Source organism: Paenibacillus sp. RUD330 (assembly GCF_002243345.2).
Taxonomy (GTDB): Bacteria; Bacillota; Bacilli; order Paenibacillales; family Paenibacillaceae; genus Paenibacillus_O.
Genome location: NZ_CP022655.2, coordinates 1552501 through 1666245, shown reverse-complemented (window position 1 = coordinate 1666245; position 113745 = coordinate 1552501). Strand labels below are relative to the sequence as shown.

Sequence of the window (113745 nt, the reverse complement as noted above, 5' to 3'; positions counted from 1 at the left end):
GCCGGCGCCGGGCACGAGCCGGTAGTCAAGAGCAAGCAGAGCCTCGTCGTACGAGGATTTGATGCCGCTCAGCCGCTCCTTGGCCGCTCCGGAGCCGATCGTGACGGCCATGCGCAGATAGTGCTCGACGCTGCGGACGATATGCTCCAGTGCGTTCTGCAGCCTCTCCTTCCAGGACTCGTCCGTCTTGCCGAACCCCAGCAGGACGACATGGTCCTGGTGGATGAACGCCGTGCCGAACTGCCTGCCCTCCCATATTTCCCCGGCAATATTGAGGACGGCGAACAGCTTGAGATCGACATCGGGAGAAGTCCGCAGCGAATGGACCGCCTGGGCAGGCGGCTCCGCCTCCGCTCCGGCGCTGTCCAGACTGATGAGCGAAACGGAGCAGCCCTCTCCTTCCAGGCTCAAGCCGTAATGACGGGCCTTATCCCGGATGACCGGCTCCGGAAGCTTGCGGTGCAGCAGGGAGGAGAGGAAGTTGGCCTTCAGCAAGGGAAGGCTCGTATGGTAATGCTCCTTGAGCTTGCGCATGTCCTCCCGCTCCGCGATTTCAAGCTCCATGCGCGTTTGCAGCTTATGCAGCAGCTCGGTCAGGCTCGCAGCCGAGAACGGTTTGAGCAAATATTCGTCTACGCTGAGAGAGACGGCTTGCCGGGCATAGTCGAACTCGTCGTAACCGGTCAGGATAACCGTTTTGACAAGAGGCGATTCGGCCTTCAGCCTGCGGACCAGCTCCATCCCGTCGACGAACGGCATGCGGATGTCTGTAATGACGACATCAGGCTCCAGACGCTGGGCGAGCTCAAGCGCTTCCAGGCCGTTCTCGGCCGTCCCCGCCACGGTAAATCCGCAGGCCTCCCAATCGATCTCGCTCAGCAAGCCTTCCCTAACGTCGGCTTCGTCATCGGCCAGCAATATGCGGTACATCCCGATTCCTCCTTATGGCATGCGGCTCTCCTTGACCTCGGGTCATGAAGCCGCTCTCATTTTCCTTTTGCAAGCTCCCCGGGGGAAGCTTCATCAAGATATCAGGTTATGCCACGGCTGTAAATCTCCTCTTTTCGGCAAGAGGGAGCGCTTCAAGGGTATTGCCGAACTCGGCGGAATGATGGTGCAGATGCATGACAGACTGTTGTCATCTATTTTCGCTTATGATGGCTGCAGGGCCATCAATCCTATCGATGACCATTCAAAGGAGTTGTCTATGAAAATTGAAAATCCCGTTCAGGCAAAATCGAGAGAGGCGTTGAGAAGTTGGCTACAGGAATTCGGCGCTGCCGAAAAATCGATCCAGAGCCATAAAAATCAGCCCGAATTGTTCAAGAGCAGATTGGACAAGTTCATGACCTGCACCAGACAAAACAAGATGTACGGTCAATGGCATGATCAGGGACGATTTCGGGTTGATGGAGCCGCGCCGGAGTAGGCCTCATCCATTCCATGCCTGCTCCCTGCAGAAGCTGCTTCTTGCGCAAGGGGGACAATAGGAAAAGCCCGCCTGCGCTTTCGTCAAGAAAGCACAAGCGGGCTGCGCCTGCAGATCATTGCCTCCCCCATCGAGGCCAGCCATTCCGGCTTCAAAAAGCGAATTGGCATAAGCCGATCGGGAGACTACTTGGAATGAAGAATTTCCGGCGTTGTAAGCTGATCGTAGAAATCGACGATGCTGTCCTTGTTGTCGGAGCTGCGCAGCGCCATCGCCGAACGCGGATGCTCATCGAGCAGGCCGGTGATCATGTACGGCATGATGTAGCCCCACTCTTCCTTCTCGCGAAGGGGAATCATGTGCTTCTCGATCATTTCCAGCACGGGGCGCACTTCGTATTTCGTATTCGGAAGATGCGACACGAGCAGCTCCGTGTTGCAGTTGCCCGCGGCGCGGCCCATGCCGTATACGGAGGTGTCGAGGAATTCCACGCCTTTGTCGACAGCGAGCAGCGTATTGGCAAAAGCAAGCTGCTGGTTGTTGTGCGTATGCACGCCCAGCTTCTTGTTCGGCAGATGCTGCTTGAATTTGTCGATCAGGTAAGCCATGTCGTTGGGCTTGAGGCTGCCGTACGAATCGACGACGTAGACCACATCGACGACGCTCTCGCGGATGGCCTCGAATGCCTCGATCAGCTGATTTTCCATGACGTTCGACAGCGCCATGATGTTGAGCGTCGTCTCGTAGCCGCGTTCATGGAACAAGGACACGAGCTCCAGAGCCTTGTCCACATCCTGGATGTAGCAGGCGACGCGGATCAGATCCAGCATGCTGTCGACGCGCGGCAGAATATCCGCTTCGTCCACTCGGCCGATATCCACGAGCGCGGACAGCTTCGTGTTTCCTTTGTTCGGGATGACTTTGCGCAGGAAGTCATCATTCAGGAAGCGCCAAGGGCCGGCGGAGTCGGCACCCTTGAGCAGCTTGGGCGAATTCTTGTAGCCAATCTCCATATATTCAACGCCGGCCTCATCCAGGCTGCGATACAAATCTTGCACAAACTCAATGCTGAAATCCCAGTTGTTGACAAGACCTCCATCACGGACCGTGCAGTCGACGATTTTGCTGATGCTGTTTTTGGAAGACATGGGCACAGAACTCCTTCATCATAAACTTTCTTACTATAATACGGGAAAACGGTGAAGAACGCAAAGGCAAACCTCGTCCCATTCCCGGCATCCCGACATGCGGATGCCGCTCTATCCTCCGCAGGCATACGCGCCATGACTTCTGTCGCCTACCCCCGGAGCAGCAGCTCCGCAAGCGTCCGTGTCATGACTCCCGCCCGCCTCCCCCCGGAGCAGCAGCTCCGCAAGCGTCCGTGCCATGACTCCCGCCCGCCTATCCCCGGAGCAGCAGCTCCGCAAGCGTCCGTGTCATGACTCCCGTCGCGCCCTTCGTTTCCCAGCCTCGTGCGCGGCTGATCCAAGCCGTGCCGGCGATGTCGATATGAAGCCACGGCTTCTCCTCCGCGAAAGCCCCGATGAACATGCCGGCGATGCTGGCCGCCGCGTAGCTGCCGCCTTTGTTCTTCAGGTCGGCGGCTTCGGAATCGAGCTGCTTCCGGTACTCCGGATAGGCCGGCAGCGGCCATACCCGCTCGCCGGACCGCTTGGAGGCTTCCTGCAAGCCGCTCAGCAGCTCGTCGTCGTTGCCCATGATGCCGGAGGTGATATCGCCGTAAGCGGCCACGACCGCGCCGGTCAGCGTCGCGACATCGACAAGCTTCGTCGCTCCCCGCCGAATCGCTGTCGTAAGGCCGTCCGCCAGCACGATCCGTCCCTCGGCATCGGTATTGACGATCTCCACCGTCATGCCGTTCATCATCGTCACGACGTCTCCCGGCTTGAAGGCCCGGTCGGAGATCATGTTCTCCGCCGCCGGAATGACCGCAACCACGTTGACCTTCGGCTTCTCGATGGCGATGATGCGCATCGCGCCGAGCACGGCAGCCGCCCCGCCCATATCCATGATCATGTCTTCCATTCCCGCGATCCGCTTCAAGGAATAACCGCCCGTATCGAAGGTGACCCCTTTGCCGACGAGGCCCCATTTCTCCTCGTTGCCGGGATCGCCCTCATAATGGAGCACGATCATCCGCGGCTGATGCTGGCTTCCCTTGCCTACCGCGAGCAGGCCGCCCATGCCCTGCTCGAGTGCGCTCCACTCGTCGATGACTTCGCAGTCCAGGCCGTACTCGGCTGCAAGGCGTTCCGCATGCTCCGCGAGCGCCTCCGGAATCAGCTCATTCGCCGGAAGATGCACGAGATCCCTGGCCTCGGCGACCGCTTCGGCCATGACGATGCCCCGTTGGACACCCGCTTCCCACTCCTTCCGCAGAGCGGAATCGACGGCGTCGGGAAGCTGGACAGCCAGCTCCGCCGAAGCCTGTTCCTTGGGGGCTCCCGTCGTTTTGGTCCGGTCATAGGCGCCGAGCAGGATGCCCTCCGCCAGAGCCTGGCCGGCTTGGGCCGTCGTGCAGCCGCTTGTTCCGCCGTACAGCTGCGCCGTTACGAGCAGCCTTGCAGCAGTGGCGCGGCTGGAGCGGACTTCCTTGGAAGCCTGCGCTCCGAGGCGGCGGATATCGTCGGCATCCAGAGTGCCAGAGGACAAGCCGATGAATGCCGCGCTGCCTGCCGGATGCAGCCCGAGAAGAGGCATCTTCTGCCCCGGCTGGCCGCTTTTCAGCAGTCCTTTGGATGCCAATCCCTGAACCGCCTGCCGAATGGCCGGAATCGATAGCGGATCCTCTTCCTCCCTGACGGCTGTTGCTTGATTCTCATCCTGCAGGCCGGAAGCATCCACTGGCCGAATGATCAGCTCCCAATCCTGCCTGGATGGTTGCTCCGTATATTTCAACTTGATATCCATTATTGTCATCCTTTCCTGACCCGGCTGCCGGACGGCAAAAAACCGGGAGTTTGTACCCTCCCGATTTTAAGCCCTTACTCTGCGATTGGCAAATAAACGGTGAACACCGTGCCTTGACCGGCCGAGCTCGTGACGCGGATGGTGCCGCCGTGGTTGCGGATGATCCGATAGCTGACGGACAAGCCGAGACCCGTACCGGATTCCTTGGTCGTAAAAAAAGGATCGAACAGACGGTTTAGCGTCGAACGATCCATTCCTTTGCCGTTGTCCTTGACAGTGATTTCGGCAAATCCGGCTTGTCTTCGCAGCACCACGTCGATCCTTCCGGGCCTCTCCCCGTTCAGCTCGCCGATGGCATCCATCGCGTTCTTGAATATATTGAGAACGACCTGCTTGATCTGCTTGACGTCGATGGAGACCAGCATGTCGACTTCATGCGATTCCAGGTAAATCTCGCAATTGTGCAGGAGCGCCTCGCTCTCGCTGAGCAGGCTGACTTCTTTGAGCAATGATGTCAGGGATATGGTTTGCTTCATCGGTGCCGTAGGCTTGGAGGAGTTGAGGAACTCATAGATGATGTCGTTGGCCCGGTCGATCTCGGCCACCATGATCTTGGCGTATTCTTCTTTGCCCAGCTCGACCAGATGAGGCCGGAGCAGCTGGATAAATCCCCGTATCGAGGTCAGGGGATTGCGTATTTCATGCGCGATGGATGCGGCGATCTTGCCGAGCATCGCCAGCTTGTCGTTCTGGTATGCCGTCTGCTCGATCTGCTTGTACTCGGACACGTCCTTCATGCTGATCAGATAATCGCCGTCCAGCTGCTCGCTGGAGGTGGCCGTGATCAGCAGATGCCGTCCGCTGCTGTCCTGGAACTCGAAGTATTTGTTGCGCCGGAGGATGATTTCCCGATAGAGCCTCACCAGCAGCCGCCTCGTCGTGCGGCTCAGCTGCTGATGCCTCAATATATCGAGGATGCTGCAGCCGATCAAGGTTTTGCGGGGGACATCCAGGAATCTCGCCATCTGCAGGTTCATGAACGTCAGCATGTTGTCGTTGTCGAACAAGGCGATGCCGCTGTCCATATGCTGCAGGACATTCTCATACTTGCTCTTGACTCTCTCGAAGGAACGATAGGAGCGGGAGAGCATCTCCCGCATCTCCGTGTACCTCTGATCCGGCGTCCGCTCCTGCTGATGCCGGAACCGGTAGGCGACCATCAGTTCGATCAAAAAAAGAAAGGACCGGTTGTACAATTCCAGCGCTTCCTCCGACTCCACGTTGAGGACGATGTTGCGCATGCATTCTTCATGGACGGCTATGACCTCTTCGGGGCCGATATTGTGAAAGGTCTTTCCAAGTTCCGTAGCCTGGTAGAGCGAAGCCTCGCTACCGCTGCGGATGTATTCGGCAAGCGCCGGAAAATAGCGCTTTCGAATTGCCTGCATTAACTCTGCTCCTCTCCTGTGGCGAACAGCTGAAGCTGCACCGGCGTAGAGTCCATGTAGTAGGAGGGAGGCAGCCACTTGCGGAAAGTGATGCAGGTGCCGACTCGGCGGGTAATAGCCATATCCCATTCCTCGGACCAGAGCGATCTCCATTCTTCCTCCATCTCGGGGGAAAAATCGCTGCTGCCGATCAAGGACCATTCCATTCCGGTTTCTCCGGAATCGCCCCTTACCCGTCCCATCAGCATTTGGCTCCTTTGATGCATTTCCACGAAACAGCCCGACAATTCCGATATGGCGTACGCGATCCGCGTCTGGTCGATGATCCCGAAACCGAGATCCCTCGCAAGCTCTCTGCCTCTCTGGCGAGCCTTGATGGCATCCTTGACATTGTTGATGTTGAACAATTCCATCTCCATGTACGAGTCCCGCCCCCCCGTTCCATTCTGGATGCTTGGATACGTGTTCAAGCCGTCGTATTCGTACATTTATCATAGGTTTCGCCAATATCAGTGTCAATCGGAAATAATGTCGAATATTGCTAGTTTCGGAAGCATCAGGATAGGCGTGGAGCGGGCGTCCGGAGCGGGATCAATTCGGTTAGCGCGGCTCGTTGCTGCCGCGCTTCTGTCCGGCATGCCGCTCCATTTCATCATGGCTGCGCTTCAAGGCTTCCTCAAGCTCCGCTTTGCGTTTCTCCCACGCTTTGCGGGCCTTTTCATCCAGCTTTGCGCGGGCGGCTTCAGCTTTTTCCTTCAGCAGCTTTTCGGCCTCGAGGCGCTTCCGCTCCAGATCGCCGCCGTACGATTTATGCTCTCCGCTCTGCCGATGCCGATGCTCGGCCTTCTGTCTTGAATCGCGAGTCCGTTCGGCGTCCGACCTCTCCCCTGCTCCGGCTGCATCCCGCTTGGATGCCTTCGCTGACGGCTTGGGAGATGCTGCCGGCTCGGGGGACGCTGCCGGCTTGGCCGATTGCGTGCGGACAGCTGCGCCCGCAGGCCGCTCCTGAGGAGCTGGAGATGTCTTTCGTACGGGAGATCCTGTTGGAAGCGAGGTCGCAGCCGCCTTCTTCTCGCGTTCAAGCTGCTCCTGCAGCTTTTCGCTCCCGATATTCCGGCTGTCGCTGACCAAAGCGTCCACGCCTCCGTCCCAAGAGAGAACCTCCTGAATCGCCCCGCTGCGGAATTGATCCAGACTGACATTGTAGCCTTGGCTTTTGGCCAGCAGATACACCGTCATTCTGCCCGTGGACAAGCCTTTGGCCGCCGCCGCCTCCCGAACCGCCTCGGTGGACTCCAGCGAGGTGACATGCATTCCGGCAGCTTGGGCGGAGCCGGCTGCGCTCAGCAGCGCCTGCTCGGCCTGCCGGCTCAGCAGCGCCACCGCATTGCCCGCTCCCGCATCCAGCTTGACTCCGGCCAGTATGACTTCCGCTCCGCCGCCGCTGCCCAGATAGGAAGATTCCGCCAGTCTCCGGGCAAGAAGCTCCATGACCTGCGCGGCAGGAAGCCCCTCGTAATGAAGTCCCTTCACGAACGGAAGGGCATCGTCGTTCATCGCCTCCAGCTTGCGCACGTTCAGCTCGCGGTCCACGCCGATTTCAAAGCTGGGATTCACATCCAGGCTGAGGTAAGCGACCACCGGATGGGCCTCGGCCCGCGCCGCCCAGAAGGCAGGCAGGGCGATCAGAATCAGAATGACGGCGGCGGGAATGACGGCCTTGGGCATTCTCAGCATCTTCCGCTGTGCCGTAAGGACGATCTCTTGGCCGATTCTCTCGTCTCCGAGCCGCCTCACTTTCCGGAAGCTGCCTTCTTGCGTCAGCACGACCAGCTTGTTGCCTCTGGCCTCCATGACGATGCCTCTGCTGCTCACAGCCCTGTCCCTCCTGCCTTCTTCTCGATTTGCTCCTTGAGCGCTTCTATATGTATATAATGCTTCAAAAAGGGATACCGCCCGTGGACGAGCAGCGATACGGCAATCAAATACTTCCGGTTGCGCTCGATCGTCTTGCGCGACACGCCGGACAGTTCCGTGAGCTCCTTGACCGGCAGCCTCCGGGTATCCAGCAGGACGCTGAACAAGCGGTCCTGCTTCGCCAGCTTCGCCGCGATTCCCTGCAGGAGGATCCGGGAATCCTCATGCTTCGGAGATGTATCCGCCAGATCCGCGAATCGGATTCCGTATGAGGCCAGCTCTGCCGTGAATTCCATGATTTCCTGGCGCCTCTCCTCTGCGTCCTGATTCTGGTTGAAGCGGATAACCGCCTGCCTGTTGAACGCATGGGAATAAAACGTCTCCTCTTCCTCCTCCATGTGGAAGGAGCCGGCAGGCAGGGAACGGATATGCCGCTGTTCCTTGCGGACATGATCGATAAGCCGGCGGCGGATGACTGTCTCGGCGAATCCCGCGAACGAACGGCCGGACTCCGGCGAGAACTGGCTGATCGCTTCATCGAATGCGATCAGCGAAATGCTGAACTCGTCATCCCGGGAAGGATCGATATATCGCTTGCAGAATCGGCTTGTGACCTTCAGGATAAAGGGACGGTAATCGGCGATCAGCCGTTCCCGGATGGCCTTGTCCCCATCCTGCGCTTGCTTGATCAGCCGGTTCGGCGAGTCCGCCTGGTGTCCGGACTCCTCTTTGCGCCTGGCTGAAAGCCCAAGCCATCTTTTGAACAGCATCAGCAGCAAGGGCTGCACCTCGCTTTGTCTATATCATTCGGAGGCTACGCTCCGTTAATGGGAGTGGACGAAAATAAAAAATGCCTCCTGCATCCAGGAGGCATTGAATGGCATCGGTCAGCAGAAGCCTTCGGAAGCCCGCTTGGCTTTGAGCTTGTTGCGGCGAAGATTCAAAATCGCCAGCCGCTTCTTCAGCTCTTCTTCCCATGCGTGGTCCCCGAGCTGCTTGGAAAAGCTCAGCAGGTCCAGAGCCATGTCGATCTGGCTGGCCACCACGTCCATCGGATCCTCATGATCGTGGTTGACGCAGTTCTCGAAGATGGACTTTCCTTTCTGGTCCACGTAATCCTGGAAGTCGACTTCCGTCACTCCGTCGCCATGCGCATATTCAGCCAATATTTCATATTCGCTCTCTATCATATAATGAATATCGACACGATGGCAAACCGGGCAGAACAAAATAGGGACGTTATGGATGTGAGTCCGGTAATGCCTGAGCGTGCCTTTTGTTCCAATCATGCTTGCTCCGCAGCAGAAACTCATGTTATTTCCCTCCTTGAACTGCCTTTGGCCTATGCCTTCCAACGCTTCGGTTTCTTCGCAACAGGTATGGAAATTGTATTCGATGCGGCACCGCATCATTCCTGCGTTCCCCGCTAATGATCCTTTGCGCTGTTTCCGCTCAAAGCGGACCCGGCGGCGGGACTTCCCCCGGAGAATCCGGAAGCGGTCCCGGTTCGGACGGCAGATCCGGAATCTCCGGAACCGGCTGAGTGCCGGGTTGAATCTCCGGAACGGAAGGTTCGGGCCGAATTTCCGGCTCCTTTGGCGGTTCGACTTCAGGCGAGGCTGGAGGGGCGATCTCCGGCTCGGGTTTTTCCCGGTTGTAGTCCGTCATGACAGTCATTCCTCCCTGTCCAATCATTCGTATTGGTTATCTTTAACCGCCTGACGGCCGCCGGACGCAGCCTCGCTCAAAAAAGGCAGCCGTTCCCGTTGGAGCTCGCGGATTTCCCCCGTAATGGCCCGTACGAGCTCTTCGATTCCTGCCGCTTCGTCCAGCCCGACTCTTGCCGGAGCCGTGCCCCTGGCCGGCTTGTCCGCTCCGCCTTCCGTTCTTTTGGCCGTTTCTTCCGCAGCGGCCTTTTCAGCCGCCTTCATCGCCTCGGCTCCCTCTCTCAACGCTCCAAGCAGCTCCGAGGCCCTTTGGGTCAATTGCTCCACGCGGCGGGTTCTTTCATCTGCCGCTCCCATCAATTGCTCGGTCTTGGCCAGCATTTCCCTGACGCGCTCCAAGCCGCTTCGGATCGCCTCGGCGCCATCCGCATGCCGAGCGGAATAAGCGCCGGTCGGTTCGGCCGGTTCTGAATGCAAGCTGCCCGCCTCCTTCTGAGTACAAGGTATATATAGAATGACGTTGAAAGGGTCTGATCGGATGATCTGTCCTATCTTCAACTATACTCAAATACGGGCCCGATATCCAGATTAACCCAGATGGGAGCGGTCGAATGAACGGGGCGGGTCGACACCACGGACAAAAAAGCCAGGGCGGATGCCCTGGCTTGTCTGCTGGTGAGGATCAGTTCGTGACGAGGTTCTTGTCGCCCGGCTTCCAGTTCATCGGGCAGAGTCCGCCGGATTGGAGCGCTTGAAGGACGCGGAGCGTTTCTTCTACGCTGCGGCCTACGTCGTTGTGGTTGACGACTTGGTATTTCAGCTCGCCTTCCGGATCGATGATGAAGAGACCGCGCAGGGCAATGCCTTCTTCTTCGATCAGGACGCCGTAGTCGCGGGATACCTGCTTCGTGATGTCGGCGGCAAGCGGGAAGTTCAGCTTGCCCAAGCCGTTGTCGTTCTTAGGCGTGTTGATCCAAGCCTTGTGGCTGTGGATGCTGTCGATGGATACGCCGAGAATCTCGGTGTTCAGCTTCGTGAATTCGGAGGCCGCATCGCTCAGCGCAGTGATTTCTGTCGGGCATACGAAAGTGAAATCAAGCGGATAGAAGAAGAACACCAGCCATTTGCCGCGGTAATCGGAAAGGGATACCTTGCCGAATTGCTGTCCTTGGCCGTCGACGGTCTCCATCGTGAAATCGGGAGCCGGGCGGCCAACCAAACGTTCTGCCATAGGTCTATTTCCTCCTCGACGCGTGAAGCGTGCAGTTTCTTGTCCTGTTCAAAGAAGATGATATCATTCCATCCAAACGGAGTCAAAATCGTTGAAATGATGAGGATTTGATGGAAATGGCAAGCTGGAATCCACGATTCCCGGCTCTATCCTGCAAGGCGTATTCGAGAACTTTGCTTCCATTCTGGAAGGCGCGATCAGCGGAGCGCTTCTACAATAAGGCGTCCCATCTCTTCCGTTCCGATCGCCTTGGATTTGTCCACAGCGATATCGCCTGTGCGGTGGCCGGCGTCGAGAACTTCCTTGACAGCGTCCTCGATCGCCTGCGCCGCGTCCGCATAACCGAATGTCAGGCGGAACATGAGCGCGACGGACAGAATGGTCGCGATCGGGTTCGAGATGCCTTGTCCGGCAATATCGGGCGCCGAGCCGTGGACCGGCTCGTACAGGCCGAAGCTGCCTTCGCCGAGGGAGGCGGAGCTCAGCATGCCGATGGAGCCCGTCAGCATGGCGGCCTCGTCGCTCAGGATATCGCCGAACATGTTCTCCGTCACGATGACGTCGAAGCTCGACGGACGGCGAAGCAGCTGCATGGCGCAGTTGTCGACGAGCACATGCTCGAGCTCCACCTCCGGATACTCCGGCGCGATCCGGTTCACGACCTCGCGCCAGAGGCGGGAAGTCTCCAGCACGTTGGCTTTGTCGACGGAAGCGAGCCGCTTGCCGCGCGTCATGGCGATATCGAACGCCTGGCGCACGATGCGCTCCACCTCCTGCACGTTGTACACGCAGGTGTCGACCGCCTCTTGGCCGTGCTCTCCTTCGCGGCGGAACTTCTCGCCGAAGTAGATGCCGCCCGTCAGCTCGCGCACGACGATCAGGTCGGTGCCCTCCAGCACTTCCGGCTTCAAGGTCGAGGCATCCTTTAGGCAGTCGAACACGGTCGCCGGGCGGATGTTGGAGAAGAGCCCGAGCGCCTTGCGGATGCCCAGAAGTCCGGTTTCAGGACGGAGCTCCTTGGAATTGTTGTCCCATTTCGGTCCGCCTACCGCGCCGAGCAGGACGGCATCCGCCTTTTGGCACATTTCCAGCGTTTCCTGAGGAAGCGGAGTTCCTTTCTCGTCGATAGCGATTCCGCCGAACAGGCCATGCTCGAATTCAAAGCGGTATTCGTACAGCTCTTCGACTTTCTTGATCACCTTGATGGCTTCGCCGACGACTTCCGGTCCGATTCCGTCGCCCGCGATCACCGCGATTTTCTTTGTTTCTGCCATTATGGGCACGCTCCCGTCTTCTTATCAACAATTGATAATCACTATCAACAGTTGTACCACATCGCGCTAGTAGGCTCCAAGATATGATAGCTATCGGTTTGATAGGCATAACCTATAGGTATGGCCAGCCGCCGGGCTCTCCTCTTTGCCAGCGGCATTTGTTTCCAATTTTCTCTATCGGAAGTATAAGCGCCGAGACGGAACGCCTGGAGACAAGAATGGCGCAGCAAGGGGACGCGGAGCCGGACCATCCCCGAGAAGCTCGTCTTCCCTCTTGAAGGCATCCTGGAGCAAAGCGGCTGTCGGCGGACAGGACCGAATGAAGGGATATGCGCGTCTACGCGAAGCTGAAGGCGGACAAAAGCAGCCACGCCAATTTTACAAGCAGTTCACGGCTTGTTTTCAGCTTTCGGCTTGATTACCAAAGCTTCTGAAGCCCAGCGAAAAAAAGCGCCTGCCCATATTGGGCAGGCGCTGGCCTGTATGCCGTTCAGCAAGTCAGATCAGGCTCATCCGGTCGCGGCGGCCCGGAGCCTTGCGCTTCTCGATAAGGCGGTTCAGCGCATCCACGTAGGCGCGCGCGCTCGCTTCAAGAATATCCGTGCTTACGCCGCGGCCTTGTGCGGACACGCCATCCTGCAGCAGCACGACATGGACTTCGCCGAGCGCGTCCTTGCCATGGGTGACCGACTTGATGGAGTAGTCCTCCAGCTCGACCGCTTCTCCGGTCACGAGGTCGATCGCGTTGAACAGCGCGTCGACGGAGCCGTTGCCCTCCGCCGTGCGCGTCTGCACGCCCTGCTCCTCGACCTTGATCGAGACCGTGCCCTTCGGCGTAGAGCGGTTGCCGTAGTGGACCTCCACCGTCTCCAGCGCATAGATCTCCGGCGTATCGACCAGCTTCTCCTCGAGCATCGCCAGCAGATCCTCGTCCGTCACGTTCTTCTTGCGGTCGGCGAGATCCTTGAACTTGGCGAAGGCCGCATTCAAGGCTTCGTCCTCCAGCCCGTAGCCGAGATCGATCAGCTTCTCCCGGAAAGCATGGCGGCCGGAGTGCTTGCCCATGACGAGCTTCGATTCCTTCACGCCGATCGTATCCGGAGAAATGATCTCGTACGTCGTCTTCTCCTTCAGCATGCCGTCCTGATGGATGCCCGACTCATGCGCGAAAGCATTCGCTCCGACGATCGCCTTGTTGCCCGGCACGACCATGCCGGTCAGCTTGCTGACCAGACGGCTGGTGCGGGCGATTTCCTTGAGCTGCAGCCCGGTCTTGGCGCCGTACAGCGCTGCTCTCGTCTCCAGCGCCAGCGCGACCTCTTCGATCGCCGTGTTGCCGGCGCGCTCGCCGATGCCGTTGATTGTGCCCTCGATCTGGTCGGCTCCATTGAGGATGGCGGCCAGAGCGTTCGCCGTCGCCATGCCGAGATCGTCATGGCAATGGGCGCTGAGCTGGATGCCGTCGATGCCGGGCACGGTTTCCTTCAGCGTCTTGAAGATGTTGCCGAACTCGGCAGGAGTCATATACCCGACCGTATCGGGGATGTTCACGACGGTGGCGCCAGCCTTGATCGCCATCTCGGTCACTTCGCACAGGAAGTCCAGCTCCGTGCGGCCCGCATCCTCCGGCGAGAATTCAATCTTGGAGAAGCGCTGCTTCGCGTAGCGGATCGCCTTGTCCGCCGCTGCCAGCACCTGCTCCTTCTCCATCTTCAGCTTATGCTTCCGGTGGATCGGCGAGGTCGCAAGGAAAATATGGATGCAAGGGTCCGCCGCGTCCTTGAGAGCTTCCCAGGCTGCGTCGATATCCTTTTCCACCGCGCGGGCAAGGCCGATGACCGTCGCCTGCTTGACTGCTGCGGCCACGGCCTGCACGGCGGCCAGATCCCCTGGCGACGCGGCCGGAAAACCTGCCTCGATGCGGTCCACGCCCAGCTTTTCGAGCTGAAGGGCGATTTCCACCTTTTCCTTGGTGTTCAGGTTGACTCCTGGCGACTGCTCGCCATCGCGAAGCGTCGTATCGAAAATATAGATTTTGCGCACGCCGGCACCTCCGTTTCTTGATTGTATGCGGATTTACTCCTTTGAAGCGGCGAACGCGCCTCTTTCCTTAGGGAAGAAGCGCGCGGTCTGTGCGAAGCGGACAAGTCCGATTCTATGGATGCGCCTGCGCTGGGCGAGGCGCTTCTGATGCTTGTTCGTTACTTCTTGATCCAGTGCATCAGCTCGCGGAGCTGCGCGCCTGTCTTCTCGATCGCATGCTCCGACTCGTTGCGGCGGGTAGCCGTCAGCATCGCGCGGCCGGACTTGTTCTCGAGGATGAAGTCGCGTGCGAATTTGCCTTGCTGGATGTCGGAAAGAACTTCCTTCATCGCTTTTTTCGTCTCGTCGGTCACGATGCGTGGGCCGGTGACATAGTCGCCGTATTCGGCCGTGTTGGAGATGGAATCGCGCATGGACGCAAGGCCGCCTTCATACATCAGGTCGACGATCAGCTTCAGCTCGTGGAGACACTCGAAGTAAGCCATCTCGGGAGCGTAGCCGGCTTCAACCAGCGTTTCGAATCCGGCTTTGACCAGGGCGGAAGTGCCGCCGCAGAGTACGGCTTGCTCGCCGAACAGATCGGTCTCGGTCTCTTCGCGGAAGGAGGTCTCGAATACTCCGGCGCGCGTGCAGCCGATGCCCTTCGCGTAAGCGAGGCCGATCGCTTGAGCGTTGCCCGTGGCGTCTTGCTCGACGGCGATCAGTCCAGGAACGCCGAAGCCTTCCACGTACGTCCGGCGGACCATGTGGCCCGGGGATTTAGGAGCGACGAGCAGCACGTCGGTGTCCTTGCTCGGCACGATTTGGCCGAAGTGGACGTTGAAGCCGTGGGAGAACATCAGAGCCGCGCCTTTTTTGAGGTTGGGAGCGATCTCGTCGTTGTATACCTGGGCTTGCGTTTCGTCCGGCATCAGGATTTGGACTACGTCCGCCTTGCGGGTCGCGTCGGCCACGGATACGACTTCGAAGCCGTCATTGCGGGCTTTGTCGGCGGATTTGCCTTCGCGCAGGCCGATGACGACCTTGACGCCGCTGTCGCGCAGGTTTTGCGCCTGGGCGTGTCCTTGGCTGCCGTATCCGATTACTGCTACCGTTTTACCTTGCAGGACACTGAGGTCCGCGTCGTTTTCGTAGAATAATTTAACTGCCATGATGAGATGATGCCTCCTTTGGATTGGAACCCCTTTGAGCGGGTGTTTAAAGAGATGACGCATTAAAGCTGGCTTTGGCTAAAGCTGGTTCATGCCGCATCCCAGACTCTCGCTGTTGCAGGAGCCAGTGCATGCTTTTGTCGTCGATCTCCCTAAACCCCCGCTCAAAGCGGGCTTTATAGGTAGAAGTTATAGCATTATAGGTGCATTGTCGAACTTATCAAAAAATTCAAACTATGATCGGACAGCTCCGCGATTCATTGCGGTTACGCCGGTGCGGCTGAGCTCTCGGATGCCGTAAGGACGCAGCAGCTCGATCATCGCGTCGATCTTGTCGGGGCCTCCGACGGCTTGAACGATGAGGGTGCTCGGTCCGATATCGACGACGGCGGCGCGGAACGTCTCGACCACTCCGAGAATCTCCGGTCTCGCGGACGGCTCGGCGGTCACCTTGATCAAGGCAAGCTCACGCTCCACCATCGGATTGGCGCTCACATCGATGACCTTGATGACGTCGATCAGCTTGTAGAGCTGCTTGGATACCTGCTCGAGCAGCTTGTCGTCGCCGCCGGTGACGATGACCATGCGGGACAATCCCGGCTCTTCGCTTGCGCCGACCGTGATGCTTTCGATATTGAAGCCGCGGCGTCCGAACAATCCGGATACGCGCTGCAGGACTCCAGGCTGGTTGTTGACGAGTACGGCGATGGTGTATTTGCGGTTCATTCTTCATCCCCCATGAGCATGACGTCAATGGTGTTGCCCTGGGTTACCATCGGGAATACATTCTCATGCTTGCGGACAACGAATTCCACGACTGCGGGACCGGGATGCGCGAGCGCTTCTTTCCAGGCCGCTTCGGCTTCTTCCTTGCTGGAAGCCCTGAAGCCTTTGACTCCGTATGCATCGGCCAGCTTGACGAAGTCCGGGCTGCCGGCGAGGTCGATATGGCTGTACCGGTTGTCGTAGAGAATCTCTTGCCACTGGCGGACCATTCCAAGCACCTGATTGTTGATGATGGCGACCTTGACCGGAATGTTGTTGATGGCGCAGATCGCGAGCTCCTGCGCGCACATCTGCATGCCGCCGTCTCCGTTGATGCTGACGACCACACGGTCGGGATTGGCCATCTGGGCGCCGATCGCGGAAGGGAATCCGAAGCCCATCGTGCCGAGACCCCCCGAGGTGACCCAGGAACGAGGCTTGTTGAAACGATAATACTGCGCTGCCCACATTTGATGCTGGCCGACGTCGGTCGTCACGATCGCGTCGCCGTTCGTCGTATCGTGGATCATGCTGATGACCCATTGCGGCTTGAGCTCGACGTCGGAGTCCTGGTAGCGGAGCGGCTGCTCCGTTTTCCAAGCTTGGATCTGAGCTCTCCAGGCATCCGCCTTGGCGGCGTAGCCCACTTCAGCGTTGAGCAGGCCAAGCGTGATTTTGACATCGCCGACAATCGGAATGTCGGTCGGCACGTTTTTGCCGATCTCGGCCGGGTCGATGTCGATGTGGACGATTTTGGCCTTCGGCGCAAAGCCGTCCAGCTTCATCGTCACCCGGTCATCGAAGCGCGCGCCGATATTGATGAGCAGATCGCTTTCCTGTATGGCCTTGTTGGAAGCATAGGCTCCGTGCATGCCCGGCATGCCGACCCACAGGTCGTTGCCGCTCGGGAATCCGCCGAGGCCCAGGAGCGTCGTCGTGACCGGGATGCCGGTCTTCGCGACGAATTCCAGCAGCTCTTCATGCCCTCCGGAATAAACCACTCCGCCGCCTGCCAGAATGAGCGGACGCTCCGCTTCGCTGATCGCCTTCGCCAGCTTGTCGAGCTGAGGCTTGCGAGGCGTCGTGTTGGGGTTGTAGCCTCTCAGGCTGACCTCGCCGCTAGCCGGCTCGAACATGGTCATCGCTGCCGACACATCCTTCGGGATGTCGATCAACACCGGCCCTTTGCGGCCCGTGTTCGCGATGTGGAACGCTTCGTGAATGACACGCGGCAGCTCTTCGGCCGTCCGCACCAGGAAGCTGTGCTTCGTGATCGGCATCGTGATTCCCGTTATGTCCGCTTCCTGGAAAGCGTCCGTGCCGATGAGATTGGTCGCTACGTTGCCCGTGATGACGACGAGCGGCACGCTGTCCATGTAAGCTGTCGCGATGCCGGTGACGAGGTTCGTCGCCCCCGGTCCCGATGTCGCGATGCACACCCCAACCTTGCCGGATGCCCTCGCATAACCGTCGGCCGCATGGATCGCTCCCTGCTCGTGCCGAGTGAGCACATGGTGGAAATCCGAGAACCCGTGCATGGCGTCGTAGATATACAATACCGCGCCGCCGGGATAACCGAATACACATTCCACGCCCTCGAGCACCAGGCTGCGGAGAAGAATTTCGGAGCCGCTGATCACTTCCGGCTTCCTCATTTTTTCCATGATTTCTTCCTTGGATTTCAGAGCCTCGCCCTGCATAACCATCATGTGTTCCTCCCTTCGTGAATGACGGCGGCGGTGTCGACGGTCCGCCTTCGTCTCCTTTCAAGTCCAATGCGCAAGCGTTGCGTTGCGCCGCCATCTTTGACGGTGAACGCAGCGCGGAAAACAAAAAAGTCTTTCGCCCGCTATGCCGAAGCATAGGGACGAAAGACTGTATCTTCCGTGGTACCACCCAGGTTTGCTGCCGCATTTCGCAATGCGGAGCCTCATGAAGTAGAAAAGGGCGTGCACGCCTGACGATTCTACTTCGGCATTTTAACGCATGCCATGCGATTCTCCCTACTAAGACCGGTGTCTTTTCAGGAAAACAGCTCCGAGGTGAGCTCGTTGGAAAGGGATGCTGGCGGCGGTTGCAGCGGAATCCGTCGCTCTCTGTACAGTAGGGCCCTTAACACTTCGTCCTCATCATAGCCGATTGGGTATAAGCTTGAGACTTATTATAGGTCTGTCATTACCATCCGTCAATACCAAGTGTATGCACAAACGAGAAAAGTTATGTACAAGGCTCCTCGGGCAGCTGTTTCGCAACCGCCGGGGCCGCTGCATAGAATAGGGTTGCGGAAGCCGGGTTTCGATCGCCCGCGCCATCCAGCCTCGTCCAGCCAGAAGGGAAGACGGCTTGCGTGAAAACCTCCATCCACTACCGCCCGATGAACGAGCGCAGGGATCTCGATGGGCTTGTCCGCCTGATCCGCACGGAATTGCTGCCCCTGTCCTACAGCACTGAGACAGATGATCCGGCCGTCATCCGCTCCTTGCCCGGACGATTCCGGGACGGGAAAACCATCGTCGCCGTCGCAGGCAAAAAAGGCGATCCTGCGGGATTCGTCCATTATCAGCTCCTTCAGGGCATTCTCCATATCGACATGCTGGCTGTCCATCGCGACTGCCGGAATGGCGGAATCGGCGGCAGCCTCATGAAGCGGGCCGAGGCCGCGGGAGCTGCCGAGGGCTGTGTCCTCGCCCTCCTCTTCGTGGACGACGCCAATGATAAGGCGCGCCGGTTCTACAAGCGCATAGGGTACGAACCGGGGCGCCATCATGAGAGCTACAAGGTGACCGAGCTGCTTAAGCCGCTATAGTCCTTGCACCGGCCGGCCGAGGCGGCACAGCGCTTAGTAGAAGCCTTTGCCCCCGCCGTATGGCGGGCAGCATCCGGGACCGTATGGACCGGGGCCTCCGGGGCCGCCAGGACCGGGACCGTACGGACCGTAAGGGCCGGGGCCTCCGGGACCGTATGGACCGGGACCGAATCCGCCTCCGAACCCTCCCCCCGCGAAGAAGGGAATGGTTCCGATCGCGAGCAGGTCGAACAGGACGAGAGGGAGAATGAATGCCCTCGTACCCGCTTTCTGTCCAGACTCTACGGGGCGGATGTACAGCCGGTCATTCGCGAATTTTTCCAGCTTTCCGCTGGCGACGGTTCCGTCCTTGCGCATGACATATACTTCTTTGCCCACCAGGGCGCGTACTTGTTCCTTGGAAATCGCAGACAACGCTATTCCTCCTTTCCCGTTCCTTTCAGCTTATTCAGGAAAGGAGCCCGACGCCTGTACAGATGTCCATGTCCCGGGCAAATTCATGGAGCCTCCTGCTGCCGGCTCTCTCCGGCTCGCTTTTTTTCGCCGGAGCGGAGGTCAAGAAGCTTGGATGACGGCAGGAGTGAAACCAAAAAAAGAGCCGGACGCCTGGGATTCGCATCCCGGACAACCGGCTCTTTATATTAAGCGTTCAGCTTTTGCTTGGCAACGTCAGCCAGGCTGTTGAACGAACCGATGTCGTTCACGGCCAGATCGGCAAGAACCTTGCGGTTCACTTCGACGCCGGCTTGCTTCAGGCCGAACATGAATTTGCTGTAGGAAAGGCCGTTAAGACGCGCAGCAGCGTTGATGCGCACGATCCAAAGCCTGCGGAAGTCGCGTTTTACTTGGCGACGGTCGCGGTAAGCGTAAAGCAGGGATTTGCCGACCTGCTCCTTTGCTGTTTTAAATAGGCGGTGCTTGGAACCGAAGTAACCTTTTGCGAGCTTCAGAATCCGTTTGCGGCGACGGGCGCGAACGAATCCACCTTTTACTCTTGCCATGATGAAACCCTCCTGTAAGTTCTAATATCAATAAATCGGTAAAATTGGACTATTTCAGTTGTGCGAGGCCTTGAGCCAGACGACGAATGTCGCCCGCCGCCATGTTCGGCTGGGTAGCCAGAACGCGCTTCGCACGGCCGGATTTGTGGGAAAGCAGGTGGTTACGGTAAGCTTTGTAGCGTTTAACTTTGCCAGTTCCCGTAATTTTGAAGCGGTCTTTTAGACTGCTGTGAGTCTTCATCTTAGGCATGTCGATATCCTCCTTGAATTAATCTAGCTTAGTTGGTGTTCTTAGGTGCCAAAATCATGATCATGCTGCGTCCTTCCAGTTTCGGCACACGTTCGACGTTGACGATGTCGTTGACTTCCTTGAGCAGACGCTCCAGGATGCGCTGACCGACGTCGGCATGCGCGATCTCGCGGCCGCGGAAGCGGACCGAGGCTTTGACCTTGTCGCCTTCGCCGAGGAACTTGATGACGTTGCGCAGCTTGGTCTGATAATCGTGCTCGTCGATGTTGGAGCGGAACCACACTTCCTTCAGATCAACCGTCTTCTGGTTTTTGCGGGCTTCCTTGTCCTTCTTCTGCTGCTCGTAACGGAACTTGCCATAGTCCATGATCCGGCATACCGGAGGCTTGGCCTGCGGGGCTACGTTGACGAGGTCCATGTTGGCGTCGATGGCCATCTGCAGGGCTTCGCGGAGCGGCTTGATGCCGAGCTGCTCGCTCTCGGGACCGACCAGGCGTACTTCACGTGCCCGGATATCGTCATTAATTTGATGATCTCTGCTAATAATCGTCCACCTCCGAATGGGATTGGTTCCAATGATGCCTTCAACCATAATAAAAAGCGGATCCGACAGATCGGACCCGCTTGACACTCCGTATGGGCGGATGCGCCTCTCGCATGGAGAGCCATCCGGCTACAGGTATCGCCGACCAGCCGACAACAATCGGTCAGGTGAGAAGCGGGTGCTTCTGCTTATGCGAAAGATATTGGAAAACAACTTTGACTACTATATCATGCCCGGCCATGCATGTCAACCAACATGCCCTTTGCATGAAGGGGCGGCTCCAGGACAATCAGGAAGCCTGCTTGCTCTGCACTTCTTCCAGACGGATGACGCGAGTATGCTGCGTATGGCTCCACTGCTTGTTGTTCTGCGTGAAGAACGCATAGAACGTGATCGGCAGCCAGCTCAGCTGGAAGAAGATCATGGAGACGAGATGGGCATACATCCTGCCCGACTTGATGCCTTCCAGAGCCATGACGAGCGGGAACATCACCGCAGCCGCGAGGAATGCGGCTCCAGCCGCCCAGACAGGCAGATAAGCGTAAATCGAAGTAAAGACGTTGTCGGCCGGAATGATGTTGTCTATCCAGATCAGGGCTGTGCCGACGAAGCCAAGGAACGTCGTATAGGCAGAGATCGAATAGAGCGCCGCATCGAACTTGACGAAATTGCGTTCCTTGATGCTCGCCCAGAGCAGCGGGAAGAAATAATGGCGGGCAACCGTGAAGTGCCCTTGCATCCAGCGGAGACGCTGGCGGGCCGAAGCCTTGAAGCTGACCGGCTTTTCGTCGTACACCTTGGCGTCGTAGTTGAGCACCGGATGGACGCCACGCTGAACGCAGCGCATGGAGAACTCAAGGTCCTCGACGAGGCTGGTGGCGCCCCATCCCATTTCCTTGAGCAGCGCGGTGTCGAACGTCATGCCCGTGCCGCCGAGGAAGTTCGCCATGCCGAGGTTTTTGCGGGACAGCTGCCACAGGCGGTTGCAATACCAATACGTGATGCCGTACGAGGCGGTGACCCACGAGTCGTCCGGATTTTTCGTATCCAGATAGCCCTGGATGACCTGGTGGCCTTCGACGAGATCGTTGTTCATATGCGTCAGGAAATCCGTTTTGACCAGGTTGTCGGCGTCGAACATGACGACAGCGTCATACTGGCGCGGCATCGCCCACAGTTCCTTGAGCATCCACTCGATGGCGTAGCCCTTGCCCTTCAGCTGATTGTTGCGGCGCTCGCAGGCATGGACGCCCATGCTCCGGGCGATGTCCGCGGTGCCGTCCGTGCAGTTGTCGCAAATGACGAACACATCGTAAAGCTCTTTCGGATAATCCAGGTTTTTCAAGTTCTCGATCAAGGCGCCGACAACTTTCTCTTCGTTGTGCGCGGCGACAAGGACGGCAAACGATTTTTGCGGCTTGTGCTGGACACGGTTCTTTTTCCTGCGGATGCCGAACAGCGCCAGAACGAACTGGTACACGCCGATAAAAGCAAGAAAAATCTGCAAAGCGATCATAACGGAATTAGCGATCATGCGAGTGTTGCCCCCTTGAGACCCCAATTTTAATATTCTCTCTGTACGTTCGGGCTCATTTTCTCTTTTTAGTTTTTTTGTCTGTGTCTGCTTTTGTAATCTGTGTCTTCCCTGCTTTTTGCAATCTGTGTCTGTCGTGTCTGCTTTTTGTAAAATGACCATTCTGATTTTCCACGGTTCCCCGCTCTTTGTCAAAAGCAGAAAAACGTTCCTAACGCCCCAAACAAACAAGAAAAACGCTTGCATCAGCCGCTAACGGGTAGGATACCCTTATTTGCGTGCCTTAACCGCCGTTCTCGTGCGTTTGCTGGCGTTTTGATGCTTTCGTCCTTAACTACGACTGTCATGCGGGAAAAGTTCCGGACAAGCGACAGCAGGTCTTGTCGAAGCTGTGAACAACGGGGATCCCAAGTCCCACGCGGCCCGGACCTTCCCTCATCATTACCATCCCGAGAATAGAATAAAACCTTATCCGGGACACAAAACGTCTTCCATTAATAATTCTTAATCCTCTTCTAACAATTGAAGGATAAAATAAGCCCAGGCAAAGGATAAATAACACCAGAGGTTGTTCCATTTGCGCCGGTGTAGGTTATCATAGGATAACGCCATTTTCGGGGAGGACGAATGCATGGGCGAAATTATCGGATGGCTCCGGACCAAGGAGCGGCGGCTGCTGCTGTGGCTCAACCGCGGACCTGCCGATGCCAGGCTGCGTGGGGTCGTCGGCCGCTGGCTGTCGACCGTCACCCATATGGGCGGAGCCACGTTCACGCTGGCCTCCTCCGCCCTGCTCGTTCTGCTGGGCTCGGGCTCTTGGAGGCTCGCCGGCGTGCAGAGCCTGATCGCCGTCATCGCGAGCCATCTGCCCGTCGCGCTCGTCAAGCGCACGATGAAGAGGCTGCGGCCTTATCAGGCGCTCGAGGGGGTCCGCACCGGCAAAAGCCCCCTGGAGGATTCATCCTTCCCTTCGGGACATACGACAGCCATTTTCGCCTGGACGGTCCCTTTGCTGTATGCCGCAGCCTCGGGAGCCGCGTTCCCGCTCGCCCTGTTCGCCGGCCTGGTCATCGCCTGCTCGGTCGGCTGGTCGAGAATGTATCTCGGGCTCCATTATCCATCGGATGTCGGAGCCGGCGCGCTGCTCGGCACGTTCACCGCTATGCTGGCGGTCGTGTTCGTAGGCAGCTCCATCTGAGCGTGAGCGCGGATTTGACGAACAAAGGCTGTCCCTCCGGAACGCATCCGGAGGGACAGCCTTTTCTCCTGAGTCAGGGCTTCCCGCCCTGATCCCTATCGCTATTCGCGGCCGGTTCCGAGCGGAACGCCGGCCTTCCGCCTGGCTTTCTCGGCATCCTCGCGTTCCTTGGCGGCCTCGCGGCTGCGCCTCGCTTGCTTCTCCTCGCGGTAGGCGGCCAGCGCCTTGGCCCCGACTACGGCCTCGCAGCGGTGGATCGGCATTCCCTGCTTGATGAAATTGCCCTCGTACTCCGTCAGGACAAGGTCTTCGCGGACCTCTTCGCGGTGGAGATCCAAGGAGATGTTCCGCAGCTGCAGCTCGGTCTCCGCATAGCTGTTGAGCGAGAACTCGAACAGAAGGCGCGAATCGGTCTTCTGATGGATTTCCCCGTACTCGTTCAGGATGTTCGAGTATTGCTCCAGGAAGCGCGGATGCGTGAGGCGGCGGCGCGCATGCTTCGTCTTTGGCCAGGGATCGCTGAAATTCAGATAGATCCGCTCGATCTCGCCGGGCGCGAACATCTCGCCGATTCCCTCGATGTTCGCCCGCAGCAAGGCCAGATTCGGCGGATAGCCCTCTTGTCCCGCTTCGGCGCGTGCTTCCAGAGCCTTCTCCGCCGCTCTGCGGATCAGCTCGTCATACATGTCGACGCCGATATAGTTGACCTCGGGATTCAGCACGCTGTGCTGGCTGATGAAGCGTCCCTTGCCCATTCCCAGCTCGATATGGATCGGCTTGTCGTTGCCGAAAAACTCTTTCCACTTGCCCTTGAGGCCGGACGCGTCCAGCACGACCAGCTGCGGGAGCGCCTCAAGCTCCTCCCGGATTCCTTTTCTTCCACGTAAACGCATTGATCTATGCCATCCTCCACTGTCTCTTCTATGAACTATCTTATTGTGCCCAATCCGGAGAGCGTTGTAAAGGCGGCGGCTCCAAAAAATAAAAGCGGCTCCCGTGCCGGAAACCCGGCTTGGTGCCGCTCTGCAATCTGCCGGACAGGCCGGCTTAATTAAGCAATTGGTACGGAATCGGCTGCTCCAGCTCGTACGTATCGGACAAAACGGAATTCAGCTTCCTGCGCGCCTCTATTCCGAGCCTGCGGTCTCCGTGGAACCGGATTCCAGCCAGCGCCATCAGTTCCTTGACCGTCAGCTCAACCGTCACCTTGTCGTCCCCGTGGGGAATTTTGACTGTGCTCATTTCCATCACCTCATGGATTTTTTTACAGCGTTCCCTAACTGGCCGACGCTTATGAAAACCAGGGCTAAAGTAGGATTGGAGAGCCGAAAAACCCTTGATTTAACTGGCTTCTTTCCTTTTCAATTTAACACATCATGTAAGGTATTGCAAGCCTAAATTAAACGCTTTCAAAATCTTTTCTGACAGCTTCTTCCTTGCGCCCGGATTACTTCCGGACCATGGCTTTCACGAGAGATTTCATCTAAAATAGAACGTATGCGCAAGGCGGTGTTGTTCAGCCGCCTGATTCCGGCGCACAGCTAGGAAGGAGCAAGCATGGATCCACTGCATTCGACGCCGCAATCCCCTTCCCCGATGCTATGGGGAGACAAGCGGTTCCATACATGGAATTACGAGATGAGAGACCATTTCGGCGGCAAGATCTTCAAGGTCATGCTAGACGCCGGCTTCACATGCCCGAACCGCGACGGCACGATCGCCACCGGCGGCTGCACGTTCTGCAGCGCGCGGGGCTCGGGCGACTTCGCGGGCAAGCGCCGCGACGACCTGGAGGTGCAGTTCGCCGCCATCCGCGACCGCCAGCACAAGAAATGGCCGGACGCCCGCTATATCGGCTACTTCCAGGCCTATACGAACACGTACGCGCCCGTCGAGGAGCTGCGGGACTATTACGAGACGATTCTCGCCCAGCCCGGCGTCGTCGGACTGTCGATCGCCACCCGGCCGGACTGCCTGCCGGATGATGTCGTCGATTACCTCGCCGAGCTGAACGAGCGCACCTATCTGTGGGTCGAGATGGGGCTGCAGACGATCCACGAATCGACCTCCGACCTCATCAACCGCGCCCACGACACGGCCTGCTACCTCGATGCGGTGGCGAGGCTGCGGGCGCGCGGAATCCGCGTATGCGCCCATATCATCTACGGGCTTCCGCAGGAAACCCATGAAATGATGCTCGCCACCGGACGCGCGGTCGCCGCCATGGATGTGCAGGGAATCAAGATCCATCTCCTCCACCTCATGCGCAAGACGCCGATGGTGAAGCAGTACGAGGCCGGACTTCTCCGGTTCCTGGAGATGGACGAGTACGTCAATCTTGTCGTCGACACGCTGGAATTCCTCCCTCCGGAGATGATCGTTCACCGGCTGACCGGAGACGCTCCGCGCGATCTGCTGATCGGGCCGACCTGGAGCCTCAAGAAATGGGAGGTGCTGAACGCTTTCGACGACGAGCTGAAGCGGCGGGACACCTGGCAGGGCCGCCTTTGGCAGCCGGAAGCGGCGGTGCCGCTAGCAGCGGCCGCAGCCGTCGGACCGGCGCTTACGAAGCCGGCCCGCAAGATGAGCTCGGCGCGTTATGCGAAGCTGATGCAAGCCGCCGCGGCCGCAGAGCCCTGCGCGGCTCCAGCTCTCACTGCGCAGCTTCCCGAAGAGGCGGACAGCTGATGGGCTTCCTGTCCGTCATCGGCGCGGCCCACGGCTGGGTACGGGAAAGAGTTCAGCCAGGCGACGCCGTCATCGACGCGACGCTCGGCGGCGGAGCGGACGCCCGCTTCCTGGCGGAGCTGGTCGGACCTCGCGGCAAGCTCATCGGCTTCGATGTGCAGGCCGATGCCCTTCGCCGGACCGAGGAGCGGCTCGCTCCGCTGGGCGACAGCGGCAAGCTGCCTGCCGCGAGCCTGCATCTGCGCAGCCATGCCGAGATGGGCATGGTTGTGCCGGATGAGGATCGCGGCCGGATCGCCGCCGTTCTGTTCAATCTCGGCTACCTGCCCGGCGAGGACTCCGACCGCAGCATCGTGACGCAGCCCGCTTCCACCCTTGCCGCCATGGAGGCGGCGATGGAGCTGCTACGGCCGGGAGGCGTTCTCGCCTGCGTGCTGTATCCGGGCCACCCCGGCGGCGAAGCGGAAGCCGATGCCGTCCTGGCCTGGGCTTCCGATCTTCCGTCAGCGCGCGCACAAACCGTCCTGTACCGGATGGCGCAGAAGCGCTCGGCGCCCTATGCGATCGGCATCGAGAAAAGGCAACTAACTTAAGGAGGAGATAAACAAGATGGCAATCCGCAAACTGGAGCATGTCGGCGTCATGACCGCATCGCTCGAAGCATCGATCGACTTCTACAAGCAAGTGCTGGGAATGGAGCATACCTACACTCTTCCCCACACCGACGGCAAGATCCGCCTGGCGTTCCTGAGATTTCCCGGCTCGGAGGAAACGGAGCTTGAGCTGATCGAGGGTTATGACGACAGCCTTCCGGCCGAAGGCAAAACCCACCACATCGCGTTCACCGTCGATGACGTGGAAGGCGAATTCGCCCGCATCAAGCGGATGGGCATTCCGCTGCGGGACACCGAGCTGACGACGCTTCCGAACGGAGCCCGGTACTTCTTCTTCTACGGTCCCGACGGAGAGCTGCTGGAGCTGTTCCAGCCGGGAGCTCGTCCCGAATAACCCGATCCATCCATAGACCCCGAGGAATCATACTTATCAGATAGAGAACAGGAGCGGATGAACGATGACTGTCAACCCTTATCCTTTGCAATTCAAACCGGAAATGAAAGAACGCGTATGGGGCGGACGGGCTCTGGAGCAATTCGGCCTGGAGCTTCCGGAAGGCCATATCGGCGAAGGCTGGATGATCGGCGACCATCCGAACGGCACGACCAAAGTGCTCGGAGGTCCGCTGGACGGGCTCGGCCTGGACGAGATCCGCGAGCAGTACGGACGGGAATGGTTCGGCAGCAAGGGCTTCTCCGAGAAGAACGGCCGCTTCCCGCTGCTGATCAAGCTGCTCGACTGCAATGACGATCTGTCCGTGCAGGTCCACCCTACAGACAGCTACGGCCGTCTCCCGGCCGGCGAGCTCGGCAAGACCGAGATGTGGTACATTCTCGACGCCAAGCCGGACGCCAAAATCATCTACGGCCTCAAGGAAGGCATCGACCGTGCCGGACTGCAGCAGGCCATCGACGAGGACCGCGTCATGGACGCTCTGCAGGAAGTGACGGTCAAGGCGGGCGACGCCTTCTACATTCCGGCAGGAACCGTCCACGCCCTGTGCGCCGGCGTCGTCGTCGCCGAAATCCAGCAGAACTCGGATACGACCTACCGCCTCTACGACTACAAGCGTCCCGGCCTGGACGGCCAGCTTCGCGAGCTGCATGTCGAGGATTCCCTCAACGTCATTGCCTATGAAGGAGCCGGAGCGACCCGCATGAGCACGGAGGACGCGCAGCCGGGCAGCTGGCTGACGATCGCGGAATCCCCTTACTTCCTGGTGGACAAAGGCGTCGTCCGCGGATCCTGGCAGCTGCCCGTCTCGGCCGACAGCTTCGTCATTCTCGTCATCGCCGAAGGCCAAGGAAGCATCGCCTGGGGCGAAGGACAGTCGCAAGCCGTCAAAGCCGGCGAATGCTTCCTGCTCCCGGCCACTCTCGGCAGCTGCGAGCTGGACGGCGAGATGACCGTCATCCGCAGCCTCGTTCCCTGAGCCCGGGTCAAACCGCCCTAATAGGAAAGGAGCTGTACGAGAGCAGGCGATCCTGCTCCGTACAGCTCCTTTTTTCCATGCCGGTAAAAACCGATGAGAACCATCCGGCTCCCGCAACGGCGGCAACCCGGATGGTTCTCTTATTAACTACGCTCGACAGGACAGCTGTTCCCTTGCAAGCAGCGATCCGTCAGCCGCTTACCCGGCCGCTGCCGCTCCTTCGCTCAAGCGCAGGCAATAAGCCGAGCCGCCTCGCTTGCCGGACACTCCATAAAGGACGACCAGCAGCGTACCGGAACTGCGGTCGATCTCTCCCGTCGCCAGGAACTGCTCCAGATCGAACGGCAGCTTCTCCAGCACCGCATGCTTCTGGAGCTCCTTCTCCCCGAGTCCGAGAGCGGCGAATGCCGGCGACACATCCTCCGGATGCTCCCCGAGCAGGCGCATCCAGCCGCCCATCTCCTGCTTGTCCATCGTGAAGTCCCACCATACCTTGCGGGGCTTGTGGTTGTGGCCAAGGAAGTAGTCGTACTTCATCAGACCTTCCACGACGTCGCGGTCGAAGCCGGCCGGAGCCTCCCCGGAGCTCAGGAAGCCCTTCAGGCGGGAGAACAGATCCTCCAGCTGATGGCCGATCCGCTCCCAGCCTCTGCGCTCCCAGTAATCGCCGTACTGCTGGAAGAAATCGAAGGCCGAAGGGAATACCCGCTCGATCAGGTACAGCAGCGTGCGGTCCATGCGATGGGCGTTCCAGTACTTCTCCAGCACGTCCTCCACCCGCTTGATCCGGATCAGGTCGGAGAACGGCATCAGGTTGTTGCCTAGAATTTCGTACGGCGCCTGATCCGCGTATACATAACCGTATTTGTCTGCGTCGATCCGCAGTCCGGTGCCTCGCAGCATTTTAAGGAAGCCCAGCTGGAGCTCCTCCGGCCGCAGGTCGAAGACGTCGTTGAACGTCTTGCGGAACGTATCGTAATCCTCATGCGGCAGGCCGGCGATGAGATCGAGATGCTGGTCGATCTTGCCCGATTCCTTGACCTTGGTCACCGTGCGCACGAGCTTGCTCCAGTTCTGGCGGCGCTGAACCGCCTCGTTGGTCACGTCGTTGGTCGATTGGACTCCGATCTCGAAGCGGAAGACGCCCGGCGGCGCGTGCTCGGCGAGATAATCCAGCACCTCGGGACGCATGATGTCGGCCGTAATCTCGAATTGGAATACGCAGCCGCCGTGATTCTCGATCAGGAACTTGAACATCTCCAGCGCATAGTCCCGCTTGATATTGAACGTGCGGTCGACGAACTTGATCGTCTTGGCTCCCGCCTCGATGAGATAGAGCAGGTCCGCCTTGGTCCTCTCGATATCGAAATACCGGACGCCGACCTCGATGCTGGACAGGCAGAACGAGCAGCTGAACGGGCAGCCGCGGCTCGTCTCGAAGTAGACGACCCGGTTTGCGAGCGATTCGCGGTCTTCCGGGAACCGGTGCGGGCTCGGCAGCTCGGCCAGATTCAGCTTGGGACGGCCTATGTTGACCAGCACCTCCGGCCCGTTCTCCCGCAGCTTGCGGTAAGCAAGTCCGAAGACGAGATGGTATTTGCCGTCGCCGTCGATCTCCTGCAGGAGATGGTGGAACGTCTCCTCCCCTTCTCCGAAGATGATGAAGTCGACTTCAGGCAGCTTCTCCATCCATTCGGCCGTATCGTAGCTGACTTCGGGTCCGCCCATCACGATCCGCACGTCCGGAGCGATCTTGCGCAGGATCCGGATGACCTTGATCGTCTCCTCGATGTTCCAGATGTAGACGGAGAAGCCGATGACATCCGGATTTTTGCTGTACAGATCGGATACGATGTTCATCACCGGATCCTTGATCGTATATTCGGCAATCTCGATCGGGAAGTCCTTCTCCGCATAGGCCTTCAGGCAGCGGAGCGCGAGCGAGGTGTGGATGAATTTGGCGTTGAGTGTCGTTAATACTACTTTCATGGAATCCCTCTTTGCAATCGTCATTCTCCCATTCTACCCAACTTCGGAGCGAAAAAGAAGAGAGGGAGCCCTGGAAACCGTCTCTTCCGCGTCACAGTCAACGAGCTATAGACGCTGAACTTAGGATCCAGCCGAATCAGCCGAGCAGATGGAATGTTCCCGAGAAGCGCCGGCGTTCACTTTCAAGCTGGGATTCCTCCTATAAAAAAACCTCCGGACCTGGGGTCCGGAGGCGGTATGAGTCCGATGGATCAGCCGCGAAGCTTGATGAGCATGTCTTCCTTGAACTGGACATCCAGAACCGCATAACGGATATTCCACTTGCCGTCCGCGGAAGCCGTCGCTTCGCCGGCCGCATAACCGCGCGGCTCGAAATCCACTTGCTTGCCGTACATCAGAACAAGCTGGATCTTCTCTTTGGGCAGCATGCCGTGCAGCTCGTAGGAGGTGTTCGCTCCCCACATGCGGAGATCCTTCTGCATCTTGGAGCCGTAATAATCATAGAAATCCGGATTGACGTCCGCCTGGATGACCAGCCAGCCTGCCGCATCCCGCTCCGCCTTCCAGCCGGTCAGCGCCAGGCTGCCGTCGCTGCCCTGAATGCTGCCGAATTCCTTTTTCATCAATGCCGCGATTTCGTCCAGCGAAGCCCCTTCCAGACTGTCCGGCAGCGTCGGCTTGAGGAAGCCGACTTTGGCCGCATCAAACTTCGCGGTACGCAGCAAATTCTCGGCGTCCTCTGAAGAGGTCGCAAAGTTAAGGTCTGCCGTCGTGTCGTCGTAGCCGGAGGTCGTCAGGCCGATGAGCTCACCGTACTGGTTGAACAAGCCTCCGCCCGAGCTGCCATGGTCGATCGGCGTGCTCACTTGGTAATAGAAGCTTCCATCGTCATAGCCGATATTGCTGATCAGCCCTTCGGACACGGTGTTCTGCAGTCCGAGAGGGCTGCCGATCGCTACGACGGAATCGCCCTTCTGCACGTCGTCGAAGCTTCCGAATACGATGGGAACCAGATCCATGTCCTGCTTGGTCAATACGAGCGCAAGATCGTTCTTCTCATCCGTGGCGGCCACTCCCTGGATGTCGATCGAGCGGCCGTCGTTCGTCATGATCTTGCCGGACTTGGCGTCCTTCATGACATGCAGATTCGTCAGGATAAGGCGCGGACCGGCGACAACGCCGCTTCCTTGTCCGTAATCGGTCTGGATCAGAACGACGCTGTCGTCGTTTTTGGCGACGATCTGCGCCGTTGTGAGACGCCGCGACGCGCGCTCCTTCTCGGCTTTTGCGACGGCGGCCTCAAGCTGGGCTTCCGCCGAAGAGATCCGGACGACGCGGGATTTGGCCTCCCACTTCACCTCGGCTCCCATTGTCTCGCTGACGAAGCGGATCGGGACGAATGTAGTCCCGTTCAGAATCGCGGCCGGGGTATCCAGCTTGACGGATTTGCCGTTCACGACGGCATGGGAAGCTCCGACCTTGAGAGACATGCTGAAGTAGCCTCCGCTGCTCGCAAGCAGCGTCCTCGTCTTGGGATCCCAGCTCAGCTCGCTTCCGAGCGCCTTGAAAATATCCTTCATCGGAACCATGATCGATCCCTTCAGAATGACTGGACTCATCCGCACGGCAAGCTTCTTGCCGTCGAGCATGATGACGATCGGCTGAGCCTGCGCGGATACCGCTTGTCCAGCTGCCGCTGCCGCCGGAGCGGCGGGAAGCGCAAGCAGGGCGGCGGCCAGCACAGGCGCTGTCAGCAAGGCAGCGGCTGGACGGAGACGTTCTCCGAATAGTTTCATGTCTGGACTCAACCTCTCTCCACAACCAGCGATTAGTAAACTTCCAGTATCTTACCACCGCGGGTCCGAGGTTGTCTATGAGAATGTGTGTCTGAATCTATCCTATCAACCGTTGTTTGGAATCGCCGCCGCGCGCGTGCTATAGTAGAAAAATACGCATTCCAACGCGATAAGGAGAATGAACGACCATGACCGTCCCGACATCCCCGTCCCCCTTTGTGAAGCTGCTTGACATGGACCGCCACATCGAAGGCGGCTGGTTCAAGGAAATTTGGAAGGCTTCCTACCAGATTCCCCATGAAGTGCTTGGAGACCGCTATTCCGGCGCGAGGGCGGCCGCCAGCTCCGTCTACTTCCTGCTGCACCCGGGTGAGGAATCCGCATGGCACAAGGTGCTCTCCGACGAGCTCTGGCTGTTCCACGCAGGCGGACCGCTCGAGCTCACGATCGGCGGGCATGGAGACAAGCCCGAAGCCACGGAGACGTTCACCCTCGGCCTGGACATCGCCGCCGGACAGACTCCGCAGGCGCTGGTCCCCGCAGGCGCCTGGCAGACGGCCCGCCCGGCCGGAGACGAGCCTGTGCTCGTCACCTGCATCGTGGCGCCGGCATTCCACTACGACGATTTCTCGATGATCGCTCCCGGCGAAAAATAGGAGAGACGAAAAAGCTGTTCCCGCAGCGCCTCGACATCGAGGCCCCGGGAACAGCTTTTTTTGTGGAACAAGAACCCGCCGGAGGACGCGCGGCGGCCGCCATGCCGCCCCGCTGACCCGCAGCTCGTGAAGATGAATCCGGAAGGCGTGGCGGGCAAACAACCTACAGGCGGGTGAGCTCCCGCGGATAAGACGTCAGGACGACAGGCTGCCCGTCAAGTCCGATATAGACGTCATCCTCGATGCGGACCCCGCCGATCTCCGGAATGTAAACGCCGGGCTCGATCGTGAAGAGCAGGCCCGCTTGCATGAGCGTCTTGTTCTCCCCGTGCACGGAAGGCTGCTCATGCACGTCGATCCCCATGCCATGGCCGGTGCGATGCGTAAAGTAGAAGCCGTATCCGTCCCCGTCGATCACGCTGCGCGCCGCCCGGTCCACCTCTGCGAGCGGCCTTCCCGCCTTCACGGCGGCCAAGGCGCTGCGGTTGGCCTTGAGCACCGAATCGTAGATGCGACGCTGCGAGTCCGTACCTTCCCCGATCAGGAACGTGCGGGTGATATCGGAGCAGTATCCGTCCTTGTAGACGCCCATGTCGATCAGAAGCAAGTCGTTCTCCTGCAGCTTGTAGGCGCTGGACCGGCCATGCGGCAGAGCGGTCCTGACGCCTCCGAGAACGCTCGTCTCGAAGGCAGGCTTGTCGCCGCCGAGCACGCGCAGACGGTACTCGATCTCGGCATTGAGCTCCAGCTCGGTCACTCCGGGAGCGGCTTTGGCTGCCGTCTCCGCGAGCACCTGCTCCGCGAGGGCGACGGCTTTCTTGACGAGCTCGATCTCTCCTTCGGACTTGACGAGACGAAGCCCCATGACGAGCGGCTCGGCATCGCGGAAGGCCGCTTGGCCGTACAGCCGCGCCAGCTGCAAGTAACCGGAGTAGCGCAGATGCGCGCTCTCTACCCCGACGACCGAAGCCTGCGCGCCCGTCTCCCTCTCCAGCAGAGCGTAGGCGTCATCCGTATCGCCGATCCCCACCAGCTTGCCGACCTGGGCCGCCCCGCGGGCGCTCTCCTCGTCGAGGGCAGGCACCAGAAGCGTATAACCGTCCTTGCCGGGCTCGATGACGAGCGCCATGAAGCGCTCATGCGGATCGCTGTAGAAGCCGGTCAGGTAAAATATGCTGGCCGGCGAGGTCAGAATCGCCAAATCCATTCCGGACGCATTCAGCGCCTCTTTCATTTTGAGCCAGCGATGCTTGTAGGGCAGCGTATCCATCGTTCATTACCTCCGGTTCTCTTCTGCGGTTAACCTCTCGTCCTGCCATTGTACCATACCGTAGGCGGGAACGACCTGTGGATCTCGTCACAATTCAGCCCTATATGCACGGGGAAGCCGGGAGTAGGCGGAGTTGAACAAGGGTAAGGTAGGTGCAAGAGGTGAATGAAATTGGAATTGTTGAAAAATGCCTTTCTGTTTCTGGGCGGATTCCTGAATGTCGCCATTCTGCTGACGATCGCGATCGTCGTGCTCCTGGTGCTGTGGGCACGCCGCCGGGGGGACCGGCGCCACGGCAGCTACTTGTCCGACCATTCACAGCAAGCCCGGGAAGCGGAGAGCCGCCGGCAGCAGAGCGATCGGGATCGCCTGGAATGATCCCCCGGCCCGAAGCCGAACGAAAGAACTGCCGGAACGCTCCGGCGGTTTTTTTCGTCCTTCTCCGCCGCAGGCGCAGTTGACCGGACATCCCCGCCGGGAGTAACGTTAAGGGAAGGGCAAGGTATGAACAAGGAGAGCGCAAGGAAAGAGAGGCTGACCAAGCAATGTCAATCACGCTAAGAACACCCGAAGAAATTTCCCAGATGAGGCGTGCCGGCGCCATCGTGGCGGAATGCCACAGGCAGATTGCGGCCATGATCGCTCCGGGAATCACGACCATGGACATCGAGCGCCATGTCGAGGCTTATATCCGAAGCCAGGATGCGATTCCTTATACGATCGGATATAAAGGATACAAATACGCCACTTGCGCTTCCGTCAACGACGTGATCGCCCATGGCTTTCCGAGCGATGCGCCGCTTGCCGAGGGCGATCTGTGCACGATCGATATCGTTGTTCAGGCGGACGGCTGGATCGGCGATTCGGCATGGACCTATGCGGTAGGGCAGCTGCCGGACGAAGCCCGCCGCTTGATGGAAGTGACCAGGGAATGCCTCGATATCGGCATCCGCGAAGCGCAGCCCGGCAAGAAGATCGGCGATGTCATGCACGCGGTGCAGAAGCATGCCGAGGAGAACGGCTTCTCGGTCGTAAGGGATCTGCTCGGCCACGGCGTCGGACGGGAGCTTCATGAAGAGCCGAACTTCGCCCATGTCGGCAAGCCCGGCAAAGGCTTCCGCCTGAAGGAAGGCATGGTGCTCACGATCGAGCCGATGATCAATGAAGGCACCTGGCAGATGTTCATCGACTCCGACGGCTGGACCTGCCGCACGATGGACGGCAAGCGTTCCGCCCAATACGAGCATACGCTCGTCATCCAGGAAGGCGGACCGCTTATCCTGACGCAGCAGTAGCCTATGCGCATGCCCTATCAAGCGAGCAAAAGCCCGTTGTCCGGAAAAACCGGACAACGGGCTTTTTAGGTGCAAGTCGATAGGACGATCCGCCTGGAGCCGCATATCTCTCTTCCCGCCGAGGAAAAACACAGAATCAGCCCGCGCCGGATATGGCCTTGAGAGCGGCCTTCTTCTGCGGATCCTCCTGCTGCAGCTTGGTCCGCAGCTGATCCATCAGCATATAAGCCGTCCGGTCCGTGACGACGCCGGTGGCGTCGAGCTTGCTGCGGGTCTGGAAGCTTCTGACGTCGGCGTCGGTCTTCTCCCCGAACACGCCAGGCTGGTCCGCCGCGCCGTATCCGAGCGCCTCCAGCATGGACTGGAGCGTCTTGACATGATCGCCGTAGTCGCCTTTCTTCAGCTCCTCCCCGGATGGAAGAGCCGGCAGGGATGCATACGCAGGAAGATCGACCGATTCATCCGGCTTCACGCCCTTCTTGTGGATCCATTCTCCGTTCGGCGTTTTCCACTGGGCCTCGGTCAGCTTGAGCACAGAGTTGTCCTTGTACTGCCCGAAGCTCTGCACGATGCCCTTGCCGAACGTCGTCGTGCCGATGACCTTGGCGCCTGCCGATTCCTTGAGAGCGGCCGAGAGGACCTCGGCTGCGCTGGCCGTCTGCCCGTTGACGAGAACGACGATGGGAAGATCCAAGGGGGTCTTCTGCTTGGAATAGTATTTCTGGACTTTCTTGTCGTCCTTGTAGTCGACCTCCAGAATCATCTTGCCCTTCGGAATCAGCTTGTTGGCGATGTCGATCGTCGGCACGAGCAGGCCGCCCGGATTGGAACGGAGATCGAGAACGAGCTTTTTCATCCCCTTCTTCTGCAGCTCCTCGAACGATTTGTTGAATTCCTTGGCCGTCGACTCGGCGAACCGGCTGATGACGATCTCGCCGACGCCCCCCTCCAGCATCGCTGAGCTAACGGTCGTAACCGGAATCGGCGCGCGCGTGAGCTCAACCGTAAGCGGCTGGCTGCCGGTCCGCGACAGCGCGACCTTGACCTTGCTCCCCTTCTCGCCGCGCAGCAGGCCGACGAGCTTTTCCATCGTGACGCCCTTGACCGGAGTGCCGTCGACAGCTGTAATCTCGTCGCCAGCCAGCACGCCGCCCTTCTCGGCCGGCGTTCCCTTCATGACGCTGTCGATCAGGTAGCGGTCCTCCTCTTGGCGCACCTGCACCCCGATGCCGACAAACTCCGGCTGGTAGCTCTGGATATAATCCTCGCCCTCGCTTCCCGGCATATAGGTGGAGTATGGATCGCCCAGAGCCGCCACCATTCCTTTGGCAGCCCCGTTCAGCAGCTCGTCGGGCTTCGTCCCGAACAGATAATCCTTCTTGATTTCTTTATAGGAGGCGTTGAAATTGCCGAATACCTTCTCCTTGATCACCGGATACTGGATGACCATCGACAGCCTTCCCGCTCCGAATCCGATCGCCAAGGCCGCTATCGCCCCTGCGACGCACCAGGTGACAAAGCGCTGCCTGGCAGCCTCGCTGCGCATTTGCTTCATGTCTGATCTCTCCGCTCCGCCCGCCTGGGCTGTTGTTCTCCTGTCCGAATCGATCTTCCGACCGGTGGATCGTTATTCCCTCGCATGCGCGCCCCGTCCGTCAGACGGAAGAGCCGCTTGCTTGTGCTACCTACTTTATCCTATTTGGGCGGAGCATTTCAATTTCCATCCCCTTGAAGGCATCGGGGCGACTCCGGTACAATGAGGGATAGCTTGCCGAACCAGATATAGAGAAGCGACAGGAAACGGAGAGAAAGCCGATGTACAAGCTGATTGCCATCGATGTGGATGATACGCTGCTGAACGACAACCTTGAAGTGACTCCCGCCACACGCGCCGCTCTGACGGCCGCGCTGGATCGCGGAGTGACCGTAACGCTCGCCACCGGGAGGATGTTCGCTTCCGCCCGCCAGGTCGCCGAGGGGCTGCGGCTCAACGTGCCGATCATTACTTACCAAGGCTCCCTCGTCAAGACGCTGCTCGACGGACAGGTGCTCTACGAGCGCTATGTGCCCTCCGACGCCGCTGCCGAGCTGGACCGGTACTGTGTCGGCAAAGGGCTGCATCTGCAGCTGTACGTGGACGACAAGCTCTATGTCCGCGAGGAGAACGAGAAGGTAAGGGACTACGCCCGCCAATCCAAAATACCGTATATCGTCGAGCCCGACTTCAGCTCCCTGCTGAAGCAGCCCTTGCTCAAAATGCTCATCATCGACGAGCCGGCCTATCTCGACGAGGTCGCCTCAGACCTGCAGCCCCTCATCGGCGGCACGGTCCATATCACGAAATCCAAGCCGCATTATCTGGAATTCATGCATAAGGAAGGAACCAAGGGACATGCCCTGAAGTTCATGGCGGAGCATATCGGCTGCTCCATGGAGGAGACGATCGCCATGGGAGACGCCTGGAACGACCGCGAGATGCTGCAGGCGGCCGGCCTCGGCGTCGCGATGGCGAATGCGCAGCCGGCTCTCAAGGAGCTCGCGGACTATGTGACGCTGTCCAACAACGAGGACGGGGTCGCGCATGTCGTCGACAAGTTTATCCTGAACCCTGGTTGATGGAGTTTCAGGAGATGAAAAAGAGCGTACCGCCGCGGTACGCTCTTTTTGCGATGCTGCCGGCCAAGCGGCTAGATCATGACCGGCATCGGATCGGTCTTGAGCTTGTTCTCCATGATCCAGCTGTCGTCCGCATTGAACAGGTAGGCCCGGTGTACGAGCACATCGACCTCGTCGCCCGGCTTCAGCACTTCCTTCTCCAGCGAGCGGTACGTGATCAGCTTGCGGCCTCCGATGTCCAGCTCCACCATCCATTCGCTGCCGCGGAAGTGGATATGGCGGACCTGGGCTCTCATCGTCGTGGAAGCGAGCGTGATTTCTCCCGGCTTGCCGATCTCGATATATTCCGGACGGATCAAGCCCTTGACTCCGGCCCAGCTCGCCGCTTCCTCGAAGCCCTTGAGGGACGCCACGTCTTCGATCGTCGTCGATTCGCCGATGAACTCCGCGACGAACTGCGTTTCGGGCTTCTTGTAAATATCCCAAGGGGAACCCTTCTGCTCCAGACGCCCCTTGTTGATGATCATGATTTCGTCCGCGACCTCGATCGCCTCGTCCTGGTCATGCGTGACGAAGATCGAGGTGATGCCTACGCGCTCGATCATCTCCTTGAGCCAGGTGCGCAGCTCCGTGCGGATCTTGGCGTCGATCGCCGCGAACGGCTCGTCGAGCAGCAGCAGCTGCGGCTCCGGCGCGAGCGCCCTTGCGAAGGCGACGCGCTGGCGCTGTCCGCCGGACAGCTGGGACGGGTAGCGATGCTCGAATCCCTTGAGGCCGGTCAGCTCGATCAAGCTCATGACACGCTCGCGAATCGCGCTTTTGGACTGCTTCTTGACCTTCAGGCCGAAGGCGACGTTGTCGAAGACGGTCATATGCTTGAACAGCGCGTAGTTCTGGAACACGAAGCCGATGCCCCTCTCCTGGGGCGGCTGATCGTTGACCCTTTTCCCGTGAATGATGATATCGCCGGAGGTCGGCGACTCCAGACCGGCCAGCATGCGCAGGATCGACGTCTTGCCGCCGCCGCTCGGACCGAGCAGGCCGATCAGCTGCCCCTTCTGGATGCCGAAGCTGACATCCTGCACCGCCCGAAAGTCTCCAAAGGACTTGGTTAAACCCTTTACCTCAATATGCATGATCATGCACTTCCCTTCGCTAGCCGGCTTCCGTTCGAACTGCTTATCGATAGAATATTCCTATTAGGTTACTTGGTATTAATGCTAATGTAGCAGAAGCCTTCCTTTCCCGTCAATGGATATGTCAGATCGAACGCCAAAATAGGCGGGGCCGAGAGAGCATGGATCCAATCATGCAGAGCTGCACGATTCAGCAGTGCATATGGCAGAGCCAGTTTCTGCCGAGCCAGTTTCTGCGGAGCCAGTTTCTGCCGAGCCAGTTTCTGCGGAGCCAGTTTCTGCGGAGCCAGTTTCTGCGGAGCCAGTTTCTGCGGAGCCAGTTTCTGCGGAGCCAGTTTCTGCGGAGCCAGTTTCTGCGGAGCCAAAAAAACGCCTGTCCAAATGGACAGGCGTTTCTCGGACAATCGATTCATCTGCGGCTTCATTCCGTCTTCTCGGTCACGTAAAGCTCTTCGCCGCTCATGATGACGCTCTGTCCCTGGGTCAGATCCGTCATCCACGCCGCGAAGCGCTCCGCCTCCGGAGCGGCCGGCAGGCAGCGGACCCGCACGCGGTCGGTGAACTCGACTCCGTCCACGAGGATGCCTCTGGCATGCAGCTCGTTCTCGAGCTTGCCGTACCAAGTGTAGTCCACGTCGACGAAAACCTCGCGGTGAAGGACATTCGTGATCGGGCCGGCTGCCTCGATCGCCGCGGCGGCACCGTCCGTATAGGCCCGGATGAGGCCGCCTGCGCCGAGCATGATGCCTCCGAAATAGCGGGTCACCACGATCGCGACGTTCTTCAGCCCTTGATGCTTGATCACCTCGAGGATCGGCTTGCCGGCGGTGCCGCTCGGCTCCCCGTCATCCGACTGCTTCTGGAACTCGTCCCGCTCGCCGACGATGTAGGCGGAGCAGTTGTGCGTTGCATTCCAGTGCTGCTTCTTGATCTCCTCGATGAAAGCGACCGCTTCGGCTTCGCTCGCGACGGGCCTCCCATGGCCGATGAAGCGGGATTTCCTGATGACGATTTCCTTGACGCCGGGCTCCCTCAGCGTCTTGTACCGGTCAAGCATGGGGCTGAGGCGCCCTTACAGGCGCGCTTCGAGCTCCGCTTTTTCCTTCTCGTAGCCCGGTTTGCCGAGCAGCGCGAACATGTTCTTCTTGTACGCCTCGACGCCCGGCTGGTCGAACGGATTCACGCCGAGCAGGTAGCCGCTTATGCCGCAGGCTTTCTCGAAGAAGTACACCAGGTAGCCGAAGGTGTACGGCGACAGGTCCTTGATGCCCACGACAAGATTCGGCACCTGGCCGTCCGTATGCGCCAGCAGCGTTCCCTCGAATGCTTTTTTGTTGACGAAGTCCATCGTCTTGCCCGCGAGGAAGTTCAGGCCGTCCAGATCGTCCGTATCGGCTTCGATCGTGATCTGCTCGGTCGGCTCGCCGACTTGGATGACGGTCTCGAACAGGTTGCGGCTGCCTTCCTGGATGAACTGGCCCATGGAATGCAGGTCTGTGGAGAAATCGACGGCCGCAGGGAAGATGCCCTTATGGTCCTTGCCCTCGCTCTCCCCGTACAGCTGCTTCCACCATTCCGACACGAAGTGGAGGGAAGGCTCGTAATTGACGAGAATTTCGGTCGCTTTGCCTTTGCGGTACAGGGAATTGCGGGCCGCGGCATACTGGTAGGCCTCGTTCTCATGCACGTTCGGATTGCTGTATTCCTTGGAAGCGTCGGCTGCGCCTTGCATGATGGCGTCGATGTCGATGCCGGCGGCGGCGATCGGCAGCAGGCCGACAGCGGTCAATACGGAATAGCGGCCGCCGACGTCGTCCGGAATAATGAAGGATTCGTAGCCTTCCTCGGTCGCCAGCTTCTTGAGCGCGCCGCGAGCGGTATCCGTCGTGGCATAGATGCGCTTCCGCGCTTCCTCCTTGCCGTACTTCTTCTCCAGCTCGCCGCGGAAGACGCGGAAGGCGAGAGCAGGCTCGGTCGTCGTGCCGGATTTGGAGATGACGTTGATCGACCAGTTCTTGCCCTCAAGCGCCTGCAGCAGGTGGGTCACATAGGTGGAGCTGATGTTGTTGCCGGCGAAGAAGATCTGCGGGCCCTTGCGCTGGCCGTCCGGCAAGATGTTGTAGAAGGAATGCGACAGCATCTCGATCGCCGCGCGCGCGCCCAGGTACGAGCCTCCGATGCCGATGACGACGAGCGCCTCGGAGTCGGATTTGATCTTCTCGGCGGCCGTCTTGATGCGGGCGAATTCTTCTTTATCGTAAGCGTTCGGCAGGTCGATCCAGCCCAGGTAGTCGGAACCTGCTCCGGTTCCGTTGTGCAGCTGCTCGTGCGCGAGGCGGATCGGGCCCTCGAGATTGTCGATCTCGTTCTGGCCAAGGAATCCAAGCGCTTTGCTGTAGTCGAATTGAATGGTTTTGCTCATGACTGGTACAGCCTCCTCATCTCGTTCGGGTGTTTATATCGTCTTCCGGCAGCGGCGTGCGCGCCGGACCCATACGCCCTCAGGCATGTCCTAAGGATACTGGATTACGGTATCGAAGACAAGCAACCGGAGACTCCTTCATGCAAGATTCACGAAGCCCGGAGTAGTCCGCTGGAGGCAGGCTTATGGTATGATGAATAGGGTTTCCGCCTCTGCCGCCGCGCAGGCGCGGATCAGTACGAAGAAAGTCGGTGAATCGCCATGACAAAACCTTCGATCGCCTTTATCGGCCTCGGAACGATGGGTGCCCCGATGGCATCCAACCTGCTGAAAAAAGGATTCCCGGTCTCCGTATGGAACCGGACGCCCTCCAAGTCGGAGGCGCTTGCCGCAGAAGGCGCGCGCGCCGCGCAATCGCCCGCCGACGCTGTCGCCGGAGCGGATGTCGTCATCACGATGCTGAGCAACGACGATGTCGTGCGGGAGCTGTACCGCGGAGAAGGCGGCATTCTCGCCCACGTCCGTCCCGGCACGGCGCTGGTGGACAACAGCACCATCTCCCCGGCCCTTGCCCGGGAGCTGGCCGATGCGGCGGAGCAAGCCGGATGCGGCTTCCTCGACTGCCCGGTTACGGGCAGCAAGCCCGCTGCCGTAGGCGGCACGCTCGTGTTCATGGTCGGCGGCGAAGCCGGGCTGCTGGAGCGCGTCCGCCCCGTTCTGGAGGCGATGGGACAGAAAATCGTCCATCTCGGCCCTTCCGGCAGCGGCTCGGTCGCCAAGCTCGGCCACAACACCATTGTCGGCATCAACAACCTCGCCCTCTCCGAAGGCCTCTCCATCGCGGTCAGCGGCGGCCTGGATCCAGCCAAGTTCCTGGACATCGTCAAGGCCGGAGCGGCGGGCAGCAAGGCGGCGGAGCTCAAGTCGCCGAAGCTGCTGGAGCGCGACTACAGCGTGCAGTTCTCGCTGGCGCTCATGCTCAAGGACCTCAAGCTCGCTTCCGCTTTGTCGGACGGGCTCAGCGTGCCCACCCCGATGCTGGAAGCGGCCAAAAGCCTGTTCCAAGCCGCGAACGCGGCCGGATATGGCGAGGAAGACCTGATCGCGGTATCGCGTGTGTACGAGCAATGGATCGGCCGCGGACTCGACAGCGGCAAATAAACGGGAACCAAACAGGCTCCAGAGCGGCCATGCCACCCTGGAGCCTGTTTGGTTTTCAATCATAAAAAGCCTTAAGGCCTGCACCAAGCGCAGCAGGCCTGCTCTTGACCCGGCTCAGCCGACCGGCGGAGCCGGGAAGCGGTCCGTTACTCGCTGATATAGCTGCAGCAGTAATCCGTCACGCCGAGCACCTCGAGCTTGAAGCGGCTGTCGGCAGGCACCGTGAATTCGCCTTCGCCTTGGATATGAATCCATTCATCGGAGCCCGGAAGCTGAACCTTCAGATTGCCGGCGAGAATCTCCATGTTCTCCTTGCTGTCGGTGCCGAACTCGTATTCTCCCGGCAGCATGATGCCGAGCGTCACTTTCGAACCGTCCGGAAGCAGCACGGTACGGCTGGTGACTTTTCCTTCGAAGTAGACATTCGCTCTTTTGACGGCGGTTACATTCTCGAATTGGGACATGACGGGATGAGCTCCTTCATTAAATTGATGGAAAATATGGGTAGGAAAAGACTTCGTCAAGGAGAATAACGCCTCTTGATTCCGGTTATCCTTCACCGCTTTAGCATATCACATCAGATGGGAAACAAAAAGCCGCGGAAGGCAAAATGCCTCCGCGGCTGAACGTCCTCCGGCCGGCTCGCCGGCAAGAAGCGTGGATCGGATTACAGAAGCTCCTTGACCTTGCTCACGACGTTCTCGACCGTGAAGCCATACTCCTTGATGACGCGGTCGCCAGGGGCGGATGCGCCGAAGGTGTTGATGCCGAGCACGGCGCCGCCGTCGCCGACATAACGCTCCCAGCCGAACGGATGAGCCATCTCGATGGCCAGGCGGGCTTTGACCTCCGGCAGAATGACCGAGTCGCGGTAAGCCTTGTCCTGCTTGTCGAACAGATCCCAGCTCGGCATGCTGACGACGCGGGCTTGGATTCCCTCCTCGGCAAGCGCCTTCTGCGCAGCTACAGCGAGCTGGACTTCGGAGCCGGTTGCGATGAGCTGCACCTGAGGCTTGCCGTCGGCCGCGTCGGAGATGACATACGCGCCTTTTTTGATGCCTTCGCGGGCTTTTTCAGCAGAGCCTTCCAGGATCGGCAGGTTCTGGCGGGTCAGGACGAGAGCGACTGGGTTCTTCGTATTCTCGACCGTGTATGCCCACGCCGCGGAAGTCTCGTTGCCGTCCGCCGGGCGAAGCACCGTCAGGTTAGGAATGACGCGGATGGAAGCCAGCTGCTCAATCGGCTCATGGGTAGGACCGTCTTCGCCGACCGCGATGCTGTCATGCGTGAGCACGTACGTGACCGGCAGGCTCATGATGGCGGCGAGGCGAACAGCCGGACGCAGGTAATCGGTGAAGACGAAGAACGTGCCGCCGTATACTTTGAGGCCGTGATGCAGCGCCATTCCGTTCATGGCCGCAGCCATGCCGAACTCGCGGATGCCGTAATAGATGTTGCGGCCTGCGTAGTTGTCGGCATGGAAGACCGGCAGGTCCTTCAAATGCGTCATCGTGGAGCTTTCCAGGTCGGCGGAGCCGCCCAGCAGGTTTGGCACGTTTTTGGCCAGGCCGTTCAGCGCGTTGCCGGAAGCGACGCGTGTCGACACGGCTTTGTCCGAGGTGGAGTAGGCCGGAAGATCCTTGTCCCATCCCTCAGGCAGCTCGCCTGCGACGGCGCGCTCGAATTGAGCGGCGAGATCCGGATGAGCCGTTTTGTACTTGGCGAACAGCTCGTTCCAGGCCGCGTTGGCCTGCTCGCCTTTTTGCTTCACTTCGGCGAAATGGGCGCGGACTTCATCCGGTACGAAGAACGGCTCTTCCGATGCCCACTCGTAGAATTTCTTGGTCAGAACGGTTTCCTCCGCTCCGAGCGGGGAGCCGTGGGTGCCGCCATGGCCGCCTTTGCCGCCTTTGTTCGGGCTGCCGTAGCCGATCATCGTCTTGACCTCGATCAGGGTCGGCTTGCGCAGCTCGGCTTGTCCCTTCGCGATCGCCTCGGCCAGCGCATCCAGATCATTGCCGTCTTCGACGCGCAGCACCTGCCAGCCGTAGCCCTCGAAGCGCTGCTGGACGTTTTCGGAGAAGGAAAGGCTCAGCTCGCCGTCCAGCGAGATGTTGTTGGAATCGTACAGCATGATGAGCTTGCCGAGCTGCAGATGGCCCGCCATGGACGCCGCTTCGTTGGAGATGCCCTCGGAGAGGTCGCCGTCGCCGCAGATCGCGTACGTGAAGTGGTTCACGATGTCGAGGCCGCCCTTATTGTAAGTGGCGCCGAGCTGCGCTTCCGCCATCGCCATGCCGACGGCCATGCCGATGCCTTGGCCGAGAGGTCCGGTCGTAGCGTCGACGCCTGCCGTATGGCCGTATTCCGGATGGCCTGGCGTTTTGGAGCCCCATTGGCGGAAGCTCTTCAGGTCGTCGATCGACAGATCGTAGCCGGACAGGTGAAGAAGGCTGTACAGCAGCATCGAGCCGTGGCCTGCGGACAGTACAAAGCGGTCACGGTTGATCCAGGTCGGATTGGCCGGGTTGTGGTTCATCGCTTTGGCGAACAGCTGGTAGCCCATCGGTGCGGCGCCCATCGGCATGCCGGGATGGCCGGAGTTGGCTTTCTCGACCGCATCGATCGAGAGCGTGCGGATCGTCGTAACGGAAAGATGGTCGATGGTTTGTTGGGTTGTAGCCATATTTTTTCTCCTCCTAATATCGGACGGTGCGTTTCTCTTGCTCTTGCCTGTTGAACATCATATCGGAGCTCCAGCCCCGCGGATGTGAAATATTGTACCACTCAGCTAGTATCATTTCCATCTGCTGCATGCTTTTAGCCGGATGAAGGTTTCATGAAACAGCAGAGCGAATCAGCCGTGAAATACGACGGTTTTGTTCTGATGGACGAGGATCCTGTCCTCTGCATGCCATTTCACGGCCCGCGCGAGTACGACCCGCTCGATCGTGCGGCCGATCCGCTTCAGGCTCGGCACGTCGTCCCGGTGGCTGACGCGCTGCACGTCCTGTTCGATGATCGGTCCTCCGTCCAGCTCCTCGGTCACATAGTGGGCTGTCGCCCCGATGATTTTGACGCCGCGGTCGTAAGCTTGCGCATAAGGCTTGCCTCCGACGAAGGCGGGCAGGAACGAATGGTGGATGTTGATGATCCGGTTCGGGAACTGCTCGATCACTTTGGGCGATACGATCTGCATATAGCGGGCCAGCACGATGAGATCCGCATTGCGGCCGATGATTTCGAGCTGCTTGCGCTCCGCCTCTGCTTTCGTGTCCGCGGTGACCGGAATATGATGGTACGGAATGCCGAACGATTCCACGAGCGGCCGCATGTCGGGATGATTGCTGATGACCATGGCGATATCGACGTCGAGGTCGCCCGCCTGCCACTGCCAGAGCAGCTCCAGCAGGCAGTGGTCTTCCTTGGAGACAAATACCGCCAGCCTTTTCTTGCGGCTCGCCCTGAACGTATGCCACTTCATCTCGAAGCGGTCGGCCACCCGGGTGAAATCCTCCTGCAGAACGGGAAGCTGGGCGTCCATGTCGCTCAGGTCGAACTCGAAGCGGATGAAGAACATCCCTCCCTCCGGGTTCATCGTATATTGGTCGGATTGAACGATGTTCGCTCCGTGCTCGTACAGGAACTGCGATACTGCGGAGACGATGCCCGGCCGGTCCGGGCACGAGATGAGCATGCGCGCGCGTCCGGATTTGGACGGGGCGTCGATTGAAGAGTTGGTAGGCAATGGCATGAGAGAGGTCTTCCTTCCGTTTGTATGATGCCGACCTAGCATAGCCGGTCTTCGGCGCACATCCGCTGATGCACTCCAGCACTAAAGCAGCCGGCTGCAAAATCAGGCAGGAAAGGCTGCTCTCCTGCCTGATGGAACTGCTTTTGTGCTTGGATGCCCGCAGCTGCCCAGCTTTCAACTTCTATTTGCAGATGGAAACGGGTACGGCGATGATTTCCGCCGATGCGTCTAGGCGTTGACGAGAACCTGTTTGCCGGCGAACCAGAACGTGATCAGCTTGTTCAGCTCTTCCTCGGACATATCCGCGAACTCTCCGCCTTCGCGGGCCAGATCGTAGAGGCGCTCCAGCGGCTCGCGAGGATCCGCCTTGCGTGCCTTGGCGTCGCCCTTGAGCGTCTCCCAGACCGAGAGGACGTACGTGCGGCGGTCGATCTCCTGCTTGCCGAGGAAATGATGCAGGCGCTCCAGCTGATCGAAGAATCTCTCTCCGAAGCGTTCCATGCCGTCTCCGCGCAGAAGGGCGATCTCGGCGTCGTACATCGGACGCTGCTTCTTGGCGTCCTTGCCGATCCACGGCGTTTCGAGAATGAATGGCCTTCCCGCAAGCGCCTCGTGGTGGACGATGGCATGGATCGCGTCGTAGCCGAGCCAGCCCGAGCCGATCGGCGTATGGCGGTCCTTGCCGGAGCCGGCCGGGTTCTTCGTATCGTTGACATGGACGACGGCAACCTTGTCCAGGCCGACGATCCGGTCGAACTGCTCCAGCACGCCGTCCAGATCGCCGGCAAGGTCGTAGCCGGCGTCATTCATATGGCATGTATCCATGCATACGGTAAGGCGGTTGTTGGCCGATACCTTGTCCATAATCTGGGCGATCTCCTCGAAGGAGCGGCCGATTTCCGTGCCTTTGCCCGCCATCGTCTCCAGAGCGATGTTCACGTCGGTCTCCTCGACCCCGGAGAGAACCTCGTTCAAGCCTTCCGCGATCCGGTTGATGCCGAATTCGGCATCCTTGTCCGTGTAGGCGCCGGGATGCAGAACGATGTTGCGGACGCCGATGGCATGCGTGCGGCGGATTTCCTCCTGGAGGAAGCGGACAGCCAGCTCGAACGTATCCGGCTTGTAGGAGCCGAGGTTGATGATGTACGGAGCGTGCACGACGATCTCGCCGATGCCGGCGCTCTCCATGAGAGCCCTGCCCTCTTCGATATATAGCGAATCGATCGGCTTGCGCCGGGTGTTCTGAGGCGCGCCGGTATAGATCATGAACGAGCTGGAGCCGTAAGAGATGGCTTCCTGTGCAGCCGTGACGAGCCCCTTGTCGCTGAACGACACATGGGATCCGATTTTCAACATGCTTGAGCTCCCCTTTTATAAGCATTTGTCTTACGTAAAATAATCCATGCAGGAATGACCGCAATCCGTCCTTCATCGATCTTCCGCCTCTCCAATCGCAGGAGATGCCGTTCGACTTGGATAATCAGTCTTATTTTACAGGGTGCGTCGAAATAAATCTAGGAATAGGCTATAATTTGGATGAGGTGACATCACTACGATGAGAAATGCTCCGGATTGGTTTATGTACATGATTGTGTTTTGGGCATTCGTCATGATTGGAGCCATGTCGATCGGCGGCTTCTTCATGTTCCGCAAGTTCCTTAAGGTTCTTCCCAAAAAAGACGGAAAATCGAAGCTGGACTGGCAGAACTACTGGGTCGAACGCAGCCGCAGCCTATGGACGGACGATTCCAAGGCGCTGCTGGACGAGCTTGTCGCTCCGGTGCCTGGACCTTTCCGCGATATAGCGAAACACTCCATCGCCGCCCAGATCGGCCAGGTCGCGGTAGAGAGCGGAGCCAGCGAAGTGACCCGGAACCATTGCATCGAAGGTTACATCCGCGCCACTCCCAAGCGGGATTACCGGAGCCTGGTCACGTTTCTGAACAAGCAGGGCATCGACTACTCGGCCTACACGCATCTGCTCAATCGGTAACCGATTGGATCGCACTGGTCCGGGGTAATGGGAGATACTTGAAACGAACCCCAACGGAGGTGCTTCACCATGAACCTGACCCGAAAACGCCAAAAAGGCGCCCGCTCGCTGAGCCTGGCGCCGGCGAGCCTTGCCTTGATGTCGATGCTCATGCTCGCGTCGGGCTGCGGCGCCAAAAACGACGCGCCGGCCAATGCAAGCGCAGCCAACAATGGCGGAGTGGTGGATTCCTCGCAAGGAGTTTCGCCTGATTCCGTCGGCGATCCCGTTGCCGAGGCTACCCCTTCGCCGGACAAGGCAGGAACTGCTCCCAAGGAAGAGCCGACGACCCAGTCCCAGGAGCAGAAAGGCTCCGGAACCTACAATGGCTTGGCGGACGGACACTCGGTCGAGATCACGACGGATACGGACACGGTCGTCTTCCAGGCTGCCACGGATCAGATCAAGACGCTTCAGGATATCGAGACCGGCGAAAAGGTCGACTTCACCTATATTGTGAAAGAACTCGATACGGACAGCAGCGGCAAAGTCCAGCAGCGCTGGATCACATCCATTCAAAAATCTTCTTGACGGAGAGGCGGCTTGATGCGCGAGTGAGAATCGCTATTGCGGGGGGAAGCGGATTTATCGGACAGGCGTTGACGAAAGCGCTGGCCGAAGAAGGCCACTCAGGATGGATATTGACCCGATCCCGCAAAGGGAAAGCTTCCACCGGAACCGTTCCGGGAGGAAGCTTTTCTTCTGTGGCTTGGGATGATGCGGAGAGCGACCCTTCCCTGCTGGAAGGCGTCGATGCCGTCGTGAATCTGGCCGGAGCCTCCATCAGCCAGCGCTGGTCGGCAGCGGGGAAGCAGCGGATATTGAACTCGAGGCTGGACACCTCAAGCAGGCTGGCACGCATAATCGGCAGCCTCTCCGCCAAGCCCGCCGTGCTCGTCAACTCATCCGGCGTCAACGCTTATGGGAACTCAAGCGAGGAGACGTTCACCGAGCAAAGCCGGGTCTGCTCCATGGATTTCCTTTCTTCCGTCGTGCAGGAATGGGAGCATGCGGCAGCGTCCATACCGGCGGAGCGGACCGTGTATCTCCGTACTGGCATCGTCCTGGATCGAGACGGGGGCATCCTCCCCAAAATGCTCCTGCCGGTCCGCTTATTCGCCGGAGGCCCTCTCGGCAGCGGCAAGCAATGGATCTCCTGGATCCATCTCGAGGACATCGTCCGAATGATCCTGTTCATTCTGGAGACGGCAACGGTTGAAGGCCCCGTCAACGCATCGGCACCTGAGCCGGTACGCAACGAAGCCTTCTTCAAAATAGCCGCTGCCGCCATGAAACGGCCTTACTGGTTCCCGGTCCCGGCTCCTCTGCTCAAGCTGGCTCTCGGGGAGCAATCGGCGCTGCTTCTCGAAGGACAGCGTGTCGTTCCCGCCAAAGCTCTCGAAGCCGGCTTCGCGTTCCGCTATCCGACCCTGGAAGCCGCCATGAGTGAACTCCTTTAACGAGGAGCGGCATACTCATAGGAATAGCCATCGATCCCCGCAAGCTGGAGAACATCCCCGTTCTCCAGCTTGTAGCTTTTATAGGGAACCATCGGCCTGCCGTTGAGAAGAGATCCGTTGCGGGAGCCGAGATCCTTGGCCAAGCATCCGGATGGACCGGCCTCCAGCTCCAAATGGATTCTTGAGACCCCGGGAGAGCGATCCACTACGGCTACGCTTCCTTCCGCACGCCCGATCTGATTCCGCGACTCGCTGAGCTCCAGCTTTTCGGAGCTTCCGTCCTTGGACCGGAGCAGCGCATGACGAGATGAATTCCCCTCCTTCGCAACCGTTCCGCCGCCGGCGCCCAGCCATACGGTTTTGTCCGCAGGCGACGCAGCAGCCGAAGCCTCATGGGAATGGCTGGACCAATCGCCGCCATGAACCCCATGGGAAGAAAACCTATCCGCTTGGACGGCATGTTCGGAAAAAGTCGATCCAAGCCCGTTGCCGAAAGCCTGCTCGAGGAATTTCGGCTTGGATGGAAGGTCGATTGGCTTGTCGGATGGAATTGCGAATGGCTTGTCGGTTGGCTTGTCGGTTGGCTTGTCGGACGTAGGGGACAGCCAGCGCCGGCCCGATCCCAGCCTCCCTGAATCCGGCACGAAAAGCAGGCCGGCTTCCGCTTCCGCATCTCCTTCCTCCACCCGTTCGACCCCTATGCCCCCGTTCCTGCCCCAGAACCAGATCAGAACGCCAGCAGCGACAGCGGCAGTTCCGCAGCAAAGGAAGAGGGAACGATTGCCCGGATCCGGCATGTACATGAACTTCCAGGGCAGAGCTGCAGCTGCGATAACGGCTAGAGTGACGATTCCTTTATTCGGTTTGCTTTGTCCCTTGAACCGCGATGAATCCGCTATCGACAAGCTGCAGGCTTCATCGGCCTCAATAGAATCTTTACCCTTGCTTGCCCGCGCATCGGGAGCTTGAACAATAGCAACATCCCGTCCGGCACGCCGCCCGGAAAATAAATCCTTCCGATCTAATAATTGCCCCAGATCCAGGTCCTTCTCATCCTCCCGGCACAGCGGCTCTCTGGCCGCTGTGCCGCTCCAAGCAAAAGAGCCTTGCCGATCTCTTTGCTCCGGCCAGCTCCGAAAGCGGCCTTCCTCCCCCGCCCCGCTGCGCGAGGAAGCCACGCCGATGCTTGGCATGCTTGGCATGGATGCGCAGGCTCCTTCATCTAAGGAGGCTGCATCCAGCAGCAGAGATCTGAGATCATGCATCGGCACATTGTCATCTCCTATCGCCTGCATCAGCGAGGCCAGCCGTCCATCGGGCTGGACGGAAGCCGAGGCGCGGGCTGCCATCGCCAGAAAGCGGATGCGAAGAGGAGGAACCGCTTGCGGGGGCGAAACGAGCGGAAGATAAACCAGCCCGATATCGCCCCAGCTGTCTCCCACAAAGATACAACTCTCATCCAGCACCAGGTTTTCCGGCTTCAGCATGTAAGAGCGGCACTCTTCGCAGATGGAAGCGACCGCCAGCATCAGGCTGTAGAACTGGGAGGCATCTCCAGCTCCTTCGGTCAGCTTGTGCTTCAGCATTTTTTTGCCGCCTAGCTTGTAGCGGAAGCGGACTTGTCCATTCCACATTTGCCATTCGACAGGAAGCAGGCTTGGCGGAATGCTGCTCTCCAGCATCGCCAGCTCCACTTCATCCAGCTCTTCCCGCCCAATGCCCCCTTCCGCGGAAAGAATCATTTCATGCTCCCGGTTCCATTCAAAATCCGCCAGAAGTGGTCCCATGCTCAAATCCTCCTTCGTTTCAAGAAAGCCATAATGTCACCATGCCCGGGAAGACGGCCAGCATGAAGGGAAAGCGGACGGGCGAAGTTGCCTCTCCTCCGCCGGCTGGTTCGGCGGCCGCATGTCCTGGACTCGGAATGTCGCCGCTGTCGTTGACGTCCGCTGGCGATTGGCCTGAACGAGGATTTGGCGATTGGCCTGCCGTCCACGGCAGGATTGCGGCTTCGCCGGACAATGCCTGCGTACCGGGCGCTGCTTTTCGAATCCTTGAGATTCGCCTGGCAATGAGGAACGCCGCCCCTCCGATTCCTCCGTACAAAAAGGAATACAGCATCAGCTCCGTCACAGCCAGCCAGCCCAGCCATGCGCCCGCCGCGCCGAAAAGCTTGACGTCGCCTGCACCGATTCCTCCGCATGCGTACAGGGCTAGGAGCGGAAGAAATCCCGCGGCCATTCCCGCAGCCGCGTGCAGCAAACCTTCCAGCCCCGAATCAAGCAAGTGCAGGAGCAAGCCAGCAGGAGCGAATGTCAGCGGCAGCCAATTCGGAATTCTCATGCTCCGGATATCCGTGCCGAAGGCGATGCTCACCAGCAGGAAACATCCCCACAGGTTCCATGCTTCCATTTGAATCCTCCCTCCTCTAAATCTTAAAAGCCCGAATCGGCAACGGCTTTTTTTTGCGGCTTTTTCACGGCTTTTTCGCGGATTTCTCACGGCTTTTTCTGGACAATGAAGGGCATCGATGCCGAGGCGCCGTCCGAAGTCGTGACCACGACTTCCCATTGTCCGGGAGTCGTATTGCCGGATACGAGCCAGGACCATTCCACATGTCCCGAGGCATCCGCAGTCTGCGTGCCCACGTGTTTGGATACGCTGTTGCCGCTTTTGTAGCGGACTTCCAGCGTGACCTGAGCTCCGGGAGAAGCGGCCGCTTCAAGAGTGGCTTTGCGTCCGGGCCTTGCCGGAATGGGATAAAGCTTCGTGATTCTGACTGTCGGGGAGGTATCGGGAGCATCCGCTCTGCCTTGGGATGGAAGCGGGTCCGGTATCCATACCCGCTCGGCCGCAGTTCGATGCAGGATGATTTTTTTGCCCAAAAAAGGAACCCTGATCGGAAACTCGTACTGCGCCTCCAGCTTCAGAAAACCGCTCTCTCCCCCTTCGAGATCCGGTAGCGAGAGGCTTGCCAGCGTAATTCGTGAAGGTTCAAGCGGCGTGTCCTCCGCAGCCTTGCGCAAAAAAGGCTCGAACACCGCGATGCCGACGGGTTCAGCGGCCATATCGGCGAGCGCTTTCCAGTCTCCCTGGAGCACGGCTGCGGCCAGCTCTCCTGCCGGATCCGGCAAATACGCCGCTGCCTCGGCAGCCGCCTGTCGCCAGTCGGGAAGCTGCGGCTGCGACGGGGAAGAGTCCACCTTCTGGACCGTTTCGGGCGTAGCCTGATGACCCGGATCTGTGGAGTCTTGCGGAGCCGGTTCCGGGAGCTTGCCTCCGTCCTGCTGAAGCAGCAGCATCGCCGGCCGGATATGCGCCGCCGTCTGTCGAGCCGCCTGATCTGCGGCTGCCTGAAGCGCAGTCTCTGCTGCCGAAAATTGAACAAATGCGGCCAGCAAGACCAGGAACAGCAGCAGGACGGGCATCACAAGCGCGGCTTCCAGAAGGATGGAGCCTTCTTCAGCGCGCGCGGCTCCATCCGGTTGCGGAGACTTGCTCCCCCTTTCCAAGGAAATGCGAGGAGAAGCGAACTGCCGACGAGAAGCCGAAATGCGAACTCTCCTGAAGGCCTTCAGTAGGACCAGCCTGCACGCGTAGACCATTCATACCGTCCTCCCGCCCCATGCTCAGGGCCGCTTCTGCCAAGCAGCCTCGCTGCTCCCGTCAGGAACCACAGCCGCATGGAAGCCTTCACCTCCACCGTCGCGCCCGCAGGCACCGAAGCCAAATTCGTCCCCGTATTGAGCTCGATGATCGCTATCATCCGGCTGAGACGGGAATCTTCGGAACCATGCAGCAAATAGAACAGCCTCAAGTAATCCAAATAGGACAGCTCTGCAGGGACATATTTGGAAATAGGAGCCTGGCCGGTGGCGAGGATCGCTCTCAAATCTCCGATCGCTTCCCTCAATCCATAAACTGCAGCCATCGCCAGCACCAGCAGCGGATGTCCGGCTCCGCGGCTCTCGATCAGTCCCTCCATGGTCCGGACCGCCAGACGGAAAGCAAAAAGCTCTCCGTATGCCGCGCCAAGATTTCCGGACGGATGGTTGAAGCCATATAGGATGTATTCCATTTCCTGGTTATCCAGCGAGGCCATAGCCGGAAAATGCGCATCTTGCCGGGCTCCTTCCCCATCCGGCCGCCGAGGTTCTCCGGCCGATCCGCTCAAGCCGGAAATCAGGCTGTCGAGCATGCGCGGATCCGCAAAGCTGAACCGCTGGGCCGCGTACTGCGCCGTGAACAGGCGCTCCCCGCCTTGGGACAGCAAAGCCCCCATCCCGGAGAATACGCCTCCAGCCAGCTTCTGCGAGCCTTTCACGGCTTCATCGGCTCCGGTGCTGCCGGAGACTCCTTCAAACGATGGTTTGTCCCCCCCGGCCTTGCCGGCTTCATCGGAACCGCCTCCTTCTTCAAGCCGCCGATTGAAGTCCATGCTGGCCTTGAACAAGCTCTCTGCTTGGCGGAAAGCTTCCAAGTCCTCCTCGGTTCCCTTCAAGCCCTCAATCGCATTCAGCAACTGCTGCGCTTCCCCCCAGAGAGCAGCGGCTTTCTTTTTTTCAGCTTTCCGCTCTTCTTTTCGGCTGTCCGCATTGCCGATGCTCGCAGCCTGCTCGGCCATCGTAGCGCCTGGCGCGATCCATTTGTCTTCATAAAATCTCCATTGGCGGGACAGCTCTTGCTCATGGATGGACAATCGGCTTGCCCATGACACGGAACGCTCCTCCAATGCCCGATGAAGTCCGATAGCCGCAGCTTGCGCCGATGAAGAAAAACTGCGGAAATCGTCGCGCTGCTCCAGGACGTTTTTTTCCGCTTGGGAAAACCAGTCCTCTCCAAGCAGCATATCCGATGCGCCATCAAGCACGGACACCGTTCCGGGAATGGAGTCGGCGGCAGCTGAACTGCCGGCCGGCAGCCGATAGGATGAATTCCCAGCCTCATCGCGCCCATCCAGCACGGCTTTCATCTCAAGCTCCGCCCTCCTGGCTGCTTCAAGCTGTTCCACAGCTTCATCCAGAACGGAATCATGGCTTCCTGATGCTTCCGCAGCCAATTGTAGCTTCGCTGATACTGCCATGGCTCTGTTTTCGTAATCCGCAATTTCGGACGCATGCGGCAATGGAGGCGGCAAAGGGCTCGGCGCAATGCAAGAGTTGGGTGCTGTACAAGGACTCGGTGTGGCGCCCGGACTCGGCGTCGGAAGGGCAGCCACCGCATCCTGCCATGCTCTTGTTGCCGCTTCATCCAGAGAAATCCATTCCAAATAAAGAGGGTATTCGGCCCCAATGGATTGGAGCCCGGATGCTCCCGCTCCGTTCGAGCCTCCTGTCCCGATCAGAGCGCCATGACCGCTTTGGACGGCATAATCCGCAGCCGCTTTCTGCAGCTTCAGCATGTTCTCAAGCGCCTGCTGCCTTTGGTCGAATGCCTGCTCGATACTTCCCAGCTTGTCGACGGTTGCAGCCGTTTGACCCATCGCTTCGGAGAGTGGACGGAATTTGTCGATCAGCTCCAGCGTCAGATCGATAGGAGCTTTGTATTTCATCTCCTGCATGATCTGACGGCCGAAGATGCGGTGGTCTCCCAGAAAATCCGCAGGCTCCACCGAGCTTCCGGAAACCTCCATGTCAAGCCAGCGCAAGCGGATGGAATCGCCGGGAACATTCCGCCCCGAACCGGTGTCGAGACCAAGCTGAACCGCTTCGGCCAGAAGCGCTCCGCCGTCGGTGCCTCCCCGACCGAACAATCCGTATCGCTCGTAGAGCGTCTCATCGTAAGCGGACAGGACGGAGCGGACCCCGGTCTGCGCCAAGCCTTCAAGCTTGTGGCGGAAGGAAGAAATTCTCGAATAATCAATCAATACCGCCATCAACAAAAGCAGAGCTGCCGATGCTGCGCATGCCCAGATCGTAACCGCGCCTTGAGTGCCGTCTTTCGGCAGCCCTTTTTCCCGGCATGCCTCCTCGTTCTTATTGGGCTCCTCCATAATTCTGCAGCACCTTTCCAGCCTTGTCCGGGGAGATATCCTCCGACGTTCGGAATTTCGCCGTGTAGTATCGGACAAGATCGATCGAGCGGATAAATTCGACCGGATCGGCAGGCTGAGCCTTGGCGGACGCGCCGATCTTCCTGCCGCCCGGCAAAGCAATCGGGACGGAAGGATAGACCCTTGTCTCGATGACGCCCAGCAAGCCGCGCCTGTAACGCATCTCTCCGGTCCATGATTCGTTCAGCCTCTCGCCAGCCTTGGCGAGCTTGGCGGCAGGCAGATCATCCGGCGCGGAGCCTTGGCTGTCCAATGAGTAGGCGGAGATCGACTCCGCCGACTGGCCCATATTCATCATGCCGCGCAGAAGTCCATCCTCCGCCAGCCTCCAATACAGGCCGTCGTCTTCGCCTGCAGGCGGCAAGCCCGAAGCCGCATCGCGCTTGCTGTTGTCCCATCGGAAAGCCGCCGCTTCGGAGGCCATGACCGCTCCGGAGTAAAAGACGCCTTGCTGAAAAATGTACAAAGCAATGAGGAAGTACAGGAACAAGGCTCCGAAGAGCAGCGGGAAGACGGTGCTCGCCTCCAGCGTAAAGCTTCCTCCGGTGGAGCTGCCGAACTTGCGGATCGAATCATTCAAAGATCGTGTTGGCCTGGTCATCCGCTTTTCCCATTAGGTTTTTTATGAGCTCGATGATCCAGTCCTTGAACAAAAGCGCGATAATAATGACGACAGCGATGATCAGAATGACCTCCAGCGTACCGAGACCGTCCTCCGACCTCCCGAATTTTCTTGCCGCCTTTTTGCAGCTGTACCATACTGCTGTGCTCATCCAGACCGCCTCCAAATAAAGTAATGATGACCATGAAAGAATCATTGACTAAAATCAGTTCATCAGCAGCATCGCGGGAGCTCCGACAAGGACCATGAGCAGAAAGAAAATCCCTGTCAGCGGAAACACCAGCTTGGAAGAAGCTTCCTCTCCGCGAGTGCGGGCCAGGCTCTTGCGCTTCTCCCACAAGGGATGGGAGATCTCGCGCAAGGATAGAGCGAGCTGTTCGCCGCCGCGACGATAGTTGAGCAAAAGCACCGTCGTGAATACCGACACCTCCTGAACGGCGCAGCGGCGGCTGAACGCTTCCATGGCGGCAGCAAAGGACAACCCGTTGCCCATGGCATGGACGGCGCGTCCAAGCTCTGCGTAAAGCAGCCTCTCCAGACCTCCTCCTGCCTCGCAGGCTGCGCATCTCGCCAATGCCTTCTGCATCGTTTCTCCGGCTCCGACAAGCAGCATGAGCTTGACCAGCAGGTCAGGCAAGGCAAGCAGCAAGGCTTGTTTCCGCTTGTCGAGGGATTCCCGGATATCCCGGATCTTCGAGGCCGGAATCAGCACTCCGCATGCGAACCCCAGCCAGGCGACAGCCTGCTCTCCGGCGGCGGCAGTCAGCAGCAAGCCGGCCAGAGCGGCTCCGCTTCCATGTATACATGTCCGCGCCAAATATCGCCGCGTAAGGTCCGGAGTCCATGCTTCTCCTTTCAGGATGACCATGGAGGCATGCAAGCCGGCTACATGCTCCTCGATGCGCGCCATCAGTCCGGCCTCTTCCACCGCCTGGAGCAACGCCGGAGCTCCGAAGCAAGCGGCAAGAGCCGGCTTGTCCCAGTGGAGCAGGACAGCAGGCAGCGGCCTGCCGCTGGCCGCCGCATGCCTCCACGCGGCGGTCAGCCATGCGGAAGCCATCAATCCAGCCAGCCATAATGTCCACATGGATCTCTTCCTCCTTTTACAGTCGGATAGCCATGATTCTCATCATCAGCCACCCGCATGCAGCCAGCATTGACAAAGCGGCTGTTATTACGGCATACCCTGCAGGCGCCGCGTAGAGAGGAGCCATATAGTCCGGCGCAGACCCGTGCAGAAATGCCATGAAAGCGAAGGGAACGCCTGTCATGATCTTGGCTTCGAAGCGCTTGCGGGAAATCATGACCTCAATTTCCTGGTTGATTTCGATCTTCTCCCCGATCGTCTGGGAGGTGCGCCTGATGATCTCGATCAGGTTGCCGCCCGTCCTCTTGCATGTAATGAAAACGTCGGCGAACTGCCGGATCTCCTCCACCCCGGATCGCGAGGCGAACTCGGCAAGCCCCGCCTCCAGCGGATCGCCGTTGCCGCATCGATGCCGGATCGCCTCCAGCTCGAGCATGAGATCGGAGCGCGACTCCGGGTACATGAGACGCAGATCGTCAAGCGAGGCGAAAAAAGCGTTTTCTACCGACTTCCCGGCCGCTAGAGAGGATGACAGCGAAAAAAGCATCTCCTTGAATTGCAGCCTAAGCTTCGCTTGGCGTCTGCGTCTCAAGTAGTCCCTGTACTTTCTCGGAACCAGAAGCCCTGCTACCGAGAAGGCGGCGGCGGCCGGCACGGACAAGTAGAACAAATAAATGGCGGCGAATATTGCCGCAGCCCCCGCTCCCGCGGAGACGGCGAATTGCTTGCGCGTCAAGGAGAAGACCGAGTAATCCGGCAGCCGGCTGCGCCAGGCAGACCCTGATCTTGCCGGCTCCCAGCCGAGCCGCGCTGCCAGCCGCCACATCTTGACGGGCTCGATTATGTTCAAGCGGCTGCTCAACTCCCGACTCTCCCCGCTTCTATTGGATGGAAACCGCAACGAACCCATTTGTCCATACGGGCCAGCGGCATGGGGAGCCGCCGGAGACGGCCACCCTCCGCTCCATCCTCATATCGGAACAAGGTTTCCAGCTGGATGTCTCCGTCCTTCATCCCCGTCACCTGCACGACTTCCTGCACTTTGCGGGAATGATCGCGCATCCGGGACAAATGAACGATGATGTCCAGCGCGGAAGCGAGCTGCTGCCGGATAGCCGCGAGCGGCAGCTCGGCCGCACCGCTCAATACCATCGTCTCAAGCCGGCTCAGCATATCCTTGGCGCTGTTGCTGTGGCCGGTACCCATGCTACCCGAGTGCCCGGTATTCATGGCTGCCAGCATGTCGAGCGCTTCAGCTCCTCTCACTTCCCCGACAATGATCCGATCCGGACGCATTCGCAGGGAAGCTCGGATCAGCTGTCTCATCGGAATCTCCCCCTTCCCCTCGGTATTGGCGTTCCGCGTCTCCAGCGACACCAGGTTCGGCGCCTGCAATTGAAGCTCCGCCGAATCCTCGATCGTGATGAGCCGCTCATCGGACGGAATGAACCTGGACAAGGCGTTCAGAAATGTCGTTTTGCCCGTACCGGTGCCGCCGCTGATGAACAGATTGAATCCCGCTCGTACGAGCTGCGCCAGGAATGCTGCGGATTCTTCGTCCAGACAGCCGGCCGCGATCAGATCGTTCATTAGCAGAGGCTTCTTGGGAAATTTCCGAATCGTCAGAACCGGGCCCTGCAAGGCTATCGGCGGCAGCACGATATGAACTCTCGATCCATCGGGCAGGCGCGCATCTACGATCGGGGAAGATTCGTTGACGACCCGGTTCACAGCGGCCACGATCGATTGGATGAGATCCTCCAGCCGCTCGCGGCTCTCGAAGGAGAGAGAAAGGCGTTCCAGCTTGCCGGACCGCTCCGCAAAAATCGACTCATGCCCGTTGATCATGATCTCCGTAACCGAGTCGTCATCCAGCAGCGGCTGAAGCACATCCAATCCCCGAAAGGAATAATAGAGACGCTTGACCAGCGCCAGCCTGTCGGTAGAAGTCAGTCTGGCGCCTCCCGGCCATTCGGCCACAGTCGCCTCTACCGCTGCCGTCAATCCCGAGTCGCTGATCTCTCCGCTCATGTCGACCAGGGAGCGGACCCGGGAGCGCAGCGAGGCGATTTCCTGCTGCAGGTCTTGTTCCCGGACAAAACCAGAGCTGTCTGTCCAGTATCGCGCGGCTGCCTCAGAGCGGTTCATCCGGCAAGCTCCGGAAGCATCCGCCGCAGAAGCTGCCGTACCGAACCGGCATAAGCTGGACTTACGTTCCCGCCTTCGCGGTAATGAGCCATAACGGGAAGAGCAGCGGCATATTCGAGCTGCGGATCCCTGGCGGCGTGCCCGCTGCCGCTCGTCAGCTCCGCCTCTCCCGGAAGCTCCTGCCTTGCCATGGATTGCACGAACCATACCTTCCGCTCCTCCATCCCAAGCCCCTCCGGGTACGCCCTCGCTGCATAGTCCAGCGCCGCGCGAGTTTTCGCCAGCGAGGATTCCGATGAGCGGACAAGCCAGGCGATGCGGCCGCTGCGCTGCCAGATCGATGCGGAGGCATCGTCAAGCCGGCTGTCCATATCCGCCACGATGAAATCGTAAAATCCGCCGCCGGCAAGGAAATCGAGCAGCAGGGCAGCGTCCTCGCCGGTCATGGCCAGCCGTTCCTCCGGTCCCGGAGACGGCGGGAAATAGTCGCATTTCATACCGCTGCTGAACGTGCGGATTTGGGCAAGCTGCCTGGCCGCATCCTGCTTGCCCGCCTTGAGGCAGTAAAGCAGCCTGCCGATTCCTCCTTCCATTTCGGGGGGGCTTGCGCCCAGAAAAACCTCCGAAGCCTCCCATACCTCGAAGTTGAGGTACAGCACCCGCTTGCCCTGCGCCGCCGCTTGCCTGGCCAGCTCTGCGGAGAGCAAGGTCTTGCCCTGCCCTCCTGCCGGATCATATACGGCCGCCACAAACGCTCTGCCGTCTGCCGATGCTCCGAGCGCATCTCTCCCCGCATGCATCGCTTCCATGGACGCCATCAGCTCCGGAAGCGGCCTGAACTGCAGCAGCTCCGGATATCCCCCTCCCTCGCCCCGCCTTCGGACAAGAACGGCCAGCCTGGACGCCGGACAGGCTTTCTCGGCTTCGCTGACGAATGCGGGCTCGACGAGAACCAGATCAACCGGATACCCTCCCTTCAGATAACCGCGAAGACTGTCCGGAGTCGTGCAAGTCGTCACGCGCCATCTGCCGCCTCCGGGCATATCCCGCATATATTCGCATAAGCGCCTGGCGTATTCGCCGTCGGCAGCCAGAATAAGATCAAGCTTTTTCATGGAGTCCTCCTTCATGGAGACGCAAAAAAGCACCGCAAACGCAACAGGGGGCTTCCCTGATCGTTCGCGGTGCTTCCGCATGACCAAAATGTAGTTGGATCAACTATATCACGGAAATTGAAATCCCGTCAATTTCTTTCTCGTCAGCCTTTGGCGGAGAGGCTGGCCTGCATTTTGTTCCAGTCAGCCGTAAATCTTTCGATGCCGATATCCGTCAACGGATGCTTCCACAGCGACGGCAGCAGGGAGCCCGGAATCGTAGCGATATGCGCTCCGGCGACCGCAGCCTGCTTCACATGCTCCAGATTGCGCACGCTGGCCACGATGATTTCGGTCTGGAACTTGTAATTGGTGATGATTGTCGTCAAGTCGCGTACAAGATCCATGCCGGTCATGCCGATGTCGTCCAGCCTGCCGACGAACGGACTGATGAACGTCGCTCCCGCCTTGGCCGCCATGAGCCCTTGAGCGGCAGAGAATACGAGCGTCACATTGGTTTTGATTCCTTTTTGGGAGAGGGCATGGGTCGTGAACAGGCCGTCTTCCGTCAGAGGGACCTTGATGACGACGTTCGGCGCCCATTCCGCGATTTCGAGCGCTTCCTTGAGCATTTCATCGCTCGTGGTGCCCGTGACCTCGGCGCTGACCGGACCGGATACGATGCTGCAGATTTCCTGCACGACTTCCTTGAATATGCGGCCTTCCTTGGCAACCAGCGTCGGATTCGTGGTCACTCCGTCTACAAGACCCAGCTTGGCGATCCGTTTGATTTCCTCGACATTGGCGGTATCCAAAAAGAATTTCATGCTTCTCCTGCCTCCTGTTCATATGTCCATCCGTTTTTTTACCCTTTCGGCCAAAAAGACAAACCATGAATCCGCCGGCTTTGTTGCCGGCAAGCTCAGCCGGAAAGTTCAAAGCCCTGACCTTTAACATGCTCGCCGACACCGGCAGCTTATTCCAAGATTTCCGCCGCCGGGTTCAACCTTTTTCAGGGATGCTTCCACCATCCGCTTGAAGCTCACGAAAACGCTTTGGCTCGGGACAAGCATACTCCCGACGCCCTCGGCGATTCAAGGGGCTTTATGGAATCTTCATGGAGAGCGGATGGCTTGCTTATAGGCGGGCATAACGCTGAAAGCAGCTGCGGCGATGAAACGAAAACCCCTTTCTCCGTTCCAGCGGGAATGGAGAAAGGGGTTCGAATTATGCTTCCGTCAGCTCCATGAACTGGCGGATGTCTTCGCGGGTCAGCGACACCGCGCTTTGCCAGAATCCGGCCTGCTGCAGGTTCACTCCCAGATGCTTGAGCGCCAGCTCCTCTACGGTCATGCTGCCCGTATCGCGGAGAAGGTCGACATAGCGGGAAGCGAAGGACGGACCTTCCTCCTTGGCTTTGGCGTACAGGCCCGCGCTGAACAGATAGCCGAAGGTGTACGGGAAGTTGTAGAAGGGAACATCCGTAATGTAGAAATGAAGCTTCGCTGCCCAAAAATGAGGATGCGCCTCGTCAAGCACGCCGCTGAACGCTTCGCGCTGAGCTTCGACCATCAGCTCGTTCAGGCGCTCGACGGAAACTTCGCCGTTGCGGCGCTCTTCATAGAAACGGACCTCGAACAGCAGCCGGGCATGGATGTTCATGTAGAACGACACGCCGTTCTGGATCTTGAGCTCAAGCAGCGACAGCTTTTCTTCCTTGGTCTGCGCCTGCTCGAGCTGGGATTCCGCCACGATCATCTCGGCGAAGGTGGAAGCCGTCTCGGCCACATTCATGGCATAGTTCTGAGAAAATGCCGGCAGTCCCTCCATCACATATTGATGGTAGGCATGTCCGAGCTCATGCGCGAGCGTGGACACATTGTCCTCCGTCCCGGAGTAGGTCATGAAAATACGGGTCTGTCCCGTCGCGGGGAACGAGGTGCAGAAGCCGCCAGGACGCTTGCCGGGGCGGTCCTCCGCCTCGATCCAGCCTTCGCGGAACGCCTTGTCGGCGAACTCGGCCAGAGCCGGGTCGAACTTGGCAAATTGCTCGCGGATCAGGTCGCAGCCTTCCTCGTACGGAATATGCTTGGAAGCGCCGCCGATCGGCGCCGTGATGTCATGCCATGCCAGCTTCTCAAGTCCGAGCAGCTTGGCCTTGCGCTCGAAATAGCGCACCAGATCCTGCTTGCCTTCGTTGATCGCTCCCCACATGGCATCCAGCGTCGCCTGCGTCATCCGGTTGACCTTGAGCGGCTCCTTGAGGACGTCGCTCCAGCCGCGGCGGTCGTACAGCTTCAGTCTGAAGCCGGAAATATGGTTCAGCGCATCGGCGCAAAGCTGGGCATGCTCCGCCCACTCGCGCTCCCACTCGGCGAAGGACTCGGCCCGCACGGTGCGGTCCGCCTCGAACAAGCGGTTGAACATCTGGCCTGCGGACAGCTCCTTCTCTTGACCGTCCTTGTCCTTGGCGCGGAACTTCGCGAGGGAGACGATGCGGCTGTATAGATTGCCCCAGCCATGATAGCCGTCTACGGCAAGGTCGGCCGCCAGCGCTTCCAGCTCGGGACTCAGCTTGTCCTTGGCGTTCTGGCGCCGCTCGTTGAGATAGAAGCGGACCGGAGAGCTCTGAACCCAGCCGTCCCAGATGGAATCGGGAGTGCGGCTGATGAGGTCGTCGAAGCGGGTGAGCGCGATGAGGTAGTCCGCTTCCAGAGACTGGATGCGGCCGTTGAGAGCGGTAGCCGCAGTATTGGCCACATTTTCCGCCATCAGGCATCCGACGAAGGAAGCGGCTTCATGCAGGCGGACCTGAATGGATTGAAGGGTCTCCGTCCACTCCTCCAGCTGTTCCGGCCTCGCCCCGGGAACTCCTTCCGAACCGGAAGACGCCAGCATCGTCTGGCTGATTCGGGCGATATCGGCCTTCACGCCCTTGAGAACTTCCTCCAGCTCCGGGGATGCGGCTCCCCCTTTGAAAAAGACATCCAAATCCCATGTCAGCGGGTATGTATTGGTTTCCATGGACGGTCTCCTTTCGGCAGGCAGCTGCCCGCCATGGGCTATCCGGCAGAAGCGATCGGTTTGCACCGCCGGCGTTCCCGTTGTATAACTGAATTATATCGCCAATCCGCTCCGACGCGCTACCCTGTTCTGCGGAGACGGAACCGGCCTGAGGAGGCACCGCCATGTCCAGACCCCTGCAGCTGTCAGCCGAAACCGCGGTTCGGCTGGCCAAAGAGCTCAACATTCCGCTGGAGCATCTCATGCATATGCCCCGCCACATTCTGCTTCAGAAGATGGCCGAGCTTGCCAAAAACGCGCCGGACACCTCGAACGATGCGGAGTCCGCACCCGATCCGCAGCAAGGCGATTCCCATGATCCCGTTTGAAAAGGCTTTGCCTTACGACGTGATGATGAAGGACGTCTATGTAACCTGTCCCTTTTGCGGAACAGACCATGTCCTGCTGCCCTTGAAGCCTGCCGATCTGAAAAGCGTGTCATCCGGAGCCAAGAGGCTGCTCGTATTTCCATGCTGCCACAGCCGGGTCACGCTGGTCGATGCCGACAAGGACTATTTGCTCACCGATACCGACCTGCGCCGCCTTCAATGATCATGCTCAGGCCAAATTGAAAAAGGGCGTTGCCCCGTCATGATGACGGGGCAACGCCCTGATTGCTTTTGAACAAGGATTGAAAGCTCAGCCGATAGCCTGCGCCTCATAACCTCCGCTTGCTTGCGGAATGCCCCCCATCATCCATTCAGGGGCATCCTCGTTTCCTTCGCGCACCAGCTGCCACTGGCTGCGGCTTGCCTTGATCATGGCGGCGTCCACAATCCGCTTGTCGTTCACCACTCTCGAGAACCACCACACCGCTTCCTTCCGTTCGCCGAGACGCCTGTGCAGCTCTCCGATCAGGTACATGAGCTTGGCGTCATTGTCCACTTTCTCGGTTTCGTACACACGCTGGTAAGATTCCAGCGCATGCCGGAGAAACCGCAGTTCCTGCTCGCTGTCGCCCTCGTCCCGGTACAGCCAGGCGATATGATGGAGAAGCCCGGCGATCAGACGATCCTTGTCCTGCGCGGCCACGGCACTGAGCAGGGCCAGCTTGTAGCAGTCCAAAGCCTGGCTGTGCGTGCGCGGTCCGCTATAGCTGCGGGGCTGCCACATCCGTCCATACAGGAAATAATAATTTTCCTTCTGCGCATCGTTGAGGTTGCTCAAGCTGTTCTCCGTCGTCGAAAAGCCGCATTGCGGGCAAACCCGGACGACATAATAGTCGGCATGAATTCCCTTGAAGCGGGAACAGAAATCGGTGTCGACCGCTGCGGCCCGCTTGAAGCTCGGGCGGACTCGGGGTGTCTCGAATCCGTTGCCGCAGCAAGGGCACAGTGCGGCGGTCTGATATAGCGGCTCCATGTGGAGATCATCTCCTTAGCTTTCGTTGCCTCCGTCCGAAGCGGTATTGACGAAATGATGGGCAGGTCCTGACAGCCGCTCCAGCACATGGGACTTCAAATCCTCCGGCATGCCGATCTCCTCCAGAGCCCCGCTCATGCAGGCGAGCCAAGCAGCGGCATGTTCCTTCGTAATCGCGAATGGAAGATGGCGGGCGCGCATCATCGGATGCCCGTGCTGATCGGAAAACAAAGCAGGTCCGCCGAAAAACTGGGTCAGAAATTGGATTTGCTTTTCCATAACCGGTCCGATGTCCCGCTGAAACAGCGGTGACAGCAGCTCGTCCTTTTGGACTCTAGGATAAAAGGCCTCCACCATTCTTGCTACAGTCTCATGGCCGCCCATCAATTCGTATAGGCTGTTATATCTATTCATCGGCAAGGATTGCCTCCCTTATTAGTTCTTTAGTCTTGTTTTCTTCTTCTTCACGAAAGCCTTTACATACAAAAAAACGCCCGCTTCCGCGGGCATTTGGAATGTGGTTATAGTAGGATTCTTCAGCTATCGTATTCTTCTTCACCAGGAGCCATAAGGGACTCGCGAATCACATACACAAAAGCACAGACCAGAATGCCGGCGACAATACTCATGTCCATCACTCCAAGCATGGTAAAGGTAATGCTATTGTACCATATCGCCCCGTAAATGCCACCCCTTTTTGCAAGCGTTTTCTATTGATTTTTTTCATCATTCGGATTTTTCCGACTTCTCCATCCAGCCCTCAATGAGCGGCTGCGATTCGGCTTCTGTTTGTCCAGCGCTGCTCATATCTTAAGGGTAACCAGGCTTCAAAAGGAGGAACGGATCGTTACATGGCAAGAATGCTGCTTCATCCCAGTACCGTGACCGCCTTCTGCGCGGCGCTGCTTGTGGCGCTGATGGCCGTTTTTCCCGAACCGGTCCTCCATTCTTCCTTGAGAGGACTAGCCATCTGGTGGGAAGTTCTTTTTCCTGCGCTCTTTCCTTTTTTCGTCATCTCGGAGCTGATGCTCGGCATAGGAATCGTCCACTTCATGGGCAAGCTGATGGATCCGTTCATGCGTCCGCTTTTTCGGATTCCCGGCAACGGCGGCTTCGTGCTCGCAATGGGCTATTTGTCTGGGTATCCGGTCGGCGCCAGGCTCACCTCCCAGCTGCGCGACCAGCAGCTCCTCACGCGGGTGGAAGGAGAGCGGCTCGTCGCCATCACGACGACCTCGGATCCCATCTTCCTGATCGGAGCCGTGTCGGTCGGCTTCTTCCACCAGCAGGCTCTTGCCCCGATTCTTGCAGCCGCCCATTACGGCGGCAGCCTCATCGTCGGCATGCTCATGCGTTTCCACGGTGCCAGGGAATTGGATACAGCCCTGCGAGCCGGACATTCCGGTACGGGAAAGAAGCAACGCGGCCTAAGCGCGGCCTTGAAGGCGATGCACGAAGCGAGGCTGCTCGACGGACGCTCCTTCAGCGTGCTGCTCAAGGATTCCATCGCTTCCGGCCTCAGGCTCATGGTCGTTGTCGGAGGCCTCGTCGTCGTGTTCTCCGTGCTGATGGAGCTGCTGCGCCAAGCCTCGGTGCTAGGGGCGCTGGAGCATTCCGTCGCAGCCTTGTTTGTTCTGTTCGGCTTGTCCGGCGATATGGCCGCTCCTTTCGTAAGCGGGCTGTTCGAGGTCACTCTCGGCGCCAAGGCTTCTGCCGAAGCCGGAGTGCCGCTCATCCATCAGGCAGCGGCCGCCGCATGGGTGCTGAGCTGGGCCGGACTGTCCGTCCATGCCCAGATCGCCAGCCTGCTCAGCCATACCGGCTTGCGCTACCGTCCCTTCCTGCTCGCAAGGCTCGCGCACGGCCTTATCGCTGCGGCGCTTGTCTATCTGCTGTGGGGGTGGCTCGGACCGGGCTGAAGTGCGTTCGACATTGTTTTCACACCGGTTTTCCGCTATCATCAGGTTATCCTGTTTGTTTCGGAAGGAGCGCCATTTCTTGATCAATTATGTGGTACTCAGCAGAGGCGACCGGTATTCCAATGAATTGACGGAGCGTTTCCACCTGCTGGCTGCGTCACGAGGCTTCGTTCGCAACGACAAGAAGCCGGATACCGTCGTTTCCATTGGCGGGGATGGCACCCTGCTCCATGCTTTCCATACTTATTTGGACCGAGTCGACGACATCGCCTTCGTCGGCGTCCATACCGGCCATCTCGGCTTCTACGCCGACTGGAAGGCCGATGAGATCGAGCAGCTCATCGAGATGATGGCCGAGCAGAAGCCGCGCATCGTCCGTTATCCGATCGCCCAGATCGAACTGGATACCCCGGAGGGAGTAACCGGATATTTGGCCTTGAACGAATTCACGCTCAAGGGCGTCGACGGCACTCTCGTCGTGCAGGTCAACATCAACGACGAGCCCTTCGAGACCTTCCGCGGCGACGGCATGGTCATATCGACGCCGTCGGGCAGCACCGCTTACAACAAGAGCCTCAACGGAGCTGTCATCCACCCATCCATTCCTTCCCTCCAGCTCGCGGAGATCGCATCGATCAACAACCGCGTCTACCGGACGCTCGGCACCTCGGTCATCCTGCCCGAGCATCACCACTGCGACATCGTCTCCAAAAAGGACCAGAGGCTGCTGCTGACGATCGATCATCTGAGCATCGAGAGGGCGGATATCCGCTCCATCCGCTGCAGCGTCGCTCCAGCCAAAATCAGCTTCGCACGCTACCGTCCGTTCCCTTTCTGGAACCGGGTGCGCGATGCGTTCATCGACTTCAGCGACAATTGAAAATCGGACGAGCAGGCAACGATAAAAAAAGGATGTTCCCGAAGCGCGGCGTAGCCGGCTTGAAGGGAACATCCTTTTTTTGACGTTTAGCTGGTCGGAGGCGGGGTCGGAGGCGGTGAAGGACGCTTCTTGCTTCCTCCGGACTTCTGCTCCGCGCCCGCCCCTTGGCCTGCGCTCGCCGTGTCGCCGTCGCGGCGGGGATATCCGCCGCTCCTGCCGGAGCGCCGCTTGCCCCCCGACTGATGCTCGCGCCTTTCGCTGCGGGCTTCGGGAGCGGGGGCGGCTTCGCGCGGGCGTTCCGCCGCCGCTTGGCCGCGCCGCTCCCGCCGGCTCTCGCCGCCGTCCTGCTCGCGGCGTTCGCCTCCGCCTTCAGCGGCGGGCTCGCGGCGCGGCGGACGCCGATCGCCGCTCGAAGCCTGCTCGCGGCGCTCGCTCGGCGCAGCCGGCGCGGCGGCGTCGCGCCGCGGTCCGCGGCGCTCGCCGCCGGAGCCTTGGCGCTTGCCGCCGCCAGGGCGGCCGCCCTGCTGGCCCTGGCGCGAGCCGCGCCGCTCGGTGGCGGCTGCGGCTTCTCCGGCGCCGCCGGCTTCCGCAGCGGCCTCGCCTTGCTTCGCGTCGTTGCCGTCCGCTTGGTCGCTGCCGCGCTTGCCGGAGGAGCGGTCGCCGCGGCCGCGCCGATCAGCTGCCGGCGGCCGGCTGTAGCTGTCCTCTTCGAATCGGCGCACGCCGGGCACGATCACGATGTCGTCCGGACCCGGCTCCTCCGGAGGAGCATCCGGATCGGCGCTGAGCGGCTCCTTCAGCTCCATGATGAAGTAAGCGCACCCGAAATTGCAATATTCATTGACATATTCCATGATGGCGGAAAAGGCGGTGTCCCGGTTCGCTTTGGGACTATCGTCCCGATAGAAGCCCTTGAGCCTCAGCTGGCTGTAGCCCCAGTCGCCGAGAATATAATCGTAGCGCTCCAGGATGTCGCTGTAGCGATCGCGGAACACCTCCGCATTCCAAGCGGTTTTGTGCTCATGGATAAGCTCGTACTTTCTCGTGCCGACGAATATCAAGTCCGTACCCTCCTCGCGGGCAGGCAGCTGCTTAGACGCCTGCAGCCGCTCCAGTTGCGGATTTCACCTGTTCATGCGCATGGTAGGAGCTGCGCACCATAGGACCGGATTCCACGTGGCTGAAGCCGCGCGCCATTCCTTCTTCCTTGAGCTGCTTGAACTCGTCCGGATGCACGTAGCGCTCGACAGCCAGATGGTTCGAGGACGGCTGCAGATACTGGCCCAGTGTCAGGATATTGCAGTCCACGGCACGCAGATCGTCCATCGAAGCCAGAATTTCTTCGTATTTCTCTCCGACGCCCAGCATGATGCTGGATTTGGTCGGAATGTCGGGATTCATTTCCTTGGCGCGCTTCAGAAGCTCCAGCGAGCGGGCATATTTGGCGCGGGCCCGGACGCGGTCGGACATGCGCTCGACCGTTTCAATGTTGTGGTTGAGGATGTCCGGCTTCGCATCCATCACGATCTGCAGCGATTCCCGCTTCCCGAGAAAATCGGGAATAAGGACTTCGACGCTGCACAGCGGGAGCCGCTTGCGGATGGCTTTGATCGTCTCGGCGAAAATCATGGCGCCGCCGTCCGAGAGGTCATCGCGTGCGACGGAGGTGACGACGCAGTGCCGCAGTCCCATCTGCTCCGCAGCCTCGGCCACGCGCTCGGGCTCCTGAAGATCGAGCTCCGTCGGCAGGCCCGTCTTGACCGCGCAGAAGCGGCAGGCGCGCGTGCAGATATCGCCCAGAATCATGAAGGTTGCCGTGCGGTTGGCCCAGCATTCGTAAATATTGGGGCAGCGGGCTTCCTCGCATACCGTATGCAGCGTTTTGGAACGCATCATATCTTTAAGCTCGGCATAGTTGCCGTCCGTCGACAGCTTGATCTTCAGCCATTCCGGCTTCGGGAGCTTCGGCTTGGGAGCTCTCGTGCTCATGAAATCCCCTGCTTTCCTGTAAATCGCTCATAAATCGCGTATAAGGTACGATACCGTCAAACTGTCATCTATTATAACATGTTTCGGATAAAAACCAATCGCCGTGCAGAACCTAGGGCAAAGCTTCATTTTGCCGTGGAGGTGGAATACCGTGTTGAAAAGAATGATGTTCGCGGCGGCTTCGATTCTGCTGCTGTCCGCAGGCTCCGGAACCGTATCCGCCGCGGCCGTGCCGGAATCCGCCGGACAGGAGCAGGCTCTGGAGGCGTCGTCCAAGGAAGAGCGCAAGCCGGTGTACGCCCGGATGGCTCTCCTTACCGGGCTGGCCTGGGAGCAGGTCGCCGCCCTCGACCAATACGAGCGGACCCTCGGCAAAGCCCGCCCCAAATCAAGGCCGAAACTGGGGAAATGGGCTGGCGTATATGTAACCCCGGAGCAATGGACCGGCGCTCTCAACCCCGATGCCGACGACCGCAATCCCGATTCCATCCTCGTCTTCGGCGGACTAGGCAAGGACGGCGACGGCGACGGGAAGGCCGATCCGGCCAGCGACCTCGATCTGCTGTACTCCCAATCGGCCGCAATCGCCAAATACGGAACAGCACCGGACGATTTCGTCATCGGCGTATGGGAATACTACCATAATATCCGCGCCGTGCAGCGGGTGAGCCAGTTCGCCCAGCTATACAAAACCTACGGCCGGGTCGATCTGTCCGGAAGCGCGTTTCCCGTTCCCGTTGGAACCAACTATTCCTATCGCAGCACATGGGGCACCGCGCGCGGCTGGGGAGGCCATCGGACCCACGAGGGAACGGATATTTTCGCCGACTACGGCCTTCCTGTGCGAAGCACCTGCTACGGCATCGTCGAGAACATGGGCTGGAACAACTACGGAGGCTGGAGAATCGGAATCCGCGACGCCGAGAACCGCTACCACTATTACGCCCACCTGTCCGGCTTCGACAAATCGCTCAAAACCGGACAAGCCGTGACGCCCGGCCAGACGCTCGGCTGGGTCGGCAGCTCCGGATACGGCAAGCCAGGCACATCGGGAAAATTCCCGCCCCATCTGCATTACGGCATTTATCGTGACCGAGGCATGGTGGAATGGGCATTCGACCCTTACCCGCTGCTCAAGCAGTGGGAGCGTCAGGAGCTCAAAGCCAAGAAGGCGAAAGCGAAATGATCCCGCAAAATAAAGCAGGCGGAAGGCTCAAGGCCTTTGCCTGCTTTATTTGTTGTCCGCCGAGGCCGATGGTCGAGGCTCGCCGTTGGTCCGAACCCGGAATCAGCGAAGGTGGAGGCTTCACCCTGAACGGCGGAGGATGTCCTCCTCCCGCTCAATGCTGCCCGGAGCCGCCGCTGCCCGTTTCCGGGGCCGTCGGAATGGGAGGCAGGGCGAGAGCGGGCGCGGAAGCTTTGGCGTCGCCGACCGGATTGCCTTTGCCGTCGTAATAATAACTCGGTACATCGCCGACCACCATCAGATAAGAGACCGGAATTTCCGTCTCCAGCGACTGGGAGCTGGAATCGAAAGGAATGATGACGGACAGCTCGGTTTTGATCCGGATATAGACCTCGACCAGAACCATGTTGATGCCGGCATCGCTCTTGCGCGTCCCCAGCTCCACCTGAGCGTCTCCGAGCGGCTCGAAGCGGACCGGAATGCGCGGACCGAAGGAAGACAGCAGCGCGCTTCCGAAAGCCTGGCCGATCGGAATGCCTTCCTTGAAATTGTCGGTGTCCTTCAGCGTGCTTTGCACGGTCTGGACCGTTTGCGCGGTTATTTTCATATGCTCGTTGTAATTCATCATGAAAGCGGCTATCTTGCCGTTGTCGCCCGTCTTCCAGTCGATCAGGTTCTGGAGGTCCGTTCCGGAAGCCACCTGCTCCGTAATCGCCTTGTTGATCGCTTCGGTCATGATCTGCTTCACCTTGATCTGCGCCACTCTCATCAAAGGGGGCTGAAGCTTCCTTTCGACGAACACATAAGCGTTCACCGTGCCGGCCAGAACGAGAAAGGCCAGGAACAGCAGCCACCACCGTTTGCGGATCCGGCGCGGACGCGGAACGGATGGAGGAGTCCAGCCTTGGACTCGGGCAGCGCTTAACCTGCGCGAGGTCGTTCGGGCCGAGGGCCTCCACTGCCCGGACGGCCTGGAAGCTCCCGGCCTCCAGCCTCCGGAAGCACGCGGCTTGGCCATGCGCATTCGTTTGGCCGGAGCAACCGGCAGCTTCCATCTGACTCGCCTTCCCCATCGGGCCACTGGCCATCCCTCCCGGCTTCAATCGCTTTTGCTACAGCCTATGCGTACAAGGCCGCAATCAGAAGGACAATGCCGGGATTTCAGCAGGAATGGCGTTCAGCCGCCGAAGCGGGAAATTCCATCCAGCCCCCGCCAAACGAAATCAGGCCAGCCGATCGGCTGGCCTGTCGGGAAACGGAACAATTCCTGCCCGCAAGCCGGCTGGCCCGCTCCTATGAAACGTCTGCAAGCATGCCGGCTGCCCGCTCCTATGAAGCCCGGCTGCGAATAAAAGCCCCTGCCTGCAAAACTGCAGCCAGGGGCTTTCCGGGATCATCGCCGTCCGCTAGGGCAGATGGCGTTCCCTTTACCGCTGCCGTCCTCATTCATAGACAGCGAAGCGATGGACAGGTGCGCCGGTGGTCGGGCTGTATGCCGAATTTTCGTCGTCGCCGGAAAGACGGGATGCAAGTTCCTTGAACCAGCCCTCGTCCTTGGTCATCAGCGCCAGCTCGATCAGGCTTCTCAGCTCCGCTTCGGCGGCAGGCTCATGGACATCCAGCTTGCGCACCTTCGATGTCCTCGCCCCGACCTTCTTGCCTACGATGCGTTCGCGGTCGCTCTGGGTAACGTGGATCCGGCAGGTGTCGGAGTCGACCGAATCGATAAAACCGATGAAGCGTTCATCCATGACTGTGGTCCCGCTGACCCAGTCCCCCATGCCGATAAGGTAATCTACTGAACTCATTTTCCCATGCCTCCCCAGAATCTATATTCAAAAAAGTGACAGTTAGCTCGTGAAACGTCTCCGCTTCCGCGCCTGGCAGCCTATCCGAGCGCTGCGGCCTGAGCGGACTTGATGCGCTCCAGCACGTCGCGGATCGTCATGCTTTCCAGATGCTGAAGCAGCTTCTCCTCGGTCTCCATGAAGATGACATCCATGACGTTCGCCATATTGCACGCAACAAGGCAATCTCCCTCTTCGGTGCCGGAGCACCACGAAGGCTTCATCGTTCCGATGGAGGTCGCCCGGTAAATCTCGGCCAGCGTCACGCTCTCCGGGCTGCAATGAAGGATATAGCCGCCGCCCAGCCCTTCCTTGGTCACGACGTAATTCCGCTTTTTCAAGCAGCTCATCACCTTGCGGACTCGGGAGGGATGCGTATTCACATTGTTCGCAATCGCTTCGCTCGTCGCCATCCGGTCAGGACGGTAGGCCAGATAGACGAGGCTGTGCACGGCAATCGTGAATTCACTGTTCATGGTACCCTCTCCCCTCTGCAAGCTTACTGTTATTCTATAGGTAACAGTTGTTGAAGTCAACTGATTCCGAAAAGCCGATAAAACGGCCTATGAGCAGCTGCCGTCGCTCACGGGAGCGTTCAAGCCGAACATCGGCGAACCGGCCGGCGGCAATTGAAGAAGCCCGGATGCCCGGCATTCATGCACTGGAAAGTAGGCATCGACAAGAGCATGACCGGCAGTTTAATTATACATAATTAAATTGTTGCAGAAATTTTAATTGAATTCTATACTATTGTTGAATTATGGAAGCGTATTCAGATGCTCTGGAGGAGGTGACCTTCTCTTATCGAATCGCCTTGAGCGCAGTCGCCGGCTTCCTACCCGAAAGCAGCCGCTGCCGATATTGCGCCCGCAGCATGAGTCGGCATCAGGTTAAGGCTTGGCCCATCAACCTTCAGGAGGTTTTGTAACGTGTCCATTTCCCGCACCGCCTGGCTGTGCTCGTTCGCGCTGATTCTGATCTCTATCGCGCTCGGAGCCGTCCACTCCCCTTCCGCCAAGGCCGCAACGGTCAATCTGGCGCTTGGCAAGCCGGTTACGGTCTCCTCGGTCCAAAGCTCCGAATACGGCGGCTCCAACGCCGTCGACGGCAATACTTCCACCCGCTGGTCGTCCAATACGAACGATCAGCAGTATATCATCGTCGATCTCGGCGCAGCCCGCTCCATCTCCAGCGTCGTGCTGCGCTGGGAAGCCGCCTACGCCAAGGGCTTCCAGATTCAAACCTCGAACGACAATACGGCCTGGACGACCGTCTATTCCAATTACAGCGGCACCGGCGGCAACAACACCATCACCTTCACCGCCAGCGCCCGCTATGTGAAAATGTACGCCTTCACGCGCGCGACCGCCTACGGCTACTCCCTTTACGAATTCGAAGTTTACGGCGACGACGGCGGCGGCTCATCTGCAGGAAATCTGGCTCTCGGCAAGCCGGTCTCCGTCTCCTCGACACAGGATTCCACCACTCCGGCCTCCTATGCGGTCGACGGCAACGCTTCCACTCGCTGGAGCTCTTCCTATGCCGACCAACAGTACATCTATGTCGATCTCGGCTCCCAGCAAAGCATAGCCAAGGTCGTGCTGAAATGGGAATCGGCTTATGCCAAGCAGTTCCAGGTGCAGACCTCGACCGACAACAGCTCCTGGACGACCGTTTACTCCAACTACAGCGGCACAGGCGGCACCAATACGATCACCTTCTCTCCCACGACAGCCCGCTATGTCAAGGTATATCTGATCCAGCGCGCTACGGCTTACGGCTTCTCCCTCTATGAATTCGAAGTCTACAGCGGCGCTGGGGGCGGCGGCACCGGTGTCGCAGCCGTCAAGCAGCGCGTTCTGGATTATTTGAACGGAATCTCCGGCAACCATACGATCGTCGGCATCGAGAACAAAAACGCCGGCACGCCGACAAGCGACAGCAACACCGTCGCGTCCATCGCCGGACGCACGCCATCGTTGTGGGGCGGGGACTTCGGCTTCGGCAGCGGAGCCGTCGACAAGCGCCAGACGATGATCAACGAAGCCAAAAACCAGTTCAACAAAGGCGCGCTCGTCACCCTGATGTATCATGCCTGCGCGCCGACACGCGACGAATATTGCAGCTGGGACGACATCGGCGGAGCGAACCCGGCCAAGCTGACCGACGCGCAATTCACCCAGCTCACGACGCCGGGAACGAGCCTGTACAATGCGTGGATCGGCCGCCTCGACACGTTGTCGACGTATTTGCAGGACCTGGAGAACAACAATGTCGTCGTTCTGTTCCGTCCCTTCCACGAGATGAACCAATGCGTCTTCTGGTGGTCCTGCCACAAAGGTTCGAACGGAACCGCCAAGCTGTATCAGATCACGCATGATTACTTGACGAATACGAAAGGATTGGAGAACATCATCTGGGTTTGGAATGTCCAGGACTTCTCCAATCTCAGCACGGAAATCGACGCCTATAATCCCGGCTCCTCCTATTTCGATATCGCTTCTCTGGACGTCTACAATACGGGATATACCACGGCGAATTACAATACGATGCTGCGAGTCTCGGGAGGCAAGCCGATCGCGATCGGAGAATGCCAGTTCATGCCTTCCTCCTCGCTGCTCGCCAGCCAGAACAAATGGATCTACGCCATGCTCTGGCCGGACTTCATCGAGGACAATCGAAGCACGCTCCCGGGCATTTACGCCGCCTCCAATGTGCTGACGCTCGATGAGATGCCGGGCTGGAAGTGACCAGGCGCATCGCCTCTCCATCAATTGAGTGGACGTAAAATGTCCGGCGCAGACTTATCCTCGCTTTCAGGCCCGCGGCATGCGGGCCTGTTTGGCTTGGACTTCATGCTCGCTCCAGCTTGACCCCCGCTTTGTCCCGCTATATGGTTTAGTTATGAAGAAACAGATCGCAACTAAACCATAGGAGGAATGCCCCATGTCAAAAGTAGCCGCAATTACGGGAGCCTCGTCCGGAATCGGCCTCGCATCGGCTCTGAAGCTTGCCTCGGAAGGCGTCCGGGTCTATGCCGGCACTCGCAATCTGGAGCGCGATTCCATGCGTCATGCGGGAACGGCCAATCTTGCTTTTCTGGAAATGGAGGTGACCGATCCCGCCTCCCTAGAGCGCGCCTTCCGGACGATCGAAGAAGAGCAGGGCCGGCTTGACCTGCTGTTCTGCAACGCCGGATTCGGCTATTTGCGGGCGCTCGGACAAGCGGAAACAGCCGATATCGAGCGTGTCTTCGACACCAATGTGTACGGAGTAATGAATACGATCCGTGCCGCTCTTCCGCTGCTGCGGCGTTCCGGGCAAGGGCATATCATCACGACTTCAAGCGTGGGCGGACTCGTCGGACAGCCTTTCAATGAAATTTACTGCGCCAGCAAGTTCGCGGTGGAGGGTTTGATGGAAAGTCTGGCTACCTATTACAAGCCTGCCTTCAACATCGATATCACGCTGCTGGAGCCCGGTGCGATCGCGACCGAGTTTACCGGTACGGTCATGAACCATCTGCAGCGGACCGGGGGCATTCTGGACGACGAGTACAAGCCGATCCTTACCCGCTACATGGACAATTTCGCCTCCCGCACTTCAGTGCCCCAGACCTCCGAATCCGTGGCCGAAGTCGTCTGGGATCTGGCGCGAATGGACGTCAAGCCGCTTCGCATCCGCACTTCGGAGGCGGCGGAAGCCTTTGCCCGATTCAAGACGGAGCAGGATCCGACGGGTCTCATCGGCCTGAGGAATACGCGCAGGCTTCATTTGAATATCGACGAGGAACAATAACAAATTCAGCACGGACAACCCGAGGCGATATGAACGCTGCCGTTCGCCCGCCTCGGGTTGTTCGTGCTGTTCGTTGCCGATGATTCGACGAAAATCCTACCTGCTGAAAATTCAAACCGAAGCTACGAAGCACCAGCCAGCCGCCCAAATCCCTGCCGCTGGAGCCATAACCCGCAAACGGCATGCCAGCTCGCGACATGGGGATCCTCATCCGCGAGGCCCATTCCGTGCCGTCCTTTCTCGAAGACATGGAGATCGAACGGAACGCCGGCGCGGCTGAGAGCGGCGGCCAAGAGCAGGCTGTTCTCTACGGGGACAGCGCCGTCGTCGGATGTGTGCCAGAGAAACACGGGCGGAGTGTCTGCGGTGACCTGCAAATCCGGACTCAGCCGCTCCACCAGCGCCGGATCGGGATCAAGGCCGAGCAGATTGATGCGTGACCCTTCATGGGTATAGGCGAGATCCATCGAGATGACCGGGTAGCAGAGGATGGCTGCGTTCGGCCGGCTCGATATCCGGTCCTCCGGATCCACAGCATCCGGCTGCCCGTCATCGTACAGCGTCGCCGCGGTCGCGGCGAGATGCCCGCCCGCGGAGAAGCCGAGCACGCCGATACGATCCCGCTCGATGCCCCATTCCGGCGCATGGTGACGCACATGGCGAATAGCTCTCCGCACATCGTCCTGCGGGGACGGATACGTATAAGGCGCGACTCTATAGCGCAGCACAAAAGCAGAGATCCCGAGGGCGTTCAGCCAGAGCGCGATCGGTTCGCCCTCATGCTCCGCCCTCATCCCATAACCGCCGCCAGGGCATACAACGACGGCGCTTCCAGCTCCCACGACCAGGTAAGGCACCAGCGCCGGGCGGTCCTCTTCGCCGTCGCCAGTCGCCAGCGGCGCGCCGGACGGCCATAATTCAATCATTTGGCGATTGTCGCTCATGGCAAGCCATCTCTCCTTATCAATTTTTCTTTCACCTGCAAATCATGGTTCTATCTAAGCAGAATGGATTGAAACTCGTTCTTGCATGAGGCTATGGCTCCGCGAATCATCCCAACCCGCTCTACTGAAACCAATCCGGAAACTTCCGCTGCAAATAGGCCAGCTTGGCCTCCGTCTGCTTCGACCCGCCGCCCTCGTGGCCATTGAACGGATAGATGTTCATTTCCTTCTCCGTCTGAATCCGGTTATAGGTCGCGAAATACATCTGCGGCGGACAGATCTCGTCCTTGAGGGCGACCGAAGCCAGCACCGGACAATGGATGCGGTCGGCCATGTTCATCGTGTCGAAGTAGCTCAGGTTGTCCAGGACGAGATCCGTCTGCTCCGGATGCCGCCTCAAGTATTCCGTGACGCCGCCGAAAGCGCCGTGGCAGCCCTCGACACGGGCCTCGAGATTGCTGTTGCTCGGCACGTCGACGAGGACGGCGGCGGGACGGCCGTCCAGAGCCGACACCGCCATTCCAAGCGCCCCGCCCTGGCTGACGCCTTCGATGACGATGCGGGCGGGATCGAGATCTGCCTGGGCGCAAGCGAAGTCGATCGCCTTGAGGCAGTCCATATAGACATACCGATAGTAGTATTCCATTTTCTCATGGACGCCCTTGACCGCGACGTTCCCGACAAAGCCATGCGTATAGGAAGCGCTGTTCCCGGTCGGTCCGCCCTGGTCGCGGCAATCGACGGAGAGCACGGCAAGTCCCATCATCGCCCAATGCATATGGTCCGACGGCTCGCCTCTGCTTCCCCCGAAGCCATGATAATGGATAAGGCAGGGGTAGGTTTCCTTCTTCAGAAAATGCGGAACGAGCAGCCATCCCCGGATCGAGGTCTCGTCCATTCCCTTGTATGAAATATCGTAGACGCCGACATGCCGGCTCGGATAGTCGATCTGCGTCCGCTGCGGCTGCAGCGGCACCGCCTTGGCCTGAGTCAGAGTAAGCGACCAGAAGGCGTCGAAATCCTCCTTTTTGGTCAGCTCGGGCAAATAGCCGTAGAGCTCCTTCGTTGCCTTTTCGACATAACCCATATGGACTTGATGCTCCCTTCGCAATCGATAACCATCATCGCCTTCAACATTCGACTCCTGCGCCGAGAGTCCTCCTTGGCAGCGGCTTCAGCCCCATGAAGCGTTGCGGAATCGACAAAAAAAACGCCCTTCCGGCCTCGTCTGGAGGGGAAAGGCGATTAGGGATTAGGGAGCGCCCTTCAGGCCAAATGGCAGGCCACGTAATGCTCTCCGCCCATATGGCGGAACTCCGGCACCTCCAGCTTGCAGCGCTCGATGGCCAGCGGACAGCGCGTATGGAATTTGCAGCCGGACGGCGGGTTGGCGGGATTCGGAATATCGCCCCGCAGCACGATCCGCTCCCGCTTCAGCTTCGGAATCGGCACCGGAACCGCGGACAGCAGAGCCTTCGTATACGGGTGGAGCGGCGTGAGGAACAGCTCGTCCCGCGTGCCCGTCTCCATCATCGAACCGAGGTACATGACCCCGATCCGGTTGCACAGATGCTCCACCACGCTGAGATCGTGGGAGATGAACAGATAGGAGAGGCTCCTCGTCTCCTGCAGATGGCGGAACAGGTTGATGATCTGCGCCTGGATGGACACGTCGAGCGCCGACACCGGCTCATCCGCGATGATGAGATCCGGATTCAGCGCGAGCGCGCGCGCGATGCCGATCCGCTGGCGCTGCCCGCCGCTGAATTCATGCGGCAGCCGGTCGATATGGTAGGAAGACAGCCCGCAGGACGCCAGAACGTCCTGCACCCGGTCGCGGATCTCCTCCCTCGGCGCCAGGCCGTGGTCCAGCAGCGCCTCGCCGATGGCATCGCCGATCCGCACGCGAGGATTGAGCGAGCTGTACGGATCCTGGAAGATCAGCTGCAGCTCGGGGCGCAGCCTGCGGAGCTTCTCGGACGGAAGATCATACAGATTCTGCCCCTTGAAGCGGACTTCGCCTTCCGTTTTTTCCGTCAGCCGCACGATCGTTTTGCCGACCGTGCTTTTGCCGCTGCCGGACTCGCCGACAAGCCCGAACGTTTCGCCCGGAGAGATCGTCAGGCTGATGCCGTCCACCGCCTTGACATGTCCGACGGTGCGGTTCAGCACCCCGGCCTTGATCGGGAAGTATTTCTTCAGGTTCCGCACTTCCAGCAAAGCCTCAGACATGGGCCAGCGCCTCCTCTTCATACAGCCAGCAAGCGGTTTTCTGGCCATGCCCGACATCCTTCAGCTTCGGCTCCCGGGTCCGGCAGATCGCCATGCAATGCTGACACCGATCGTGGAAGTAGCAGGATTCCGTCAGCTCGAGCGGATTCGGAACTTGTCCGGGAATGGAATAAAGCGTATCCTTGCGCTGGTTGATGATCGGCTTGGACTTCAGCAGCCCTTGCGTGTACGGATGCTTCGGTTGGTTGAACAGCTCGACGACCTCGCCTTCCTCGACGACCTTGCCGGAATACATGACCACGACGTAGTCGGCCATCTCCGCGACGACGCCGAGATCATGCGTGATGAGCAGGATCGACATCCCGCCCTCATCCTTGAGGCTGCGCAGCAGATCCAGGATCTGAGCCTGGATCGTGACGTCGAGAGCGGTCGTCGGCTCGTCGGCGATCAGCAGCTTCGGATCGCAGGACACCGCGATCGCGATCATGACGCGCTGCAGCATGCCGCCGCTCAGCTCATGCGGATACGATTCCATGATCTGCTCGGGACGCGAGATTCCGACGAGAGTAATGAGATCGATCGCCCGCGCCCGCGCCTCCTTCCGGCCGAGCTTGCGATGCTCCATCAGCGGCTCGACGATCTGCTCGCCGATCTTGAGCACCGGATTGAGCGACGACATCGGCTCCTGGAAGATCATGGCGATATCGTTGCCGCGCACGGCGCGCAGTTCATTCGCCTTCATGGCAAGCAGATCGCGGCCGTCGAATTCGATGGCTCCACCGACGACTTTGCCGGACGGGCCTTCCACCAGCCCCATGACCGACATCGCCGTAATGCTTTTGCCGCAGCCGGATTCCCCGACGATGCAGACCGTTTCGCCGGCCCGCACATGCAGGCTGACTCCGTCGACGGCCCGCACCGTGCCGGCTTCCGTGCTGAAATGCGTTTTCAGTTGCTCGATATGCAGCAAGTCTTTCACGACCCGCACCTACCTTCCCTTTTTCGGGTCCAGAACGTCCCTCAGTCCGTCTCCGAAAATATTGATGGCGACTACCGTCACGAAGATGGAGAGGCCCGGCGGGATCCACAGCCAAGGACGCTTCTCGAAATCGATCATGTTGTTGGCCGCGTCGATCATGTTGCCCCACGTCGGAGTCGGCGGCGTGACGCCGAGGCCGAAGAAGCTCAGTACGGATTCGCTGAGGATGGCGCCGCCGATATTCAGCGTGGCGATGACGATCAGCAGCGGCACCAGATTGGGAAACAGATGGTTGAACAGCTTGCGGCGGCTGCGCAGGCCGAGCACCGTCGTCGCCTGCATGAACTCGCGTTCCCGGAGGCTGAGGATCTGGCCCCGGACCATGCGGGCCAGCCCCGGCCAGCCGACGATCGCCAGCATGATCATGACGATGTACATCCGGTAGTCGGGAGGAACCTTCCATTCCGAGAGGAGCGCTCCTGCGATGAAGAGCAGGGGAAGGCTGGGAATCGTCAGCAGCAGATCCGCGATCCGCATGATGATCTGATCGGCTACGCCGCGGTAATAGCCGGCGATGATGCCGAGCAAGCCGCCCAGCAAGACGGACAGCACCATCGATGCCAGTCCGACCGTGAGCGAGATGCGGCCCGCCTGGAGCACGCGGGTCAGCACATCCCTGCCGAGCGCGTCCGTGCCGAGCCAATGCCTGGCGCTTGGAGCCTTGTTCATCAGCGCCATATTGATCTTGTTGTCCGCGTACGGAGAGAACATCGGCCCGAGGAAGCAGACCGCAAACATGAAGACGACAACGGCAAAGCCGAATACGGCCAGCCTGTTCTTCAGCAGCCTGCGGAGCGAATCGCCCCAGAGCGAGGATTTCGCCGCCGCTTTCGCTTTCGCATCGGCCTTGCCCGGTTCGGCGAGCTCGCCTTTTGCAAGTGACATGGATGACAGCCTCCTTCCTATAGTTTGACGCGCGGATCCGCCACGCGGTACAGAATGTCGGACAGCAGCGTGCCGATGACGGTTAGGACGGCCAGGAACATCGTGAAGCCCATGAGCAGCGGATAATCGCGCAAGCCGAACGACTTCATGTACAGCTGGCCGATGCCCGGCCAGTTGAAGATGCTCTCGATGATGAGCGAGCCTCCGAACAGAGCCGGCAGCTCGAAGCCGACGAGCGTGATCGCCGGCAGCAGGGCGTTGCGCAGCGCGTGGGTGAACAGCACCTTGCGCTCGGTCAGTCCTTTTGCCCGCGCGGTACGGATATAGTCCTGCTTGAGGACATCGATCATGTTGCTGCGGAAGTATCTCGTCAGAGAGCCGAGACCGAGCAGCGTCATGACGGCGACGGGCAGCGTCATATGGCGGATCACCTCAAGCGCATAAGCCCATCCGGTCGCATTGCTGCCTGTCGTCGTGATGCCTCCCGGCGGCAGCCAGTGGAAGTCGACCGCGAATATCTTGATCAGGAACAGGCCGATGAAGAAAGACGGAATCGACATCGCTCCGAATATGACCAGCATGACGAGCGTATCGAACCAGGAATATTGCTTGTACGCCGCGATGACGCCGATGACGACGGCGATGAACCAGGTGAGGAAGGTGGATACGGCGGCAAGCAGGAACGAATTCCAGATATACTCGTTGAATATCGTCAGCACCGGCTTCTGCTGCGCGAGCGAGTAGCCGAAATCGCCATGCAGGGCGTTGCCCATCCAGGTGAAGTACCGCTCCATCAGCGGCTTGCTGAGGCCGTAAATCTCGCGCAGCTCTGCCTTCCGCTCCGGCGTCAGCTTGATGTTCCCGCTGATGAAGTCGCCCGGCGTCAAGGCGTACAGCGAGAAGATCAGGAAAGAGGCTGCCAGCAGGATCAGAATCATGTAGCCCAGGCGGCGGATCAAATATGTGCTCATATCGGCTCCTTAACAGGTCATCCCCTGCCGCGCTCAGCCCGGCAGGGGATGGATTCTTTTATCCGGATCGAACGGGTTACTGGACGTCCTTGAGCGACCATTGCGGCAGGCTCGCAGCCAGGCCGTAGAACGGGCTCACAGCCAGATTATCGATTCGGGCGTTGTACGCGTACACGCTCTTCTTGTAGCTCGTGAAGATGACCGGAAGCTCGTCGTTCAGCAGCTGGTAGATTTCCTTGTAGATCGCTTTGCGCTGCTCGATGTCGGTCGTTTCCAGGCCTTTTTTGTACAGCTCGGTGAATTTCGGATTGCTGTAGCCTTTGACTTCTCCATCTACGAACTGCATCAGGCCATCCGAAGGATCCGTAAGCATCGGCGTCGAGAAGGAGACGAGATCGTAATCTCCGCCTTCCACCTTGGAGACGAGAGAGTTGAAGTCGGCAAAGATTTCCGGCTGGAATTCCACGCCGAGCGCCTGATAGTTCTCTTTGGCTACGGCGATGAAGATATCCGTGTTCTTGCTCTTGGAGCCGAGATAATGGATCGTCAGCTTTTTGCCGTCCTTCTCGCGGATGCCGCCGGCGCCTTCTTTCCAGCCGGCTTCATCCAGCAGCGACTTCGCTTTGTCCAGGTCGTACTTGTACGGATTGATGCCTTCTTCCGTGTATGCCCACGAAATCGGCGACGAAGGAATGTTGGCAATGCTGCCCGCTCCCTGCGCCGCATCCACGTAGATGCTTTGACGGTCGAGGCCGTAGGTCAGCGCCTGGCGCACCTTTTTGTCCTTGAGAGCTTCATGCTCCAGATTCACCTGCAGATAACCGTAGGTGCTCGGCGTATACGGTACGATATTCACGAATCCGAGAGATTTCAGCTTGTCGATGTTTTCCTGGGTGGCGCTGAAGGAGGCATAGTCGACCTCTCCCGTCTCCAGGTACTGCCAAGTGTCGCCTTCGGATGTCTTGTAGATGAAATTCGGCGTTTTCGGCTTGTCGCCGTAGTAGTTCTCGTTGGCTGCGAAGCGCACTTCCTGTCCCGGCGTGAACTTGACCAGCTTATAAGGCCCGGTGCCGACCGGCGTGGCGCTCAACGACTTCATGTAGCCGGTGTCGCCTTGTTTGTAGTCCTTGCCGTAGTACGCCTTGGACAGCACATCACCGCCGAGCGTCGTCAGCGCGGCCGCATTGGCCTTCTCCAGCGTGACGCTGATCGTCTGCGGATCCGCGACCTTGATGCCCTCGATCGAAGCGGCCTTGCCCTCTTTGTAGGCCTCCGCGCCTTTGATGCCGAGCGTGTTGACCTGCGAGTCGCCGTCATAGGACTTGTCGTTCAGAATCGTCCAGGTGAAGGCGACGTCTTCGGACGTAAGAGGCGCGCCGTCGCTGAACTTCAGCCCTTGGCGAAGATGGAACGTATACGTCAGGCCGTCCTCGGAGGCTTCCCATTTCTCGGCCAGGCCCGGAATCGGCTCCGCCTTGTCGTTCACGAGAACGAGCGGGGTGTACAGCAGCGAGGACACGTTGCCGTCGTAACCGCTTTGCTGGAAGTAAGGCGTGAAGGCGCCGCTCGGATCGGTCAAGCCGACGATGATCGTGTCGGTGCGCTGCTTCGCTGTCGCCGGGAGCTTGGATGGATCGGCCGCTTGGATGACACCCGCTGCGCCGTCCGTTGAAGCGCCGCCTGCATTGTCCGCGCCGGCGTTGGCGGCTGTGTTCGCCGTTCCCGATGCTCCGCCATTATCGGCGGCGCTGTTTCCGTTGCCGCCGTTGTCCGAGCATGCGGACAGCAGCAGCGCTCCCGCCAGCAAGATGGAGATGGATGCAGAGACTTTCGTTCTTTTTTTCATAAGACCCTCCCGCTCAATCGAATAGTAGTGTATAATTCCGATTGATTAAGTATGAATTGCTGAATTATCCCCATTATAGGAGCCCCATTCAGTTCTGTAAAGAGAGAACTTGAAATATTTTCTCCTCACAAAGAATCCAAAAGGCCAAAAAAAGAACCATTCCAGTCGATCGTCACATCGAATCTAAAATGGTTGGGCGCGGCTCAGCCTTCGATATAGGCCTTCAAAGCCTCCTGCATCCTTTCCAGAGTCCCTTCCCGCAGGCTGTATACGGTCAGCGTCTCCCCTTCGAAATGGGCGTGGATGAGTCCGGCGCTCCGCAGCTTGCCGACATGGTCATGCGTGATCCCCTTGGACAGCTGCAGATGCCTGACGATCTCGATGAAGCTGCGCGGCCCTCCGTGCAGGTACCGGAGAATCTTGAGCCGGCTCTTCTCGCCGAGGGTTCGGATGACGCGGAAATCATGGGCGGATAGGAAGTCATCCTCGCTCATATCGATCCTTGCGGAATAGTAGCAGATCGTAAGCCGGCGGAAATGGCTGATGATATTGACCGGCTGGAAATGCATCTGGGGAATGAGCACCAGCTCCTCCAGTCCCGGAACCGCCTCGAACACGAGACCGTTGGTCGTCTCATCGACAAAAGCCTTCTCCTCCGACCCGGGCAGGGCCGCGTTCCGCTCCTTCTCTACCTGCCTCAGCCTCTCCAGGATCGCCGGATCGGCCGAGTGGAAATATTGCTCCTGCCAGCGGGAGAAGACGGAAGCCGTCAGCTCCCTGAACGCCGCCATATCCTCCGGGAACTGGCTGCTGTACGGCGCCATCATTTCATACATGCCTCCTGCGCTCAGCCCGCGGAGCCAGGCGGCGAAGCCCTCGACGTCATCCGCCGGACAGAGGTGGATCAGCAAAAAGGTGAACTTCCAGTTGGCGTCGATCGCCAGCTCGTCCAGCAGCGCGGCGAAATCCGGCGTGAGCCGATCTCGGACCTCCGCCGCCCATGAGGACGGGAGATCCAGCTTTTTATGGGACTTGCGGCATATATAAGCGTGCAGACTGCTCATCGCTTCATGCAGCGGCTTGAACATGATGTGGACTTGATAGGTCATAATGGCACGCCCTTTTTGCGCTATCCTTGTAGATACCAGTTTGGGCGTATTCTACACGAAAAACCGTTTGTTCCGCAAGCCAAAAATCAGCCTTACTACGCCAAGTAGCTTTCCTTGACCTGCTCATCGGCGATGAGCGCGGACGCCTTGCCCTGCATCGTAATTTCCCCGGTCTGGATGACATAGCCCCGATCCGCGATCTGCAGCGCGTGGTAAGCGTTCTGCTCCACGAGCAGGATCGTCATGCCGGAAGCGTTGAGCTCCCGGATGATGTCGAAGATCTGATCGACAAGCACAGGCGCGAGCCCCATCGACGGCTCGTCGAGCAGCAGGATATCCGGCTTCATCATCAGTCCGCGGGCGATCGCCAGCATCTGCTGCTCCCCTCCGCTCATCGTGCCGCCCGCCTGCCGGTACCTTTCCTTGAGCCGCGGGAAATACGCGAACGCCTGCTCGATCCTCTCCTTGACGAGAGCTTTGTCCTTGAAGGAAAAAGCTCCCATCTCCAGGTTCTCCTTGACCGTAAGCTTCGGAAAAATCCGTCTGCCCTCCGGGACGTGGGCGATGCCGGCAGCCGCGACCTCATGGGGCAGCCAGGAGGCGACCGCCTTCCCTTTGAAGCGGATCTCTCCCGAGGTTTTGACCTGTCCGCATATCGACTTCAGCGTGGTGGACTTGCCGGCTCCGTTGGATCCGATCAAGGTGACGATCTCGCCTTCGCCGACGGTCAGCGAAATTCCCTTCAGCGCTTCGATTCCTCCGTAATAAGCCTGCACCCGGTCCAGCACCAGCAAGCTCATGCCATCACCCCCTCTTCCACGGCGCTTTTGCCCAAATAGGCTTCGATGACTTGGGGATTGTCGCGGATGGCGGCCGGGCCTCCTTCCGCGATCTTCTCGCCATGGTCGAGCACGAGGATATGCTCGGCCAGCCGCATGACCAGCTTCATGTCATGCTCGATCAGGATAATCGTCAGCTCGAGCTCCCGCTGCATCCTGCGGATCAGCGCGGTCAGCTCGGCCGTCTCGCGCGGATTCATCCCCGCCGCCGGCTCGTCCAGCAGCAGCACCTTCGGCTTGACGGCAAGAGCCCGGGCGATTTCAAGCCTCCTTTGCGCGCCGTAGGGCAAGCTGGATGCCTCCTCGTTGAAGTGCTTTTCAAGGCCTACATACTGGAGCAGCCGGTAAGCCTCCCGCCCCGCTTCCTGCTCCTCCTGGCGCACCTTGCCCAATCCCAGAATAGTGCCCGGTATCCCCGACTTGAGATGGATGTGCATGCCGACCATGACGTTTTCCAGGACGCTCATGCTTCCGAACAGACGGATGTTCTGGAACGTCCGCGCGATGCCGAGCTTTGCGATCACATGCGGCTTGACCCTTACCAGGGATTTCCCGTCCAGCTCGATGCGGCCCCCGTCCGGAACATAGATGCCGGTGATCAGATTGAAGAAGGTCGTTTTCCCTGCCCCGTTGGGACCGATGACCGCCGATATTTCTCCTCTCGGAAAGCTGTAGTCCACTCCATTCACGGCAACGAGGCCGCCGAAGCGCTTCTTGAGATTTGTTACCGTCAATATCGCCATGAGGCACCTCCCCTATCGAGCTCTTCACTTGCGGATGGCCGTCCTGCCGGCAGGCGCCGCATAGGCGCCGCCGCTTCCAGCGACGGATTCCAGGCTGACTTTGCGGTTGCGCGCCCGGATCAGGCCGTTCGGCCGGAATATCGCGAACAGGATCAGGATCAGCCCGAATATCAGCCGCTGCATTTTGGAAGGGGACAGCGCCGTAGGAATCCCGATGTAGCCGTTGCTGGACAAGGCGTTCAGCGCGCTCGTCAGTTCGGTCAGCACCTGCAGATTCAGGATCGTGATGAGGCTCGCGCCCAATATCACCCCCGGCACGCTGCCCATTCCGCCCAGCACGACCATGACGAGGATCGTCGTCGATTCCACGAGCGTGAAGCTCGTCGGATCGATGAACGTCTGCTTGGCGGCAAATACGACGCCCATCATGCCGGAGAAGGAAGCTCCGATCGCAAAGGCGGTCAGCTTGGTCCGGATCAAGGGGATGCCCATCGACTGCGCGGCGATCTCGTTCTCGCGGACCGCCTTCCACGATCGCCCGAGCCGGGAATGCTCCAGCCTGCGGACCGCGAAGATGACAAGGGCAAGAATCCCGATCACGATAAAGTAAAATTGATGGGGAAACGTGAACTTGAAGCCGAACAAATCCGGCGGCTGGATGGAGGACAGGCCCATCGCCCCGTTGGTGATGTTGACCGGCTTCTCCATATTGTTGAAGATGATCCGGATGATTTCTCCGAATCCCAGCGTGACGATGGCCAGATAGTCGCCTTTGACGCGAAGCACGGGCAGTCCGAGCAGGATGCCGAAGATGCCGGCCATGAAGCCGCCCAGCAGGATAAAGAGCCAGAAGCTGCCGCCCGGCAGCGGGAACAGGCTGCCGGAAATGAAATGGTTCGCCTGCGCCGTGGCGAAGATGCCGTAGGTGTACGCCCCGACCGCGAAAAAAGCGACGAAGCCCATATCCAGAAGTCCGGCAAAGCCGACGACGATGTTGAGGCCGAGCGCCATGGCGACATAAATGCCGCATTGAGCCGCGACTTCCATGTAAGCCTCGTGCGACGATCCTCCGGAGGCCGCGAAGGGAATGACCAGCAGCAGCAGGATGCCGGCAGACGCCCACTTGATGCCGTTTGCGAAGCTCGTGTAATACAGCATCAGCAGCGAGCCGAGCAGCAGCAGGAAGGCGAGGACGGATTTGTCCATCAGATAGACGGCAGCGGAGGTCACGACGACAAAAGCAGCCAGAAGCCCCGCCTGCGCGGACTTGCTGCCGGAAATCCTCTCGCGGGTTGCCTTGATTTGCATATCCGCCACCTACACTTTCTCTTTGACGGCTCTGCCGAACAGGCCCTCGGGTTTGAAGATCAGGACGATGATGAGAATGGAGAAGGCGAAGACGTCCTTGTATTCGGCTCCGAAGCTGCCGCCGGTCAGCGTCCCGAGGTTCGAGGAGGCGAACATCTCCAGAATGCCGATGACGAAGCCGCCGAACATCGCGCCGCGGATGTTGCCGATTCCTCCCAGAACGGCTGCCGTGAACGCTTTCATGCCGAGAATGAAGCCGATATAGGGATCGATTGTCCCGTACTGCTGGGCGAACAGCACGCCGGTGGCTCCGCCTAGCGCCGAGCCGATGAAGAAGGTCAGGACGATGATCTTGTTCACATTGATGGACATGAGGGAAGCCGTCTCGCGGTCTTGGGCGACGGCTCTCATCGCCACGCCCCATTTGCTCCGGTTGACGAACCGGTCCAGGGCGGCCATGAGCAGCAGAGCCGCTCCGAGAATGATGAGGGTGTTCGTTTTGACGGTGGCGTCGCCGAATAGGCTGCTGATGGAGGAGGCGGGCAGGCTCATCCGCTCCCCATATAGGGAGCTGCTGCTCACGATGTAGTTGCCTGTCCGCAGCTCTGCGATGAAGCGGACGACGTCCTGAAGGACGAAGGAGACGCCGAAGGCGGCAATGAGCGAGATCAGCTTCGGAGCCTTGCGCAGCGGGCGGTAAGCCACCCGCTCGATGCCGACACCGAGCGCTCCGGTGAACATCATCGCGATCAGCAGGATGAGCAGATAGAACAGCCACGGCGGCAGGCTGGAGGCGAGTCCCGTTCCTTGGGCGGCGAGCAGCACAGCCGTGCCGACGAAAGCCCCTGTCATGAAAATTTCTCCGTGCGCGAAATTGATGAGCTCAAGAATTCCATATACCATCGTGTAGCCTAGCGCCACTACCGCGTAGATCGCTCCGAGCGCCAAGCCGTCGATCAGCACCTGGGGAAGCGTATGCAGGATGTCGTTCATCATATGGGCTCCTCTCCGATTCAAAAAGCAGGCGGGAACGGTTCCTTGCGGGAATCGCGCACGCCTGCGCGGCATGTCCGGCAGTTACTGGCTGACCTCCGATATCATGCTGCCCGGATAGGAAGCTCCTTCGAATTTGTAGATGAATACTTTGGCATACAGATTGTCGCCTTTGTCGTCAAAGCTCACTTTAGTCGCTACGCCTTCAAAATCCTTCGTCGCCCGCACCGCGTCGCGGATCTTCTCGCGGGCAGGCAGCTTGCCCCCGTTGTCCTCGATGCTCTTCTTGACGGCGGCCAGCATGACCGACATCGAATCATAGGCATAGACCGAGTAGCCTTCCGGCCCTTTGCTGAATTTCGCCTGGTAGCTGTCCGCCCACTCCTTGTTGGACTTCGTGATGTCCCCCGCGACGGAACTGTACAAGGTGCCGGCGACATCCTGTCCGGCGATGTCCGCCATGCCGGAGGAATCCAGCGCGTCGCCGCCCATGAGCGGAGCTGTGATCCCTTTGTCCTTCGCCTGCTTCACCAGCAGGGCGCCCTCCGCATACATCCCCCCGAAGAAGATGAGATCCGGCTTCTTGCTCTGGACAGTCGTCAGCACGCCGTTGAAGTCCTTCTCCCCGACCGTTATCCCCTCATACCCGACGATGGTTGCTCCCGCTTCCTTGGCCGCATCCCGGAAAGCTTCGGCCAGTCCCTGGCCGTAAGCCGTCTTGTCCTGAATGACAAAGATGTTTTTGGCTTTCAGCGTCTCCACCGCGTATTGGGCTCCGGCAGGGCCCTGGAAGTCGTCGCGCGCGACGACCCGGTTGGCCGCCTTGAGCTTGCGGTCGGTGAACTCCGTCGCCGTGCTGGCGGGCGAAATCATCGGCAGATTGTATTTTTCATAGACGACGGAGGAGGGGATGGAAACGCCGGAATTAAGATGGCCGATGACGCCCACGACGGCCTGGTCGGCGCCGATCTGCTCGGCGTTGGCAACGCCCTTCTTGGCATCGCTCTGGTCATCGTAGGGGACCAGCTCAAGCGTGAAGCCCAGCTTGGAGAACTCGTCCTTGTGGTCGTCGAGCGACAGCTGGGCTCCGAGCTTGATCGCCTCTCCCTGAATCGAGCTTCCGCCTGACAGCGGAGACTGCGAAGCGATCTTGATGACCTGTCCGCCGCTATTGGCCCCGCCCCCTTGATTCGATGGCGAATCGCTGTTTCCGGAGCCGCATCCCGCTGCCAATGCCATCACCATCACGATCGCGGCAAGCCCTTTTCCTTTTCCAATCCCCTTTGAATTCATTCATTGCCCTCCCGTTTCATGTAATATTATTTAACACATATGTAACGAACGCAAGGTTAGTATACCTACGAAGATGACATTCAGCAATCCGGTGTAACCTATCATTTTACAGTTTGTAAAAATATAAAAACGCAAAAAAGACCCCCTCCGCCCTCCGATTCAATCGGTGACGATGAAGGTCTTTCGATGTTGACGACTGATTACGGACTAGACCGTTTCAATGATGGATGAAGGGCCATCCGCTGCCGCAGGAGGCTTCAGTCCATCTACATTGCCTGCGCTTCCCTGCACGCCGGCCAGCTTGTACACTCTGGACTCGTAAGGCTTCAGCACGATTTCAGCGATATTTTCTTCGGCATCCGTCAAGTAGTTGGCCAGCAGCAGCTCGGAAGGACGGAAGCCGTATTCTTCGGGAAGCTGTCCGGTCGCCTCGACAGGGAACAGATTGCAGAGAACGAGCAGCTTTTCGTCTCCATACGTTCTCGTATAGGCGTATATCTGCGGATGGTCGGCCAGAATCAGGTCGTAAGTCCCGTATACGGCGGCGAGATTTTCCGCGCGCAGCCGAATCAGGCGTTTGTAATGATGGTAGATGGAATCCGGATCCTCCATCGCCTGCTGGACGTTGATCTCCGAATAATTCGGATTGGCCTTGAGCCACGGCGTTCCGGACGTGAAGCCCCCGTTCTCTTCCCGGCTCCACTGCATCGGTGTGCGGGAATTGTCGCGTCCGGTTTTCCAGATGATCCGCATGATCTCGTCATGGCTCATGCCGTTTTCCGTTTCGAACCGGTACAGGTTCTTGATGGCTACGTCATTGTAATCATCGATGGAAGGGAACTGGACATTCGTCATGCCGATCTCCTGGCCCTGATAGATGAACGGCGTACCCTGCATCAGGAAATACATCGTCGCCAGCGACTTGGACGATTCCTTCCAATAGACGCCATCGTCGCCCCAGGTGGACACGGAGCGCGGCTGGTCATGGTTTTCCAGGAACAGGGCGTTCCATCCCATTCCTTCCAGCCCTTTTTGCCAGCGGGTAAGCGTCGACTTCAGCTGCGCCAGATCGATGCCGCCGGCAACGCTCTTGTTCCACAGGCCCAGATGCTCGAATTGGAAAATCATATTGAACGCGCCTTTGTCCTCGCCGACCCATACCTCGGCATCCTGGACCTTGACGCCGTTGGCTTCGCCGACGGTGACGATATCGTATTTCGCGAACGTCTCTTGCTTCAGCTCTTCCAGGAACTCATGGATGCCCTCGCGGTTCATGTGCCCGTCGAAGGAAGGGACATACTTCAGATTGTCGGGATTCGGCATATCCGCAAGTCCCGGGATCTTCTTGATATGCGAGATGGCGTCGACACGGAAGCCGTCGATGCCTTTGTCCAGCCACCAGTTCACCATTCCGTACAGCTCTTTGCGGACCTCGGGATTTTCCCAATTCAGATCCGGCTGGCGGCGGGAAAAGATATGCATGAAATACTGTCCGCTCTTTTCGTCGAATTCCCAGGCCGGGCCGCTGAAGATGCTCTCCCAGTTGTTCGGCTCGCTGCCGTCCGCCGCAGGATCGCGCCAAATGTAGTAATCCCGCTTGGGATTGTCCTTGCCGGAGCGCGACTCGATGAACCATGGATGCTCGTCGGAGGTGTGGTTGATGACCAGGTCGAGAATAAGCTTCATTCCTCTGGCATGCACTTCTTCCAGCAGGAGATCGAAATCCTCCATCGTGCCGAACTCGGCCATGATGTCCTGATAGTCGGAAATATCGTAACCGTTGTCGTCATTCGGCGATTGGAAGACGGGGCAGATCCAAATGATGCCGATGCCCAGCCCCTTGAGATAGTCGAGCTTGGAGATGATGCCCTGCAGATCTCCGATTCCGTCTCCGTTGCTGTCCATGAAGGAACGCGGATAAATCTGATAGGCCACAGCTTCTTTCCACCATTTGATGGATGCGGTTTGCATGGTGCTTGTCTCCTCTTAAATAGACCGGAATTTTCTTTGTACAAACGTTTGCATAGATGCAATTATAGCATAGGTTGAACGAGCGGAAAAAGCCTCATTTTCATTATGGACCCAGGGTCCGGACGTCTATTCGCGCATCCGCTTCTTCAACAGCCTGCGGAGCCTTCCGGCCAGCAGGCGGACCGCTTGGGACGGCTTGCGGTCGCGCGGCCTGACCAGCCATAGACTTAGATCCGAGTCCGTCTGGATCGACAACGGCACCGCGATGATATCCGCACCGGCTTCTTCCTGGATGCCGCGGAAGGAATAATCCGTTCCGAGGGTGGCGGCCATATTCCTTCGTACGGCAAGCAGAAGCGCATCGCGGTTGTTGGTGCGGAACAGCACGTTGGCCGCCGGACCCAAGGCTGCAACGATTGCTTCAAGATGCTTGTCCGGGTAGATGACCAGGGGAAGCCGCTCGAGATCCTTCATGGTTACGGAAGCCCGCGACACCAGGGAATGCTCCCTACCGACTCCAAGCGCCATCTGGCCGTCGGCGATTTTCTCCAGCCTTATATCGGGGTATTTCGCATCGGCCTCGGATACGATGAGGCCGATGTCCGCCTTCCCTTGGCGAATATCCTCAATGACCTCCTGAGTGCCCTTTTCTCCGATCTCCAGCTCCAGCGAAGGAATTTCCTCTCTAACCTCAAGCAAAGCATGGACGAGCAGCCAGGTAGGAGCCGGAACCGTCGAAATGCGCACTTTCGCATTGACCAGCTTTTGGCATCTTCCCGCCTCGGCCAGCAGCTCTTCCGCCTCGCCCAGTATCCGCTCCGCCTGCCTGACGATTCGGCGCCCTTCCTCCGTTATGGCCGCTCCGGTGCGCGAGCGCACGAACAGCTGCACGCCCAGCTCCTGCTCCAGCCTCGTAATGGCGCGGCTGATGGCGGCAGCGCTGAGATGAAGCTGAGCGGCCGCCTCGGACACCGTCCCCGTTCTTGCAACCTCTGTTATCATTTCCAGCTGATCGAAATTCATGTTGAAACCCCTTCGTTAACCCCATGTTAAGGCAGCTTGACCAATAGGAAGTATACGCTTTCCGGAGACAGAGATACAATGGAGCAGAAATGGAACGTCATCGATTCAGAACTTACACAGGAGGCTGTTATCATGTCCAAACGCACAGCGGTTATTACAGGCGGAGCCAGCGGTATCGGCAGAGCGGCCGCGCTCAAATTCGCATCCAAGGGTGATCGGGTCATCGTAGCGGACTTCAACGAGGCCGGCGGCAGCGAAACGGTCGAGCTGATCCGCGCAGCCGGCGGCGAAGCGGCTTTTGTCCAGGTCGACGTTTCCTCCCAGGAAAGCGTGAAGAATCTGGTGGACACGGCTGTCGCCACTTACGGCAGCCTGGAAGTCATGTTCAACAACGCCGGCATCGGCGGCGCGGGTCCGGTCTTGGACCAGAACATGGACCTTTATCATAAAACGATTGCCGTCAACCAGCACGGCGTCGCCTACGGCATCATCGAGGCCGGCCGCAAGATGAAGGAGCTGGGCGTCAAAGGCGCCATCATCAATACGGCATCCGTATTCGGCTTCCTCGCCTCCCCCGGAACCTTCGCTTACCACGCGACGAAAGGCGCCGTCATCATGATGAGCAAGTCGGCCGCTCTGGAGCTTGCCCCTCACGGCATCCGCGTCGTCGCCGTCGCTCCCGGAGCGGTCGATACGCCGATCATCCAAGGCTACAAAAACTCCGGCCTGCTCGACAGCATGAAAGCCAAGGTCATGGGCGGCGAGCTGACCAAGCCGGAGAGCGTCGCGAATTCCGTGTACCTGCTGTCTCTGGAAGAAGCCGATGCCATCAACGGCAGCGTCGTCATGGTCGATCAAGGGTACGCTTCGTTCAAATAAACGCGTTAGCGACAAATAAACTCGTCAACGAACGGTCTCCTAAACGGAGAGAAAAGCCCGCATTCCGGCAACAGCCGGTTCGCGGGCTTTCCTTTTGAAGTGAACGGACACCGGTTTGAACACCGGCGCCGTCATCATAACCCTGTTAAAGCTTCGCGAACAGGATGTAATCGACTTGGACAGGCTCTGCCGATTCGATCCGAAGTCCCCGGTTGATCTGTCCCCGGTGATAGTGCCCATGCAGGAGGACCTGCAGCAGGATGTCCCGAACGGACGCTCGGAACGGAACCCCGCTCTGGTTCGCGTAATCGATCACCTCGTCCAGCTTGGATTCCTCGAGCCCATCGATATAAACGCGATATCGCTCGGCATTTTCCTGGAACATCGTCCGAATTGCCGACAGGTCCTCCTCGACCTCCCACAGCGAATATTGCTTGCTGCTCTTGCCTTGCAGCCGGGACAGCCAGACTTGTTCCGCGACCGCGATGTGCCGCACCAACTTCAGAAGGTCCTGGTTGTTCGTCCCGCTTTCCTCAAGCGCGTCCAGGATTCGTCCATTCGCCCAGTACAGATGGTCCATCATGCTCTTGATCGTCTTCATTTCGGTTTCCCCCTATTTCTCTCATTGACGACTGAATAGCCATAAAGTTCGTTGATCCTTGATTTAAATCGGATCTTTCTGTTCGTTCCTTCAAATAAAAAGATGAAAAAGTCCCGATCAATCAAGAGATCCTTGATCATCAGGACTGACAGTACGCTGCCAAACTCACCTTGCAAACCCGATGCCATGACAAGTGCCTGGCGGTGACGAACGAATTGCAGCTCGCACGCCATCGCTACTTGCCGGAAGCATGCTCCCGCTGGCGCAGCGCCTCATACAACACCACCGTCGCCGCCATCGCGACGTTGAGCGATTCGCTTCGGCCCTTCATTGGGATGATGATGCCGAGGTCCAGCTGGTCCTGCGTCTGCCGGGACAAGCCTTCGGCTTCATTGCCGAAGAGCAGCCATACCGGCACGGTGAAGTCGCATTCATAACAGCTTCTCGCCGCCTGCAGGCTCGTTCCGGCCAGCAGCATGCCCCGCTCCCGAGCTTGCGGCAGCGCCTCGGCGAGATCCATCTCCAGCACCGGAAGATGGAACAGGCTGCCCATCGTCGAGCGGACGGTCTTGGGGTTGTAGAGATCGACGCAGCCGCGGCCGAGAATGACGGCATCGGCTCCGGCCGCATCCGCGCTGCGGATGATCGTGCCCGCATTGCCGGGATCGCGGACGGCATCGAGCACGACGACAAGCGCGTCCGGCTTGTGCAGCGCCGCTTCGTCGTGGGACGGCTTGTCGACGACGGCGAACACCGGCGGCGGCGAATCCGTTCCGGTGCATTTGGCCATGACCGCGGCCGACGCAGGGACCAGCTCCGCGGCCGAATCGCGAAGCAGCGGCTCCAGCTCGGCAGGCATGCCTCGGCCGGCATCGTATACGATCGTGCCGACGGCGGCTCCGCATAGAAGCGCTTCTTTGACCATATGGACGCCTTCAGCGAGGAATTGGCCGCTGCGCTTGCGGCCCTTGGCATCCAGCAAGGCTGTCCATGCCTTTACACGGGAATTGGAGGTTGAGGTCAACGGTTCGCTAATCACTTCCGGTTCAATTCCTCCTCGACGGAATAGGCGACCTCGAGGCCGGTCAGATCGCGGTTCGCCCCGACGACGACAAGCACTTCATCCGCTTCGATGACATGATCCGGCATCGGGGATATATCCATCTTCCCATGCGTTTTGATGGCCATGATGTTGCAGCGATGCCTGGCCCGTATATCCAGCTGCTTGAGCGTGCGCCCGACCATGGCGGGTGGAGCCTGGATCTCGATGATGCCGTAGTCCGGGGACAGCTCGATGAAGTCCAGCACATTGGGCGAGATCAGGTGATGGGCCACGCGCAGGCCCATGTCCCGCTCCGGGAACACGACGCGGTCCGCTCCGATTTTGCTGAGCACTTTGCCGTGCAGCTCGTTTTGGGCTTTGACGATCAAATAGGGGACTCCCAGATCCTTCAGGATCAGCGTCGTCAGGATGCTGGCCTGAATGTCCTCTCCGATGGCGACGACGACGACGTCGAAGTTGCGGACGCCGAGAGCGCGCAGAGCTTCTTCATCCGTCGTGTCCGCCGTGACCGCATGGGTGACGACGGGAGAGATCTCCTGGATCCGCTGCTCGTCGCTGTCGATCGCAAGCACTTCGAATCCCATCTCGGACAGGGATTGGGCTACGCTGGAGCCGAACCTGCCCATGCCGATCACGGTATATTGTTTTTTGCGCATGAATAGTTCTCCGCCTTTCTTAAGGGCTGCATACCGTTCAGTATACCATATCCGGCACCTTTCTTTCCCTCATCCGGACCGCATTCTTTACATGAACGCTTCCTATGGGGGCATGCTATGGAGGAAATGACTCAAGGGGGAAATGCGTCCATGAATGAGTTCGACCTTCGCCAAGCCATCGCCCAGATCGTCAAGGACAAATCGGAGAATGAGCTTGGCGATATCATCCGTGAATCCATCGACGGCGACGAGAAAGCTCTTCCCGGTCTCGGCGTCCTGTTCGAGATGATCTGGAAAGACAGCGGCGGCCAGGAACAGCAGCAATTGATCGGCAAGCTGTACGGGCATCTCCATTCATCGTAAATGAACAGCCCCTGCCGCATTTTCGCGGCAGGGGCTGTTTTCATTCCGTTGTTATGGAGCCGTCTCCAGGAATTTGGAGGTCGGGTTCTTGTCGACAGCGGTGCGCATCGCATACTCGTTCTCGAACAAGGCGACGTAATTGTCCTTTTTGTCCTTGACGAGCGTCGAGTTGATCCGGAACTTGGTCGGATCGATCTTGTCGTCCACGATCCAGCGAGCGAACTGGAAAGGCATCCTCTGGAGGATGACGTCCACGCCGTATTCAGCCTTCATCCGATATTCGAACACCTCGAACTGCAGCTGGCCGACGACGCCCAGAATCGTATCCTCGAAGCCGCTGGCGGACTGGAACACCTGAATGGTGCCTTCCTCCGTCAGCTGGTCGATTCCTTTTTCGTATTGCTTTTTCTTCAAGGCGTTCTTGATCGAGACCTTGGCGAAAATTTCCGGCGAGAACGTCGGCAGCTCGTCGAATACGATCGAGCCGCCCTGCGAGAGGGAATCGCCGATTCGGAAAATGCCCGGATCGAACAGCCCGATAATGTCTCCCGGATAAGCCGCTTCGACGATGTCGCGGTCCTGCGCAAGGAACTGCTGCGGCTGGGCCAGCTTGATGTCCTTCCCGATCCTTACATGCCTGACGCTCATCCCGCGCTCGAACCGCCCGGAACAAATGCGCAGAAAAGCGATGCGGTCGCGGTGGGCCGGATTCATGTTCGCTTGGATCTTGAACACGTATCCGGTGAACTTCTCGCTCGTCGGCTCGACCGGGCCTTCCGTGCTGTTGCGGGGCTCGGGCTTCGGAGCCAGCTGCAGGAAGTTCTCGAGGAAGGTCTGCACGCCGAAGTTGTTGACGGCGCTGCCGAAGAACACCGGAGTCAGCTCGCCCGCGCGAACCTTCTCGAAGTCGAACTGGTCGCCGGCTACATCCAGCAGCTCCAGATCCTGCTCGAGCTGATCGGCGAGATAATCGCCTGCCATCTCCCGAATGACCGGGTCCTTGTAATCCCCGACCTTGCGCACCTCAATGGTGGAATGGTCATTGCCCTGGAACAGCTCGACCTGGTTCTTCATCCGGTCGTAGACGCCGCACAGCTCCCGGCCCATGCCGATCGGCCAGTTCATCGGAACGGAACGGATGCCGAGCACCCGCTCCAGCTCCTCCATCAGATCGAACGGGCTTTGGCCCTCGCGGTCCAGCTTGTTGATGAACGTGAAGATCGGGATGCCGCGCCGGCGGCATACCTGGAACAGCTTGATCGTCTGGGCTTCGACGCCTTTGGCTACGTCGATCAGCATGACCGCGCTGTCGGCTGCGGTCAGCGTCCGATACGTGTCCTCGCTGAAGTCCTGGTGACCAGGCGTATCCAGGATGTTGACGCGGTGTCCCTTATAGTCGAACTGCATGACGGAGGAGGTTACCGAGATTCCGCGCTGCTTCTCGATCTCCATCCAGTCGGAGGTGGCGTGTTTGTTGGCTTTGCGGGCTTTGACCGAGCCGGCTTCGCGGATGGCGCCACCGAACAGCAGCAGCTTCTCCGTCAGCGTCGTTTTACCGGCATCAGGGTGAGAAATGATGGCGAATGTGCGCCTTTTGTCTACTTCTTGCTTGATTTCGTCGAGCAGTTTAGTCATGGTATTCCCCTTATATCGCGCTTTATTATTCATGAAACAGGCTAGCGGGCCGCATATCGATGGGCTGCCTGCTGGATCAAATCGGTTGCATGCTGTCGCTCCTACGGCCTGCCGATGAGGATCGCCCTGGCCGGCGACGCCTCGACTCCGCTCAGCTTGAGCGGGGCAACGACCATGAAGTAGGTTCCGGCCGACACATCCGCCAGCCTCAGTCCTTCCACGATGACGATATTATTGCGGAAGAGCGGGCGATGGGTCGGATAGTCAGGCTGTGAACGCTCGATTCCGAGACCGTCCGTACCGATGCCGCGAACCCCTATATCAATTAAATACCGTGCGCCGTCTTCGCGCAAGTAAATAAAATCATCCTCGAACCGGCTGCTGAACGAATTGGCCGTCTTGAAAAGGACCCAGTCGCCTCGCACAAGACCAAGAGGCTCCAAGTCCGCCTTCGTGATGGAATCGGATACATGAGTAAGGTCGACGACGCGGGCCGTTCCCGCCAGCTCTTCCAGCCCGATCGTCTCGATTCCTGCTCCATCCTCAAGCATATGCATCGGCGCATCCACATGAGTGCCGGTATGCAGATTCATCCGCAGCTCCGATTCATACACGCCTCCTTGTGCGAACGGCGTAATCGTGCGGATCTCCGGCTTTTTGGCCTCGAGATTGGCCCATACCGCCATATCTGAATGAATGGGCATGGAAATATCGTAGATTTTGAACATGCTTCATTCCGTCCTCTCGTCAAATAACGCTTCAATCCTGTCCGTAGCCGGACAGGATTGATCGTGGAAGCTTATGGGGTCAGCCTTAGGTGCTTAGAAGTTCTACGGTGATGGAATCGGCGCTCGCAAGCTGCGCATGCTCCGGCACAGCCTCAAGTGACGCAAGCTTGATCGCAATCTTCCTCGGAGAGACGCAAGCTTGATCGCGCTCGTCCCCTGGAAGACGCGAGCTTGATCGCGTCCGCCCCTGGAGAACAAGCTTGATCGCGTCCGTCTCGTGGAGACGCCGCTCTATTGCGCTCCGCCGCTGATCCAGATGACGTTGTCTTCCGCCTGGCCGTTGACCGGCCACCAGAAGAAGCCTTCTTTGTGAAGAAGCTCATCCGTAGCTTCCGGTCCCCAGGATCCGGCAGGATAGGAAAGCAGATCCTCTCCAGATTCTCTCCATGCGGCCGCAATGCGATCCACGAACGTCCACGCTGCCGCAACCTCGTCCCAGCGGGTGAAGTAGGTCGAATCTCCGCGAGCCGCGTCGTAGATCAGCAGCTCATACGCTTCCGGCGTGTTGATGCCGACCTGGCAGCTCTGGCAGAATTCCATGGCGACAGGCTGAACCTCGTTGTCCGCCCCAGGCTTCTTGGCGTTGATCTTCAGGTAGATGCCTTCCGTCGGATTGACGCGGATGACGAGCAGGTTCGGACCCAGCTTATGCCGCTTGGCGAAGAGGACATTGTCCGGAACGTTTTTGAATTCGATGACGATTTCGGTCGTCTTGACCGGCAGCCGCTTGCCCGTGCGGATGAAGAATGGAACCCCCGCCCAGCGGAAGTTGTCCACAAGCACCTTGGCGGCAAAATACGTTTCCGTCCTGGATTCCGGATTTACGCTGTCTTCCTGACGGTAGCCTGGAAGCTCCTTGCCTTTGGACTGGCCGGAGGCATACTGTGCCCGCACGACATTATCGCGGACTTCCTCGCTGGACGCATACTGCCGAAGGGACCGCAGAACCTTGACCTTCTCGTCGCGGAGGCTTTCCGGATGCAGCCGTCCCGGAGGCTCCATGGCAATCATCGTGATCATCTGCAGAATATGGTTCTGCCCCATGTCCCGAAGCGCGCCGGAATTGTCGTAATAGCCGCCCCGCTCCTCTACGCCGACCGTTTCGGACAGCGTGATCTGGACATTGGCGATATGATCCTTGTTCCAGAGCGGCTCGAACAGCTGGTTGGCAAAACGCAGAACCTGGATGTTCTGGACCATTTCCTTGCCGAGGTAGTGGTCGATCCGATAGACCTCTTCTTCCTTGAACACCTGGCTGATCTGTCCGTTCAGCTCGCGGGCCGATTCCAGATCATAGCCGAACGGCTTCTCGATGACGAGCTTGTGCCATCCCTTGGATTCCAACAGGCCTCCGTCGCGAAGATTGAACGACACCGGACCGAAAAGCTCCGGAGCGAGAGCAAGGTAGAAGAGCCGGTTGCCTTCGATGCCGAATTTCTCGTCCAGCTCCGAGGAGAGCTGGTTCAGCTCCCTGAAGCCGTCGACGTTATGGATATCGAGCGGCTTGTACACGAAGTGTTCGGCAAATTTCTGCCATACCTCGACATCGGTCGGCTTGTACCGGCAAAACTCCATGATGGACTCGTATACGTCCTGGCGGAACTGCTCATTGTCCCGCGGACGGCGGGCGAGTCCGACAACCGCGAAATTCTCTGCCAGCTTGCCTTCTTTATATAAGGAGAACAGCGCCGGGAACAGCTTCCTCCGCGCCAGATCGCCCGTGGCTCCGAACAGATAATAGACCGCGCCTTCAGCGGCCGATGATTCCTGTTTGCTAGAGTAGTTCATGTTCCCTCATTCTTTCATCATAAATTTTGGGTGCATCAGCTTGATATGGTATGTAGTGTATCATAACGATGCGGGAATCGCCATTCATGGCGGCCAATCTTCATGGGGCCTTCACGTTCCCTATGCCCCGCTCTCCGAGAGGTCTCCATTGATGAGCGGAATGCCGGCTGTGATCTCAGCCGCGATGCCCGCATCGCCCCCGCCATGCTCCGCCAGCTGGATGCTGGCCGAAGCGCTCCCTTCCTTGCCTTCTCCAAGCCGCATGGCTCCTGTCAGTGCAGTCGTGCTGTACGTCCGGACAATCGTTCTGGAATCCTTATATTCATCCAGAACGGCTCCACCCGCCTTTTGTGCTATGCGGCCGGCGGCGCCGACCCTGATGGCATGGCCGTACAACTTGATGCTCATCATCGGCTTGGAGTCCGTGCCGGTCGCGGTCAATGCCGCATTGACCTCCGTCATTTCACTCAAGATAGCCCGAAGCTCGGCCGCAGGCGGAGCGTGGTAGGTCATGACGGCTTGTCCCCCCGCTTCCCTGTTCTCACGATCCGTGCCGAGCAGTTGCAATTTAAGCGTGCCTTCCGCCGATGAACGCGCCGCTTCCCATAGGATGCCCCCGCTGGTTTTGTTTTCATCCTTCCCGCCGGCAAGGTCTTTCGCGTCCGCCGTCATGCCGAGCGCTTCGGCCGTCCTGGCCGCCTGATCCGCCGTCACTCCATCCAGGCTCCAGCGCAAATGCCAGGAGGCCGCTCTCGATCCGCCGCCCAGCTCGCCGTCTGCCCAGTTCCACAGCTTCTCCATATCCTCTCCGGTTGCGGAGGACATCTGAACGTCCGGCTTTTTCGGAGCCGTCACGCTCCAGCCGATCGAGCCTTTGCCGCCGGCTGTATATATCGTTGCGAGAACGGCTAACGCAAGAAAGGCCAGCACTATGCCTGCGCCTTGTTTGGCTCGCGGATTGCTCATCATAGCCCCTCCATTCTCATGGCCTGTTGACTGGGTATTTGACCATACGCATCAGCCCGTAGGTGAATATACTGCATCATTCCATCCATCAAGGAAAACCAGAAAGGATGAACAACGGAAAATGGAACCTATTCGGCCCTTGCACGAGGAACATGTCCAGCGTTTCTGCGGAATGCCGGTGTGCGCCATTCTCAAGGACGGCACCCGCCATATGGGTATTCTCTCCGCTTGCCATGGCGGGCGGATCTATCTGAACGGCGGCGAAGAGCATCATAAGCGCCAGCAGCAAGGAATCGGGATTCTAGGGAAGCCGGCAAAAGGAAAAGCGAAAAAATCCAAAGCTTCCAAGCCCGAGCAGGAGCAAGTGCTGGAGCAGGAAGCCCACACTCAGGCGTATCCTTACGGCCCCGGAGCAGGACCTTACGGCCCTGATTCCTATGGCGGCGGTCCCTACGGATACGGATACGGCGCTGCGGTCGGCGTCGACCTCGCTTTCCTCGCCTTTCTCCTGCTGTTGATCTGACCATCCGGCGGTAGTCGAACAGCCCGCTGACGTTTCCGGGACAGGAAGCTTCGGCAGGCTGTTTCTCTATGGAGCATATTGGGGTAATGGATTTCAATTCCAGCCTGAGGGAGGCTTCCTGATGATAGGTCCTTTGCGTCGAATGAACCGCATCTTCCATGTGGAAAAAGTAGCGCCGACAGTGCCCGTCGCCCCAGCCGCTCGAGAGCGGGAAGATGCCGGCCTGTCCGACTATGCCATGGATGGCATGACAACCCGGTTCTTCTCCGACTTCCGCCTGACTGCATCCTGGCTCCAGGCTGCAAGCCGGCTGCGCCCCTTCATCCAGGACATGCGCCGCCGGCGCCTGCAGCTGCTGAGCGACGGAGCGGCGGGAATTGACCTCTCGGGACTCGCCGATACCGTTTATGAGCTCGCGGAACGATGGAACGATTTGGAGCTGCTTTATTTCCGCTGCAGACCTGGCCTCAACCCTTCCATCGAGACCGACCTGCGCTCCATGCGATCCCATCCTGCCGCATGTCATGCCGGGTTGGACATGAACAGGCAAGGTGAATGGAAGGTCAACCCCGTCGCCCTCAACCAGCAGCTTGAGAACCGCCCCGATGCGGTGCTTCGAGCCCTGTTCTCGTCGGAAGGACTGCTTCCTTACGCCGACCAGCTGCTCGCCTCATTCGAAGCGCAGCCTGCGGCATCCCTTATCGACCATTCCAATCTGCCTTCGGCGGGAACCTATAACGAGGACGGAATTCTCGATGGGATGACGCATCATCCGGTCTCGTCATTCAGCTGCCTGGCCTAGGCTCCTTCAAGGCCTCGTGCCAAGTTCTCAATCCACGGCCAGATCATGCTTGTGCGCATATATTGCCGCCTGCGTGCGATCCTCTACGCCGAGCTTGTTGAGCACATTGGTCACATGGAATTTGACGGTCTTGATGCTGATGAACAGCTTGTCGGCTATATCCTGGTTGGACAAGCCCTGCGCGACCAGCATGAGCACGTCCATTTCCCGCTCGGTAAGATCTTCATGAGGCGGTTTTTGGACGGGCTGCTTGGGTTGACGGAGCCTGCTCATCATTTTGGCTGCCACCTGGGATTCCAGCACGGATTGTCCTCTAGCCGCGGCGCGGATCGCTTCGGCTATTTCGCTTGCCCGGGAAGTTTTGAGCAGGTAGCTGAACGCTCCCGCTTCGATCACGGGATACATCTTGCTGTCGTCGAGATAGCTCGTAAGCACGATGACCTTGCACTCCGGCATGATCTCCATCAGCCTCCGGGTCGTTTCGACTCCGTCCATCTCTTCCATGACCAGATCCATCAGCACGACATCCGGGGTGTAGGCGGTAGCCAGCCTGATTCCTTCGGTTCCGTTTCCGGCCTCTCCCACAACCTCGATGCCTTCTTCCGTATCGAGCACCGCTGCAAGACCGATCCGAACCATCTCATGGTCGTCTACAAGCAGCACCTTGATCGGCCTTGCCATTCCGCTGTCCCGCTCCATTCGTTCCGGCATGCTCATGGTTAGAATCCGCCCTTTCCGTCTTCCAGGGGAAGCCACATCTCAATGGCCGTTCCTTCGCCCGGAGCCGTATGAATTTGTATGTTGCCGCCAAGCTCATGAATCCGCTCTTCCATCGTCAGCAGGCCGTAGGAGGCCTGTTTCTTTTCTTCCAGATCGAAGCCGACGCCGTTATCGGCGAAGCTCAGCTTGGCTTTGGCTCCATCCCGCTCCAGCCTCATGACCATCTTGCTGGCCTTGGCGTGGCGCAGGGCGTTAGACAACGCCTCTTGGGCGATCCGGAACAAATGGTCCTCTGCGCTGGGACGGAACAGAATGGTCGGATCCACATCAACCGTAATGTCCATCGGGACTTTTGCTTTCAGCTCCCCGACCAGCCGTTCAAGCGCCTGGGCCAAGTTTTTGCCGTCCAAATGAACAGGACGCAAATGCAGCAGAAGCGCTCTCATTTCGGATTGGGCCACGGCCGCCATCTCCTCGATCAGCTGCACCTGCCTGCGCGCACGCTCCCAATCCTTTTCAATCGTCCGGCTTACAGCCGTTGCGGTCATGGAGATGGCGAACAGCTGCTGGCTCACGGCGTCATGCAGCTCGCGAGCCAAGCGCTGCCGCTCTTCGATGACAGCGGTGAACTTGACCTGCTCCCGCCACTCCTCCTGCTCCTCGGTTTCTTCAGGGCGTGATCCCTCTTCCTCGGGAGAATGGGGAATCGTGATCGATTTGCGCCTGCTCTGCTGCTGGTTCAGCTTGCGCAGAGCTTCTCTAAGCTTGGACGTCTGGAGGTAGCTGTTCAGCACAGCCCCTGCGAGCGCAGCCGCGATGACCGCCAGCCCGTACAACGCCCCTTTTCCTTGTATGGCAAAAAATTCGACATATCCGGTTCCTTGCAGCACGATGAGCAGCAGTCCAAGGATGATAAGCAGCCACAGTACCGTTTCAAGAACGTTTTTCTTTGTAGGTCCCTGACCCTTTCCTGGAGGCTTTTTGGCAGCCACAGCGATACTCCCCCTTCTTTCTCTCTCTACTTTACCTGTCCGGCGCCAACGGTTCAAGCGTTCCTCCGCTGCAAGCAAACAAGCCTCGGAACCAGGCGGCTGCGCCGCCATGTCCGAGGCTTGCGAAAGCAAAGCTTAATTCGCTGCGTCTTCTTGTGCAGCGGCTGCCTGAGGAGGATTCAGCTTGTTTTTGAGCTGCTGCAGCTGTTCTTCAACCTTCAGCTGGTTCTCCGGACGGATGGAGGCAGCTCCCTCCGCTTTATAGCCGCTTCCGTAAGGTCTGCGGAGAACGTCGGCTTCGGCTTCCATCTGCATGATCTTTTCTTCCATGCGGCCGAAGCCGCGGGATGCAGTGCCAGTATCGAGGGAGCCGACATTGGCCGAAGCCTGCGACATCTGCTTTTTGGCCTTGGCCATTTGAGCGCGGGCGGCCAGCTCGTTGCGTTTGTTGCGGAGCTGGTAATACTCGTCCTTCATGCCGTACAGCTGCTGCTTCAGCTCGTCGGCCTGGCTCTTCGCTTCCAGATGAAGCTGGCTGTATTCTTGCACTTTCTCCTCGAAATACAGCTTCTCTTCCAGAAGCTTGCGGGCAAGATCCTCCTGGCCGGAACGAAGCGCCGTTTCCGCTTTGCTGTCACGATCCGAGGCGCTTCTTGCCGCTTCGTCGAAGCGCTGCTGCATGCGGCGCTCGTTGGCCATTTGCTTGGCTACCGTAACCTCGGCCTGGTGGATTTCCTGCTCCATGTCGCGGAGGTATTGGTTCAGCATAACGACCGGATCTTCCATTTTATCCAGCGCCTCGTGCATCGAAGCTTTTGTAATATCTTTCAGGCGTTTGAAAATACCCATGTTGTTATTCTCCCTTCTCATACTTCGAAAGTTTGGCTTTCAGTTCTTCCAGCTCGTTGCGCAGAGCTTTCTTCTCCAGGTCATCCATCATCTTGTCCAAGTCTGCCTGGCGGTTGCTGTCGGACTGCCATCCTGCCGTTGCCGGACCTTCCTGGTATTGCGGAGGGTTGCGGTACGGGCCGCCATGCTGGCCGCCTCCTGCGCCTTGACCGAATCCGGTGCGGCTCGGATCGTTGTGCCCTTCGTAGAAGTCGCCGCCCCGTCCATCCTGATACGACCCGAAGTTTCCTGGAGGAAACTGGTTATAGTCATGCTCCTTCGGAATTACCAGCGCCGCCAGGATATAGATGACAATGGCAGCGCCGCTTGTGCAGACGGCAAGGATGATCGTCAGGATACGAAGCAGATTGGCATCCACATTGAAGTAATCCGACAGCCCGCCGCATAATCCGAACAGAACTTTTTTGCGTCTGGAGCGAAATAATTGCTTCATGATGTTAGGTTCCTCCTTGTCCCAGCTTTCTCTTCAGCTGTTCCAATTCCATTTCTACCGCCGATTGATAGGAAGAATTTCCACCATGACCTGCGGTACCTTCGCTGCGAAGATCCCTGAGGCTGCGCGCTTCATGCTCCATATCCGTAATCCGGTCGTCGAGCCTGCGGAACATACCGTCCGGTTTGCCGCCGGGCTGGCCGGAAACGGCTCCTGTGTAACGGGCGTTCATTCGCTGCTGCAGCTTCAGGGACTCCATGCGAGCCGAATAGTACTCTCGCTTGTCATAGACGATCTGGTACTCGCTTCTCATCTCCTGAAGATTTCTTTCGAGGTCTTCCACGCTCTGGCGGCCTTGCTCGTACAGATCGCGATACTGTCTGGCGCGTTCCTCTGCGGATGCTTTCTCATGAAGAGCTATGCGGGCCAGCTGCTCTTCGCCGGCTTTGAGCGCGGTGACGGCTTGCTGCTCCCGCTTTTCCTTCTGCTGCTCAGCGGTGAGCCATTGCATTTTCAATTGCTGGTTATGGGATGAATACTGCTGGTACAGACGCTCCGATTGAATGATCTCTTCCCGTGTCGACCACAGGAACTGGTCGATCAGCCGTACCGGATCTTCCGCTTTCTCCAAATGCTCGTTCAGCGTTGCGATTGTTATGTCTCTGACTCTGCGGATAATACTCATATTTGTCCTCCTCCAACCGGTTGCTCTCTTTCCTTCGTTTAATGAAGCCTTTTACCTTTAAAGAGGGAGACTCCCCATACGATCAGTCCGACTGCGAACAGCAGCATGATCAGAGGCGTTAATTTTCCAAGCAGCCAAATGGCTCCGACGAAGAGAAGAACTCCGCCTACAATCCGGTTGCCGTTCCTCCAGCCGATGACTCCAAGTCCCAGAACAATAAGAGGGAAGATCAAGGATACGGCCCAACTGATCAAATGACCCAATCCGAGAAATTTCATGGCCAGCAATGCGCCCGCCACAACCAAAATGATGCCTACCGTTGAATTGCGTTTCATCTCTGATTGCCACCGCCTTTCGATTCGCGTATATGCTCTCTTGCTTATGTCCTTATTTTAGGCCATCCCCGCAAAGTTCAAAACGGACTTGCGAACGTTTCTATACCTGGACTCAGGTCGGGGAGGGTCTCCGTCCTGGAATTGGGAAGAGATGCGACCTGCTTAAGACAAGGCTGAAACGGTCGAATTCAGAGGTCCATATTTAATGGATTCAGGTTTATACTATAAAGAAGAAGAGCTATATCCAGGTGAAGGGGTGCAGCTATGGAGTCCAGCGTCGACCATGCTTCCTATTTTATTGATTCCTCAACAAAACCGAAAAGACTCCATGTGATGGAATGGCGTCCGTCCGGGACAGCCAGAGCCATCATCCAAGTAAGCCATGGCATGGCCGAACACGTCGCAAGGTATGACTCTTTCGCACGGGAGATGGCCCAGGATGGATACATCCTTATCGGTCATGACCACATCGGTCATGGTCTATCTGCAGGAGCAGGCGATTTAGGCCATATGCCGGCTTCAGGAGGATGGCAGGAGGCTTCCATGGACCTTCAGGAAATTGCGCTTCATGCGAAGGATCGGTTTCCAGAGCTGCCCCTCCTATTATTCGGTCACAGCATGGGATCCTTTCTCGCGAGAACCTGCCTGATCGATGCTCCGGACATATGGCAGGCTTGCATGTTGAGCGGAACAGCCTGGAATCCTGCCCTTGCGCTGACGGCAGGCCAAACCTTGATTCGGCTTGAGATGATGCTCAGAGGGGAACATGCCCGCTCCGAATTGTTGAACAAAATCATTTTCGGTTCCTACAACAAGAAATTCAAGCCCAATCGAACCCGTCATGACTGGCTTTCGGTAGATGAAGGCAACGTGGACCGTTATATAGCGGATCCCTATTGCGGATTCATCCCTTCCGTCGGATTTTTCAGCAGCTTGATTGCAACCGGAATTCCCTACATTCAAAATCGAAAGCATATAGCTAAAATGAACAAATCCATGCCTGTATATTTCTTTTCCGGCGCCGATGATCCCGTCGGCCAATATGGCAAAGGCGTTGAACGTACGTTTCAAGCTTTTTTGGATGCCGGGATGAGCGACGTCACGATGAAGCTTTACCCCGATGTCCGTCATGAGGCTATACAAGAATCGAATAGGGAAGAAATTCGGGAACATCTCAGGCTTTGGCTGAATTCCAACTTTTGATATTTCTTTGAAATGGATGCGAAAGAAAAAGGCTTGCAGAACCGCATAAGCGACTCTACAAGCCTTTTTGAATGCTGGTGAAGGGACTCGAACCCCCACTCCGTCTCCGGAAGCGGATTTTGAGTCCGCCGCGTCTGCCATTCCGCCACACCAGCATATATAAAATTTCCTCTTCACTCTATAAATTCAAGAGGCAGAGGAATCAAACTTCATTTTAAAGGGAGATAAAATGGCGTGCCCTAAGAGATTCGAACTCCTGACCTTTTGATTCGTAGTCAAATGCTCTATCCAGCTGAGCTAAGGGCACACGTTAGATAATATGGAGGCGCCACCCAGACTCGAACTGGGGGTAGAGCTTTTGCAGAGCTCTGCCTTACCACTTGGCTATGGCGCCATAAAACAATGGAGCGGAAGACGGGAATCGAACCCGCGACCCTCGCCTTGGCAAGGCGATGCTCTACCGCTGAGCCACTTCCGCAAATAAATGGCTGGGGATTCAGGGATCGAACCTGAGAATGACGGAGTCAAAGTCCGTTGCCTTACCGCTTGGCTAATCCCCAACAAAACATGGGGCGATCGAGGGGAATTGAACCCCCGAATGCCGGAACCACAATCCGGTGCGTTAACCACTTCGCCACGATCGCCATACTGGCAGGGGCAGCAGGAATTGAACCCACACTAACGGTTTTGGAGACCGCTGTTCTACCTTTAAACTATGCCCCTAAAAACTGGTGGAGGATGATGGATTCGAACCACCGAACTCGTCAGAGAACAGATTTACAGTCTGCTGCGTTTGGCCACTTCGCTAATCCTCCAAAAAATGGTGCCGCCGAGAGGACTTGAACCCCCAACCTACTGATTACAAGTCAGTTGCTCTACCAGTTGAGCTACAGCGGCATATTCAATTATCAAAAAACATGGTGGCTCGGGACGGAATCGAACCGCCGACACAAGGATTTTCAGTCCTTTGCTCTACCAACTGAGCTACCGAGCCTGGATGCTTATTGAAGAAAAATGGCGGAGCTGACGGGATTCGAACCCGCGGTCTCCTGCGTGACAGGCAGGCATGTTAGGCCTCTACACCACAGCTCCATATTGGTTGCGGGGACAGGATTTGAACCTGTGACCTTCGGGTTATGAGCCCGACGAGCTACCGGACTGCTCCACCCCGCGGTAGTCTAATGGTGGAAGCTGAGGGGATCGAACCCCCGACCCTCTGCTTGTAAGGCAGATGCTCTCCCAGCTGAGCTAAGCTTCCATATGAAGAACAACATGTTATTTACTATAACTTATCAAGGCTATGTAATCAAGCCAGATAAGAAAGTGGTGACCCGTAGGGGATTCGAACCCCTGTTACCTCCGTGAAAGGGAGGTGTCTTAACCCCTTGACCAACGGGCCATATCTGGCGGAGAGCGAGGGATTCGAACCCTCGATACGCGATTAACGTATACACGATTTCCAATCGTGCTCCTTCGACCACTCGGACAGCTCTCCAGATGGCTCCCCGAACAGGACTCGAACCTGTGACAACTCGATTAACAGTCGAGTGCTCTACCAACTGAGCTATCAGGGAATATGCGTTTGCATTCAAAGCTTGCGCCTTGAAAACTGGATCGAACCAATAGGATGGATGCTGAGTCCATTTGCTTTTCTTACATGGCCAGCGAATCGTATTCGGATTCATTCTCGCCATGTCTCGCCCACGTTCATCGTCTTGCGACGATCTCCCGTGATGCTTGATCCATAGGATAAGCCCTCGACCGATTAGTATTCGTCAGCTGCACGCATTGCTGCGCTTCCACCCCGAACCTATCAACCTGGTCGTCTACCAGGGGTCTTACATACTGGGAAATCTCATCTTGAGGGGGGCTTCGCGCTTAGATGCTTTCAGCGCTTATCCCGTCCGTACGTAGCTACCCAGCGGTGCTCCTGGCGGAACAACTGGTACACCAGCGGTACGTCCATCCCGGTCCTCTCGTACTAAGGACAGCTCCTCTCAAATTTCCTGCGCCCACGACAGATAGGGACCGAACTGTCTCACGACGTTCTGAACCCAGCTCGCGTACCGCTTTAATGGGCGAACAGCCCAACCCTTGGGACCTACTTCAGCCCCAGGATGCGATGAGCCGACATCGAGGTGCCAAACCTCCCCGTCGATGTGGACTCTTGGGGGAGATAAGCCTGTTATCCCCAGGGTAGCTTTTATCCGTTGAGCGATGGCCCTTCCATTCGGTACCACCGGATCACTAAGCCCGACTTTCGTCCCTGCTCGACTTGTAGGTCTCGCAGTCAAGCTCCCTTATGCCTTTGCACGCTGCGAATGATTTCCAACCATTCTGAGGGAACCTTTGGGCGCCTCCGTTACATTTTAGGAGGCGACCGCCCCAGTCAAACTGCCCGCCTGACACGGTCCCTGTACCGGTTTCACGGTACCAGGTTAGAACTCCGATACGATCAGGGTGGTATCCCAACGGTGCCTCCACCGAAGCTGGCGCTCCGGCTTCTAAGGCTCCCACCTATCCTGTACAGATCGTACCAAAGTCCAATATCAAGCTGCAGTAAAGCTCCATGGGGTCTTTCCGTCTTGTCGCGGGTAACCTGCATCTTCACAGGTATTAAAATTTCACCGGATCTCTCGTTGAGACAGCGCCCAAGTCGTTACGCCATTCGTGCGGGTCAGAATTTACCTGACAAGGAATTTCGCTACCTTAGGACCGTTATAGTTACGGCCGCCGTTTACTGGGGCTTCGGTTCACAGCTTCGGGTTGCCCCTAACCGCTCCCCTTAACCTTCCAGCACCGGGCAGGCGTCAGCCCGTATACTTCGCCTTACGGCTTCGCACAGACCTGTGTTTTTGCTAAACAGTCGCTTGGGCCTTTTCACTGCGGCCCCCTCGGGCTATTCACCCTACCGAGGCACCCCTTCTCCCGAAGTTACGGGGTCATGTTGCCGAGTTCCTTAACGAGAGTTACTCCGCGCGCCTTAGCATGCTCTGCTCGCCTACCTGTGTCGGTTTGCGGTACGGGCACCTTCGCCTGGCTAGAAGCTTTTCTTGGCAGCTGGAGATCATGACCTTCGGTACTAAAATTTCCCTCCCCATCACAGCCCAGCCTTACGGTTTGCGGATTTGCCAACAAACCAGCCTCACTGCTTGGACGGACACATCCATCGGTCCGCGTCACTACCCTTCTGCGTCACTCCATTGCTCATAACGGCTTACGGTGGTACAGGAATATCAACCTGTTGTCCTTCGACTACGCCTTTCGGCCTCGCCTTAGGTCCCGACTTACCCTGAGCGGACGAACCTTCCTCAGGAACCCTTAGGCTTACGGCGGATCAGATTCTCACTGATCTTTTCGTTACTCATACCGGCATTCTCACTTGTGTACTGTCCACCAGTCCTTGCGGTCTGACTTCAACCTATACACAACGCTCCCCTACCCAAGTACTCTAAAGTACATGCCATAGCTTCGGTGGTGTGTTTAGCCCCGTTACATTTTCGGCGCAGAGTCACTCGACCAGTGAGCTATTACGCACTCTTTAAATGGTGGCTGCTTCTAAGCCAACATCCTGGTTGTCTGGGCAACTCCACATCCTTTCCCACTTAACACACACTTGGGGACCTTAGCTGATGATCTGGGCTGTTTCCCTCTTGACGATGGATCTTAGCACTCACCGTCTGACTCCCGGTTATACATGACTGGCATTCGGAGTTTGACTGGACTTGGTAACCCTTGGCGGGCCCCGCACCCAATCAGTGCTCTACCTCCAGCATGCTCAACACCGAGGCTAGCCCTAAAGCTATTTCGGGGAGAACCAGCTATTTCCGAGTTCGATTGGAATTTCTCCGCTACCCCCACCTCATCCCCGAATTTTTCAACATTCGTGGGTTCGGGCCTCCAGTGCGTGTTACCGCACCTTCACCCTGGACAGGGGTAGATCACACGGTTTCGGGTCTACATCCACGTACTATGGCGCCCTATTCAGACTCGCTTTCGCTGCGGCTCCGTCTTCCCGACTTAACCTTGCACGTGAACGTAACTCGCCGGTTCATTCTACAAAAGGCACGCCATCACCCATATAGAGGGCTCTGACTTTTTGTAAGCGCACGGTTTCAGGTTCTATTTCACTCCGCTCCCGCGGTGCTTTTCACCTTTCCCTCACGGTACTGCTTCACTATCGGTCGCCAGAGAGTATTTAGCCTTGGCAGATGGTCCTGCCGGATTCCCACGAGGTTTCACGTGTCTCGCGGTACTCGGGATCCGTCTCGGAGGGAATGGACTTTTGGGTACAGGGCTTTTACCTCTTGTAGCGGGCCTTTCCAGACCTCTTCGCCTAACCCATTCCTTTGTAACTCCATGTGAGACGTCCCACAACCCCAGGAGGCAAGCCTCCTGGTTTGGGCTAATCCGCGTTCGCTCGCCGCTACTGACGGAATCACTATTGTTTTCTCTTCCTCAGGGTACTTAGATGTTTCAGTTCCCCTGGTATGCCTCACGCAGAGCTATGTATTCACTCTGCAGTAACTGGACATTACTCCAGCTGGGTTTCCCCATTCGGAAATCCCCGGATCAACGCTTGCTTACAGCTCCCCGAGGCCTATCGTGGTTCGCCACGTCCTTCATCGGCTTCTGGCGCCTAGGCATCCT

At 58.6% G+C, this 113745-nt stretch carries 107 protein-coding genes, 16 tRNA genes, 1 rRNA gene and 3 pseudogenes (2 of these 127 cut by a window edge); 28 read left to right on the top strand and 99 right to left on the bottom strand.

Annotated features, from left to right (window positions below; translation table 11 throughout):
- Nucleotides 1-930, bottom strand: the 5' portion of a protein-coding gene (locus tag CIC07_RS07390; RefSeq protein ID WP_076358421.1) for a response regulator. 726 nt of this gene lie to the left of the window's left edge; the window shows 930 of its 1656 coding nt (coding positions 1-930); its start codon is at nt 928-930; its stop codon lies off the left edge, out of view.
- 358 nt (nt 931-1288) lie between these two features.
- Between CIC07_RS07390 and CIC07_RS25750 the strand changes: the two are divergent.
- Nucleotides 1289-1429 (top strand): annotated as a pseudogene (locus tag CIC07_RS25750) (YdeI/OmpD-associated family protein); the annotation flags it as partial.
- Nucleotides 1430-1614: 185 nt separating this feature from the next.
- Here CIC07_RS25750 and CIC07_RS07380 read toward each other — a convergent pair.
- The 15 genes from CIC07_RS07380 to ilvB all read right to left on the bottom strand — a co-directional run bounded on the left by CIC07_RS07380 (nt 1615) and on the right by ilvB (nt 17562).
- Entirely contained in the window at nt 1615-2577 is a 963-nt protein-coding gene (locus tag CIC07_RS07380) for an aldolase catalytic domain-containing protein (RefSeq protein ID WP_076358422.1), read from the bottom strand.
- Between the two features lie 253 nt (nt 2578-2830).
- Nucleotides 2831-4360 carry a leucyl aminopeptidase gene (locus CIC07_RS07375; RefSeq protein ID WP_076358423.1) on the bottom strand — a complete coding sequence of 510 codons (1530 nt, stop codon included), beginning with the start codon at nt 4358-4360 and terminating at the stop codon, nt 2831-2833.
- Nucleotides 4361-4434: 74 nt separating this feature from the next.
- A complete protein-coding gene (locus tag CIC07_RS07370; RefSeq protein WP_048744724.1) occupies nt 4435-5808 on the bottom strand; it encodes an ATP-binding protein in 1374 nt (457 codons plus the stop codon).
- Nucleotides 5808-6227, bottom strand: a complete 420-nt coding sequence (locus CIC07_RS25175; protein ID WP_175619203.1) for an ATP-binding protein — start codon at nt 6225-6227, stop codon at nt 5808-5810. Before CIC07_RS25175 ends, CIC07_RS07370 begins: the two co-directional genes overlap by 1 nt.
- 181 nt (nt 6228-6408) lie before the next feature.
- The gene (locus CIC07_RS07360) at nt 6409-7683 is read right to left on the bottom strand and encodes an anti-sigma factor domain-containing protein (protein WP_076358425.1); all 1275 of its coding nucleotides are present in this window, start codon (nt 7681-7683) and stop codon (nt 6409-6411) included.
- Nucleotides 7680-8495, bottom strand: a complete 816-nt coding sequence (sigI, locus tag CIC07_RS07355) for an RNA polymerase sigma factor SigI (protein WP_327205393.1) — start codon at nt 8493-8495, stop codon at nt 7680-7682. Before sigI ends, CIC07_RS07360 begins: the two co-directional genes overlap by 4 nt.
- A 117-nt stretch (nt 8496-8612) precedes the next feature.
- A complete protein-coding gene (locus CIC07_RS07350; RefSeq protein WP_049869367.1) occupies nt 8613-9038 on the bottom strand; it encodes a hypothetical protein in 426 nt (141 codons plus the stop codon).
- Nucleotides 9039-9177: 139 nt separating this feature from the next.
- Nucleotides 9178-9393 carry a hypothetical protein gene (locus CIC07_RS07345; RefSeq protein WP_076358427.1) on the bottom strand — a complete coding sequence of 72 codons (216 nt, stop codon included), beginning with the start codon at nt 9391-9393 and terminating at the stop codon, nt 9178-9180.
- 23 nt (nt 9394-9416) lie between these two features.
- Entirely contained in the window at nt 9417-9869 is a 453-nt protein-coding gene (locus tag CIC07_RS07340) for a hypothetical protein (protein WP_076358428.1), read from the bottom strand.
- Between the two features lie 205 nt (nt 9870-10074).
- A complete protein-coding gene (locus CIC07_RS07335) occupies nt 10075-10623 on the bottom strand; it encodes a peroxiredoxin (RefSeq protein WP_021878419.1) in 549 nt (182 codons plus the stop codon).
- 197 nt (nt 10624-10820) lie between these two features.
- A complete protein-coding gene (gene leuB / locus CIC07_RS07330; RefSeq protein ID WP_076358429.1) occupies nt 10821-11897 on the bottom strand; it encodes a 3-isopropylmalate dehydrogenase in 1077 nt (358 codons plus the stop codon).
- Nucleotides 11898-12395: 498 nt separating this feature from the next.
- Nucleotides 12396-13940 carry a 2-isopropylmalate synthase gene (locus CIC07_RS07325; RefSeq protein WP_076358430.1) on the bottom strand — a complete coding sequence of 515 codons (1545 nt, stop codon included), beginning with the start codon at nt 13938-13940 and terminating at the stop codon, nt 12396-12398.
- Between the two features lie 158 nt (nt 13941-14098).
- Nucleotides 14099-15091, bottom strand: coding sequence for a ketol-acid reductoisomerase (ilvC, locus tag CIC07_RS07320; protein ID WP_048744713.1), 993 nt, complete (start codon nt 15089-15091; stop codon nt 14099-14101).
- A 234-nt stretch (nt 15092-15325) separates the two neighbouring features.
- Complete coding sequence (gene ilvN / locus CIC07_RS07315) at nt 15326-15817, bottom strand: acetolactate synthase small subunit (protein ID WP_076358431.1); 492 nt, start codon at nt 15815-15817, stop codon at nt 15326-15328.
- Nucleotides 15814-17562, bottom strand: coding sequence for a biosynthetic-type acetolactate synthase large subunit (ilvB, locus tag CIC07_RS07310; RefSeq protein ID WP_076358432.1), 1749 nt, complete (start codon nt 17560-17562; stop codon nt 15814-15816). Before ilvB ends, ilvN begins: the two co-directional genes overlap by 4 nt.
- Nucleotides 17563-18203: 641 nt before the next feature.
- On the opposite strand from ilvB, the gene CIC07_RS07305 reads away from it, so the two are divergent.
- Nucleotides 18204-18662 (top strand): GNAT family N-acetyltransferase, encoded by a 459-nt coding sequence (locus CIC07_RS07305; RefSeq protein WP_083688448.1) that lies wholly within the window; start codon nt 18204-18206, stop codon nt 18660-18662.
- Between the two features lie 33 nt (nt 18663-18695).
- On the opposite strand, the gene CIC07_RS07300 is transcribed toward CIC07_RS07305, so the two are convergent.
- From CIC07_RS07300 to CIC07_RS07280, 5 genes are all read right to left on the bottom strand, one after another.
- Nucleotides 18696-19076: a hypothetical protein gene (locus CIC07_RS07300; protein ID WP_442953350.1), complete on the bottom strand. Its 381-nt coding sequence runs from the start codon at nt 19074-19076 to the stop codon at nt 18696-18698.
- Nucleotides 19077-19303: 227 nt separating this feature from the next.
- Nucleotides 19304-19663 carry a 50S ribosomal protein L20 gene (gene rplT / locus CIC07_RS07295; protein WP_076358433.1) on the bottom strand — a complete coding sequence of 120 codons (360 nt, stop codon included), beginning with the start codon at nt 19661-19663 and terminating at the stop codon, nt 19304-19306.
- A gap of 49 nt (nt 19664-19712) precedes the next feature.
- Complete coding sequence (gene rpmI / locus CIC07_RS07290; RefSeq protein ID WP_021881591.1) at nt 19713-19913, bottom strand: 50S ribosomal protein L35; 201 nt, start codon at nt 19911-19913, stop codon at nt 19713-19715.
- 28 nt (nt 19914-19941) lie between these two features.
- On the bottom strand, nt 19942-20505 hold the full coding sequence (gene infC, locus CIC07_RS07285) for a translation initiation factor IF-3 (RefSeq protein WP_083436217.1): 564 nt from the start codon (nt 20503-20505) through the stop codon (nt 19942-19944).
- Nucleotides 20506-20746: 241 nt separating this feature from the next.
- Nucleotides 20747-21991 (bottom strand): glycosyltransferase family 2 protein, encoded by a 1245-nt coding sequence (locus tag CIC07_RS07280; RefSeq protein ID WP_442953349.1) that lies wholly within the window; start codon nt 21989-21991, stop codon nt 20747-20749.
- Between the two features lie 631 nt (nt 21992-22622).
- Here CIC07_RS07280 and CIC07_RS07275 point away from each other — a divergent pair.
- Nucleotides 22623-23189 (top strand): phosphatase PAP2 family protein, encoded by a 567-nt coding sequence (locus CIC07_RS07275; RefSeq protein ID WP_076358434.1) that lies wholly within the window; start codon nt 22623-22625, stop codon nt 23187-23189.
- Nucleotides 23190-23290: 101 nt separating this feature from the next.
- On the opposite strand, the gene trmB is transcribed toward CIC07_RS07275, so the two are convergent.
- Together trmB and CIC07_RS07265 are read right to left on the bottom strand one after the other, a co-directional pair.
- Nucleotides 23291-24082 (bottom strand): tRNA (guanosine(46)-N7)-methyltransferase TrmB, encoded by a 792-nt coding sequence (gene trmB, locus CIC07_RS07270; protein WP_076358435.1) that lies wholly within the window; start codon nt 24080-24082, stop codon nt 23291-23293.
- 154 nt (nt 24083-24236) lie between these two features.
- A complete protein-coding gene (locus CIC07_RS07265; RefSeq protein ID WP_076358436.1) occupies nt 24237-24431 on the bottom strand; it encodes a hypothetical protein in 195 nt (64 codons plus the stop codon).
- A gap of 315 nt (nt 24432-24746) precedes the next feature.
- Here CIC07_RS07265 and mnmL point away from each other — a divergent pair, with 315 nt between their 5' ends.
- The 4 genes from mnmL to CIC07_RS07245 all read left to right on the top strand — a co-directional run bounded on the left by mnmL (nt 24747) and on the right by CIC07_RS07245 (nt 27924).
- Nucleotides 24747-25877 carry a tRNA modification radical SAM protein MnmL/YtqA gene (gene mnmL, locus CIC07_RS07260; RefSeq protein ID WP_234992999.1) on the top strand — a complete coding sequence of 377 codons (1131 nt, stop codon included), beginning with the start codon at nt 24747-24749 and terminating at the stop codon, nt 25875-25877.
- A complete protein-coding gene (mnmM, locus tag CIC07_RS07255; RefSeq protein ID WP_076358437.1) occupies nt 25877-26470 on the top strand; it encodes a tRNA 5-(aminomethyl)-2-thiouridylate-methyltransferase MnmM in 594 nt (197 codons plus the stop codon). Before mnmL ends, mnmM begins: the two co-directional genes overlap by 1 nt.
- A 16-nt stretch (nt 26471-26486) precedes the next feature.
- Complete coding sequence (locus CIC07_RS07250; protein ID WP_076358438.1) at nt 26487-26885, top strand: VOC family protein; 399 nt, start codon at nt 26487-26489, stop codon at nt 26883-26885.
- Between the two features lie 64 nt (nt 26886-26949).
- Entirely contained in the window at nt 26950-27924 is a 975-nt protein-coding gene (locus CIC07_RS07245; protein WP_076358439.1) for a type I phosphomannose isomerase catalytic subunit, read from the top strand.
- A 198-nt stretch (nt 27925-28122) separates the two neighbouring features.
- On the opposite strand, the gene CIC07_RS07240 is transcribed toward CIC07_RS07245, so the two are convergent.
- On the bottom strand, nt 28123-29913 hold the full coding sequence (locus tag CIC07_RS07240) for a B12-binding domain-containing radical SAM protein (protein ID WP_076358440.1): 1791 nt from the start codon (nt 29911-29913) through the stop codon (nt 28123-28125).
- Nucleotides 29914-30164: 251 nt separating this feature from the next.
- Complete coding sequence (locus CIC07_RS07235; protein WP_076358441.1) at nt 30165-31709, bottom strand: stalk domain-containing protein; 1545 nt, start codon at nt 31707-31709, stop codon at nt 30165-30167.
- Between the two features lie 188 nt (nt 31710-31897).
- Between CIC07_RS07235 and CIC07_RS07230 the strand changes: the two genes are divergently transcribed.
- Nucleotides 31898-32365 carry a cupin domain-containing protein gene (locus CIC07_RS07230; RefSeq protein WP_076358442.1) on the top strand — a complete coding sequence of 156 codons (468 nt, stop codon included), beginning with the start codon at nt 31898-31900 and terminating at the stop codon, nt 32363-32365.
- A gap of 163 nt (nt 32366-32528) precedes the next feature.
- On the opposite strand, the gene CIC07_RS07225 is transcribed toward CIC07_RS07230, so the two are convergent.
- Nucleotides 32529-33635 carry a M24 family metallopeptidase gene (locus tag CIC07_RS07225; RefSeq protein WP_076358443.1) on the bottom strand — a complete coding sequence of 369 codons (1107 nt, stop codon included), beginning with the start codon at nt 33633-33635 and terminating at the stop codon, nt 32529-32531.
- Nucleotides 33636-33800: 165 nt separating this feature from the next.
- Here CIC07_RS07225 and CIC07_RS07220 point away from each other — a divergent pair, with 165 nt between their 5' ends.
- Both CIC07_RS07220 and map read left to right on the top strand, forming a co-directional pair.
- Entirely contained in the window at nt 33801-34013 is a 213-nt protein-coding gene (locus CIC07_RS07220) for a hypothetical protein (RefSeq protein WP_094248363.1), read from the top strand.
- 167 nt (nt 34014-34180) lie between these two features.
- Complete coding sequence (gene map / locus CIC07_RS07215; protein ID WP_076358445.1) at nt 34181-34930, top strand: type I methionyl aminopeptidase; 750 nt, start codon at nt 34181-34183, stop codon at nt 34928-34930.
- Between the two features lie 136 nt (nt 34931-35066).
- On the opposite strand, the gene CIC07_RS07210 is transcribed toward map, so the two are convergent.
- Nucleotides 35067-36485: a S41 family peptidase gene (locus CIC07_RS07210; protein WP_076358446.1), complete on the bottom strand. Its 1419-nt coding sequence runs from the start codon at nt 36483-36485 to the stop codon at nt 35067-35069.
- Nucleotides 36486-36745: 260 nt separating this feature from the next.
- Between CIC07_RS07210 and CIC07_RS07205 the strand changes: the two genes are divergently transcribed.
- Nucleotides 36746-37546: a Cof-type HAD-IIB family hydrolase gene (locus tag CIC07_RS07205; RefSeq protein ID WP_076358447.1), complete on the top strand. Its 801-nt coding sequence runs from the start codon at nt 36746-36748 to the stop codon at nt 37544-37546.
- Nucleotides 37547-37617: 71 nt separating this feature from the next.
- On the opposite strand, the gene CIC07_RS07200 is transcribed toward CIC07_RS07205, so the two are convergent.
- Both CIC07_RS07200 and CIC07_RS25820 read right to left on the bottom strand, forming a co-directional pair.
- The gene (locus CIC07_RS07200; protein ID WP_076358562.1) at nt 37618-38682 is read right to left on the bottom strand and encodes a sulfate/molybdate ABC transporter ATP-binding protein; all 1065 of its coding nucleotides are present in this window, start codon (nt 38680-38682) and stop codon (nt 37618-37620) included.
- 171 nt (nt 38683-38853) lie between these two features.
- A pseudogene (locus CIC07_RS25820) lies at nt 38854-38943 on the bottom strand (hypothetical protein); the annotation flags it as partial.
- Here CIC07_RS25820 and CIC07_RS25815 point away from each other — a divergent pair.
- Nucleotides 38938-39147 (top strand): annotated as a pseudogene (locus tag CIC07_RS25815) (pentapeptide repeat-containing protein); the annotation flags it as partial. The pseudogenes CIC07_RS25820 and CIC07_RS25815 sit on opposite strands and share 6 nt — an antisense overlap.
- On the opposite strand, the gene CIC07_RS07190 reads toward CIC07_RS25815, so the two are convergent.
- Nucleotides 39104-39739 (bottom strand): YigZ family protein, encoded by a 636-nt coding sequence (locus CIC07_RS07190; RefSeq protein ID WP_076358448.1) that lies wholly within the window; start codon nt 39737-39739, stop codon nt 39104-39106. The pseudogene CIC07_RS25815 and the gene CIC07_RS07190 sit on opposite strands and share 44 nt — an antisense overlap.
- Before the next feature lie 15 nt (nt 39740-39754).
- On the bottom strand, nt 39755-41104 hold the full coding sequence (locus CIC07_RS07185) for a glucose-6-phosphate isomerase (protein WP_076358449.1): 1350 nt from the start codon (nt 41102-41104) through the stop codon (nt 39755-39757).
- 261 nt (nt 41105-41365) lie between these two features.
- Here CIC07_RS07185 and CIC07_RS07180 point away from each other — a divergent pair, with 261 nt between their 5' ends.
- Entirely contained in the window at nt 41366-42265 is a 900-nt protein-coding gene (locus CIC07_RS07180; RefSeq protein ID WP_076358450.1) for an NAD(P)-dependent oxidoreductase, read from the top strand.
- A gap of 146 nt (nt 42266-42411) precedes the next feature.
- Here the strand turns inward: CIC07_RS07180 and ppnP are convergent, their stop codons facing one another.
- The 4 genes from ppnP to CIC07_RS07160 all read right to left on the bottom strand — a co-directional run bounded on the left by ppnP (nt 42412) and on the right by CIC07_RS07160 (nt 47375).
- Nucleotides 42412-42729: a pyrimidine/purine nucleoside phosphorylase gene (gene ppnP / locus CIC07_RS07175; RefSeq protein ID WP_076358451.1), complete on the bottom strand. Its 318-nt coding sequence runs from the start codon at nt 42727-42729 to the stop codon at nt 42412-42414.
- A 203-nt stretch (nt 42730-42932) separates the two neighbouring features.
- Nucleotides 42933-44951 carry a transketolase gene (gene tkt, locus CIC07_RS07170; protein WP_076358452.1) on the bottom strand — a complete coding sequence of 673 codons (2019 nt, stop codon included), beginning with the start codon at nt 44949-44951 and terminating at the stop codon, nt 42933-42935.
- A gap of 171 nt (nt 44952-45122) precedes the next feature.
- Complete coding sequence (gene purU / locus CIC07_RS07165; RefSeq protein ID WP_076358453.1) at nt 45123-46019, bottom strand: formyltetrahydrofolate deformylase; 897 nt, start codon at nt 46017-46019, stop codon at nt 45123-45125.
- 228 nt (nt 46020-46247) lie between these two features.
- Nucleotides 46248-47375 carry a deoxyribonuclease IV gene (locus tag CIC07_RS07160; RefSeq protein ID WP_076358454.1) on the bottom strand — a complete coding sequence of 376 codons (1128 nt, stop codon included), beginning with the start codon at nt 47373-47375 and terminating at the stop codon, nt 46248-46250.
- A 199-nt stretch (nt 47376-47574) separates the two neighbouring features.
- Here CIC07_RS07160 and CIC07_RS07155 point away from each other — a divergent pair, with 199 nt between their 5' ends.
- The 3 genes from CIC07_RS07155 to CIC07_RS07145 all read left to right on the top strand — a co-directional run bounded on the left by CIC07_RS07155 (nt 47575) and on the right by CIC07_RS07145 (nt 49511).
- A complete protein-coding gene (locus tag CIC07_RS07155; protein ID WP_076358455.1) occupies nt 47575-48012 on the top strand; it encodes a DUF2621 domain-containing protein in 438 nt (145 codons plus the stop codon).
- Nucleotides 48013-48081: 69 nt separating this feature from the next.
- Nucleotides 48082-48582: a LytA/YqiH family protein gene (locus CIC07_RS07150; protein WP_076358456.1), complete on the top strand. Its 501-nt coding sequence runs from the start codon at nt 48082-48084 to the stop codon at nt 48580-48582.
- A gap of 23 nt (nt 48583-48605) precedes the next feature.
- Nucleotides 48606-49511, top strand: a complete 906-nt coding sequence (locus CIC07_RS07145; protein ID WP_076358457.1) for a TIGR01777 family oxidoreductase — start codon at nt 48606-48608, stop codon at nt 49509-49511.
- Here CIC07_RS07145 and CIC07_RS07140 read toward each other — a convergent pair.
- From CIC07_RS07140 to CIC07_RS07085, 12 genes are all read right to left on the bottom strand, one after another.
- On the bottom strand, nt 49508-51298 hold the full coding sequence (locus tag CIC07_RS07140) for a DUF6382 domain-containing protein (protein ID WP_076358458.1): 1791 nt from the start codon (nt 51296-51298) through the stop codon (nt 49508-49510). The two genes, CIC07_RS07145 and CIC07_RS07140, sit on opposite strands and share 4 nt — an antisense overlap.
- A 19-nt stretch (nt 51299-51317) precedes the next feature.
- Nucleotides 51318-51923: an A24 family peptidase gene (locus CIC07_RS07135; RefSeq protein ID WP_076358459.1), complete on the bottom strand. Its 606-nt coding sequence runs from the start codon at nt 51921-51923 to the stop codon at nt 51318-51320.
- 86 nt (nt 51924-52009) lie between these two features.
- Nucleotides 52010-52939 (bottom strand): hypothetical protein, encoded by a 930-nt coding sequence (locus CIC07_RS07130; protein ID WP_234993022.1) that lies wholly within the window; start codon nt 52937-52939, stop codon nt 52010-52012.
- Nucleotides 52940-53085: 146 nt separating this feature from the next.
- Complete coding sequence (locus CIC07_RS07125) at nt 53086-55503, bottom strand: hypothetical protein (RefSeq protein WP_076358461.1); 2418 nt, start codon at nt 55501-55503, stop codon at nt 53086-53088.
- Nucleotides 55487-56143, bottom strand: coding sequence for a hypothetical protein (locus CIC07_RS07120; RefSeq protein WP_076358462.1), 657 nt, complete (start codon nt 56141-56143; stop codon nt 55487-55489). Before CIC07_RS07120 ends, CIC07_RS07125 begins: the two co-directional genes overlap by 17 nt.
- Nucleotides 56136-56336, bottom strand: a complete 201-nt coding sequence (locus CIC07_RS07115) for a Flp1 family type IVb pilin (protein WP_076358463.1) — start codon at nt 56334-56336, stop codon at nt 56136-56138. Before CIC07_RS07115 ends, CIC07_RS07120 begins: the two co-directional genes overlap by 8 nt.
- A 54-nt stretch (nt 56337-56390) precedes the next feature.
- Complete coding sequence (locus tag CIC07_RS07110) at nt 56391-57272, bottom strand: type II secretion system F family protein (RefSeq protein ID WP_076358464.1); 882 nt, start codon at nt 57270-57272, stop codon at nt 56391-56393.
- 16 nt (nt 57273-57288) lie between these two features.
- Nucleotides 57289-58134, bottom strand: a complete 846-nt coding sequence (locus CIC07_RS07105; protein WP_240923504.1) for a type II secretion system F family protein — start codon at nt 58132-58134, stop codon at nt 57289-57291.
- A complete protein-coding gene (locus CIC07_RS07100; RefSeq protein ID WP_200801156.1) occupies nt 58131-59303 on the bottom strand; it encodes a TadA family conjugal transfer-associated ATPase in 1173 nt (390 codons plus the stop codon). Before CIC07_RS07100 ends, CIC07_RS07105 begins: the two co-directional genes overlap by 4 nt.
- A gap of 113 nt (nt 59304-59416) precedes the next feature.
- Nucleotides 59417-60535 (bottom strand): P-loop NTPase family protein, encoded by a 1119-nt coding sequence (locus tag CIC07_RS07095; protein WP_076358465.1) that lies wholly within the window; start codon nt 60533-60535, stop codon nt 59417-59419.
- 143 nt (nt 60536-60678) lie between these two features.
- On the bottom strand, nt 60679-61341 hold the full coding sequence (gene fsa, locus CIC07_RS07090) for a fructose-6-phosphate aldolase (protein WP_076358466.1): 663 nt from the start codon (nt 61339-61341) through the stop codon (nt 60679-60681).
- A 400-nt stretch (nt 61342-61741) separates the two neighbouring features.
- Entirely contained in the window at nt 61742-63538 is a 1797-nt protein-coding gene (locus tag CIC07_RS07085; RefSeq protein WP_076358467.1) for a M3 family oligoendopeptidase, read from the bottom strand.
- A 164-nt stretch (nt 63539-63702) separates the two neighbouring features.
- On the opposite strand from CIC07_RS07085, the gene CIC07_RS07080 reads away from it, so the two are divergent.
- Together CIC07_RS07080 and CIC07_RS07075 are read left to right on the top strand one after the other, a co-directional pair.
- Complete coding sequence (locus tag CIC07_RS07080; protein ID WP_076358468.1) at nt 63703-63906, top strand: YycC family protein; 204 nt, start codon at nt 63703-63705, stop codon at nt 63904-63906.
- Nucleotides 63893-64129, top strand: coding sequence for a hypothetical protein (locus tag CIC07_RS07075; protein WP_076358469.1), 237 nt, complete (start codon nt 63893-63895; stop codon nt 64127-64129). Before CIC07_RS07080 ends, CIC07_RS07075 begins: the two co-directional genes overlap by 14 nt.
- Before the next feature lie 87 nt (nt 64130-64216).
- On the opposite strand, the gene CIC07_RS07070 is transcribed toward CIC07_RS07075, so the two are convergent.
- Together CIC07_RS07070 and CIC07_RS07065 are read right to left on the bottom strand one after the other, a co-directional pair.
- Nucleotides 64217-64939 carry a DUF2225 domain-containing protein gene (locus CIC07_RS07070; protein WP_076358470.1) on the bottom strand — a complete coding sequence of 241 codons (723 nt, stop codon included), beginning with the start codon at nt 64937-64939 and terminating at the stop codon, nt 64217-64219.
- A gap of 15 nt (nt 64940-64954) precedes the next feature.
- The gene (locus CIC07_RS07065; protein ID WP_076358471.1) at nt 64955-65353 is read right to left on the bottom strand and encodes a globin domain-containing protein; all 399 of its coding nucleotides are present in this window, start codon (nt 65351-65353) and stop codon (nt 64955-64957) included.
- A gap of 437 nt (nt 65354-65790) precedes the next feature.
- On the opposite strand from CIC07_RS07065, the gene ylbJ reads away from it, so the two are divergent.
- Complete coding sequence (gene ylbJ, locus CIC07_RS07060) at nt 65791-66858, top strand: sporulation integral membrane protein YlbJ (RefSeq protein WP_076358472.1); 1068 nt, start codon at nt 65791-65793, stop codon at nt 66856-66858.
- 82 nt (nt 66859-66940) lie between these two features.
- The gene (locus tag CIC07_RS07055) at nt 66941-67738 is read left to right on the top strand and encodes an NAD kinase (protein WP_076358565.1); all 798 of its coding nucleotides are present in this window, start codon (nt 66941-66943) and stop codon (nt 67736-67738) included.
- An 86-nt stretch (nt 67739-67824) separates the two neighbouring features.
- Here CIC07_RS07055 and CIC07_RS07050 read toward each other — a convergent pair whose 3' ends face one another.
- Nucleotides 67825-68799, bottom strand: a complete 975-nt coding sequence (locus CIC07_RS07050; RefSeq protein WP_083688456.1) for a YutD-like domain-containing protein — start codon at nt 68797-68799, stop codon at nt 67825-67827.
- A gap of 31 nt (nt 68800-68830) precedes the next feature.
- Nucleotides 68831-69727 carry a lipoyl synthase gene (gene lipA / locus CIC07_RS07045; RefSeq protein WP_076358473.1) on the bottom strand — a complete coding sequence of 299 codons (897 nt, stop codon included), beginning with the start codon at nt 69725-69727 and terminating at the stop codon, nt 68831-68833.
- A 163-nt stretch (nt 69728-69890) separates the two neighbouring features.
- Between lipA and CIC07_RS07040 the strand changes: the two genes are divergently transcribed.
- On the top strand, nt 69891-70913 hold the full coding sequence (locus CIC07_RS07040) for a M23 family metallopeptidase (protein ID WP_076358474.1): 1023 nt from the start codon (nt 69891-69893) through the stop codon (nt 70911-70913).
- Nucleotides 70914-71067: 154 nt separating this feature from the next.
- Here the strand turns inward: CIC07_RS07040 and yunB are convergent, their stop codons facing one another.
- The 3 genes from yunB to CIC07_RS07025 all read right to left on the bottom strand — a co-directional run bounded on the left by yunB (nt 71068) and on the right by CIC07_RS07025 (nt 73236).
- The gene (yunB, locus tag CIC07_RS07035; RefSeq protein ID WP_139334442.1) at nt 71068-71994 is read right to left on the bottom strand and encodes a sporulation protein YunB; all 927 of its coding nucleotides are present in this window, start codon (nt 71992-71994) and stop codon (nt 71068-71070) included.
- A 361-nt stretch (nt 71995-72355) separates the two neighbouring features.
- On the bottom strand, nt 72356-72721 hold the full coding sequence (locus CIC07_RS07030) for a hypothetical protein (protein WP_076358476.1): 366 nt from the start codon (nt 72719-72721) through the stop codon (nt 72356-72358).
- 80 nt (nt 72722-72801) lie between these two features.
- Nucleotides 72802-73236, bottom strand: a complete 435-nt coding sequence (locus tag CIC07_RS07025) for an RrF2 family transcriptional regulator (RefSeq protein WP_076358477.1) — start codon at nt 73234-73236, stop codon at nt 72802-72804.
- 453 nt (nt 73237-73689) lie between these two features.
- On the opposite strand from CIC07_RS07025, the gene CIC07_RS07020 reads away from it, so the two are divergent.
- Both CIC07_RS07020 and CIC07_RS07015 read left to right on the top strand, forming a co-directional pair.
- The gene (locus CIC07_RS07020; RefSeq protein ID WP_083688458.1) at nt 73690-75510 is read left to right on the top strand and encodes a galactose-binding domain-containing protein; all 1821 of its coding nucleotides are present in this window, start codon (nt 73690-73692) and stop codon (nt 75508-75510) included.
- 196 nt (nt 75511-75706) lie between these two features.
- Nucleotides 75707-76558 carry an SDR family oxidoreductase gene (locus tag CIC07_RS07015; RefSeq protein ID WP_076358478.1) on the top strand — a complete coding sequence of 284 codons (852 nt, stop codon included), beginning with the start codon at nt 75707-75709 and terminating at the stop codon, nt 76556-76558.
- Nucleotides 76559-76680: 122 nt separating this feature from the next.
- Here CIC07_RS07015 and CIC07_RS07010 read toward each other — a convergent pair whose 3' ends face one another.
- The 15 genes from CIC07_RS07010 to CIC07_RS06940 form a co-directional block, all read right to left on the bottom strand.
- Nucleotides 76681-77502, bottom strand: a complete 822-nt coding sequence (locus CIC07_RS07010; RefSeq protein WP_083688460.1) for an alpha/beta hydrolase — start codon at nt 77500-77502, stop codon at nt 76681-76683.
- A gap of 121 nt (nt 77503-77623) precedes the next feature.
- Nucleotides 77624-78589: an acetylxylan esterase gene (locus tag CIC07_RS07005; RefSeq protein WP_076358479.1), complete on the bottom strand. Its 966-nt coding sequence runs from the start codon at nt 78587-78589 to the stop codon at nt 77624-77626.
- Between the two features lie 179 nt (nt 78590-78768).
- Nucleotides 78769-79734, bottom strand: a complete 966-nt coding sequence (locus tag CIC07_RS07000; RefSeq protein WP_076358480.1) for an ABC transporter ATP-binding protein — start codon at nt 79732-79734, stop codon at nt 78769-78771.
- Nucleotides 79727-80713 carry an ABC transporter ATP-binding protein gene (locus CIC07_RS06995; protein WP_076358568.1) on the bottom strand — a complete coding sequence of 329 codons (987 nt, stop codon included), beginning with the start codon at nt 80711-80713 and terminating at the stop codon, nt 79727-79729. The genes CIC07_RS07000 and CIC07_RS06995 overlap by 8 nt, the downstream gene beginning before the upstream one ends.
- A 9-nt stretch (nt 80714-80722) precedes the next feature.
- Nucleotides 80723-81658 (bottom strand): oligopeptide ABC transporter permease, encoded by a 936-nt coding sequence (opp4C, locus tag CIC07_RS06990; RefSeq protein ID WP_076358481.1) that lies wholly within the window; start codon nt 81656-81658, stop codon nt 80723-80725.
- A 17-nt stretch (nt 81659-81675) separates the two neighbouring features.
- The gene (locus CIC07_RS06985; RefSeq protein ID WP_076358482.1) at nt 81676-82629 is read right to left on the bottom strand and encodes an ABC transporter permease; all 954 of its coding nucleotides are present in this window, start codon (nt 82627-82629) and stop codon (nt 81676-81678) included.
- A 76-nt stretch (nt 82630-82705) separates the two neighbouring features.
- Entirely contained in the window at nt 82706-84475 is a 1770-nt protein-coding gene (locus CIC07_RS06980; protein WP_076358483.1) for an ABC transporter substrate-binding protein, read from the bottom strand.
- A gap of 203 nt (nt 84476-84678) precedes the next feature.
- Entirely contained in the window at nt 84679-85584 is a 906-nt protein-coding gene (locus tag CIC07_RS06975; protein WP_076358484.1) for an ArsR/SmtB family transcription factor, read from the bottom strand.
- Between the two features lie 95 nt (nt 85585-85679).
- Nucleotides 85680-86384, bottom strand: coding sequence for an ABC transporter ATP-binding protein (locus CIC07_RS06970; protein WP_076358485.1), 705 nt, complete (start codon nt 86382-86384; stop codon nt 85680-85682).
- A complete protein-coding gene (locus tag CIC07_RS06965; RefSeq protein WP_076358486.1) occupies nt 86381-87166 on the bottom strand; it encodes an ABC transporter ATP-binding protein in 786 nt (261 codons plus the stop codon). Before CIC07_RS06965 ends, CIC07_RS06970 begins: the two co-directional genes overlap by 4 nt.
- A 24-nt stretch (nt 87167-87190) precedes the next feature.
- Complete coding sequence (locus CIC07_RS06960; protein ID WP_076358569.1) at nt 87191-88474, bottom strand: branched-chain amino acid ABC transporter permease; 1284 nt, start codon at nt 88472-88474, stop codon at nt 87191-87193.
- A 9-nt stretch (nt 88475-88483) separates the two neighbouring features.
- A complete protein-coding gene (locus CIC07_RS06955) occupies nt 88484-89467 on the bottom strand; it encodes a branched-chain amino acid ABC transporter permease (RefSeq protein ID WP_083688462.1) in 984 nt (327 codons plus the stop codon).
- An 84-nt stretch (nt 89468-89551) separates the two neighbouring features.
- Nucleotides 89552-90760 (bottom strand): branched-chain amino acid ABC transporter substrate-binding protein, encoded by a 1209-nt coding sequence (locus tag CIC07_RS06950; protein WP_076358488.1) that lies wholly within the window; start codon nt 90758-90760, stop codon nt 89552-89554.
- Nucleotides 90761-90967: 207 nt separating this feature from the next.
- The gene (locus CIC07_RS06945) at nt 90968-92731 is read right to left on the bottom strand and encodes a glycoside hydrolase family 13 protein (RefSeq protein ID WP_083688464.1); all 1764 of its coding nucleotides are present in this window, start codon (nt 92729-92731) and stop codon (nt 90968-90970) included.
- 126 nt (nt 92732-92857) lie between these two features.
- Nucleotides 92858-93754: a LysR family transcriptional regulator gene (locus CIC07_RS06940; protein ID WP_076358489.1), complete on the bottom strand. Its 897-nt coding sequence runs from the start codon at nt 93752-93754 to the stop codon at nt 92858-92860.
- A gap of 132 nt (nt 93755-93886) precedes the next feature.
- On the opposite strand from CIC07_RS06940, the gene CIC07_RS06935 reads away from it, so the two are divergent.
- The gene (locus CIC07_RS06935; RefSeq protein ID WP_076358490.1) at nt 93887-94633 is read left to right on the top strand and encodes an SDR family NAD(P)-dependent oxidoreductase; all 747 of its coding nucleotides are present in this window, start codon (nt 93887-93889) and stop codon (nt 94631-94633) included.
- 145 nt (nt 94634-94778) lie between these two features.
- On the opposite strand, the gene CIC07_RS06930 is transcribed toward CIC07_RS06935, so the two are convergent.
- The 3 genes from CIC07_RS06930 to CIC07_RS06920 all read right to left on the bottom strand — a co-directional run bounded on the left by CIC07_RS06930 (nt 94779) and on the right by CIC07_RS06920 (nt 96953).
- Complete coding sequence (locus CIC07_RS06930) at nt 94779-95234, bottom strand: DinB family protein (protein WP_076358491.1); 456 nt, start codon at nt 95232-95234, stop codon at nt 94779-94781.
- Between the two features lie 235 nt (nt 95235-95469).
- Nucleotides 95470-96273 (bottom strand): TrmH family RNA methyltransferase, encoded by an 804-nt coding sequence (locus tag CIC07_RS06925; RefSeq protein WP_234992995.1) that lies wholly within the window; start codon nt 96271-96273, stop codon nt 95470-95472.
- Nucleotides 96270-96953, bottom strand: a complete 684-nt coding sequence (locus tag CIC07_RS06920; RefSeq protein WP_076358494.1) for a potassium channel family protein — start codon at nt 96951-96953, stop codon at nt 96270-96272. The genes CIC07_RS06925 and CIC07_RS06920 overlap by 4 nt, the downstream gene beginning before the upstream one ends.
- 150 nt (nt 96954-97103) lie before the next feature.
- On the opposite strand from CIC07_RS06920, the gene sspI reads away from it, so the two are divergent.
- Complete coding sequence (sspI, locus tag CIC07_RS06915; protein WP_021879181.1) at nt 97104-97316, top strand: small acid-soluble spore protein SspI; 213 nt, start codon at nt 97104-97106, stop codon at nt 97314-97316.
- 51 nt (nt 97317-97367) lie between these two features.
- Here sspI and CIC07_RS06910 read toward each other — a convergent pair whose 3' ends face one another.
- The 4 genes from CIC07_RS06910 to CIC07_RS06895 form a co-directional block, all read right to left on the bottom strand.
- The gene (locus CIC07_RS06910) at nt 97368-98951 is read right to left on the bottom strand and encodes a peptide chain release factor 3 (protein WP_076358495.1); all 1584 of its coding nucleotides are present in this window, start codon (nt 98949-98951) and stop codon (nt 97368-97370) included.
- Between the two features lie 101 nt (nt 98952-99052).
- Nucleotides 99053-99679 carry a cyclase family protein gene (locus CIC07_RS06905; protein ID WP_076358496.1) on the bottom strand — a complete coding sequence of 209 codons (627 nt, stop codon included), beginning with the start codon at nt 99677-99679 and terminating at the stop codon, nt 99053-99055.
- 291 nt (nt 99680-99970) lie between these two features.
- The gene (zwf, locus tag CIC07_RS06900; protein ID WP_076358497.1) at nt 99971-101527 is read right to left on the bottom strand and encodes a glucose-6-phosphate dehydrogenase; all 1557 of its coding nucleotides are present in this window, start codon (nt 101525-101527) and stop codon (nt 99971-99973) included.
- 120 nt (nt 101528-101647) lie between these two features.
- Nucleotides 101648-102496: a hypothetical protein gene (locus tag CIC07_RS06895; RefSeq protein ID WP_157742036.1), complete on the bottom strand. Its 849-nt coding sequence runs from the start codon at nt 102494-102496 to the stop codon at nt 101648-101650.
- Nucleotides 102497-102614: 118 nt separating this feature from the next.
- Between CIC07_RS06895 and CIC07_RS06890 the strand changes: the two genes are divergently transcribed.
- A complete protein-coding gene (locus tag CIC07_RS06890) occupies nt 102615-103016 on the top strand; it encodes a hypothetical protein (protein WP_139334443.1) in 402 nt (133 codons plus the stop codon).
- A gap of 121 nt (nt 103017-103137) precedes the next feature.
- Entirely contained in the window at nt 103138-103818 is a 681-nt protein-coding gene (locus CIC07_RS06885; protein WP_139334444.1) for a hypothetical protein, read from the top strand.
- Nucleotides 103819-103845: 27 nt separating this feature from the next.
- Here CIC07_RS06885 and CIC07_RS06880 read toward each other — a convergent pair whose 3' ends face one another.
- From CIC07_RS06880 to CIC07_RS06855, 6 genes are all read right to left on the bottom strand, one after another.
- On the bottom strand, nt 103846-104499 hold the full coding sequence (locus CIC07_RS06880) for a response regulator (RefSeq protein WP_442953353.1): 654 nt from the start codon (nt 104497-104499) through the stop codon (nt 103846-103848).
- Nucleotides 104500-104537: 38 nt separating this feature from the next.
- The gene (locus CIC07_RS06875) at nt 104538-105530 is read right to left on the bottom strand and encodes a sensor histidine kinase (protein ID WP_076358501.1); all 993 of its coding nucleotides are present in this window, start codon (nt 105528-105530) and stop codon (nt 104538-104540) included.
- A 135-nt stretch (nt 105531-105665) separates the two neighbouring features.
- On the bottom strand, nt 105666-106379 hold the full coding sequence (locus CIC07_RS06870; protein WP_048745076.1) for a PspA/IM30 family protein: 714 nt from the start codon (nt 106377-106379) through the stop codon (nt 105666-105668).
- 4 nt (nt 106380-106383) lie between these two features.
- Complete coding sequence (locus CIC07_RS06865; RefSeq protein WP_076358502.1) at nt 106384-106872, bottom strand: PspC domain-containing protein; 489 nt, start codon at nt 106870-106872, stop codon at nt 106384-106386.
- A gap of 4 nt (nt 106873-106876) precedes the next feature.
- A complete protein-coding gene (locus tag CIC07_RS06860) occupies nt 106877-107557 on the bottom strand; it encodes a PspA/IM30 family protein (RefSeq protein ID WP_049869307.1) in 681 nt (226 codons plus the stop codon).
- Between the two features lie 38 nt (nt 107558-107595).
- Entirely contained in the window at nt 107596-107892 is a 297-nt protein-coding gene (locus tag CIC07_RS06855; protein WP_021879193.1) for a LiaF transmembrane domain-containing protein, read from the bottom strand.
- A gap of 264 nt (nt 107893-108156) precedes the next feature.
- On the opposite strand from CIC07_RS06855, the gene CIC07_RS06850 reads away from it, so the two are divergent.
- Nucleotides 108157-109095, top strand: a complete 939-nt coding sequence (locus CIC07_RS06850) for an alpha/beta fold hydrolase (protein ID WP_076358503.1) — start codon at nt 108157-108159, stop codon at nt 109093-109095.
- 72 nt (nt 109096-109167) lie between these two features.
- Here CIC07_RS06850 and CIC07_RS06845 read toward each other — a convergent pair.
- The 17 genes from CIC07_RS06845 to CIC07_RS06765 form a co-directional block, all read right to left on the bottom strand.
- Nucleotides 109168-109250, bottom strand: a tRNA-Leu gene (locus CIC07_RS06845).
- A gap of 75 nt (nt 109251-109325) precedes the next feature.
- Nucleotides 109326-109402, bottom strand: a tRNA-Arg gene (locus CIC07_RS06840).
- A 13-nt stretch (nt 109403-109415) separates the two neighbouring features.
- A tRNA-Cys gene (locus CIC07_RS06835) sits at nt 109416-109489 on the bottom strand.
- A 9-nt stretch (nt 109490-109498) separates the two neighbouring features.
- A tRNA-Gly gene (locus CIC07_RS06830) sits at nt 109499-109573 on the bottom strand.
- 7 nt (nt 109574-109580) lie between these two features.
- A tRNA-Gln gene (locus CIC07_RS06825) sits at nt 109581-109655 on the bottom strand.
- A gap of 8 nt (nt 109656-109663) precedes the next feature.
- A tRNA-His gene (locus tag CIC07_RS06820) sits at nt 109664-109739 on the bottom strand.
- A 5-nt stretch (nt 109740-109744) separates the two neighbouring features.
- A tRNA-Trp gene (locus CIC07_RS06815) sits at nt 109745-109818 on the bottom strand.
- Nucleotides 109819-109824: 6 nt separating this feature from the next.
- Nucleotides 109825-109910 (bottom strand) — tRNA-Tyr (locus CIC07_RS06810).
- Between the two features lie 6 nt (nt 109911-109916).
- Nucleotides 109917-109992 (bottom strand) — tRNA-Thr (locus tag CIC07_RS06805).
- Between the two features lie 21 nt (nt 109993-110013).
- Nucleotides 110014-110089, bottom strand: a tRNA-Phe gene (locus CIC07_RS06800).
- Nucleotides 110090-110110: 21 nt separating this feature from the next.
- Nucleotides 110111-110187: transfer RNA gene (locus CIC07_RS06795), tRNA-Asp, on the bottom strand.
- A gap of 4 nt (nt 110188-110191) precedes the next feature.
- Nucleotides 110192-110268: transfer RNA gene (locus CIC07_RS06790), tRNA-Met, on the bottom strand.
- A gap of 9 nt (nt 110269-110277) precedes the next feature.
- A tRNA-Val gene (locus CIC07_RS06785) sits at nt 110278-110353 on the bottom strand.
- A gap of 66 nt (nt 110354-110419) precedes the next feature.
- Nucleotides 110420-110494 (bottom strand) — tRNA-Glu (locus CIC07_RS06780).
- Nucleotides 110495-110499: 5 nt separating this feature from the next.
- Nucleotides 110500-110590, bottom strand: a tRNA-Ser gene (locus CIC07_RS06775).
- Nucleotides 110591-110593: 3 nt separating this feature from the next.
- Nucleotides 110594-110669 (bottom strand) — tRNA-Asn (locus tag CIC07_RS06770).
- 171 nt (nt 110670-110840) lie between these two features.
- Nucleotides 110841-113745: ribosomal RNA gene (locus tag CIC07_RS06765) — 23S ribosomal RNA — on the bottom strand (it continues 24 nt past the right edge of the window).

Coding starts and splice junctions, on each gene's coding strand:
- CIC07_RS07380 (WP_076358422.1), bottom strand. CDS start 2,577: ATGTCTTCCAAAAACAGCATCAGCAAAATCGTCGACTGCACGGTCCGT.
- CIC07_RS07375 (WP_076358423.1), bottom strand. CDS start 4,360: ATGGATATCAAGTTGAAATATACGGAGCAACCATCCAGGCAGGATTGG.
- CIC07_RS07370 (WP_048744724.1), bottom strand. CDS start 5,808: ATGCAGGCAATTCGAAAGCGCTATTTTCCGGCGCTTGCCGAATACATC.
- CIC07_RS25175 (WP_175619203.1), bottom strand. CDS start 6,227: ATGGAGATGGAATTGTTCAACATCAACAATGTCAAGGATGCCATCAAG.
- sigI (WP_327205393.1), bottom strand. CDS start 8,495: ATGCTGTTCAAAAGATGGCTTGGGCTTTCAGCCAGGCGCAAAGAGGAG.
- CIC07_RS07350 (WP_049869367.1), bottom strand. CDS start 9,038: ATGAGTTTCTGCTGCGGAGCAAGCATGATTGGAACAAAAGGCACGCTC.
- CIC07_RS07345 (WP_076358427.1), bottom strand. CDS start 9,393: ATGACGGACTACAACCGGGAAAAACCCGAGCCGGAGATCGCCCCTCCA.
- CIC07_RS07335 (WP_021878419.1), bottom strand. CDS start 10,623: ATGGCAGAACGTTTGGTTGGCCGCCCGGCTCCCGATTTCACGATGGAG.
- leuB (WP_076358429.1), bottom strand. CDS start 11,897: ATGGCAGAAACAAAGAAAATCGCGGTGATCGCGGGCGACGGAATCGGA.
- ilvC (WP_048744713.1), bottom strand. CDS start 15,091: ATGGCAGTTAAATTATTCTACGAAAACGACGCGGACCTCAGTGTCCTG.
- ilvN (WP_076358431.1), bottom strand. CDS start 15,817: ATGAACCGCAAATACACCATCGCCGTACTCGTCAACAACCAGCCTGGA.
- ilvB (WP_076358432.1), bottom strand. CDS start 17,562: ATGGTTATGCAGGGCGAGGCTCTGAAATCCAAGGAAGAAATCATGGAA.
- rplT (WP_076358433.1), bottom strand. CDS start 19,663: ATGGCAAGAGTAAAAGGTGGATTCGTTCGCGCCCGTCGCCGCAAACGG.
- rpmI (WP_021881591.1), bottom strand. CDS start 19,913: ATGCCTAAGATGAAGACTCACAGCAGTCTAAAAGACCGCTTCAAAATT.
- infC (WP_083436217.1), bottom strand. CDS start 20,505: ATGGTTGAAGGCATCATTGGAACCAATCCCATTCGGAGGTGGACGATT.
- CIC07_RS07280 (WP_442953349.1), bottom strand. CDS start 21,991: ATGATCGCTAATTCCGTTATGATCGCTTTGCAGATTTTTCTTGCTTTT.
- CIC07_RS07275 (WP_076358434.1), top strand. CDS start 22,623: ATGGGCGAAATTATCGGATGGCTCCGGACCAAGGAGCGGCGGCTGCTG.
- trmB (WP_076358435.1), bottom strand. CDS start 24,082: ATGCGTTTACGTGGAAGAAAAGGAATCCGGGAGGAGCTTGAGGCGCTC.
- CIC07_RS07265 (WP_076358436.1), bottom strand. CDS start 24,431: ATGAGCACAGTCAAAATTCCCCACGGGGACGACAAGGTGACGGTTGAG.
- mnmL (WP_234992999.1), top strand. CDS start 24,747: ATGGATCCACTGCATTCGACGCCGCAATCCCCTTCCCCGATGCTATGG.
- mnmM (WP_076358437.1), top strand. CDS start 25,877: ATGGGCTTCCTGTCCGTCATCGGCGCGGCCCACGGCTGGGTACGGGAA.
- CIC07_RS07250 (WP_076358438.1), top strand. CDS start 26,487: ATGGCAATCCGCAAACTGGAGCATGTCGGCGTCATGACCGCATCGCTC.
- CIC07_RS07245 (WP_076358439.1), top strand. CDS start 26,950: ATGACTGTCAACCCTTATCCTTTGCAATTCAAACCGGAAATGAAAGAA.
- CIC07_RS07240 (WP_076358440.1), bottom strand. CDS start 29,913: ATGAAAGTAGTATTAACGACACTCAACGCCAAATTCATCCACACCTCG.
- CIC07_RS07235 (WP_076358441.1), bottom strand. CDS start 31,709: ATGAAACTATTCGGAGAACGTCTCCGTCCAGCCGCTGCCTTGCTGACA.
- CIC07_RS07230 (WP_076358442.1), top strand. CDS start 31,898: ATGACCGTCCCGACATCCCCGTCCCCCTTTGTGAAGCTGCTTGACATG.
- CIC07_RS07225 (WP_076358443.1), bottom strand. CDS start 33,635: ATGGATACGCTGCCCTACAAGCATCGCTGGCTCAAAATGAAAGAGGCG.
- CIC07_RS07220 (WP_094248363.1), top strand. CDS start 33,801: ATGAAATTGGAATTGTTGAAAAATGCCTTTCTGTTTCTGGGCGGATTC.
- map (WP_076358445.1), top strand. CDS start 34,181: ATGTCAATCACGCTAAGAACACCCGAAGAAATTTCCCAGATGAGGCGT.
- CIC07_RS07210 (WP_076358446.1), bottom strand. CDS start 36,485: ATGAAGCAAATGCGCAGCGAGGCTGCCAGGCAGCGCTTTGTCACCTGG.
- CIC07_RS07205 (WP_076358447.1), top strand. CDS start 36,746: ATGTACAAGCTGATTGCCATCGATGTGGATGATACGCTGCTGAACGAC.
- CIC07_RS07200 (WP_076358562.1), bottom strand. CDS start 38,682: ATGCATATTGAGGTAAAGGGTTTAACCAAGTCCTTTGGAGACTTTCGG.
- CIC07_RS07190 (WP_076358448.1), bottom strand. CDS start 39,739: ATGCTTGACCGGTACAAGACGCTGAGGGAGCCCGGCGTCAAGGAAATC.
- CIC07_RS07185 (WP_076358449.1), bottom strand. CDS start 41,104: ATGAGCAAAACCATTCAATTCGACTACAGCAAAGCGCTTGGATTCCTT.
- CIC07_RS07180 (WP_076358450.1), top strand. CDS start 41,366: ATGACAAAACCTTCGATCGCCTTTATCGGCCTCGGAACGATGGGTGCC.
- ppnP (WP_076358451.1), bottom strand. CDS start 42,729: ATGTCCCAATTCGAGAATGTAACCGCCGTCAAAAGAGCGAATGTCTAC.
- tkt (WP_076358452.1), bottom strand. CDS start 44,951: ATGGCTACAACCCAACAAACCATCGACCATCTTTCCGTTACGACGATC.
- purU (WP_076358453.1), bottom strand. CDS start 46,019: ATGCCATTGCCTACCAACTCTTCAATCGACGCCCCGTCCAAATCCGGA.
- CIC07_RS07160 (WP_076358454.1), bottom strand. CDS start 47,375: ATGTTGAAAATCGGATCCCATGTGTCGTTCAGCGACAAGGGGCTCGTC.
- CIC07_RS07155 (WP_076358455.1), top strand. CDS start 47,575: ATGAGAAATGCTCCGGATTGGTTTATGTACATGATTGTGTTTTGGGCA.
- CIC07_RS07150 (WP_076358456.1), top strand. CDS start 48,082: ATGAACCTGACCCGAAAACGCCAAAAAGGCGCCCGCTCGCTGAGCCTG.
- CIC07_RS07140 (WP_076358458.1), bottom strand. CDS start 51,298: ATGGGACCACTTCTGGCGGATTTTGAATGGAACCGGGAGCATGAAATG.
- CIC07_RS07135 (WP_076358459.1), bottom strand. CDS start 51,923: ATGGAAGCATGGAACCTGTGGGGATGTTTCCTGCTGGTGAGCATCGCC.
- CIC07_RS07130 (WP_234993022.1), bottom strand. CDS start 52,939: ATGCCCGTCCTGCTGCTGTTCCTGGTCTTGCTGGCCGCATTTGTTCAA.
- CIC07_RS07125 (WP_076358461.1), bottom strand. CDS start 55,503: ATGGAGGAGCCCAATAAGAACGAGGAGGCATGCCGGGAAAAAGGGCTG.
- CIC07_RS07115 (WP_076358463.1), bottom strand. CDS start 56,336: ATGAGCACAGCAGTATGGTACAGCTGCAAAAAGGCGGCAAGAAAATTC.
- CIC07_RS07110 (WP_076358464.1), bottom strand. CDS start 57,272: ATGTGGACATTATGGCTGGCTGGATTGATGGCTTCCGCATGGCTGACC.
- CIC07_RS07100 (WP_200801156.1), bottom strand. CDS start 59,303: ATGAGCGGAGAGATCAGCGACTCGGGATTGACGGCAGCGGTAGAGGCG.
- CIC07_RS07095 (WP_076358465.1), bottom strand. CDS start 60,535: ATGAAAAAGCTTGATCTTATTCTGGCTGCCGACGGCGAATACGCCAGG.
- fsa (WP_076358466.1), bottom strand. CDS start 61,341: ATGAAATTCTTTTTGGATACCGCCAATGTCGAGGAAATCAAACGGATC.
- CIC07_RS07085 (WP_076358467.1), bottom strand. CDS start 63,538: ATGGAAACCAATACATACCCGCTGACATGGGATTTGGATGTCTTTTTC.
- CIC07_RS07080 (WP_076358468.1), top strand. CDS start 63,703: ATGTCCAGACCCCTGCAGCTGTCAGCCGAAACCGCGGTTCGGCTGGCC.
- CIC07_RS07075 (WP_076358469.1), top strand. CDS start 63,893: ATGATCCCGTTTGAAAAGGCTTTGCCTTACGACGTGATGATGAAGGAC.
- CIC07_RS07070 (WP_076358470.1), bottom strand. CDS start 64,939: ATGGAGCCGCTATATCAGACCGCCGCACTGTGCCCTTGCTGCGGCAAC.
- CIC07_RS07065 (WP_076358471.1), bottom strand. CDS start 65,353: ATGAATAGATATAACAGCCTATACGAATTGATGGGCGGCCATGAGACT.
- ylbJ (WP_076358472.1), top strand. CDS start 65,791: ATGGCAAGAATGCTGCTTCATCCCAGTACCGTGACCGCCTTCTGCGCG.
- lipA (WP_076358473.1), bottom strand. CDS start 69,727: ATGAGCACGAGAGCTCCCAAGCCGAAGCTCCCGAAGCCGGAATGGCTG.
- CIC07_RS07040 (WP_076358474.1), top strand. CDS start 69,891: ATGATGTTCGCGGCGGCTTCGATTCTGCTGCTGTCCGCAGGCTCCGGA.
- CIC07_RS07030 (WP_076358476.1), bottom strand. CDS start 72,721: ATGAGTTCAGTAGATTACCTTATCGGCATGGGGGACTGGGTCAGCGGG.
- CIC07_RS07025 (WP_076358477.1), bottom strand. CDS start 73,236: ATGAACAGTGAATTCACGATTGCCGTGCACAGCCTCGTCTATCTGGCC.
- CIC07_RS07015 (WP_076358478.1), top strand. CDS start 75,707: ATGTCAAAAGTAGCCGCAATTACGGGAGCCTCGTCCGGAATCGGCCTC.
- CIC07_RS07010 (WP_083688460.1), bottom strand. CDS start 77,502: ATGAGCGACAATCGCCAAATGATTGAATTATGGCCGTCCGGCGCGCCG.
- CIC07_RS07005 (WP_076358479.1), bottom strand. CDS start 78,589: ATGGGTTATGTCGAAAAGGCAACGAAGGAGCTCTACGGCTATTTGCCC.
- CIC07_RS07000 (WP_076358480.1), bottom strand. CDS start 79,734: ATGTCTGAGGCTTTGCTGGAAGTGCGGAACCTGAAGAAATACTTCCCG.
- opp4C (WP_076358481.1), bottom strand. CDS start 81,658: ATGTCACTTGCAAAAGGCGAGCTCGCCGAACCGGGCAAGGCCGATGCG.
- CIC07_RS06985 (WP_076358482.1), bottom strand. CDS start 82,629: ATGAGCACATATTTGATCCGCCGCCTGGGCTACATGATTCTGATCCTG.
- CIC07_RS06980 (WP_076358483.1), bottom strand. CDS start 84,475: ATGAAAAAAAGAACGAAAGTCTCTGCATCCATCTCCATCTTGCTGGCG.
- CIC07_RS06975 (WP_076358484.1), bottom strand. CDS start 85,584: ATGACCTATCAAGTCCACATCATGTTCAAGCCGCTGCATGAAGCGATG.
- CIC07_RS06970 (WP_076358485.1), bottom strand. CDS start 86,384: ATGAGCTTGCTGGTGCTGGACCGGGTGCAGGCTTATTACGGAGGAATC.
- CIC07_RS06965 (WP_076358486.1), bottom strand. CDS start 87,166: ATGGCGATATTGACGGTAACAAATCTCAAGAAGCGCTTCGGCGGCCTC.
- CIC07_RS06960 (WP_076358569.1), bottom strand. CDS start 88,474: ATGCAAATCAAGGCAACCCGCGAGAGGATTTCCGGCAGCAAGTCCGCG.
- CIC07_RS06955 (WP_083688462.1), bottom strand. CDS start 89,467: ATGAACGACATCCTGCATACGCTTCCCCAGGTGCTGATCGACGGCTTG.
- CIC07_RS06950 (WP_076358488.1), bottom strand. CDS start 90,760: ATGAATTCAAAGGGGATTGGAAAAGGAAAAGGGCTTGCCGCGATCGTG.
- CIC07_RS06945 (WP_083688464.1), bottom strand. CDS start 92,731: ATGCAAACCGCATCCATCAAATGGTGGAAAGAAGCTGTGGCCTATCAG.
- CIC07_RS06940 (WP_076358489.1), bottom strand. CDS start 93,754: ATGAATTTCGATCAGCTGGAAATGATAACAGAGGTTGCAAGAACGGGG.
- CIC07_RS06935 (WP_076358490.1), top strand. CDS start 93,887: ATGTCCAAACGCACAGCGGTTATTACAGGCGGAGCCAGCGGTATCGGC.
- CIC07_RS06930 (WP_076358491.1), bottom strand. CDS start 95,234: ATGAAGACGATCAAGAGCATGATGGACCATCTGTACTGGGCGAATGGA.
- CIC07_RS06920 (WP_076358494.1), bottom strand. CDS start 96,953: ATGCGCAAAAAACAATATACCGTGATCGGCATGGGCAGGTTCGGCTCC.
- sspI (WP_021879181.1), top strand. CDS start 97,104: ATGAATGAGTTCGACCTTCGCCAAGCCATCGCCCAGATCGTCAAGGAC.
- CIC07_RS06910 (WP_076358495.1), bottom strand. CDS start 98,951: ATGACTAAACTGCTCGACGAAATCAAGCAAGAAGTAGACAAAAGGCGC.
- CIC07_RS06905 (WP_076358496.1), bottom strand. CDS start 99,679: ATGTTCAAAATCTACGATATTTCCATGCCCATTCATTCAGATATGGCG.
- zwf (WP_076358497.1), bottom strand. CDS start 101,527: ATGAACTACTCTAGCAAACAGGAATCATCGGCCGCTGAAGGCGCGGTC.
- CIC07_RS06895 (WP_157742036.1), bottom strand. CDS start 102,496: ATGATGAGCAATCCGCGAGCCAAACAAGGCGCAGGCATAGTGCTGGCC.
- CIC07_RS06890 (WP_139334443.1), top strand. CDS start 102,615: ATGGAACCTATTCGGCCCTTGCACGAGGAACATGTCCAGCGTTTCTGC.
- CIC07_RS06885 (WP_139334444.1), top strand. CDS start 103,138: ATGATAGGTCCTTTGCGTCGAATGAACCGCATCTTCCATGTGGAAAAA.
- CIC07_RS06880 (WP_442953353.1), bottom strand. CDS start 104,499: ATGGCAAGGCCGATCAAGGTGCTGCTTGTAGACGACCATGAGATGGTT.
- CIC07_RS06870 (WP_048745076.1), bottom strand. CDS start 106,379: ATGGGTATTTTCAAACGCCTGAAAGATATTACAAAAGCTTCGATGCAC.
- CIC07_RS06865 (WP_076358502.1), bottom strand. CDS start 106,872: ATGAAGCAATTATTTCGCTCCAGACGCAAAAAAGTTCTGTTCGGATTA.
- CIC07_RS06860 (WP_049869307.1), bottom strand. CDS start 107,557: ATGAGTATTATCCGCAGAGTCAGAGACATAACAATCGCAACGCTGAAC.
- CIC07_RS06855 (WP_021879193.1), bottom strand. CDS start 107,892: ATGAAACGCAATTCAACGGTAGGCATCATTTTGGTTGTGGCGGGCGCA.
- CIC07_RS06850 (WP_076358503.1), top strand. CDS start 108,157: ATGGAGTCCAGCGTCGACCATGCTTCCTATTTTATTGATTCCTCAACA.